This is a genomic window from Streptomyces djakartensis (genome assembly GCF_014651075.1).
In the GTDB taxonomy this organism is placed as follows: Bacteria; Actinomycetota; Actinomycetes; order Streptomycetales; family Streptomycetaceae; genus Streptomyces; species Streptomyces djakartensis.
The window spans coordinates 170,194-282,947 of sequence record NZ_BMWE01000001.1 but is presented as its reverse complement, the minus strand read 5'-3'; the positions used below and the strand labels follow the sequence as shown (position 1 = coordinate 282,947).

Annotated in this window: 101 protein-coding genes and 1 pseudogene (2 of these 102 only partly in view); 56 read left to right on the top strand and 46 right to left on the bottom strand. The window is 71.5% G+C overall.

Annotated features, from left to right (window positions below; all coding sequences use genetic code 11):
• The 3 genes from IE212_RS01295 to IE212_RS01285 all read left to right on the top strand — a co-directional run.
• On the top strand, positions 1-309 hold the end of the coding sequence (locus IE212_RS01295) for a thymidine phosphorylase (protein WP_190196148.1). It extends 969 nt beyond the left edge of the window; 309 of the gene's 1,278 nt are visible here — the last part of the coding sequence; the start codon falls outside the window, past its left edge; the stop codon is at positions 307-309.
• A 96-nt stretch (positions 310-405) separates the two neighbouring features.
• Positions 406-990: a Uma2 family endonuclease gene (locus IE212_RS01290; RefSeq protein ID WP_190195783.1), complete on the top strand. Its 585-nt coding sequence runs from the start codon at positions 406-408 to the stop codon at positions 988-990.
• A 26-nt stretch (positions 991-1,016) separates the two neighbouring features.
• Complete coding sequence (locus IE212_RS01285; protein WP_190195782.1) at positions 1,017-1,403, top strand: STAS domain-containing protein; 387 nt, start codon at positions 1,017-1,019, stop codon at positions 1,401-1,403.
• Here the strand turns inward: IE212_RS01285 and IE212_RS01280 are convergent.
• From IE212_RS01280 to IE212_RS01270, 3 genes are all read right to left on the bottom strand, one after another.
• Complete coding sequence (locus tag IE212_RS01280) at positions 1,287-2,306, bottom strand: sigma-70 family RNA polymerase sigma factor (protein WP_190195781.1); 1,020 nt, start codon at positions 2,304-2,306, stop codon at positions 1,287-1,289. The genes IE212_RS01285 and IE212_RS01280 overlap by 117 nt on opposite strands.
• Positions 2,307-2,425: 119 nt before the next feature.
• On the bottom strand, positions 2,426-3,562 hold the full coding sequence (gene dnaN / locus IE212_RS01275) for a DNA polymerase III subunit beta (RefSeq protein WP_190195780.1): 1,137 nt from the start codon (positions 3,560-3,562) through the stop codon (positions 2,426-2,428).
• Positions 3,563-3,661: 99 nt separating this feature from the next.
• The gene (locus tag IE212_RS01270; RefSeq protein ID WP_190195779.1) at positions 3,662-4,936 is read right to left on the bottom strand and encodes an MFS transporter; all 1,275 of its coding nucleotides are present in this window, start codon (positions 4,934-4,936) and stop codon (positions 3,662-3,664) included.
• Positions 4,937-4,999: 63 nt separating this feature from the next.
• Between IE212_RS01270 and IE212_RS01265 the strand changes: the two genes are divergently transcribed.
• Positions 5,000-5,953 (top strand): LysR family transcriptional regulator, encoded by a 954-nt coding sequence (locus IE212_RS01265; protein ID WP_190195778.1) that lies wholly within the window; start codon positions 5,000-5,002, stop codon positions 5,951-5,953.
• Positions 5,954-6,023: 70 nt separating this feature from the next.
• Here IE212_RS01265 and IE212_RS01260 read toward each other — a convergent pair whose 3' ends face one another.
• On the bottom strand, positions 6,024-6,782 hold the full coding sequence (locus IE212_RS01260) for an alpha/beta hydrolase (RefSeq protein WP_190195777.1): 759 nt from the start codon (positions 6,780-6,782) through the stop codon (positions 6,024-6,026).
• Between the two features lie 123 nt (positions 6,783-6,905).
• Here IE212_RS01260 and IE212_RS01255 point away from each other — a divergent pair, with 123 nt between their 5' ends.
• On the top strand, positions 6,906-8,063 hold the full coding sequence (locus tag IE212_RS01255; protein ID WP_190195776.1) for an adenosine deaminase: 1,158 nt from the start codon (positions 6,906-6,908) through the stop codon (positions 8,061-8,063).
• Between the two features lie 142 nt (positions 8,064-8,205).
• On the top strand, positions 8,206-8,508 hold the full coding sequence (locus IE212_RS01250; protein WP_190195775.1) for an ATP-binding protein: 303 nt from the start codon (positions 8,206-8,208) through the stop codon (positions 8,506-8,508).
• A 79-nt stretch (positions 8,509-8,587) separates the two neighbouring features.
• On the opposite strand, the gene IE212_RS01245 is transcribed toward IE212_RS01250, so the two are convergent.
• The 8 genes from IE212_RS01245 to IE212_RS01210 all read right to left on the bottom strand — a co-directional run bounded on the left by IE212_RS01245 (position 8,588) and on the right by IE212_RS01210 (position 20,499).
• Positions 8,588-8,800, bottom strand: coding sequence for a PspC domain-containing protein (locus IE212_RS01245; RefSeq protein WP_190195774.1), 213 nt, complete (start codon positions 8,798-8,800; stop codon positions 8,588-8,590).
• A 63-nt stretch (positions 8,801-8,863) separates the two neighbouring features.
• Positions 8,864-9,448 carry a VanZ family protein gene (locus tag IE212_RS01240; protein ID WP_190195773.1) on the bottom strand — a complete coding sequence of 195 codons (585 nt, stop codon included), beginning with the start codon at positions 9,446-9,448 and terminating at the stop codon, positions 8,864-8,866.
• Between the two features lie 103 nt (positions 9,449-9,551).
• Positions 9,552-10,214 (bottom strand): hypothetical protein, encoded by a 663-nt coding sequence (locus tag IE212_RS01235; RefSeq protein ID WP_229863975.1) that lies wholly within the window; start codon positions 10,212-10,214, stop codon positions 9,552-9,554.
• On the bottom strand, positions 10,214-11,812 hold the full coding sequence (locus IE212_RS01230; protein WP_373301330.1) for an ATP-binding protein: 1,599 nt from the start codon (positions 11,810-11,812) through the stop codon (positions 10,214-10,216). Before IE212_RS01230 ends, IE212_RS01235 begins: the two co-directional genes overlap by 1 nt.
• Before the next feature lie 2 nt (positions 11,813-11,814).
• Entirely contained in the window at positions 11,815-12,492 is a 678-nt protein-coding gene (afsQ1, locus tag IE212_RS01225) for a two-component system response regulator AfsQ1 (protein WP_190195771.1), read from the bottom strand.
• Positions 12,493-12,579: 87 nt separating this feature from the next.
• The gene (locus tag IE212_RS01220; protein WP_190195770.1) at positions 12,580-13,509 is read right to left on the bottom strand and encodes a CHAT domain-containing protein; all 930 of its coding nucleotides are present in this window, start codon (positions 13,507-13,509) and stop codon (positions 12,580-12,582) included.
• A 34-nt stretch (positions 13,510-13,543) separates the two neighbouring features.
• Positions 13,544-19,015 (bottom strand): tetratricopeptide repeat protein, encoded by a 5,472-nt coding sequence (locus IE212_RS35375; RefSeq protein WP_190195769.1) that lies wholly within the window; start codon positions 19,013-19,015, stop codon positions 13,544-13,546.
• Positions 19,012-20,499: an esterase/lipase family protein gene (locus IE212_RS01210; RefSeq protein ID WP_190195768.1), complete on the bottom strand. Its 1,488-nt coding sequence runs from the start codon at positions 20,497-20,499 to the stop codon at positions 19,012-19,014. Before IE212_RS01210 ends, IE212_RS35375 begins: the two co-directional genes overlap by 4 nt.
• A 302-nt stretch (positions 20,500-20,801) precedes the next feature.
• On the opposite strand from IE212_RS01210, the gene IE212_RS01205 reads away from it, so the two are divergent.
• Positions 20,802-21,593, top strand: coding sequence for a SigE family RNA polymerase sigma factor (locus IE212_RS01205; RefSeq protein ID WP_190195767.1), 792 nt, complete (start codon positions 20,802-20,804; stop codon positions 21,591-21,593).
• Between the two features lie 213 nt (positions 21,594-21,806).
• Here the strand turns inward: IE212_RS01205 and IE212_RS01200 are convergent, their stop codons facing one another.
• Positions 21,807-22,511 carry a uridine kinase family protein gene (locus IE212_RS01200; RefSeq protein WP_373301307.1) on the bottom strand — a complete coding sequence of 235 codons (705 nt, stop codon included), beginning with the start codon at positions 22,509-22,511 and terminating at the stop codon, positions 21,807-21,809.
• A 56-nt stretch (positions 22,512-22,567) separates the two neighbouring features.
• Between IE212_RS01200 and IE212_RS01195 the strand changes: the two genes are divergently transcribed.
• A complete protein-coding gene (locus IE212_RS01195; protein ID WP_190195765.1) occupies positions 22,568-22,906 on the top strand; it encodes a hypothetical protein in 339 nt (112 codons plus the stop codon).
• A gap of 95 nt (positions 22,907-23,001) precedes the next feature.
• Here IE212_RS01195 and IE212_RS01190 read toward each other — a convergent pair whose 3' ends face one another.
• The 3 genes from IE212_RS01190 to deoC are packed head-to-tail and all read right to left on the bottom strand — an operon-like array spanning position 23,002 to position 26,283.
• Positions 23,002-23,886 carry an aldehyde dehydrogenase family protein gene (locus IE212_RS01190; RefSeq protein WP_190195764.1) on the bottom strand — a complete coding sequence of 295 codons (885 nt, stop codon included), beginning with the start codon at positions 23,884-23,886 and terminating at the stop codon, positions 23,002-23,004.
• Positions 23,879-25,315 carry an aldehyde dehydrogenase family protein gene (locus IE212_RS01185; RefSeq protein WP_190195763.1) on the bottom strand — a complete coding sequence of 479 codons (1,437 nt, stop codon included), beginning with the start codon at positions 25,313-25,315 and terminating at the stop codon, positions 23,879-23,881. Before IE212_RS01185 ends, IE212_RS01190 begins: the two co-directional genes overlap by 8 nt.
• 5 nt (positions 25,316-25,320) lie before the next feature.
• On the bottom strand, positions 25,321-26,283 hold the full coding sequence (deoC, locus tag IE212_RS01180; RefSeq protein ID WP_190195762.1) for a deoxyribose-phosphate aldolase: 963 nt from the start codon (positions 26,281-26,283) through the stop codon (positions 25,321-25,323).
• Positions 26,284-26,383: 100 nt separating this feature from the next.
• Here deoC and IE212_RS01175 point away from each other — a divergent pair, with 100 nt between their 5' ends.
• Positions 26,384-27,091, top strand: a complete 708-nt coding sequence (locus IE212_RS01175) for a PH domain-containing protein (RefSeq protein WP_190195761.1) — start codon at positions 26,384-26,386, stop codon at positions 27,089-27,091.
• 102 nt (positions 27,092-27,193) lie between these two features.
• On the opposite strand, the gene IE212_RS01170 is transcribed toward IE212_RS01175, so the two are convergent.
• The 3 genes from IE212_RS01170 to IE212_RS01160 all read right to left on the bottom strand — a co-directional run bounded on the left by IE212_RS01170 (position 27,194) and on the right by IE212_RS01160 (position 30,747).
• A complete protein-coding gene (locus tag IE212_RS01170) occupies positions 27,194-28,825 on the bottom strand; it encodes a phospho-sugar mutase (RefSeq protein ID WP_190195760.1) in 1,632 nt (543 codons plus the stop codon).
• Positions 28,826-29,380: 555 nt separating this feature from the next.
• Complete coding sequence (locus IE212_RS01165) at positions 29,381-30,205, bottom strand: purine-nucleoside phosphorylase (protein WP_190195759.1); 825 nt, start codon at positions 30,203-30,205, stop codon at positions 29,381-29,383.
• 104 nt (positions 30,206-30,309) lie between these two features.
• Positions 30,310-30,747, bottom strand: a complete 438-nt coding sequence (locus tag IE212_RS01160) for a gamma-glutamylcyclotransferase family protein (protein WP_190195758.1) — start codon at positions 30,745-30,747, stop codon at positions 30,310-30,312.
• A 97-nt stretch (positions 30,748-30,844) separates the two neighbouring features.
• Between IE212_RS01160 and IE212_RS01155 the strand changes: the two genes are divergently transcribed.
• Positions 30,845-32,293 carry an NAD(P)H-quinone dehydrogenase gene (locus tag IE212_RS01155; RefSeq protein WP_190195757.1) on the top strand — a complete coding sequence of 483 codons (1,449 nt, stop codon included), beginning with the start codon at positions 30,845-30,847 and terminating at the stop codon, positions 32,291-32,293.
• Between the two features lie 165 nt (positions 32,294-32,458).
• Positions 32,459-33,439 carry a DeoR/GlpR family DNA-binding transcription regulator gene (locus IE212_RS01150; RefSeq protein ID WP_190195756.1) on the top strand — a complete coding sequence of 327 codons (981 nt, stop codon included), beginning with the start codon at positions 32,459-32,461 and terminating at the stop codon, positions 33,437-33,439.
• 584 nt (positions 33,440-34,023) lie between these two features.
• Here the strand turns inward: IE212_RS01150 and IE212_RS01145 are convergent.
• The gene (locus IE212_RS01145; protein WP_190195755.1) at positions 34,024-35,796 is read right to left on the bottom strand and encodes an acetyl/propionyl/methylcrotonyl-CoA carboxylase subunit alpha; all 1,773 of its coding nucleotides are present in this window, start codon (positions 35,794-35,796) and stop codon (positions 34,024-34,026) included.
• A 337-nt stretch (positions 35,797-36,133) separates the two neighbouring features.
• Between IE212_RS01145 and IE212_RS01140 the strand changes: the two genes are divergently transcribed.
• Positions 36,134-36,610, top strand: coding sequence for a hypothetical protein (locus tag IE212_RS01140; RefSeq protein ID WP_190195754.1), 477 nt, complete (start codon positions 36,134-36,136; stop codon positions 36,608-36,610).
• Here the strand turns inward: IE212_RS01140 and IE212_RS01135 are convergent.
• The 4 genes from IE212_RS01135 to IE212_RS01125 all read right to left on the bottom strand — a co-directional run bounded on the left by IE212_RS01135 (position 36,579) and on the right by IE212_RS01125 (position 39,277).
• Complete coding sequence (locus tag IE212_RS01135; RefSeq protein ID WP_190195753.1) at positions 36,579-37,199, bottom strand: Maf family protein; 621 nt, start codon at positions 37,197-37,199, stop codon at positions 36,579-36,581. The two genes, IE212_RS01140 and IE212_RS01135, sit on opposite strands and share 32 nt — an antisense overlap.
• 18 nt (positions 37,200-37,217) lie before the next feature.
• Positions 37,218-37,346 carry a morphogenic membrane protein MmpB gene (gene mmpB / locus IE212_RS35370; protein WP_268250537.1) on the bottom strand — a complete coding sequence of 43 codons (129 nt, stop codon included), beginning with the start codon at positions 37,344-37,346 and terminating at the stop codon, positions 37,218-37,220.
• Between the two features lie 101 nt (positions 37,347-37,447).
• Positions 37,448-37,657, bottom strand: coding sequence for an acyl-CoA carboxylase epsilon subunit (locus IE212_RS01130; protein ID WP_190195752.1), 210 nt, complete (start codon positions 37,655-37,657; stop codon positions 37,448-37,450).
• Between the two features lie 15 nt (positions 37,658-37,672).
• Positions 37,673-39,277, bottom strand: a complete 1,605-nt coding sequence (locus IE212_RS01125) for an acyl-CoA carboxylase subunit beta (protein ID WP_190195751.1) — start codon at positions 39,275-39,277, stop codon at positions 37,673-37,675.
• A 209-nt stretch (positions 39,278-39,486) separates the two neighbouring features.
• Between IE212_RS01125 and IE212_RS01120 the strand changes: the two genes are divergently transcribed.
• Both IE212_RS01120 and IE212_RS01115 read left to right on the top strand, forming a co-directional pair.
• Entirely contained in the window at positions 39,487-40,380 is an 894-nt protein-coding gene (locus tag IE212_RS01120; RefSeq protein ID WP_190195750.1) for a biotin--[acetyl-CoA-carboxylase] ligase, read from the top strand.
• A 319-nt stretch (positions 40,381-40,699) separates the two neighbouring features.
• Positions 40,700-41,806 carry an adenylate/guanylate cyclase domain-containing protein gene (locus tag IE212_RS01115; protein WP_190195749.1) on the top strand — a complete coding sequence of 369 codons (1,107 nt, stop codon included), beginning with the start codon at positions 40,700-40,702 and terminating at the stop codon, positions 41,804-41,806.
• Positions 41,807-41,825: 19 nt separating this feature from the next.
• On the opposite strand, the gene IE212_RS01110 is transcribed toward IE212_RS01115, so the two are convergent.
• Positions 41,826-42,452 (bottom strand): hypothetical protein, encoded by a 627-nt coding sequence (locus tag IE212_RS01110; protein ID WP_190195748.1) that lies wholly within the window; start codon positions 42,450-42,452, stop codon positions 41,826-41,828.
• A gap of 215 nt (positions 42,453-42,667) precedes the next feature.
• On the opposite strand from IE212_RS01110, the gene IE212_RS01105 reads away from it, so the two are divergent.
• From IE212_RS01105 to hutH, 3 genes are all read left to right on the top strand, one after another.
• On the top strand, positions 42,668-43,468 hold the full coding sequence (locus IE212_RS01105) for an enoyl-CoA hydratase/isomerase family protein (protein WP_190195747.1): 801 nt from the start codon (positions 42,668-42,670) through the stop codon (positions 43,466-43,468).
• 296 nt (positions 43,469-43,764) lie between these two features.
• Complete coding sequence (locus tag IE212_RS01100; RefSeq protein WP_190195746.1) at positions 43,765-44,916, top strand: GGDEF domain-containing protein; 1,152 nt, start codon at positions 43,765-43,767, stop codon at positions 44,914-44,916.
• Positions 44,917-45,010: 94 nt separating this feature from the next.
• Complete coding sequence (gene hutH, locus IE212_RS01095) at positions 45,011-46,549, top strand: histidine ammonia-lyase (RefSeq protein ID WP_190196146.1); 1,539 nt, start codon at positions 45,011-45,013, stop codon at positions 46,547-46,549.
• 64 nt (positions 46,550-46,613) lie between these two features.
• Here the strand turns inward: hutH and IE212_RS01090 are convergent, their stop codons facing one another.
• On the bottom strand, positions 46,614-46,928 hold the full coding sequence (locus IE212_RS01090; protein ID WP_190195745.1) for a hypothetical protein: 315 nt from the start codon (positions 46,926-46,928) through the stop codon (positions 46,614-46,616).
• A gap of 147 nt (positions 46,929-47,075) precedes the next feature.
• Between IE212_RS01090 and IE212_RS01085 the strand changes: the two genes are divergently transcribed.
• From IE212_RS01085 to IE212_RS01075, 3 genes are all read left to right on the top strand, one after another.
• Positions 47,076-47,417, top strand: a complete 342-nt coding sequence (locus tag IE212_RS01085) for a hypothetical protein (RefSeq protein WP_229863972.1) — start codon at positions 47,076-47,078, stop codon at positions 47,415-47,417.
• Between the two features lie 266 nt (positions 47,418-47,683).
• Positions 47,684-48,928, top strand: a complete 1,245-nt coding sequence (locus tag IE212_RS01080; RefSeq protein ID WP_190195743.1) for a L,D-transpeptidase — start codon at positions 47,684-47,686, stop codon at positions 48,926-48,928.
• 312 nt (positions 48,929-49,240) lie between these two features.
• Positions 49,241-52,555, top strand: coding sequence for a S8 family peptidase (locus IE212_RS01075; protein ID WP_190196145.1), 3,315 nt, complete (start codon positions 49,241-49,243; stop codon positions 52,553-52,555).
• Between the two features lie 69 nt (positions 52,556-52,624).
• Here IE212_RS01075 and IE212_RS01070 read toward each other — a convergent pair whose 3' ends face one another.
• Positions 52,625-53,533, bottom strand: coding sequence for a helix-turn-helix domain-containing protein (locus IE212_RS01070; protein WP_190195742.1), 909 nt, complete (start codon positions 53,531-53,533; stop codon positions 52,625-52,627).
• Between the two features lie 177 nt (positions 53,534-53,710).
• On the opposite strand from IE212_RS01070, the gene IE212_RS01065 reads away from it, so the two are divergent.
• Positions 53,711-54,751, top strand: coding sequence for an NAD(P)-dependent alcohol dehydrogenase (locus tag IE212_RS01065; RefSeq protein ID WP_190195741.1), 1,041 nt, complete (start codon positions 53,711-53,713; stop codon positions 54,749-54,751).
• 88 nt (positions 54,752-54,839) lie between these two features.
• Positions 54,840-55,223: a VOC family protein gene (locus IE212_RS01060; RefSeq protein WP_190195740.1), complete on the top strand. Its 384-nt coding sequence runs from the start codon at positions 54,840-54,842 to the stop codon at positions 55,221-55,223.
• 25 nt (positions 55,224-55,248) lie between these two features.
• Here the strand turns inward: IE212_RS01060 and IE212_RS01055 are convergent, their stop codons facing one another.
• Together IE212_RS01055 and IE212_RS01050 are read right to left on the bottom strand one after the other, a co-directional pair.
• Positions 55,249-55,950 carry a DUF4389 domain-containing protein gene (locus tag IE212_RS01055; protein ID WP_190195739.1) on the bottom strand — a complete coding sequence of 234 codons (702 nt, stop codon included), beginning with the start codon at positions 55,948-55,950 and terminating at the stop codon, positions 55,249-55,251.
• Positions 55,951-56,047: 97 nt separating this feature from the next.
• Positions 56,048-57,154 (bottom strand): AI-2E family transporter, encoded by a 1,107-nt coding sequence (locus IE212_RS01050; protein ID WP_373301306.1) that lies wholly within the window; start codon positions 57,152-57,154, stop codon positions 56,048-56,050.
• 112 nt (positions 57,155-57,266) lie between these two features.
• Between IE212_RS01050 and msrA (IE212_RS01045) the strand changes: the two genes are divergently transcribed.
• Positions 57,267-57,779, top strand: coding sequence for a peptide-methionine (S)-S-oxide reductase MsrA (gene msrA / locus IE212_RS01045; RefSeq protein WP_190195737.1), 513 nt, complete (start codon positions 57,267-57,269; stop codon positions 57,777-57,779).
• Between the two features lie 17 nt (positions 57,780-57,796).
• Here the strand turns inward: msrA (IE212_RS01045) and IE212_RS01040 are convergent, their stop codons facing one another.
• The 3 genes and pseudogenes from IE212_RS01040 to IE212_RS01030 form a co-directional block, all read right to left on the bottom strand.
• Positions 57,797-59,074, bottom strand: a complete 1,278-nt coding sequence (locus IE212_RS01040; RefSeq protein ID WP_190195736.1) for an ATP-binding protein — start codon at positions 59,072-59,074, stop codon at positions 57,797-57,799.
• Positions 59,075-59,492: 418 nt separating this feature from the next.
• Positions 59,493-60,158 (bottom strand): annotated as a pseudogene (msrA, locus tag IE212_RS01035) (peptide-methionine (S)-S-oxide reductase MsrA); the annotation flags it as partial.
• Between the two features lie 192 nt (positions 60,159-60,350).
• Entirely contained in the window at positions 60,351-61,469 is a 1,119-nt protein-coding gene (locus IE212_RS01030) for a hypothetical protein (protein WP_190195735.1), read from the bottom strand.
• 144 nt (positions 61,470-61,613) lie between these two features.
• On the opposite strand from IE212_RS01030, the gene IE212_RS01025 reads away from it, so the two are divergent.
• Entirely contained in the window at positions 61,614-62,768 is a 1,155-nt protein-coding gene (locus tag IE212_RS01025; RefSeq protein ID WP_190195734.1) for a cystathionine gamma-synthase, read from the top strand.
• Positions 62,769-62,789: 21 nt separating this feature from the next.
• On the opposite strand, the gene IE212_RS01020 is transcribed toward IE212_RS01025, so the two are convergent.
• From IE212_RS01020 to IE212_RS01010, 3 genes are all read right to left on the bottom strand, one after another.
• A complete protein-coding gene (locus IE212_RS01020; RefSeq protein WP_190195733.1) occupies positions 62,790-63,038 on the bottom strand; it encodes a hypothetical protein in 249 nt (82 codons plus the stop codon).
• A gap of 214 nt (positions 63,039-63,252) precedes the next feature.
• Positions 63,253-63,756, bottom strand: a complete 504-nt coding sequence (locus IE212_RS01015) for a sigma factor-like helix-turn-helix DNA-binding protein (protein WP_190195732.1) — start codon at positions 63,754-63,756, stop codon at positions 63,253-63,255.
• A gap of 208 nt (positions 63,757-63,964) precedes the next feature.
• Positions 63,965-64,456 (bottom strand): MarR family winged helix-turn-helix transcriptional regulator, encoded by a 492-nt coding sequence (locus IE212_RS01010; protein ID WP_190196144.1) that lies wholly within the window; start codon positions 64,454-64,456, stop codon positions 63,965-63,967.
• Positions 64,457-64,620: 164 nt separating this feature from the next.
• Between IE212_RS01010 and ilvA the strand changes: the two genes are divergently transcribed.
• The 3 genes from ilvA (at position 64,621) to IE212_RS00995 (ending at position 67,830) form a co-directional block, all read left to right on the top strand.
• Positions 64,621-65,850 carry a threonine ammonia-lyase gene (gene ilvA, locus IE212_RS01005; protein WP_190195731.1) on the top strand — a complete coding sequence of 410 codons (1,230 nt, stop codon included), beginning with the start codon at positions 64,621-64,623 and terminating at the stop codon, positions 65,848-65,850.
• 148 nt (positions 65,851-65,998) lie between these two features.
• Positions 65,999-66,976 carry an ATP-binding cassette domain-containing protein gene (locus IE212_RS01000; protein WP_190195730.1) on the top strand — a complete coding sequence of 326 codons (978 nt, stop codon included), beginning with the start codon at positions 65,999-66,001 and terminating at the stop codon, positions 66,974-66,976.
• Positions 66,973-67,830 (top strand): ABC transporter permease, encoded by an 858-nt coding sequence (locus IE212_RS00995; RefSeq protein WP_190195729.1) that lies wholly within the window; start codon positions 66,973-66,975, stop codon positions 67,828-67,830. Before IE212_RS01000 ends, IE212_RS00995 begins: the two co-directional genes overlap by 4 nt.
• 55 nt (positions 67,831-67,885) lie before the next feature.
• Here IE212_RS00995 and greA read toward each other — a convergent pair whose 3' ends face one another.
• Together greA and IE212_RS00985 are read right to left on the bottom strand one after the other, a co-directional pair.
• On the bottom strand, positions 67,886-68,383 hold the full coding sequence (gene greA / locus IE212_RS00990; RefSeq protein ID WP_190195728.1) for a transcription elongation factor GreA: 498 nt from the start codon (positions 68,381-68,383) through the stop codon (positions 67,886-67,888).
• Positions 68,384-68,558: 175 nt separating this feature from the next.
• Positions 68,559-68,957, bottom strand: coding sequence for a DUF4307 domain-containing protein (locus IE212_RS00985; protein ID WP_190195727.1), 399 nt, complete (start codon positions 68,955-68,957; stop codon positions 68,559-68,561).
• A 147-nt stretch (positions 68,958-69,104) separates the two neighbouring features.
• On the opposite strand from IE212_RS00985, the gene mca reads away from it, so the two are divergent.
• Together mca and IE212_RS00975 are read left to right on the top strand one after the other, a co-directional pair.
• Positions 69,105-69,986 carry a mycothiol conjugate amidase Mca gene (mca, locus tag IE212_RS00980; protein WP_190195726.1) on the top strand — a complete coding sequence of 294 codons (882 nt, stop codon included), beginning with the start codon at positions 69,105-69,107 and terminating at the stop codon, positions 69,984-69,986.
• Entirely contained in the window at positions 69,979-70,284 is a 306-nt protein-coding gene (locus IE212_RS00975; protein WP_190195725.1) for a hypothetical protein, read from the top strand. Before mca ends, IE212_RS00975 begins: the two co-directional genes overlap by 8 nt.
• A 105-nt stretch (positions 70,285-70,389) precedes the next feature.
• Here IE212_RS00975 and IE212_RS00970 read toward each other — a convergent pair whose 3' ends face one another.
• Complete coding sequence (locus tag IE212_RS00970) at positions 70,390-73,587, bottom strand: tetratricopeptide repeat protein (protein ID WP_190195724.1); 3,198 nt, start codon at positions 73,585-73,587, stop codon at positions 70,390-70,392.
• A gap of 225 nt (positions 73,588-73,812) precedes the next feature.
• On the opposite strand from IE212_RS00970, the gene IE212_RS00965 reads away from it, so the two are divergent.
• Positions 73,813-75,846 (top strand): thioredoxin domain-containing protein, encoded by a 2,034-nt coding sequence (locus tag IE212_RS00965; protein ID WP_190195723.1) that lies wholly within the window; start codon positions 73,813-73,815, stop codon positions 75,844-75,846.
• A gap of 123 nt (positions 75,847-75,969) precedes the next feature.
• Here IE212_RS00965 and IE212_RS00960 read toward each other — a convergent pair whose 3' ends face one another.
• The 3 genes from IE212_RS00960 to trhA all read right to left on the bottom strand — a co-directional run bounded on the left by IE212_RS00960 (position 75,970) and on the right by trhA (position 78,291).
• The gene (locus tag IE212_RS00960) at positions 75,970-76,701 is read right to left on the bottom strand and encodes a Mut7-C RNAse domain-containing protein (RefSeq protein WP_190195722.1); all 732 of its coding nucleotides are present in this window, start codon (positions 76,699-76,701) and stop codon (positions 75,970-75,972) included.
• 69 nt (positions 76,702-76,770) lie between these two features.
• Positions 76,771-77,406: a TetR/AcrR family transcriptional regulator gene (locus IE212_RS00955; RefSeq protein WP_190195721.1), complete on the bottom strand. Its 636-nt coding sequence runs from the start codon at positions 77,404-77,406 to the stop codon at positions 76,771-76,773.
• 171 nt (positions 77,407-77,577) lie between these two features.
• A complete protein-coding gene (trhA, locus tag IE212_RS00950) occupies positions 77,578-78,291 on the bottom strand; it encodes a PAQR family membrane homeostasis protein TrhA (RefSeq protein ID WP_190195720.1) in 714 nt (237 codons plus the stop codon).
• Positions 78,292-78,620: 329 nt separating this feature from the next.
• Here trhA and IE212_RS00945 point away from each other — a divergent pair, with 329 nt between their 5' ends.
• Positions 78,621-80,450, top strand: coding sequence for a phosphoenolpyruvate carboxykinase (GTP) (locus tag IE212_RS00945; RefSeq protein WP_190195719.1), 1,830 nt, complete (start codon positions 78,621-78,623; stop codon positions 80,448-80,450).
• A gap of 583 nt (positions 80,451-81,033) precedes the next feature.
• On the opposite strand, the gene IE212_RS00940 is transcribed toward IE212_RS00945, so the two are convergent.
• Together IE212_RS00940 and IE212_RS00935 are read right to left on the bottom strand one after the other, a co-directional pair.
• Entirely contained in the window at positions 81,034-81,450 is a 417-nt protein-coding gene (locus IE212_RS00940; protein WP_190195718.1) for an SCO4983 family protein, read from the bottom strand.
• A 122-nt stretch (positions 81,451-81,572) separates the two neighbouring features.
• On the bottom strand, positions 81,573-82,784 hold the full coding sequence (locus tag IE212_RS00935) for a pyridoxal phosphate-dependent aminotransferase (protein ID WP_190195717.1): 1,212 nt from the start codon (positions 82,782-82,784) through the stop codon (positions 81,573-81,575).
• A 126-nt stretch (positions 82,785-82,910) separates the two neighbouring features.
• Here IE212_RS00935 and IE212_RS00930 point away from each other — a divergent pair, with 126 nt between their 5' ends.
• The 3 genes from IE212_RS00930 (at position 82,911) to IE212_RS00920 (ending at position 86,519) form a co-directional block, all read left to right on the top strand.
• Positions 82,911-83,630, top strand: a complete 720-nt coding sequence (locus IE212_RS00930) for a hypothetical protein (protein ID WP_190195716.1) — start codon at positions 82,911-82,913, stop codon at positions 83,628-83,630.
• A 36-nt stretch (positions 83,631-83,666) separates the two neighbouring features.
• Positions 83,667-85,427, top strand: a complete 1,761-nt coding sequence (locus tag IE212_RS00925; RefSeq protein ID WP_190195715.1) for a P-loop NTPase fold protein — start codon at positions 83,667-83,669, stop codon at positions 85,425-85,427.
• 165 nt (positions 85,428-85,592) lie between these two features.
• The gene (locus tag IE212_RS00920) at positions 85,593-86,519 is read left to right on the top strand and encodes a S1 family peptidase (RefSeq protein ID WP_190195714.1); all 927 of its coding nucleotides are present in this window, start codon (positions 85,593-85,595) and stop codon (positions 86,517-86,519) included.
• A 22-nt stretch (positions 86,520-86,541) separates the two neighbouring features.
• Here IE212_RS00920 and IE212_RS00915 read toward each other — a convergent pair whose 3' ends face one another.
• Together IE212_RS00915 and IE212_RS00910 are read right to left on the bottom strand one after the other, a co-directional pair.
• Positions 86,542-88,155 (bottom strand): N-acyl-D-amino-acid deacylase family protein, encoded by a 1,614-nt coding sequence (locus IE212_RS00915; RefSeq protein ID WP_190195713.1) that lies wholly within the window; start codon positions 88,153-88,155, stop codon positions 86,542-86,544.
• Between the two features lie 11 nt (positions 88,156-88,166).
• The gene (locus IE212_RS00910) at positions 88,167-89,444 is read right to left on the bottom strand and encodes an amino acid deaminase (protein WP_190195712.1); all 1,278 of its coding nucleotides are present in this window, start codon (positions 89,442-89,444) and stop codon (positions 88,167-88,169) included.
• A gap of 134 nt (positions 89,445-89,578) precedes the next feature.
• Between IE212_RS00910 and IE212_RS00905 the strand changes: the two genes are divergently transcribed.
• The 5 genes from IE212_RS00905 (at position 89,579) to IE212_RS00885 (ending at position 94,032) form a co-directional block, all read left to right on the top strand.
• On the top strand, positions 89,579-90,649 hold the full coding sequence (locus tag IE212_RS00905; protein WP_190195711.1) for a sugar kinase: 1,071 nt from the start codon (positions 89,579-89,581) through the stop codon (positions 90,647-90,649).
• Positions 90,646-91,407, top strand: coding sequence for an IclR family transcriptional regulator (locus IE212_RS00900; RefSeq protein WP_190195710.1), 762 nt, complete (start codon positions 90,646-90,648; stop codon positions 91,405-91,407). The genes IE212_RS00905 and IE212_RS00900 overlap by 4 nt, the downstream gene beginning before the upstream one ends.
• The gene (locus tag IE212_RS00895; protein ID WP_190195709.1) at positions 91,404-91,814 is read left to right on the top strand and encodes a RidA family protein; all 411 of its coding nucleotides are present in this window, start codon (positions 91,404-91,406) and stop codon (positions 91,812-91,814) included. Before IE212_RS00900 ends, IE212_RS00895 begins: the two co-directional genes overlap by 4 nt.
• A 105-nt stretch (positions 91,815-91,919) precedes the next feature.
• Positions 91,920-93,398, top strand: coding sequence for a GntP family permease (locus IE212_RS00890; RefSeq protein WP_190195708.1), 1,479 nt, complete (start codon positions 91,920-91,922; stop codon positions 93,396-93,398).
• Between the two features lie 121 nt (positions 93,399-93,519).
• Positions 93,520-94,032, top strand: coding sequence for a hypothetical protein (locus tag IE212_RS00885; protein WP_190195707.1), 513 nt, complete (start codon positions 93,520-93,522; stop codon positions 94,030-94,032).
• Here the strand turns inward: IE212_RS00885 and IE212_RS00880 are convergent.
• Complete coding sequence (locus IE212_RS00880; protein WP_190195706.1) at positions 94,029-95,375, bottom strand: M14 family metallopeptidase; 1,347 nt, start codon at positions 95,373-95,375, stop codon at positions 94,029-94,031. The two genes, IE212_RS00885 and IE212_RS00880, sit on opposite strands and share 4 nt — an antisense overlap.
• Positions 95,376-95,645: 270 nt before the next feature.
• Between IE212_RS00880 and IE212_RS00870 the strand changes: the two genes are divergently transcribed.
• The 17 genes from IE212_RS00870 to IE212_RS00790 all read left to right on the top strand — a co-directional run.
• On the top strand, positions 95,646-98,651 hold the full coding sequence (locus IE212_RS00870) for a LuxR C-terminal-related transcriptional regulator (RefSeq protein ID WP_229863968.1): 3,006 nt from the start codon (positions 95,646-95,648) through the stop codon (positions 98,649-98,651).
• Positions 98,652-98,702: 51 nt separating this feature from the next.
• A complete protein-coding gene (locus IE212_RS00865) occupies positions 98,703-99,623 on the top strand; it encodes an anti-sigma factor RsbA family regulatory protein (RefSeq protein WP_190195705.1) in 921 nt (306 codons plus the stop codon).
• 107 nt (positions 99,624-99,730) lie between these two features.
• On the top strand, positions 99,731-100,213 hold the full coding sequence (locus IE212_RS00860) for an ATP-binding protein (RefSeq protein ID WP_229863966.1): 483 nt from the start codon (positions 99,731-99,733) through the stop codon (positions 100,211-100,213).
• Positions 100,214-100,270: 57 nt separating this feature from the next.
• A complete protein-coding gene (locus IE212_RS00855; protein ID WP_190195704.1) occupies positions 100,271-101,587 on the top strand; it encodes an Nramp family divalent metal transporter in 1,317 nt (438 codons plus the stop codon).
• 105 nt (positions 101,588-101,692) lie between these two features.
• Complete coding sequence (locus tag IE212_RS00850; protein ID WP_190195703.1) at positions 101,693-102,106, top strand: hypothetical protein; 414 nt, start codon at positions 101,693-101,695, stop codon at positions 102,104-102,106.
• A 115-nt stretch (positions 102,107-102,221) separates the two neighbouring features.
• On the top strand, positions 102,222-102,845 hold the full coding sequence (locus IE212_RS00845; protein ID WP_190195702.1) for a histidine phosphatase family protein: 624 nt from the start codon (positions 102,222-102,224) through the stop codon (positions 102,843-102,845).
• Positions 102,846-103,201: 356 nt separating this feature from the next.
• A complete protein-coding gene (locus IE212_RS00840; RefSeq protein WP_190196141.1) occupies positions 103,202-104,035 on the top strand; it encodes a hypothetical protein in 834 nt (277 codons plus the stop codon).
• Positions 104,036-104,105: 70 nt separating this feature from the next.
• Entirely contained in the window at positions 104,106-104,813 is a 708-nt protein-coding gene (gene cpaB, locus IE212_RS00835; RefSeq protein ID WP_190195701.1) for a Flp pilus assembly protein CpaB, read from the top strand.
• Between the two features lie 9 nt (positions 104,814-104,822).
• Positions 104,823-106,079, top strand: a complete 1,257-nt coding sequence (locus IE212_RS00830; RefSeq protein ID WP_190195700.1) for a CpaE/TadZ family protein — start codon at positions 104,823-104,825, stop codon at positions 106,077-106,079.
• Positions 106,076-106,474 (top strand): pilus assembly protein, encoded by a 399-nt coding sequence (locus IE212_RS00825; protein WP_190195699.1) that lies wholly within the window; start codon positions 106,076-106,078, stop codon positions 106,472-106,474. Before IE212_RS00830 ends, IE212_RS00825 begins: the two co-directional genes overlap by 4 nt.
• Position 106,475: 1 nt before the next feature.
• On the top strand, positions 106,476-106,835 hold the full coding sequence (locus tag IE212_RS00820; RefSeq protein WP_190195698.1) for a TadE family protein: 360 nt from the start codon (positions 106,476-106,478) through the stop codon (positions 106,833-106,835).
• A 15-nt stretch (positions 106,836-106,850) separates the two neighbouring features.
• A complete protein-coding gene (locus IE212_RS00815; RefSeq protein WP_190195697.1) occupies positions 106,851-108,188 on the top strand; it encodes a TadA family conjugal transfer-associated ATPase in 1,338 nt (445 codons plus the stop codon).
• A gap of 9 nt (positions 108,189-108,197) precedes the next feature.
• On the top strand, positions 108,198-109,142 hold the full coding sequence (locus IE212_RS00810) for a type II secretion system F family protein (RefSeq protein ID WP_190195696.1): 945 nt from the start codon (positions 108,198-108,200) through the stop codon (positions 109,140-109,142).
• Positions 109,143-109,158: 16 nt separating this feature from the next.
• A complete protein-coding gene (locus tag IE212_RS00805) occupies positions 109,159-110,046 on the top strand; it encodes a DUF5936 domain-containing protein (protein WP_190195695.1) in 888 nt (295 codons plus the stop codon).
• Positions 110,047-110,063: 17 nt separating this feature from the next.
• The gene (locus tag IE212_RS00800) at positions 110,064-111,578 is read left to right on the top strand and encodes a sensor histidine kinase (protein ID WP_229863964.1); all 1,515 of its coding nucleotides are present in this window, start codon (positions 110,064-110,066) and stop codon (positions 111,576-111,578) included.
• Between the two features lie 20 nt (positions 111,579-111,598).
• A complete protein-coding gene (locus IE212_RS00795; RefSeq protein WP_190195694.1) occupies positions 111,599-112,492 on the top strand; it encodes a response regulator transcription factor in 894 nt (297 codons plus the stop codon).
• Positions 112,493-112,640: 148 nt separating this feature from the next.
• Positions 112,641-112,754 carry the 5' portion of a hypothetical protein gene (locus IE212_RS00790; protein WP_190195693.1) on the top strand. The gene runs 120 nt beyond the window's last position, so only the first 114 of its 234 coding nucleotides appear in the window; the start codon lies at positions 112,641-112,643; its stop codon lies beyond the right edge, outside the window.

The following is a 112,754-nucleotide window of genomic DNA, read 5'->3' as shown; positions in this document are numbered from 1 at the left end:
CAGCACGTGATCAAGGCCCCGGCCACGGGCGTCCTCACCCGCCTCGACGCCTACGGCATCGGCGTCGCCGCCTGGCGCCTGGGCGCGGGCCGTGCCCGCAAGGAGGACCCGGTCCAGGCGGGCGCGGGCGTGGAGCTGCACGCCAAGCCGGGCGACACGGTGCGGGAGGGCGAGCCCCTGCTGACCCTGCACACGGACACGCCGGAGCGCTTCGAGTACGCGCTCCAGTCGGTCGAGGGCTCCTACGACATCGCGGCGCCGGGGACGGACTTCACGGCCTCGCCGGTGGTACTGGAACGTATCGCCTGACCAGGCGGTTTCTCATTCGGGTGAACGGGATCGGTGGACCCCTGCCGGTCCCGTTCGGCATGCTGGGATCGGTGACGCACCGATTGGAGAACCGCCATGAGCGCACTCACCGTGAGCCAGGATCCCGAGCAGAGCTGGGACGACCTCGTCCGGTTCTGGGAGGAGATGGATTGGCCCGAGGGCAGCAAGGTGGAGATCATCGAGGGGATCATCACCGTGTCACCTGCTCCCGCGTATCGCCACAATGTGATCGCGGCCCGCATCCAGCGTCGCCTCTACTCCGTCATCCCCGAGGACTGGGAAATCTTCCAGACACTGGCGATCGCCGTGCCGTCACGTCTCGGCATGCTCATCCCGGATCTCGTGGTGGCCCCCGTAAGGGAGGACGCTGACACGGACACCCACATCCCGGCCGCCCTCGCCGAACTCGTCGTCGAGGTCACGTCAAAGTCCAACGCTCGCCAGGACCGCGTCAGCAAGCCCGCTGCCTACGCCACCGCCGGTATCCCGCTCTACCTCCTCGTCGACCGCTGGGCCGCCGACGGCCCCACCGTGACGCTCTACGGCGAGCCCAAGGGTGATGTCTACCGCCCCCTGGCCACCGCCGAGTTCGGCGAGGCGATCAAGCTGCCCGCGCCCTTTGACCTTGTCATCGACACCAGCGAGTTCCCGGAGAGCTGAGGGAGTCGGCACGACGGCCCGTCGCGATGAGTTGCAGCCCTCCGCCGGGTCTACAGATCGTGGACGCCATGACACCGCCCGTGCTCGTACTGCCCGGCCCCGTCACCCGGGACGAGGTGAACGGGCTGAGCGACGACGTGCGAGCACTGCTGAGAGGCGCCCGCGCCAGGGTCGTGGTGTGCGATGTCGGGGGCCTGGGGCCGCCGGGGCTTGCCGCCGTCGATCTGCTCGCGCGGCTTCAGCTGGCCGCCCGCCGGGCGGGGGGCCGGATACGGCTGCGTGACCCCGACCCGGCTCTACGCGCCCTCCTCGACCTGGTCGGTCTCCGCCTCGAGGTGGAGGGGCAGGCCGAAGAGCGGGAACCAGCGCTTGGTGTCGAGGAAGCAGTGGAACCCGGTGATCCGGCCGTCTGAGATCTCCAGCACCTGGACCGCCCACGGCGTGAAACCGCCGCCGCCCTCCGGGTCGGGCTTGTACTGGGCGAAGCCGGGCAGGCCGTTGACCTGGACGGGGACGAGCCGGGAGCCCGCGCAGGGCGCGCCGAGCGTGGTCATGAACCCGGTGATGTCCCGTACCCCGGTCAGCCACAGGTCGAACGGCGGCATCGTCATGACCGCGTCCTCGTGCAGCAGGGCCGTCAGCGCCGTCATGTCGTAGCCCTCGAAGGCCGCCACATAGCGGTCCAGCAGCTTTTGCTGGTCCTCGTCCAGCGGGTCGGAGACGGCCGCGTCGGCGCCCGGCTCCTGCCGCTCGGCCAGGGTGGCGCGGGCCCGCTGGAGGGCGCTGTTGACCGACGCCACCGAGGTGTCCAGCAACTCGGCGACCTCGCCGGCCTTCCAGGCCAGCACCTCACGCAGGATCAGCACGGCCCGCTGCTTGGCCGGCAGCCGCTGCAGCGCCGCCATGAAGGCGAGCCGCACGGACTCCTTGGCGACGGCCGCCTCCGCCGGGTCGTCGGTCGTGGGCAGCACACGGCCGTCCGGCATGGGCTCCAGCCAGGTGTTGTCCGGCCGGGGGGTAAGGGCCGCCTGGGCGAGCGGGGTGGACTCGGTCAGGTCCATGGGCCGGGCACGCTTGTTGCCCGCGGTCAGCATGTCCAGACACACGTTGGTCGCGATGCGGTAGAGCCAGGAGCGGAGGCTGGAGCGGCCCTCGAACTTGTCGTAGCTGCGCCAGGCCCGGATCATCGTGTCCTGCACCGCGTCCTCGGCCTCGAAGGAGGAGCCGAGCATCCGGTAGCAGTACCCCGTCAGCTCGGTGCGGTGTGCCTCCAGTCTGGTGTCGAGGTCCGTCGGTGCCGCCGTGCCGTTCGTCATCGTCCACCCACCCCTGTGGAATCCCTGTCACGCGCCGTCGCGCCCAGCACTTCGGAAGCTACCGCAGAGCACTGACAACGGCCCCTCGAGCGCAGAAGGCGCAGGCCGAGGCAGTCGGCTCAGACCAGTTGCTTCACCGACATCAGCAGATGCCGGTGCTCGCCGGCCGCCCCGTCCCCGGCGCCGCCGGGCACCGCGTGCAGCAGCGCCCGCTGCCCCGCCCCGAGCAGCTCCAGTCGTACGCGCGGGCTGTCGAAGGAGGCCAGCGCGTCCAGGAGGTAGGCCGGATTGAACGCCACCGGCACCTCATCGGCGCCGGTCAGCGTGGCCGGGAGCCGCTGGGCCGCCACGTCGTCCCCGTAGCCGGCGCGCAGCCGCACGGACCCGTCGGCCGAGAAGTCCAGCCGCACCGGACTGTTCGCCTCCGCCACCACCGCGACCCGCCGGACCGCCTCCGCGAGCTCTTCGCACTCCACCTCGGCGACCGCGGCGCCGGCCATGTCGAACAGCGACTTGTACGTGGGCAACCGCCCGTCCAGAAGCCGCAGCGCGGCCCGGGTCCGCCCGCCCTCGAGCCCGATCAGCCCGCTCCCGGCGGGGTCCCAGCCGATTCGCACGTCCTCGCGGCGCCCCAGCGACCGCGTGAGATCCAGTAGCCGCCGCGCGGGCAGCAGCGCCTCCACGACGTCCTCGCAGGCCGCCGCCTCCGGTTTCCACCCCAGCCGCCGCACGGCATACCGGTAGCGGTCCGAGGCGGCCAGGGTCATGTCCCCGCCGTCCAGCCGCAGCTGGACGCCCGTCAGCAGCGGCAGCGTGTCGTCACGGCCGGCCGCGACCGCGACCTGCGCGACGGCCGTCGCGAACGCGTCGGCGCCCACCGTGCCGTACGGCGGGGGCGGCGCCGGCAGGGCCGGGTACTCGGCGAGCGGCAGCGTCGACAACCCGAACCGCGTACCGTCGGCCTCCACGGTGAACCGCGACGCCTCCAGCGCACAGTGCAGTGGCCCGTCCGGCAGCACCCGGCAGACATCCTGCAGCCGCCGCCCCAGGACGAGCACCCGCCCGGGCGCCGTGACCTCGGCGTCGGCCTCCACCCGGACGGACGCCTCGAAGTCGAACCCCGTCACGGCCAGCCGCCCCGCGTCGGCCTCCAGCAGCAGCCCCCCAAGCACCGGCACCGGTGTCCGCGCCGGAAGGGCCCGTACGGCCCGCCCCACGGCCTCGGCGAGCGCCGTCCGGTCGATGCGGAACTCCATGAAAAATCCCCCTGCCAGGTCCGGTGGTCAGCAGAGGCGGACGTTATCCGCGCCCACTGACAACCGGCCCCGATCAGGGGGAACAGCCCAGAGTCCGGCTCAGGCGGCCGTGGCCAGCCGCCGCTGCAGCCGTGCCGCCCGCGTCCCGAAGACCGTGATCGCGACGACGCCCAGCACCGCCAGCAGGCCGACCCCGACCGTCCCGGCCCAGCCGCCCGTGTGGAAGGCGATCGCGCCGACCGTGCTGCCCGCGCTGGAGCCGATGTAGTAGGCGGACTGGTACAGGGCCGAGGCCTGGGCGCGGCCCCTGGTGGCCGTCTTGCTGACCGCCGAGGAGGCGACCGCATGGCCCGCGAAGAAGCCCCCGGTGATGAGGACCAGGCCCAGCAGGACCAGCGGGAGCGAACCGGCGAGCGACAGCAGCAGGCCCGCCGCCGTCGTACCGCCCGCCGCGTACAGCGCGCCCCGGCGGCCCAGCCGGCCCACCAGGCGGCCGGCCGTCGACGCCGACACCGTGCCGACGAGGTACACCAGGAAGACCGAGCCGATGATGCCCTGGGGCAGTGAGAACGGAGCCTCGGTCAGGCGGTAGCCGATGACCGTGTACACGCCGCCGAAGACCGTCATGAACAGCGCGCCGATCGCGTACAGCCGGCACAGCAGCGGGTTCGACAGGTGGTCACGGACCGTGCGGGCCAGGACGCGCGGACGCAGCGAGCCGGTCCGGAAGTTCCTGGGCGCGGGAAGCAGCACCCGGAAGGCCACCGCGCAGGCCACGGCGATCGCGCCGATCACACCGACGGCGACCCGCCAGCCCCACTCCTGCGCGACCCAGCCGGTGATCACCCGGCCGCTCATCCCGCCGACGCTGTTGCCCGCCACGAACAGCCCGATCGCGGTGACCAGGGCCTTGGGGGTGACCTCCTCGGCGAGGTACGCCGTCGCCGACGCCGGCAGCCCGGCCAGCGCCGCGCCCTGCAGCGCCCGCAGCGCCACCAGGACGCCCAGCGACGGGGCGAAGGGCACCAGCAGTCCGATCGTCACCGCCACGGCCAGCGAGGCCGTCATGACCGTACGCCGCCCGAAGCGCTCCGACAGGGCGCTCATCGGCAGTACGAACAGCGCCAGCCCGCCCGTCGCGGCGGCCACGGTCCAGCTCGCGTCGCTCGCCGCGACCCCGAACTCGCCGGAGATCAGCGGGAGCAGCGCCTGTGTGGAGTACAGCAGTGCGAAGGTCGCGACACCCGCGAGGAACAGGGCGAGGCTCATCCGGCGGTAACCGGGCCCGCCCGGGGACATGCGCGAGTCGGGAGCGGCAGGGACAGAGGCATCGGCGCCCACGGTGGTGGACGCCCCGGTACTGGCGGGAGACATGCCTCGAAATTACGTACGCCCCTGCTGATCCGTCCAATGCATGGAACCGCCATAATCGTTCCCATGGTGCATCAACACAGTTCAGCGGCTCGGCTGTCACCATCCAGTGACACAGAAGACATGGTGATGTTGCTGGCGCCACGCCTTGCGTACTTCGCCGGCGTGGCCCGCACCGAGCACGTCACCCGCGCCGCCCAGGAGATGAACGTCCCCCAGTCGACCCTGTCCCGGTCCATGGCCCGCCTGGAGCAGGACCTGGGCGTGGACCTCTTCGCCCGCCGCGGCCGCACCGTCTCCCTCACCCCGGCCGGCCGGACCTTCCTCACCTCCGTCGAACGCGCCCTGTCCGAGATCGAGCGCGCCGCCGACGAGGTGCGCGCCGACGCCGACCCCACCACCGGGAAGGTCGCCTTCGGCTTTCTGCACACCATGGGCGCGGAGACCGTACCCGGCCTTCTCCAGGCCTTCCGCGCCGACCACCCGCGCGTCCGCTTCAGCCTCGTCCAGAACTACGGCGAGGCCATGCTCGAGCGCCTTCGCGCCGGCGAGCTGGACCTGTGCCTGACGTCCCCCGTCCCCGACGCGCCCGACCTGGTGGCCCGCCGCCTGGACGAGCAGAAACTCCGCCTCGTCGTCCCCGCCGACCATCCCCTCGCCTCCCGCCGGCGCGTCCGCCTCGCCGAAGCGGCCGACGAAACCTTCGTCACCCTCGAACCCGGCTACGGCATGCGCCGCATCACCGACGACCTCTGCAAGGAGGCCGGTTTCAGGCCCCGCATCGCCTTCGAGGGCGAGGAGGCCGAAACGCTGAGGGGCCTGGTGGCGGCGGGTCTCGGCGTCGCCCTCCTGCCGCCGCCGGCCGTGCCCCGCCCAGGAGTGGTGGAACTGACGGTCACGGCCCCACGAGCCGTGCGGGAAATCGGCGTCGCCTGGCTGGAGGGCCACCCGGACACACCCCCGGTAGCGGCCTTCAAAAGGTTCCTGCTCTCAAGAAGAGGCAGCTTGCTCCCCACCTGAGGGGCGCGGGGAACTGCGCGATCAGCCACGAACGACCCGCACCCGCCAACCGGCAAGCACTCCCACGGCGCTACCGCCTCGAAGGCTTGAACCCCGCGGCCAACGGCATCCGCAACCCCAGCGGCGGCGGCGCGGCGAACGCGTCCCGCACCGGCCGGGAAACGGCCCTGCCGAACAGCGCGCCCATCACGAAATCCTCAGCCAGCGCCAGTACTTCGTCCCGGTACTGAGTCAGCCCGTGCCCGTCCGTGTGCACCTCGAACCGGCACACATCCCGGTTCGCCTTCTTCGCCCGGGCCGCCAGCCGGAACGACAACTCGGGGTCCGTCCGCCCGTCGTTCGTGCCGTGCACGATCAGCACCTGCCGCCCCACCAACTGCTTCACCGGTTCGGGTGGTGCCGCCGCGTCCTCCTCCGGCAGCCAAGGAGCCAGTGCCAGCACGGAGTTGACGGTCTCGTGGCCGCCCGCGCGCAACCCGGCGCGACCGCCCATGCCGACACCGGCGAGGCAGACCGGGACGTCGCCGTAGCGCCGTACGACCTCGTCGGCGGCCCACGCCGCGTCGCGCGCGAGGTTGGCCTCGCCGCCGTTCCAGCCGCGGCAGCGGTAGTGCACCACGTGTGTGACGAGGCCCTCGTCCCGGCCCGCGCGTGCCAGGCGGCGTCCCAGGGCCCGTACCGAGGCGGTCGCCAGCAGGGGGGACGGCCTGCGTCCGGAGACCTCGTCGCCACCGGGGAGCAGCAGCACCACGCCGCTCACCGCCGTCGGTTCCGGACCGAACGTCCTGCCCAGCCGGGCCCTGCCAACCGGCGTCGCTTGGTGTGCCATGGCAGAACAGTGTCAGAAGCGCGGGTGTACTCGACCCGTCCCCGTGGTCACCGTTGGGTATCGACGGAAACGCGAGGGGACCGAGGACGCGCCATCTACGCGCGTAGGCGTTAGAGTGCGGAAATGACGAGCCAGACCATTGTGAACACCCCGACAACGGACCAGATCCGCCGGGCGCCCAAGGTTCTGCTGCACGACCACCTCGACGGCGGACTGCGCCCCGCGACGATCGTCGACCTCGCCCGCGCGACCGGATACGGCCGGCTCCCCGAGACCGACCCCGAGAAGCTCGGCGTCTGGTTCCGGGAGGCCGCCGACTCCGGCTCCCTGGAACGGTACTTGGAGACCTTCTCGCACACCGTCGGCGTCATGCAGACCCGCGACGCCCTGGTGCGGGTCGCCGCCGAGTGCGCCGAGGACCTCGCCGAGGACGGTGTCGTCTACGCCGAGGTGCGCTACGCCCCCGAGCAGCACCTGGAGGGCGGCCTGAGCCTCGAAGAGGTCGTCGAGGCCGTCAACGAGGGCTTCCGGGAAGGGGAGCGGCGGGCGCGGGCGGGCGGTCACCGCATCCGCGTCGGTGCCCTGCTCACCGCCATGCGGCACGCCGCGCGCGCTCTGGAGATCGCCGAACTCGCCAACCGCCACCGGGACCTCGGAGTCGTCGGTTTCGACATCGCGGGCGCCGAGGCCGGCTACCCGCCCACCCGGCACCTGGACGCCTTCGAGTACCTCAAGCGCGAGAACAACCACTTCACCATCCACGCCGGCGAGGCCTTCGGACTGCCGTCCATCTGGCAGGCCCTGCAGTGGTGCGGCGCCGACCGGCTCGGGCACGGGGTGCGGATCATCGACGACATCCAGGTCCACGAGGACGGCCGGGTCGAACTCGGGCGGCTCGCCTCGTACGTCCGGGACAAGCGCATCCCGCTGGAGCTGTGCCCCAGTTCCAACCTCCAGACAGGCGCGGCGTCCTCGTACGCCGAGCACCCCATCGGGCTGCTGCGACGGCTGCACTTCCGCGCCACCGTCAACACGGACAACCGCCTCATGTCCCACACCAGCATGAGCCGGGAATTCGAGCACCTTGTCGAGGCATTCGGTTACACGCTCGACGACATGCAGTGGTTCTCTGTCAATGCGATGAAATCGGCATTCATTCCTTTCGATGAAAGGCTGGCCATGATCAATGACGTGATCAAGCCGGGATATGCCGAGCTGAAATCCGAATGGCTGTTCCGTCAAACCGCTCCCACCAGCGGTTCTCCGGCCTCGGAGGGGTGACCTCGACGCCGGGGGCACACAAGGAATGCGGGCGGTATTCACATGCCGTCCGCATTTCGATGTTTGCGGTGCGCGGCGCGCCGTGTCTACGGTCGCCGGACCGCTCACACACCCCGTCATTCCATTGCGAGGACGCGTTTTCATGAAGCAGTCTGCTGCCAAGTCCCTCGGTGTCGCCGCTCTCGGTGCCGCCTTCGCCGCCGCCGGCGCGGGCGTCGCCGACGCCGCCCCGGCCGTCCCGGACACCGCCCGGACGCTGGAGACCGTCACTCGGGCGCTCCCGGCGGAGCAGCTCCCCCGGACGCTGCCGGGCTCGGCTGGGACGCGTGGCCAGGACCCGGCCGGCCAGGCCACCAAGCTGCTCGGCGGCCTGCCGGCGAAGGGCCTGCCCACGCAGGGCCTGCCGGCGAAGGGGCTTCCCGCCAAGGGTCTTCCGGCCGTCTGACCGTCCCGGCCGGGCGGACACGCCGAGGGGGCGCACCCCTGGACACAGGGTGCGCCCCATCGGCGCTGCGTTCAGCCGGTCACCAGGCCGTCTGGGCCTTGCTCTGCACCTTGTCCTCCGAGGGCAGCAGGATCCACAGCGCGATGTACAGCAGGAACTGCGGCCCCGGCAGCAGGCACGAGACCAGGAAGATCACCCGCATCGTCGTCGCGGAGGTGCCGAAGCGCCGTGCCAGGGCGGCGCACACTCCGCCGATCATGCGGCCGTTGGTGGGGCGGGCGAGGCGGGACATGTGCGACTCCTTCGTGAGCGTCTGTTGAGGCCTCTGGTCCGAGTACCCCGTCTGCACTCCACGCTACGGAGACGAAGGGGGCAAAGCGTCGCTCCACGGGGCGATCCCGACCCTGGGAATCGTCGGGGTCCGACCCTGAGCCGGCTCCTCCGCCGTCAGGGGCGTCCGGGGCAGGCGCGCGAGGGTGCGGCGGCGCAGCCAGGAACGGCCGGCCGGGACGAGCGCGAGGTGCGCGAGGGCCACGCCCGCGGTGTTCAGGAACAGCGAGTCGATGTCGACGACCTGGCCGGGAACGCCGGTCTGGAGCAGCTCGATGCCCAGCGACAGCAGGGCGCCGGCGGTGACGGTGTTCAGCAGCGACGCCCACGGCGAGACGGTCAGTCTGCCGCTCGCCATGGGCAGCAGCACACCCAGCGGGGCGAGCAGCGCTAGCCCCTCGCCGATCCGGCGGGCCGCCTCGGGCCAGCCCATGGCGAGATCGGCCCGCAGGCCGTCGAACGGCCGCAGATTGGCGGGCATCACCCAGGGCACGTTCAGTGGCCGCAGCGTGAACCAGGCGACGAACACGAGGTGTGCGACGAGGAGGACACCTCCTGTCACACGGATGCGGAACGCGGCGCTGCCGCCGATGGAGCCTTGACGCTGCACGTCCCCCTAGACGCGGTCTCCGGCAGGATCGGTTCCGGGGCGCCCGCCGGCAGCCCTGTGAGGCATGCGCCACAGCCCGGTCCGCGTCACTCCCCGGGCCGTGTCACTCCCCGGCCGCGTCCCTGGACGGAAGCTCCTCGCTGCCCGGGCGGGCCCGTACCTCGTCGGTGCACTCGTAGCGCCGCGGCGCCTGAGCGCCGGGACCGCCGAGGACCACGGAACCGTCTCCTTCGGCGGCCGCCGAGTCGGAGAAGGTGCAGACGAGCTGGGCGAGGGCGTACGAGGTGAGACTGTCGGGGGCCGTGCTGAGCCGCAGCGTGTCCTCCGGGTCGCCGGCGCGGGGTCCGCGGACGGTGATGCCGCCGCGTACGTCCGTGCTGTAGCCGGCCTCCTTCTCCGTGGGCGACGGCGGTGCCGCGAGCTCGTCCAGCAGGCCCTGAGCCACCAGCACGCGCCGCTCGGAGTCGGCCGCGCCGGCCGGCACCCGCACGGCCCGGTCGACGGTCACCAGCGAGGACCCGCACAGCAGGAACACCTGCACCGGCACCCCCCGGGCTGCCTGCGCCGCCACGTCCGGCTCGGCGAGCGAACACCGCACCCGCGAGGGCGCGGGCCCGTAGTTCGTCGGCACCTCGGTGGCCCGTATCCCGCATCCGGCGAGCAGCACGGCGAGTGCCGACACGGCACCGACCCGGGCAGCGGCCACGAGACGCTGCCCCGTGACCCGCGCGGCCGCGGGCGCGGCCGGTGAGCGGCGTATGAGCATCAGGCGTCTCCCTTCGCGTCCTCGCCGCCCGTCGGGCCGGCGTCGTCCCCGGGCTGCCGCTCGCCCTCGGCGGGCCGCTCCGCCGACGCGACCGTGTCACGCGGGAGCCGCAGCGTGAACACGGCGCCGGAGTCCGGTGAGTTGGCCGCGGTGATCTCGCCGCCGTGGATGTGGGCGTTCTCCAGGGCGATGGACAGACCCAGGCCGCTGCCCTCGGAGCGCGGCCGGGAGGCGCTGGCCTTGTAGAAGCGGTCGAACACGTGCGGCAGGACGTCCTCGGGGATGCCGGGCCCGTGGTCCTGGACCTCGATGACGAGCGAGTCGTCCGTCTCGCGGACGGACACCCGCACCGGGGAGCCGCCGTGCTTGAGCGCGTTGCCGATGAGGTTGGCCAGGATGACGTCCAGCCGGCGCGGATCCAGGCGGGCGTGGATGCCGCGCTCGGCGTCCAGCTCGACCGCGTCCAGCCAGGCCCGGGCGTCGATGCACGCGGTGATCTGGTCGGCGATGTCGACGTCGTCCAGGACCAGCCGGGCGGTGCCCGCGTCGAAGCGGGTGACCTCCATCAGGTTCTCCACCAGGTCGTTCAGGCGCCGGGTCTCGCTGACCACCAGCCGCACGGCCGGCTCGATCATCGGGTCCATGCTCCCGGTCTCCGCCTCCAGCTCCTCCTCCAGCACCTCTGTCACGGCGGTGATCGCGGTGAGTGGTGTCCGCAGCTCATGGCTCATGTCCGCCACGAACCGACGGGACGCCTCGTCCCGCGCGGCCATCTCCGCGACCCGCTTCTCCAACGCCTCGGCCGCGTTGTTGAACGTCCGGGACAAATCGGCGAGTTCGTCGGTCCCGGACACCCGGAGCCGGGTGTCGAGCCTGCCCTCGCCGAGCCGCCGCGCGGCGGTCCCGAGCCGCTGCACCGGCTTCAGCACCGTGGTCGCCGCGGCCTGCGCGAGCAGCGCCGATCCGATCAGCGCGAGCCCCGTGGCGATCCCCAGCGACCAGGCGAGCGAGTTCAGGTCCTTGGCCTCCGGTTCCAGCGACTTCAGCATGTAACCGGTCGGACCGCCGCCGATCACCCGAGTCCCGGCCACGAGGTACGGGGTGTCGTGGTCGACGACCCGCTGCCAGTACAGGTGGTACGGATGCTCGTTGGCCCCGTCGGCCTTCTGCTTCTTGTTCACCGCCGTGCGCAGCGAGGCCGGAACGTCCCCAAGCGAGAAGCCGTTCAGCCCGCCGGAACCGCCGTAGACCGTCCGGCCCCCGGCGTCCGTGGCGACCAGCAGCACGCTGAAACGCTGGTCACTGCCCGCCATCTGGCCGGCGGTGTGCTGCAACTCGTCCTGCGTCGGATGCCCGGGGAGCGCGCCCGCCCGGTTCTGCATCTCCTGCTCGAAGTCGCGCAGCACCGCGTCCTGGGCACGCGTCAGCACGGCCTCACGGTTGAGCCAGTACGCGATGCCGGACGCGGACACGGCGGCCGTCAGCGCCACCAGCCCGAACACGACGACCAGCCGCAGTCGCAGGCTGGTGAAACGCAGCCGTGACCAGACTCCCTTGCGCGCCGCGGTCCAGCCGCGGGTCCCCCCTTGTCGCCGCATCGTCACTGAGGCGGATCCAGCCGGTAGCCGACACCACGCACGGTCCGGATCAGCGTCGGGGAGGACGGCACGTCCTCGACCTTGGCACGCAACCGCTGGACACAGGCGTCCACGAGCCGCGAGTCACCCAGGTAGTCGTGCTCCCACACCAGCCGCAGCAGCTGCTGCCGGGACAGCGCCTGACCCGGCCGCCGGCTCAGCTCCAGCAGCAGCCGCAGCTCGGTCGGTGTGAGCTGGAGGTCCTCGCCGTTCTTCGTCACGGTCATCGCCGAACGGTCGATGACGACGCTGCCGAACGTGGCCGCGTCGTTGGACTCCCGCTCACCGCGCCGCAGCACGGCCCGGATACGGGCGTCGAGCACCCTCCCCTGCACCGGTTTGACGACGTAGTCGTCGGCGCCGGACTCCAGCCCGACGACCACGTCGATGTCGTCGCTGCGCGCGGTCAGCAGAATGATCGGCAACTGGTCCGTGCGCCGGATGCGCCGGCACACCTCGAACCCGTCGATGCCGGGCAGCATCACGTCCAGCACGATCAGATCCGGCCGCTGCTCACGCAGCAGCTTCAGACCGTCCTCACCGCTGGCAGCGGTCGCCACGCGGTGTCCCTGGCGCGTCAGAGAGAGCTCCAGGGCCGTCCGGATGGCGTCGTCGTCCTCGATCAGCAACAGGGAAGGCACGGGCTCATTCTGGCCCATGGAGGGGGCGGGGATCGACCCGTACGGGTCGCGGACATCCGAGCGGGGTCCGTGGACGACTCCGCGTCCTCAGAAGAGGCGGGCGACCTCGTCGCCGTGGAGCTCCGGCGGCGCCGCGGGAGGACGACGGCCCATGGCCGCCTGGGCGTCCCGGCAGCTGGCCGCGACGGAGTCGCCGGAGGCCAGCGAGCGGTAGAGCTGCTGGGCGAACGGCAGGGCCTGGATGTCCTCGATGGCGCACGGCCAGCTGATCACGGACGCGATGGCGCCGCAGAGCTCCTCGCCCATCGCGTAGGAGTCGCAGAAGCTGAGGACGGCGAGGCGCGGCGGCGTGCGGGCCCGGGCGATCTGGTCGCAGAGCGCCTTGGGCGAGGTCGGAAGGTCGTGGCCGTCCTGGGTGAGGTGGACGTCGGTGAAGGAGCTGTGCGCGGCGAAGTGGACGACGGCCGGGTGATGCCGGTCCAGGATCCCGCGGATCTCGCCCAGCGCCACCGCCCCCTTCTCCACCAGGTCGATGTAGCTCCCGGCGAGGGCCTGCCGGATGTAGGCGGCCTCGGTCGTGAAGTCGTTGCGGCCGGGCTGGGCGTTGCCGGAGAGGAAGAGGACGCGGCGGGCGGATGTGGTGGCGGCGGATGACGAGGCGCTGTGTGACATGAGTGAGACGGGGCTGTTCTGCTCGCTCTGCTGGGTCAGGTTGACGGATTGGTTCTGGTCCTGATGCTGGGCGAGGAAGAGCCCTGAGGCCGGGACCGGCGCGCGCGGCGGCCCGGGAGTGACGTGCAGCTCCGGCGCCGGTGGACGGGGCTTGTGGGCGATCTCCCGCTGGCGGTGAACCAGCTCGCCCTCGTCGATCCCCAGGGCCTTGACGATGGCTGTCTGGGCGACGCCCGACTCACGCAGCCGCGCTGATGCTCTCAGGGCCAGGTCCAGGGCGTCCTGTGCGTCGCGGTACCCGGAGGCGTTGTCGTAGGCGTCACCGATGGCGCTGAGGTACGACATCTCCTTCAGCGTGAGTGGCCTCGGCGGCTCCCCGTCACTCGGCATCGGGGACGCTCTGGTCCGCGGGGGCGATCGAAGGCGCGGCCGCGAGGGTGTCGGCCAGCCCGACGAGCGCGGCTGCGTGTTCGGGCCTGCGACGCGCCAGCCGGCGCAGCCGGGCGACGCCGGCGCCGCGCTGCACTTCGGACCCCTGCGCTGCGGCTTCTCTCATCAGCTGGGCGGGGTCCGACGCCTCCGGGCCGGCGCCGGCCGGGCCGGGGAAGAGAGCCGAGCGGACAGCGAACAAGAACGGCGTGACGAAGGAGGTTCGCTGGATGCCCGGCATGGCGAGGAACAGAGGGCGCAGGGCCTCGACGTCACCCTGATCCAGCAGGTCCATCGCGGTGTCGACCGCGGCCGCCGGGTCCGTGATGGCGTCGTACACGTCATGCGGGGGGAGCCGGTCCGTGAGTTCCAGAATGCCGAGGTGTTGCAGAGACGCGTCGTCGTTCTCGTCGGAGCCGAGCAGCTCCCGCACCTCGGGATCGGAGCACAGGCGTTCCCTGTGCTCCATGAGGAACGCCAGGTCCTCGTTCCAGGTGGACGTGTTCAACCAGCGGCTCACGAGGTCATGCCGCTCCCGAGCTGTCCGGATGTCCCGCAGCACGTTGTCCAGACCGTGCTTCTGAGAGGCATCGAGAATGTTCATCAGCATTCTGCACTTGACGGACTCCGGATACAGCTCCTGAAGAGTGCGCAGACTCGCCTGCCCTTCGTCGCTTCGGAGGAGCTGGTTCGCCTCGTGGAGCAGGGTCTCCTGTTCGCTCCCGTCCTCTGAGGCCAGCCACTTGGCGAACCAGTCCTCGACCTCGGGCGACAGCGCCGCCGTGACCCAGGGCGGAAACTCCCCACGCTTGCCGTCCAGAGCGGGGCGTGCCGCGGAGTTGTCGGCCAGGAAGGAGAAGGAGACGCGCGTGGCACGTCGAGATCGTCCCGTCCACTCCGGGTCGTCTTCCTCCTCGGTTCGTAGGGCGGCGAGCAGCAGGTCGTCGACAGCGCCGTCGGCATCGTCTGCGAGGAGACGCCAAGCCGCACGGAACGCGAGCAGGCTCGCGTGTGGGCCTGGGGCCAGCCCCGCCAGCCAGTGGTCGGAGGCGCGGATGGCGGCCTTCATGCCCATGGCTTCCCGATGCCAGCCGGCGAGGTTGTTGAGGGCGCCTGCGAGGTTGGGGAGGTAGGCGGCGGGGTTGGCCCGGGTGAGGGTGCGGTAGTGGTCGACGGCTTCGCTGGCGGTGGTGAGGGCGGCCTGGCGGTCGCCGTTCTCGCTTTGCTCCTTGGCGAGGTTGTTGAGGGTGGTGGCGAGGTTGGGGAGGTAGGCGGCGGGGTTGGCCTGGGTGAGGGCGCGGTAGTGCTCGACGGCTTCGGTGGCGGTGGTGAGGGCGGCTTGGCGGTCGCCGTGGTCGCTTTGCTGGATGGCGAGGTTGTTGAGGGCGCCTGCGAGGTTGGGGAGGTAGGCGGCGGGGTTGGCCCGGGTGAGGGCGCGGTAGTGCTCGACGGCTTCGGTGGCGGTGGTGAGGGCGGCCTGGCGGTCGCCGGTCTCCCTGTGGCGAACGGTGAGGTTGTTGAGGGCGCCTGCGAGGTTGGGGAGGTAGGCGGCGGGGCTGGCCTGGGTGAGGGCGCGGTAGTGCTCGACGGCTTCGGTGGCGGTGGTGAGGGCGGCCTGGCGGTCGCCGCTAGCGCCTTGCTGGATAGCGAGGTTGTTGAGGGTGGTGGCGAGGTTGGGGAGGTAGGCGGCGGGGCTGGCCTGGGCGAGCGTGCGGTAGTGGTCGACGGCTTCGGTCGTCGTGGTGAGGGCGGCTTGGCGGTTCCCGTTCTCGCTTTGCTGGATGGCGAGGTTGTTGAGGGCGCCTGCGAGGTTGGGGAGGTAGGCGGCGGGGCTGGCTTGGGTGAGAGTGCGGTAGTGGTTGACGGCTTCCGTGGCGGTGGTGAGGGCGGCTTGGCGGTCTCCGTTCTCGTTTTGCTGGATGGCGAGGTTGTTGAGGGCCATGGCGAGGTCGGGGAGGTAGGCGGCGGGGCTGGCCTGGGTGAGAGTGCGGTAGTGGTTGACGGCTTCGGTGGCGGTGGTGAGGGCGGCTCGGCGGTCGCCGTTGTCGCTTTGGCGGTTGGCGAGGTTGTTGAGGGCGCCTGCGAGGTTGGGGAGGTAGGCGGCGGGGTTGGCCTGGGTGAGAGTGCGGTAGTGCTCGACGGCTTCGGTGGCGGTGGTGAGGGCGGCTTGGCGGTCGCCGTTGTCGCTTTGGCGGTTGGCGAGGTTGTTGAGGGCGCCTGCGAGGTGGGGGAGGTAGGCGGCGGGGTTGGCCTGGGTGAGAGTGCGGTAGTGGTTGACGGCTTCGGTGGTGGTGGTGAGGGCGGCTTGGCGGTCGCCGTTGTCGCTTTGGCGGTTGGCGAGGTTGTTGAGGGCGGCTGCGAGGTCGGGGAGGTGGGCGGCGGGATTGTCCTCGACCAGGGCTCTTCGGATGGTGACGGCTTCGGTGGCGGTGGCCAGGGCGGCTTGGCGGTCTCCGTTCTCGCCTTGCTGGATGGCGAGGTTGTTGAGGGCCATGGCGAGGTCGGGGAGGTAGGCGGCGGGGTTGTCCTCTACCAGGGCTCTTCGAATGGTGACGGCTTCGGTGGCGGTGGCCAGGGCGGCTTGGCGGTCTCCGTTCTCGCCCTGGCGGCCGGCCAGGTTGTTGAGGGCCATGGCGAGGTCGGGGAGGTAGGCGGCGGGGTTGTCCTCGACGAGGGCTCTTCGGATGGTGACGGCTTCGGTGGCGGTGGCCAGGGCGGCTTGGCGGTCTCCGTTCTGGCTCTGCTGGTTGGCGAGGTTGTTGAGGGCGCCCGCGAGGTTGGGGAGGTGGGCGGCGGGGTTGTGCTCGACCAGGGCTCTTCGGATGGTGACGGCTTCGGTGGCGGTGGCCAGGGCGGCTCGGCGGTCTCCGATCTCGCTCTGCTGGATGGCGAGGTTGCTGAGGGCGGCTGCGAGGTCGGGGAGATGGGCGGGGCGGTTGACCTCGGCCAGATCTCGGTAGTGGTCGACGGCTTCGGTGGCGGTGGCCAGGGCGGCTTGGCGGTCTCCGTTCTCGCCTTGCTGGATGGCGAGGTTGTTGAGGGCGGCTGCGAGGTTGGGGAGATGGGCGGGGCGGTTGACCTCGGCCAGATCTCGGTAGTGGTCGACGGCTTCGGTGGTGGTGGCCAGGGCGGCTTGGCGGTCGCCGTTGTCCCTCTGTTGAACGGCGAGGTTGTTGAGGGCCATGGCCAGGTCGGGCAGGTATGTATCGGCATCGGCCTCAGCCAGTCCCCGGTAGCAGCGAACTGCCTCGGTAGCCGACGCCAGAGCGGCTTCACGCTCACCACTTTCGTTCTGGCGCACGGCCAGATTGTTGAGCCACGAGGCCCGCGCCGCCGACTCCGGCTCCATACCGTCGCCGGGACCCTGCGGAGCCGACCGTTGCGTCGCGATCAGCGCCAGCCGGAGCAGATTCGTGTTGCCCATGGGAAGCGTGGCGGCCAGTTCGGCCAGCGGCAGCCAGTTCTCCTCCGACTCGGCGACCTGTTCCAGCGCCCGCACGAACGGCCCGCCCTGCGTGGCCGCCACCGCCAGCGCCGGCACCCACAGATCGTGGACATCGTTCAAGGCCGCGCCAACAAGGCCGGTCGCCACCTCCGCGCCGCTCGACGCACTCACCCGTGACAGCCCCACACACGCGTTCAGTAGTTCGTCCTCGTCCGCCTGCTTCAGGCACCGCCGCAACAGGGCCCGGTCGGAGCCGAACTCGGCGGCGGCCAGATGTGATCCCACGGGGTCCGGGCGAACCGCGAGCGATCCGTCCTCAGGCGTGACAGGCAGGAGCTCCACGAACAACTCGGCGACTTCCTGTCGCCACTTGGGATCCTTGGCCAAGCCCTCGACCGCCTCGAGCGCGTTGCTCAGCCGCTCCGCCCGGGGAGCGAGGAGGCTGATGCAGGCACCGACCGCCCGGAGCAGCCTCTCCGACGGTTTGCCGACCTGAGCCTTGTAGGACTTCTTCCAGTACTTCAGCTCGTGCCGGAGGATCTCCTCGTACAGGTCCTCCTCCGATTCCGGCAGGTCACCACCCTCCTGCCGGGCCGCCAGCCAGCCCAGCATGACCAGGTCCAGCGTGGTCCACCTGCCGGCGTACGGGTCCGGCGGCGGGGTGCCGGCCAGGGCGACACTCCGGGATCCGCCGAAGCTGTGCAGGGCGGCCCGGTACACGTCGTTCTGGCGTGGATGACGGGGCTTGAGCGGTCTGTTCTCCAGAACGTACGGGTGTGCTTCGTGCCGGAGGGAGTCGGCGATCTCCTCCCACCAGCCGCTCACCGTTCGCGCGGTGAGTATCAGGCACGTCGGCTCCGTGCGGCGCCGCACCGCCCGCAGCAGGTTGACGACGTCCGTCGACTTGGCGTCCTCCACGTAGTCCACGACCACCAGCAGGGGCGAGGCCACGTGCCCCAGCCAGCCCAGGTCGCGCGGGTCGGGCGACCGCACGAGGAACCCGGCGTACCAACCCTCCCGGGACAGCCTGCTCGCCAGCTCCGCCGCCAGGCGGGTCTTGCCCGCCCCTCCCGGGCCGTGCAGCAGGGCGATGCGGGTCCGCGGCCCTCCGTCCGGGTCCGGTGCCTGGAACCAGTCCTGCAGGAAATCGAGTTCGTCCCGGGGAAGGAAGCGGATGACGTCGTGCCGTGCCCAGAGTTGCTGAAGAGGGCCCGTCTCGCCGTCGATAGGGACGTACGGCGGTGTCAGCGGGTCCGTGCCCGGGCGGGACGGCAAGGGGTACGACTCGTTGACGCTGTGGCCGAGACCGACGTCGAGCGTGACGATCCAGCGGTCCTGGTCCGTGCCCCGAAGCAGCTCCGTGCCGTACGCGACGGCCTCCTCCCAGCTCAGCCGATGTCGGCGGCGCGCTTCGGCGGCATCGGCCCGCGACGAGACCCCGGTGATGTCGACGGCGAGGTAGGAGCCGGGGGAGTCCTGGTCGTCGGCGAGCTCGCGGAGGAAGTCCGCCGGAAGGGAGTCCCAGGCCGGCTCGGCCTCGTCACGCCGGTACTCCACGTCCGGCCGACCGGACCACCCGCCGTAGAGCCGCACGGCGACCACGGCGTGCGCGGGCGCGCCCGGCCGGACCGGCGGCAGCACGACGATCAGTGGGTGTAAGCCGGCGTACAAACAGGCGCCGGCGAACGTCACGGCCAGATCGAGACAAGTGCCGTGCCGCGGGCTCTCAAGCACCTCGTGCGGGGGCCGGATCGCCTGGAAGCCCGTCTCGCTGCTGCTGGGCTCGTCGACGTACTGGATGCCCCGGGCCGCGAACGCCTCGTAGAGGGCGCGCGCACGCACCGCGGGCGGACCACCGGACGGGCCCGGCATACGGGAGCCGAGGTAGTGTGCCGCCGCCTCGCGCTGGACGTACTGGATCAGTGACCCCGGCTGGTGCTCGGCCGACCAACGCGGCCAGGACGCGGCGGTGTTCAATTCCGTCCCTCCTCGGTCCCGGCCTCGGCGAGGGCGTCGACCACGCCCAGCTCGTCCGTCGCCCGCAGGCGTCCCACGCCCGGCACCCCGGTCGCCGTCACCTCCACCGTGTACAGCCCGGCATCGAGCGGTTCCGCGATCTCCGCCGCCCAGGTGCAGCCCCTGCCATCCTGCGAGACCCCTCGCACCCACGGTGTGATCCGCGGCGGTCTGCCCCGTGCGGCGACCGCCCGCACATGCACCCGGGTCTCCGCCTCGGCCTGCGCGCCGTGCAGTGCGACGCCCACCCGCACGGGTTCACCGGCGAGCACCGATTCGTCGAGATCCAGCCCCAGCCAGGGTCGCTCCGGCTCCTCGCCCCGGACCGACGACAAAGACGCGCCTGTGTACGCGGTCAGGACGTCGACCACCGCCGCACAGGAAGCCAGCGCCAGATGCCTCTCCGGCTGTCCCCGCCAGGTCCCGCGCCTCTCGTCCAGCTCCAGGGGGACAGCCGAGATCGCGGGCACGGAACCGTCGCCGTGCCACTGAGGGTTGGGCAGCCACAGCGGCGCGTCCTTCGTCACGGACAGCACCTGGCGCTCCTCGCGCAGCGACAGTACGGCCCGGGACGGGGTGGCATGCCCGCGCGCGTAGGCGGGGACGACCTCCGGGCGGACCTGTGGGGACAGGTCCTGCCAGGCCGTCTCGATGTCGAGGTGCCGCTGGTACGCGGCCTTGGCCTCCGCCACGGCCAGCAAAGCGCCGTCGAGTTCGTGCGGGTACAGCGTCGCTCCGTCACCGGCGCGCTGCACCGCCGGATAGCGGGGCAGCAGGTCGTACATGGACGGCCACCCGCGCAGCACCCGCGTCAGCCCGGCGAACCGCTTCCGGCTCACCCGCACCCCGTTGACCAGGTAGTCCAGGGCCTTCGGGGCGCCGCGGTGGGGAGTGCCGAGGGTGAGAAGCGCGGCGCAGTCCGGAGCGCCGCCGAGCGGTCCGAGCCAGTAGCGGGCCACCAGACCTCCCATGGAGTGCGCCACGACGATCACCCGGCGATGGCGCACCGCCGGACCCAGGCCGCGCAGCCGGGCGTCCATGTCCGCGGCCAGACGGTGCGCGGCCGGCGCGATGCCCTTCCGGAAGTCGTACGGGAAGAGCACCAGGTCGGCCCGCGGGTCGGGCCTGCGGTCCGGGCGGCTGACGTCGACCCGTACGCCGGCGAACGAACGGCGGACCTGGCGCACGAGACCGGCGTAGCCCGGAAGCACGAACGGGCCGAGCAGGCGGATGTCCGGCACCAGGCCCACCGGTGTGAGGTCCGGGCGGGCGTCCAGGGACAGCCGGTCGGGCCGGACCGCCGCGGCGATCAGGCGGCGTCGGTGCCCGTCCCAGTGAGCCGCTCCCGCGGGCGGCCGTAACACGCTGCCACCGATGCCCGGAATCACCACTACGACATGCTTCAGCCGCTCCACCGCGAGCCCCCGTTCCGCTTCGTCGCGCACCTTGGTGGCGCCGCCCCTGACCGTCTTCCCCGTGGGCGAGTTGGCTGGTGGCGAAGGAAGTCGAGGAGAAGAAGATAGCCCTGGGGGAGTCGTTCTGGGAGGGTTTCCGCACTTCTCGCCCAGCGTGGTACCGCCGGTCCCTGTGAACGGCCCCGGGCCATCCTGTGGCCGCCCCCTGTGACAGGTCTGTGACAGTCGACGGACACGGCGATGAAAGTGCCGAGGCAATCTTTTCGGCACAAGCAGGAAAGCCCGCCGGACCGGCGGGCCGCACACCGGAAGTCCACGACGGGGGGCGCGAGATGAGCACGCTGCACGGCACCACGACCAGCGCAGTGATCACGCGTCTGCACGACGTGAACGGGGGCCGGGGCGGAGAGAAGTCCGGTGCCGTGAGCGGGCGGGGGTGCGCTCGCGGCACCGGGCGTCAGCACACCGGGTTCATGACGGTGGTTGACGCTCGCACGGGGGACGGCAAGGGGCCCGCGGCGGCAGCCGCTGTGGGCACCGTCGGGGGAGCCGCGTACAGGGAGGCCTCGGGGGAGCGCCGCTCGCTGTCGCAGACCGCGGACGCCGAAGCGGCGTTCACGGCCTACGTCCAGGAGCGCCGTGCCTCCCTGTACGCCACCGCCTACCACCTCACCGGTGACCGCTTCGAGGCCGAGGACCTGCTGCAGAGCGCGCTGTTCTCGACCTACAAGGCGTGGGACCGGATCAGTGACAAGGCGGCGGTCGGCGGATACCTCCGCCGCACCATGACGAATCTGCACATCAGCGCCTGGCGGCGCCGCAAGCTCAACGAGTACCCGACCGAGGAACTGCCGGAGACGCCCGGCGACACGGACGCGATGCGCGGCACCGAGCTGCGCGCGGTCCTGTGGCAGGCGCTGGCCCGGCTGCCGGAACTCCAGCGCACCATGCTGGTCCTGCGCTACTACGAGGGCCGCACGGACCCGGAGATCGCGGAGATCCTCGACATCAGTGTCGGCACGGTGAAGTCCAGCATCTGGCGGTCGCTGCGCCGGCTGCGCGAGGACGAGGTCCTCAGCTTCGGCCGTGACGAGGAGGACGCCTTCGGCGAGCTCGTCGCCTGAAGGCCGGGGGAAGCACCACAAGGGCCCACGGGGGAACGCGGGCCGACGGGGGACCTGAGGAGACGCTGGGGGGCGTCCCCTTCAGGAAAGTTCAGGAAAGCGGGGGATCGGGGGAATCGGGGGAGGACAACGGGGGAGCACAGGAGCGGGACTGGAGGGCCGGGGGGTCCGTCCAGTCCCGCTTCCTTTTCGTCTCGTCCGCGCGCCGCTCGCTCAGGCCGCCGTACGCAGACCCGCGCACCTGCCCGCCGCTGCCGCCGCCAGCCGGCCCATCGCCTCGTCCCGGTCACAGGCGTACGCGCCGAGCGCGGTCTGCCGGGCGACGATCGAACGCTCCTCACGCATCAGGCGCCACCCGCGACGCAGCAGGAACGGCACCGACTTGCGGCCCTCCCTGAGGTCCCGCAGGAAGCGGCGGCGGAACGTCTTCACCGGGCCGCGGCTCAGGCACAGCGCGTCGGCGAGGACCCCGAGTTCCCGGCAGCGCGTGACGATCTCCGCGGCGAAGATGCCCTCCGCGATGAACAGCGGGGTCCGCCCGATGTCGACCGTCTCCTCGCCGGTCCGGGCGCTGAGCGCGATGTCGTAGACGGGGACGTCCGTACGGCCCGTGCGGCACAGCTGGACGATCGCGGCCACGGCGGTGTCCGCGTCCCACGAGCCGGGATGGTCCCAGTCGATGTCGGAACTCCCCGCCACCAGCGGCAGCGTCGGGTCGTCGCCCTCCTTGTAGAAGTCGTCGAGCCGCAGCACCGGGAGGCCGGAGCGGGCCGCGAGGAGGGACTTGCCGGAGCCGGAGGGGCCGCAGAGCAGCACGACTCGCGTCGGTATGGGGAGAGGGGAACTCACGGGACACCAGTGTGAGGCATCCACCGGGCACCGTACGACCCCGCGGGGTGCCTTTGATGCGCGCGTCACACCTCGACTACGCTTCGTGCCGATTCGACTACCCAGCGCGCCGGAAGGTGGCAGTGATGGCCCGACACGACTCCCCCAGGAAACCGGCCGCCCGGAGCGCCCTGGCCGTCCTCGCGATCGCGGGCGCGGCACTGGGAGCGGGCGCGGCGACGGCCGCGGCGGACGCCGCCCGGACCGCGACCGACACCCTGGGCCACGTCACCGGGCCGGCCGCGGACCTCAAGCCGAATGCCCTCGCGGGCACGGGGGTCGACCCGCTCGACAACGGAGTCGGTACGCAGGTCGCCGACTTCAAGCCGGTGGAGTCGCGGGCGGTGACGGGGCCGGTGGCTCAGGCGCCGTCGATCGGGAGCCTCCCCGTGGCACGGCAGGTCACCCAGCGGCCCTCGCGGTAGGTCACCACCCCCGGCGGGCCCGCCGCCGCGCCATGCGAGAGAGGTCCCGGCCCTCCTGGACGGAGGAGGTCCGGGACTTCCGTGTGGCGGCGGGGCTAGTACGAGGAACCCGACGCGCCCAGTGACCCCGTGGGGTGCCAGACCGTTTTCGTCTCCAGGAACGCCGTCATGCGGTCGATGCCGGGCGTCTCCGCGTAATCCACAGGCTGTGGACGGAGAACGCGCTTGAGGTTGTCGGCGGCCGCGATCTCCAGGTCCTTCGCCAGCTCCTCGTCGGCGCCCGCCAGGTCGATCGCGTTGACGTCCTGGTGGGACGCCAGCGGGGTCGCGATCTCCGCCGTACGGCCCGAGAGGACGTTGACCACACCGCCGGGGACGTCCGAGGTGGCCAGCACCTCCGCCAGGGACAGCGCGGGCAGCGGGGACTTCTCGCTCGCCACCACGACCGCCGTGTTGCCCGTGGCGATCACCGGGGCGAGCACCGACACCAGGCCCAGGAACGACGACTCCTGCGGGGCCAGCACCGCGACCACGCCGGTCGGCTCGGGGGAGGAGAGGTTGAAGAAGGGGCCCGCGACCGGGTTGCCGCCGCCGACCACCTGGGCGATCTTGTCGGTCCAGCCCGCGTACCAGACCCAGCGGTCGATCGTGGCGTCCACGACCGCCGCGGACCTGGACTTCGACAGCCCTTCGGCGTCGGCCACCTCGCGCACGAACTGGTCGCGGCGGCCCTCCAGCATCTCGGCGACCCGGTAGAGCACCTGGCCGCGGTTGTACGCCGTCGCGCCCGACCAGGCGCCGAACGCCTTGCGGGCCGCGACGACCGCGTCCCGGGCGTCCTTGCGGGAGGAGAGGGGGGCGTTGGCCAGCCACCTGCCCTTTGCGTCGGTCACCTCGTACACCCGGCCGCTCTCGGAACGCGGGAACTTGCCGCCCACGTACAGCTTGTAGGTCTTCAGGACGGTGAGCCGATCAGACATCGAGGTACGCCTCCAGGCCGTGGCGGCCGCCCTCGCGGCCGAAGCCCGACTCCTTGTAGCCGCCGAACGGCGACGTCGGGTCGAACTTGTTGAACGTGTTGGACCAGACGACGCCCGCGCGCAGCTTGTTCGCGACCGCCAGGATGCGGGAGCCCTTCTCCGTCCAGATACCGGCGGACAGGCCGTACTGCGTGTTGTTGGCCTTGGCGACCGCCTCGTCCGGGGTGCGGAAGGTCAGCACCGACAGCACCGGGCCGAAGATCTCGTCGCGGGCGATCCGGTGCGCCTGGGTGACGTTCGTGAACAGCGTCGGGGCGAACCAGTAGCCGCTCTCCGGCAGTTCGCACGCCGGTGACCAGCGCTCGGCGCCCTCCGCCTCGCCCTGCTCGACGAGGGAGGTGATACGCGTGAGCTGCTCCTCGGAGTTGATCGCGCCGATGTCCGTGTTCTTGTCCAACGGGTCGCCGAGACGCAGCGTGGACAGGCGGCGCTTCAGCGACTCCAGGAGCTCCTCCTGGATCGACTCCTGCACCAGCAGGCGGGAGCCCGCACAGCAGACCTGGCCCTGGTTGAAGAAGATGCCGTTGACGATGCCCTCGACGGCCTGGTCGACGGGGGCGTCGTCGAAGACGATGTTGGCGCCCTTGCCGCCCAGCTCCAGCGTGAGCTTCTTGCGGGTGCCGGCGACCGTGCGGGCGATCTCCTTGCCGACGGCCGTGGAGCCCGTGAAGGCGACCTTGTTCACGTCCGGGTGGGCGACCAGCGCCGCGCCCGTGTCGCCGTAGCCCGGCAGGATGTTGACGACGCCCTTGGGCAGGCCCGCCTGGCGGCAGATGTCCGCGAAGAACAGCGCCGAGAGCGGGGTGGTCTCGGCCGGCTTCAGGACGACCGTGTTGCCGGTGGCGAGGGCGGGGGCGATCTTCCACGCCAGCATGAGCAGGGGGAAGTTCCAGGGGATGACCTGGCCCGCCACGCCGAGCGGCTGCGGGTCCGCGCCGAAGCCCGCGTGGCCGAGCTTGTCGGCCCAGCCCGCGTAGTAGAAGAAGTGGGCGGCGACCAGGGGCAGGTCGGCGTCCCTCGTCTCCTTGATCGGCTTGCCGTTGTCGAGGGTTTCGAGGACGGCCAGCTCGCGGGAGCGCTCCTGGATGATCCGCGCGATACGGAACAGGTACTTGGCGCGCTCCGAGCCGGGCAGCGCCGACCACTTCCCGAAGGCCCCGCGCGCGGCCCTCACCGCACGGTCGACGTCCTCCGCACCGGCCTGGGCGATCTCGGAGAGGACCTCCTCGGTCGACGGGGAGACCGTCTTGAAGACCTTGCCGCCGGCGGCTTCGGTGAACTCCCCGTCGATGAACAGGCCGTACGAGGGCGCGATGTCGACGACCGAGCGGGACTCGGGGGCCGGGGCGTATTCGAATGCAGATGCCATGGTGATCAGTCCACCGTCACGTAGTCGGGGCCGGAGTAGCGGCCGGTGGCCAGCTTCTGGCGCTGCATCAGCAGGTCGTTCAGCAGCGAGGAGGCGCCGAAGCGGAACCAGTGGTTGTCCAGCCAGTCCTCGCCCGCCGTCTCGTTGACCAGGACGAGGAACTTGACGGCGTCCTTGGAGGTGCGGATGCCGCCGGCCGGCTTCACGCCGACCTGGATGCCGGTCTGAGCCCGGAAGTCCCGTACGGCTTCCAGCATCAGGAGGGTGTTGGCGGGGGTCGCGTTGACGGCGACCTTGCCGGTCGAGGTCTTGATGAAGTCCGCCCCCGCCAGCATGCCGAGCCAGCTCGCGCGGCGGATGTTGTCGTACGTCGACAACTCGCCCGTCTCGAAGATGACCTTCAGGCGGGCGGACGTCCCGCAGGCCTCCTTCACGGCGGTGATCTCGTCGTACACCTTCAGGTACCGGCCCGCGAGGAACGCCCCGCGGTCGATGACCATGTCGATCTCGTCGGCGCCCGCGGCGACGGCCTCACGGACGTCGGCCAGCTTGACGCCGATCGGGGCGCGGCCCGCCGGGAACGCCGTGGCGACGGAGGCGACCTTCACGCCGGAACCGGCCACGGCCTCCTTGGCCACGGGCACCATGTCGGGATAGACGCAGACCGCGGCCGTGCTGGGCGCCGTGCGGTCGGTGGGGTCGGGGTTGACCGCCTTCGCGCCGAGCGCCCGGACCTTGCCCGGGGTGTCCGCGCCTTCCAGCGTCGTCAGGTCGACCATCGAGATGGCGAGGTCGATGGCGTACGCCTTCGCGGTCGTCTTGATCGAACGGGTACCGAGGGAGGCCGCACGCCCCTCGAGTCCGACCGCGTCGACGCCGGGGAGCCCGTGGAGGAAGCGGCGCAGCGAGCTGTCGGACGCGGCGACGTCCTTGAGGGGGTGAGCTGCGGTGAGTGCAGTACTGGGCATGGTCACCAGACGAGCATATCTACGCGCGTAGCGGCTGTACAGCCCTCCGGTTGTCCCGGGGCGATGACCGGCGTACGAGCGGGTCCGGCAGAATCGAGACATGACGAGCCCCGAGTCCCAGTCACCAGCGCCGCAGCCCGAGTCCAAGGAGCGGGTGTACCGGTCGGCCCCGGCCATCGCCGGTGGTGTGCTGCTGCTCGCCGTCGTCGGGTGGATCGGGATCGACGCCGTGATCTCGGGGGAGGGACGCACGCCGTGGCTGGCACTCGCGCTGATGCTCCTCATCGTGCCGCTGGTCGTCGCCTTCACCCTGCGGCCGGCGGTGTACGTGGGCGACGACCGGCTGCGCATCCGCAACCCGTTCCGCGTCATCGCGCTGCCCTGGGGGCAGGTCGCCTCGCTGAAGTCCGCCTACTCGAACGAGGTCCTCACCGAGTCCGGCACCAAGTACCAGCTCTGGGCCGTGCCGGTCTCGCTGCGCGCCCGCAAGAGGGCCGCGCGGCGTGAGATGCGGGCGACGGCGCAGGCGCGGCGGGCCATGGGACGGGACGAGGGGCGTGGCGGTGCGCTCGGCATGGGTGCGGGGCCGGGCGCGGGGCCGGTGTTCGGCGCTGGTCCCGACCGCATGTCCGACGGGCCGGTGCGGGCGGAGACCGACCGGATCATGGATGAACTGCGCGGACTGCACGAGGCGCGGCACGGGGCGGAGACGGCGCAGGGCGAGGTGACCGTGCGGTGGGCCTACGAGGTGATGGGGCCGGCGGTTGCCGGGGCGCTGCTGGCGCTGATCTTGGTGCTGGTGGGATGAACCCGGGGGTGAGGCCTTGGGGGTGAGGCCCTGGGGCGTGAGGTCCTGAAGACCACGGGGTGCCCGAACAGGCACCCCGTGGTCTTCTGGTGCCGGCCGTGCTCAGATTCCGGCCGCCGCCGACAGGTCGCGCTTGAGTGACTCCAGCAGCGCCGTCGCCCGGGCGCGGGACGTGGGGAGGTCGGCGTGGGCCGGCACCGGGACGATCACCTCCAGGTAGCACTTCAGCTTCGGCTCGGTGCCGCTCGGGCGGACGATCACCCGTGCGCCGTCGAGGGTGTAGCGCAGGCCGTCGGTGGGCGGGAGGTTCTCCGTGCCCTGGGTCAGGTCCTCGGTGCGGGTGATCGGCAGGCCGGCGAGCTCCGTGGGGGGCTGTTCGCGCAGCCGGCGCATGGCGGCGGCGATGAGTGAGAGGTCCTCGACGCGAACCGAGAGCTGGTCCGTCGCGTGCAGGCCGTGTTCCACCGCCAGGTCGTCGAGGAGGTCGAGGAGCGTGCGGCCCTCCTCCTTGAGGACCGAGGCGAGTTCCGTGATCAGGAGCGCGGCCGTGATGCCGTCCTTGTCGCGTACGCCGTCGGGGTCGACGCAGTAGCCGAGGGCCTCCTCGTAGCCGTAGCGCAGCCCCTGCGCGCGGGCGATCCACTTGAAGCCGGTGAGGGTCTCGACGTGCGTCAGACCCGCCTTCTCGGCGATGCGGCCGAGGAGGGAGGAGGAGACGATCGACTCGGCGAAGGTACCGGTCGCTCCGCGGCGGACCAGGTGGGCGGCGAGGAGCGCGCCGACCTCGTCGCCGCGGAGCATGCGCCAGGCGTCGCCGTCCCGCACGGCGACGGCGCAGCGGTCCGCGTCCGGGTCGTTGGCGATGATCAGGTCCGGGGCGGTCTCGCGTGCGGTGGCGAAGGCCAGGTCCATCGCTCCGGGTTCCTCCGGGTTGGGGAACGCGACGGTCGGGAAGTCCGGGTCGGGGTCGGCCTGCTCGGTGACGAGCTCCGGCTCCGGGAAGCCGGCGCGGGCGAAGGCGGCGAGGAGGACGTCCTTGCCGACGCCGTGCATCGCCGTGTACACCGTGCGGGCGGTGCGGGGGGAGTCCTTGGCCAGGACCGCGTCCGTGCGGGCGAGGTAGGCGTCGAGGACGGTGTCGTCGAGGGTGTCCCAGCCTTCGGTGGGGCGGTGGACGGTGGTGAGGGAGGGGACCGCGGCGATCTCCGCGGCGATGTCGGCGTCGGCGGGCGGGACGATCTGGGAGCCGTCGCCGAGGTACACCTTGTAGCCGTTGTCGCGGGGCGGGTTGTGGCTGGCGGTGACCTCCACGCCGGCGACCGCGCCGAGGTGTCTGATGGCGAAGGCCAGCACGGGGGTGGGGAGGGGGCGGGGGAGGACGGCCGCGCGGAGGCCGGCGCCGGTCATGACGGCGGCGGTGTCCTGGGCGAAGTCGTGTGACTTGTGGCGGGCGTCGTAGCCGATGACGACGAGACCGTTCTCGTGGCCCTGCTTCTTGAGGTACGCGGCGAGGCCGGCGGCGGCGCGGATGACGACCGAGCGGTTCATGCGCATGGGGCCGGCGCCGAGTTCGCCGCGGAGGCCGGCGGTGCCGAACTGGAGGGTGCCGGCGAAGCGGGCGGCGAGTTCGGTGTGGTCCTGGGCGTCGATGAGGCGGGCGAGCTCGGTGCGGGTCTCCGGGTCGGGGTCCTCGGTGAGCCACGCCTGGGCCTGTGCGATGAGTTCGTCGTGCACGGTCTGGGTCAGCCTCTCCGTTGATGGGTGGGTGCGCCTGCGGCGGCCTGCTCGGGTGAGGGCGCTGTTGTGGCGCGTTGCGGTGGGTGGGGGGTCGGGGACGTGCCGGGGGGTGTCCGTCCTCGGAACGGCGCGATGGAGTCGGATACCGAGTGACTCCCCGTTGACGCGCCAACCGCTGCGGGCGGACACCCCCCGACACGTCCCCTTCCGTACGTACGCGGCTGCCGGCCGTCCCAGCTGCCGGCCGTCCTAGCTGCGGGCAGTCGTGCCGCTGGGGCGATGGGGGTCCCCCCTGCTCGAGCGAAGCCGAGAGCTTGGGGGAGGGTGGGCGCAGCGGCACCCCGCAACGCCGGGCCGCGCAACGCCCCGGCCCCCGCACCCACGCCGGGTACCTGGAACCGGGCGCCGACCGCCGCCGCTGCGGGCAGTCGTCCCGCTGGGGCGAGGGGCCCTGCTCGGGCGAAGCCGAGAGTTGGGGGGAGGGTGGGCGCAGCGGCACCCCGTGACGCAGGGCTGCGGACCCACCCGGCTCCCGCACCCATGCCGGGTTGCCTACAGGCGTTCCAGGACCTGGGCGAGCAGCGAGCCCATGCGCGTCGCGGAGTCGCGGCCGGCCTGGAGGACCTCCTCGTGATTCAGGGGCTCCCCGGTCATCCCCGCCGCCAGGTTGGTGACGAGAGAGATGCCGAGAACCTCCGCGCCCGCCTCCCGCGCGGCGATCGCCTCCAGGACCGTCGACATGCCCACCAGATCCGCACCGATGACCCGGGCCATACGGATCTCTGCCGGAGTCTCGTAGTGCGGGCCGGGGAACTGGGCGTAGACGCCCTCCTCCAGCGTGGGGTCGACCTCCTTGCACAGGGCGCGCAGGCGGGGGGAGTAGAGGTCGGTGAGATCGACGAAGTTCGCGCCGATGATGGGGGACGTGGCGGTGAGGTTGATGTGGTCGCTGATCAGGACCGGCTGGCCGGGGCGCATGCCTTCGCGCAGGCCGCCGCAGCCGTTGGTGAGGACGACCGTCTTGCAGCCGGCCGCCACCGCGGTGCGGACACCGTGGGCGACGGCGGCCACGCCGCGGCCCTCGTAGTAGTGGGTACGGCCGAGGAAGACCAGGGCGCGCTTGTCGCCGGTCCGGTAGGAGCGGATCTTGCCGCCGTGCCCTTCGACCGCCGGCGGCGGGAAACCGGGCAGCTCGGTGACCTGGAGCTCGGCCTCGGGAGCGCCGAGGGCGTCCACGGCCGGGGCCCAGCCGGAGCCCATCACCAGGGCGACGTCGTGGGTCTCGGCGCCTGTCAGTTCGCGCAGGCGGGCCGCGGCGGCGTCGGCGGCGGCGTGCGGGTCGCCCTGCAGGTCGTCCGGAAGAAGAGATGCGTTCACGCGGACGAGGGTAGCCGGTGATTGCCTACGCGCGTAGATGTTGGAGCCGACGGGGTGGGGATCGTTGTCTTGTCGTTTCCAACAGGAGGGGAGGGTTGTGACTGTCAGCAGGGGCGCTTGCGGAGCTCCATGACGTAGTCGTGAGGGGCGCCGGCCGATTCGGCGGCGTCGGCGATCTCGCCCAGGTGGCGGGCGGAGGGCAGGCCGCCCTCGTACGCGTTCAGGGCGAAGGCCCACGCAGGCTCCTCGCCGTCCAGGGTGTGCACCCGTACGCGTGTGCGGCGGTAGATGTCGAGGCCCACGCCTTCCCAGCGGTCGAGTGACTCCTCGTCCATGGGGGCGATGTCGTACAGCGCGACGAAGACCTGGGAGACGGGGTCCTCCACGATCGTCGGCAGGGCACCCTCCCAGCCCATGTGCTCACCGCCGAACGTCAGCCGCCACCCGTTCAGCCAGCCGGTGGCGCGCAGCGGCGAGTGCGGGGCGCGGCGGGACATCAGCCGCGCGTCGAGGTTGCCGGCGTACGCGGCGTAGAGCGACATGGGGAGAGGGTACGGCAGGTGGCCCGGCGTCACTCGCGTAACAGAGCCGCATCGGGGGCGGGCCCCGGGGCGGTGTCACGTTGATGGGTGCGGGACAATGGAGTACGTGACTCGGATCGTGATCATTGGTGGCGGACCCGGCGGATACGAAGCGGCGCTGGTTGCCGCTCAACTCGGCGCGGAGGTGACCGTCGTCGACAGCGACGGTCTGGGCGGGGCGTCGGTGCTCACCGACTGCGTACCGTCGAAGACCCTGATCGCCACGGCCGAGGTGATGACCACCTTCGACTCCTCGTACGAGGAGCTGGGGATCATCGTCGCCGACGACACCCCGCACGTGGAGCAGGCCGCCCGGGTGGTGGGCGTGGACCTGGGGAAGGTCAACCGGCGCGTGAAGCGCCTCGCGCTCGCCCAGTCGCACGACATCACCGCCTCCGTGACGCGTGCCGGGGCGCGGGTCATGCGCGGGCGCGGGCGCCTGGAGGGCATGCAGGCGCTCGACGGGTCGCGCAAGGTCGTAGTGCGTGCCGCCGACGGGAGCGAGGAGACCCTGACGGCGGACGCGGTGCTCATCGCCACCGGCGGGCACCCCCGTGAGCTGCCCGACGCCCTGCCCGACGGTGAGCGGATCCTGAACTGGACCCAGGTGTACGACCTCCACGAGCTCCCCGAGGAGCTGATCGTGGTCGGGTCGGGTGTGACGGGTGCCGAGTTCGCCGGGGCCTACCAGGCGCTGGGATCGAGGGTGACGCTCGTCTCGTCGCGGGACCGCGTGCTGCCCGGTGAGGACCCGGACGCGGCCGCCGTGCTGGAGGACGTCTTCCGGCGGCGCGGCATGAACGTCATGGGGCGTTCCCGGGCGCAGTCCGCCAAGCGGGTCGGGGACCGGGTCGAGGTGACCCTCGCCGACGGGCGGGTCATCACCGGCTCGCACTGCCTCATGGCCGTCGGTGCCGTACCGAACAGCGCCGGCATGGGGCTGGAGGAGGCCGGGGTCAGGCTGCGCGAGTCCGGCCACATCTGGACCGACCGGGTGTCGCGTACGACCGCTCCGGGCGTGTACGCGGCCGGTGATGTGACGGGCGTGTTCGCCCTCGCCTCCGTGGCCGCCATGCAGGGACGTATCGCCATGTACCACTTCCTCGGCGACGCCGTGGCCCCGCTGAACCTGAAGACCGTCTCGTCGAACGTCTTCACCGACCCGGAGATCGCCACCGTCGGTTACACCCAGGCCGACGTCGACGGCGGGAAGATCGACGCCCGGGTGGTGAAGCTGCCGCTGCTGCGCAACCCGCGGGCGAAGATGCAGGGCATCCGTGACGGCTTCGTCAAGATCTTCTGCCGGCCGGGGACCGGGATCGTGGTCGGTGGCGTGGTCGTGGCGCCGCGCGCCTCGGAACTGATCCACCCCATCTCGATCGCGGTCGACAACAACCTGACGGTCGAGCAGATCGCGAACGCCTTCACCGTCTACCCCTCGCTGTCGGGTTCGATCGCCGAGGTGGCGCGGCAGCTGCACACGCGCAAGGAGACCGGCGAGAGCTGAGGCCGAAACCGACTCCCCGCTGGTCACGGGGGGTGCGCGACCATGCGGACGGCATAGGCGGCGCGGCTGGGCTCTATATCACTTCACGCTGCTCGGTGCGAACATCTTCTGCTATTCAGCGCAAACTGCTGAAAGCAGACGGTCGCTGGCGTTACTGTCAGTTTCGTGTTCGCTGCAGAACGTCGCCAATTGATCCTCGAAATGGTGCGAGCGAACGGGGCCGTGTCGCTCCGTGAGCTCGCCCGCGTCGTCCAGACCTCCGAAGTGACCGTACGGCGGGACGTGCGCGCTCTGGAGGCAGAAGGACTCCTCGACCGCCGGCACGGCGGTGCGGTACTGCCGGGCGGTTTCACGCGAGAGTCCGGCTTTCCGCAGAAGTCTCATCTCGCGACCGCCGAGAAGACCGCTATCGCCGACCTCGCCGCGAATCTCGTGGAGGAGGGCGAGGCGATCGTGGTCGGGGCGGGTACGACGACCCAGGAGCTGGCCCGCCGGCTCGCCCGGGTGCCCGGGCTGACCGTCGTCACCAACTCACTGCTGGTGGCACAGGCCCTGGCCCACGCCAACCGGGTCGAGGTCGTGATGACCGGCGGGACACTCCGCGGTTCGAACTACGCCCTGGTCGGCAGCGGTGCCGAGCAGTCCCTGCACGGGCTGCGGGTGTCACGGGCCTTCCTGTCCGGGAGCGGTCTGACCGCGGAGCGCGGGCTGTCCACGTCCAACATGCTGTCGGCGTCCGTGGACCGGGCGCTGGTGCAGGCCGCGGCGGAGGTGGTCGTACTGGCCGACCACACGAAGCTCGGTACGGACACCATGTTCCAGACCGTGCCGACGGATCTCATCACCCGCCTCGTGACGGACGAGCCACCCGCGCATGACGACCGTGCGGCCACGGAGCTTCAGGCTTTGGCCGACCAGGGTGTGCAGATCGCCGTGGCCGGGGGGCAAGGGGGGTCGGCGGGGGCGGCGGGCCCTGGAGGGGATTCCGTCCCTGCGCGTCAGCAGCGGCGGGACGTGCCGTTGCCGGGGCCTCGGCGGCAGGTGCCGGGGGGTGGGGCCCAGGGGGGATTGAGGTCCGCCGCGATGTTGGGGGAGCAGGGGGGCGGGGCGGAGCGGGCGCGGGTGGCTGATCTGCGGAGGCGGTGACGGTGCCGGCGGTGGCATGAGCCGCTTTTCGGGTGCCCGGCGTGGGTGCGGGGGCGGGTCGTTGCGCGGCCTGGCGTTGCGGGGTGCCGCTGCGCCCACCCTCCCCCGAGCTCTCGGCTTCGCTCGAGCAGGGGGGACCCCCATCGCCCCAGCGGCACGACTACTGCCCGCAGCGGCGGCGGCCGGTTCCAGGTACCCGGCGGGGGTGCTGGGGGCGGGTGGGTGCGGAGCCCGGCGTTGCGAGGTGCTGGGCGTTGGTGCGGGGGGGCGTTGCGCAACCCGGCGTTGCGGGGTGCCGCTGCGCCCACCCGTGCCGCCCCAGCGGCACGACTGCCCGCAGCTAGGGCGGCCACGACTGCACGCAGCTAGGGCGGTCACGACTGCCCGCAGCTAAGACGGCGTGCAGCCGCGTATGGCGAGAAGGGGACGTGTCGGGGGGTGTCCGCCCGCAGCGGTTGGCGCGTCAACGGGGAGTCACTCGGTATCCGACTCCATCGCGCCGTTCCGAGGACGGACACCCCCCGGCGCGGCCCCGACCCACCCGAGTGGGTAGGCGCCCGCGCCGGGGGACAGGCGGCCTGGCCTCAGTCCTTGATCTCGCAGATCGCCCCGCCCGACGTGACCGACGCGCCGATCTCGGCCGACAGGCCCTTGATCGTGCCGGCCTTGTGGGCGTTGAGCGGCTGCTCCATCTTCATGGCCTCCAGGACGACGACCAGGTCGCCCTCCTTGACCTCCTGGCCCTCCTCGACGGCGACCTTGACGATCGTGCCCTGCATCGGGGAGGCGAGGGTGTCGCCGGAGGCCACCGGGCCCGACTTCTTCGCCGCGCGGCGCTTGGGCTTGGCCCCGGCCGCGAGGCCCGTGCGGGCCAGGGACATGCCCAGCGAGGACGGCAGGGAGACCTCCAGGCGCTTGCCGCCGACCTCGACGACGACCGTCTCGCGGCCCGGCTCCTCGTCCGTCTCCACGTCCGCGGGCGCCGCGAACGGCTTGATCTCGTTGACGAACTCGGTCTCGATCCAGCGGGTGTGGACCGTGAAGGGCGCGTCCGAACCCGTGCGCTCGGGGGCGAACGCCGGGTCCTTCACCACCGCGCGGTGGAACGGGATCGCGGTCGCCATGCCCTCGACCTGGAACTCCTCCAGCGCTCGCGAGGCCCGCTCCAGGGCCTCCTTGCGCGTGCGGCCGGTGACGATCAGCTTGGCCAGCAGCGAGTCCCACGCCGGGCCGATGACCGAGCCGGACTCGACACCCGCGTCCAGCCGGACACCCGGACCGGACGGCGGGTCGAACCTCGTGACCGTGCCCGGGGCGGGCAGGAAGTTGCGGCCCGGGTCCTCACCGTTGATGCGGAACTCGAACGAGTGTCCCCGCAGCACCGGGTCGTCGTAACCCAGCTCCTCGCCGTCGGCGATACGGAACATCTCCCGCACCAGGTCGATACCGGCGACCTCCTCGGTCACCGGGTGCTCCACCTGGAGGCGGGTGTTGACCTCCAGGAAGGAGATCGTGCCGTCGTTGCCGACCAGGAACTCCACCGTGCCGGCGCCGACGTAGCCGGCCTCCTTCAGGATCGCCTTCGAGGAGGAGTACAGCTCGGCGACCTGCTCGTCGGACAGGAACGGCGCGGGCGCCTCCTCGACCAGCTTCTGGTGCCGGCGCTGGAGCGAGCAGTCACGGGTGGAGACCACGACCACGTTGCCGTGCTTGTCGGCCAGGCACTGCGTCTCCACGTGCCGCGGCTTGTCGAGGTAGCGCTCCACGAAGCACTCACCCCGGCCGAACGCGGCGACCGCCTCACGGACGGCCGAGTCGTACAGCTCCGGCACCTCTTCCAGCGTCCGCGCCACCTTCAGGCCGCGGCCACCGCCACCGAAGGCCGCCTTGATCGCGATCGGCAGACCGTGCTGCTCGGCGAAGGCGACGACCTCCTCCGCACCGGAGACCGGGTCGGGCGTGCCGGCCACCAGCGGGGCACCCGCGCGCTGCGCGATGTGCCGGGCGGCGACCTTGTCACCCAGGTCACGGATCGCCTGCGGCGGCGGGCCGATCCAGATCAGACCCGCGTCCAGCACCGCCTGCGCGAAGTCCGCGTTCTCGGAGAGGAAGCCGTAGCCCGGGTGGATCGCGTCCGCCCCGGACTCACGGGCGGCGCCCAGCACCTTCTCGATGTCGAGGTAACTGGTGCCCGGCGTGTCACCGCCCAGGGCGAACGCCTCATCCGCGGCGCGGACATGCAGAGCGTCCCGGTCCGGGTCGGCGTAGACGGCAACGCTCGCGATCCCGGCGTCCCGGCAGGCCCGGGCCACGCGGACAGCGATTTCGCCACGGTTGGCGATGAGCACCTTGCGCACGATTGAGGCTCCCTCCTTGAAACAAGCCGAGTTTAGGGACTGCCGACACGGCACTTCGACCCGTCCCCAGTGGTGAGCTTGCCCACACGGAGCGTGATGCGAGGCTCGCTCGACCCGCAAAATCCCTTGTCGTACCGCAGTACGCAGCACTCTTCCGGGAAACCCTAGCCGTCCCCTGTGGCCAAGGTCTCTGTCATCACGTGCTGCGGGCCACTCGGTTTCTTTGTGGAGTCCCTACGAATGGCCCAATGATTCTTTGCCTGCTGCCTGGGCCTTGTCCCTCGGTTTACCGGTTAGTAGCGTTCCCCGGTGTCCTCGAAGGGAAGTGGGTGGCCCGGTGGTGCGCAGGCCGGTGGCGTGGATCGTGGCGGTGGTGCTCTTCGGCGAGGCGTTCGGCATCGCCGCGCTGAACTGGTTCCTCGGAGTCGTCGTCGACCGTCAGGACATGTCCCTGGCCGGACTCGACCCGCACATGATGTCCCTGTCGTCGAAGGTCGGCGGCATCGTCTTCGGTCTCTACTTCGCGCTGTGCGGCCTGGTCGCCTTGCTGGTGGCGCTGCGGAACCGGCCCCCGGCCGGCCTCGGGCGTGTGCTGCTGATCAGCGCGGCGGTCGTGCACGGGCTGCTGGGCGCGTTCACCTGGGGGCCGGTCGGCTGGCCGGCGTTCGTGTTCATGGTGCTGGTACTCGGCCTGATCGTGCTGCTGCTGATGACGTACGACAGTCCGGCCGAGCCCGCCGACGCCGTGCCCGAGGGCGGGACGGGCGGCGACGGGGGCCCGGTCACTTCTCCGCCGGCGCCCACAACTCCGTGATGCCGACGCCCAGGTCGGCGAGGAGCCGCCGGACGAGGGGCAGGCTGATGCCGATCACGTTGCCGTGGTCGCCGTCGATGCCGTCGATGAACGGCGCCGAGCGGCCGTCGAGCGTGAACGCCCCGGCGACGTAGAGGGGTTCGCCGGAGGCGACGTACGCGGCGATCTCCTCGTCGGTGGGGTCGCCGAAGTGGACGACCGTGGACGCGGTGGCGGAGGCGTACCGGCCGGTGGCCGTGTCATACACGCAGTGGCCGGTCTGGAGGGTCCCGGCCCGTTTGCGCATCGCCTTCCAGCGTGCGGTGGCCTCCTCGGCGTCCGCCGGCTTGCCGAGGGCCTGGCCGTCCAGATCGAGCACCGAGTCACAGCCGATCACGAGCGCGCCCTTGACCTCGGGACGGGCGGCCACGACGGAGGCCTTGGCCTCGGCGAGGGCGAGCGCCAGATCGGCGGGTGTGGGGGCGGTGACGGCGTCCTCGTCGACGCCGCTCACGATCACCTCGGGGGCGAGTCCGGCCTGGCGGAGCAGTCCCAGCCGGGCGGGGGACTGGGAGGCGAGGACGAGTCGGCGGCGCGGCTGATCTGTCATGCGTTCAGCGTATCGGCGTCACCTCACGCCGATCACCAGCATGGCCAGGAACATGGCCAGTGCCATGAGAACGCCCAGTCGCCGAAGCATGTCCTGCGTATCGCGCAGTTCTTTCGGCGGTTCGTTCTCGGGGTCGGACCACAGCATGCCACCAGCGTGCGGCGGTCCGGGCCCGAGCGCCTGAGTACGGGTACTCAAGTTGCGGGCCCGCGGCCGGGGTCGTGTTTCGGCTGCGGGCCGTGGGTCTGTCAGACCGGCCAGTAGGTGCGGCCCCACGACGCCGGCCCGGGCTGGGGCAGGCGGTGCGCCGCGATACGGGACGGGTCGGACCAGGAGTCGCGGGACGTCGGCGCGCCGGGCGGTGTTGCCGCTGCCGCCACGGCGCGGGCCCTGACCACCGCCAGGGCGGCGGCCAGCTCCTCCGGGGTCGGGTTGCCCCGTACGACCTTGATCGTCATGTGGGCTCCTGGTGGCTAGAGGGGGATGTTGCCGTGCTTCTTCGGAGGCAGGGATTCCCGCTTCGTCCGCAGTTGACGCAGGCCCCGTACCACGTGGCGACGGGTCTCGGACGGCATGATCACCGCGTCGACGTAGCCGCGCTCGGCCGCGACGTAGGGGTTGAGGAGCGCGTCCTCGTACTCCTGGATCAGCCGGGCCCGGACCGCCTCCAGGTCCTCGCCGCCCGCCTCCGCCTCGGCCAGGGTCCGGCGGTGCAGGATGTTGACCGCGCCCTGGGCGCCCATGACGGCGATCTGGGCGGTGGGCCAGGCGAGGTTGAGGTCGGCCCCCAGGTGCTTGGAGCCCATGACGTCGTACGCACCGCCGAACGCCTTGCGGGTGATGACGGTGATGAGCGGGACGGTCGCCTCGGCGTACGCGTAGATCAGCTTGGCGCCGCGCCGGATGATGCCGTCGTGCTCCTGGCCCACGCCGGGCAGGAAGCCGGGGACGTCGACGAAGGTGATGACCGGGACGTTGAAGGCGTCGCAGGTCCGCACGAAGCGGGCCGCCTTCTCGCTGGCCTTGATGTCCAGGCACCCGGCGAGCTGCGTCGGCTGGTTGGCGACGATGCCGACCGGGCGCCCCTCGACCCGGCCGAAGCCGGTGACGATGTTCGGCGCGAACAGCGGCTGCGTCTCGAAGAACTCGGCGTCGTCCAGGACGTGCTCGATCACCGCGTGCATGTCGTACGGCTGGTTCGCGCTGTCCGGGACGATCGCGTCCAGCTCGCGGTCCTCGTCGGTGAGCTCGAGGTCGGCCTCCTCGGGGAAGGCCGGCGGCTCGGAGAGGTTGTTGGACGGCAGGTACGACAGCAGCTGCTTGATGTACTCGATCGCGTCCTTCTCGTCCCCGGCCATGTGGTGGGCCACACCGGAGGTCGAGTTGTGCGTACGGGCGCCGCCCAGCTCCTCGAAGCCGACGTCCTCGCCGGTGACGGTCTTGATGACGTCGGGCCCGGTGATGAACATGTGCGAGGTCTGGTCGACCATGACCGTGAAGTCGGTGATGGCGGGGGAGTAGACGGCCCCGCCCGCACACGGGCCGACGACCAGGCTGATCTGGGGGATCACACCGGAGGCGTGCGTGTTGCGGCGGAAGATCTCGCCGTAGGCGCCCAGCGAGGCCACGCCCTCCTGGATACGGGCGCCGCCGGAGTCGTTGATGCCGATGACCGGGCAGCCGGTCTTCAGCGCGAAGTCCATGACCTTGACGATCTTCTGCCCGTAGACCTCGCCGAGGGCCCCGCCGAAGACGGTGAAGTCCTGGGAGAACACGGCGACGGGCCGGCCGTCGACGGTGCCGTACCCGGTGACGACCCCGTCCCCGTACGGCCGGTTGCTGTCGAGGCCGAAATTGGTGGAACGGTGCCGGGCGAACTCGTCGAGTTCGACGAAGGAGCCCTCGTCGAGCAGGAGCTCGATCCGTTCACGGGCCGTCAGCTTGCCCTTGGCGTGCTGCTTTTCGACGGCGCGTGCGGAGCCGGCGTGCGTCGCTTCCTCGATGCGGCGCTGCAGATCCGCGAGCTTGCCCGCGGTCGTGTGAATGTCAGGCTGCTGCTGCTCTTCCGGCTCGGACATCGGGATGCGGCTCCCTGCCTGCTCAAAAGGGGGGACGGTTACTCATTCGTAGAGTAGTGGGGTGCCTCCACATCGGCAGTGCGGCGTTTGCCACACCGTCCCCGTCTTCCCAGGAACGCCGATGAGACCTACGGGGCGGACCGGGACGGGACCCGGACGGGATCCACTCCCTCTGCGGGATGGGGGGTTTCAAACCTAGGGTGGCTTGCATGAAGACGCCACCAGGTGCAGATGGAAACCCGCCCGACGGACCCAGTGAGCCGAGGCCGAGCCGATGGTCCGACCTCGATCGCCCGCCCCTCAACGCCGCCGCCCTGCGCCGCGGCCTGGTGCATGAGGGAGCGTTGTGGTCGGAGGTGGACGTGGTGCAGCGCACCGGCTCCACCAACTCCGACCTGGTGGCCCGGGCCGGTGAGGGCAGGGCCGCGGAGGGCGCGGTGCTGGTCGCCGAGGAGCAGACCGCCGGGCGGGGGCGTCTGGACCGGCAGTGGTCGGCGCCGCCGCGCTCGGGCCTCTTCTTCTCCGTGCTCCTCACGCCCGGCGAGGTACCGGTCGCGCGGTGGGGGTGGCTGCCGCTGCTCACGGGGGTGGCGGTGGCGACGGGGCTGTCCCGGGCGGCGGGCGTGGACACGGCGCTGAAGTGGCCGAACGACCTGCTGGTCACGGTGGGCGGAGAGGAACGCAAGGCCGGGGGCATCCTGGCCGAGCGGGCCGGGGACGGCGGGGTCGTGATCGGGGTCGGCATCAACGTGTCGCTCAAGGCGGACGAGCTGCCGGTGCCGACGGCGGGGTCGCTGGGTCTGGCGGGGGCCGTCAGTACGGACCGGGATCCTTTGCTCCGGGGAGTGCTTCGTTCGCTCGAGGAGTGGTACGGGAAGTGGCGTGCGGCCGGGGGTGACGCGGGGGCGTGCGGGTTGCAGGAGGCGTATGTGGCCGGGTGCGCGACGCTCGGCAGGGAGGTGCGGGCGGAATTGCCGGGTGACCGTGCCGTTGTGGGGGAGGCGGTGGCCGTGGACGGGGACGGGCGGTTGGTGCTGGCCACGGGGGAGGGGGTGCAGGAGCCTGTCGGGGCCGGGGACATCGTGCATCTGAGGCCGGCGTGAGGGCGGAGGTAGGGGGTGGGTCCGCGGCCCGGCGGAACGGGGTGCCGCTGCGCCCCCCGTCGCTCTGCGGCACGGCTGCCCGCTGCTGGGTGCGCCGATCAGCATCACCCAGCCCGTCCGGTGATTGAGGACGAGGCCGTTCAGGCCGATCGGGGGTCCTGGGGGCGCAGCCCCTTGGGGATGGTGGGGAAATCGCCGAGCCCCCGGCAGCACCGGGCCCCCACCCATCGGCTGAACCTAACGGAGTGAGCTGGCGCACACTGCCGTAGAGTTGAGGCCGGTCGATACATGACCGTGACAGATCGGAAGGGCAACACGCGTGACCGTCGACGACTCGGGTTCCGGCACGGACGCGCAGGGCGCCGACTCCGGCGAGGATCCGCTCGCCCTGCGCCTGGAAGGGCTCATCCTGGGCGCCGAGCGCCGCTACACACCGTTTCAGGCGGCTCGCAGCGCCGGCGTCTCCATGGAGCTGGCCTCCCGCTTCTGGCGGGCGATGGGCTTCGCCGACATCGGGCAGGCCAAGGCTCTCACCGAGGCGGACGTCCTGGCCCTGCGGCGGCTCGCCGGTCTCGTCGAGGCGGGACTGCTGAGCGAGGCGATGGCAGTACAGGTGGCCCGGTCCACCGGGCAGACCACCGCGCGGCTCGCCGAGTGGCAGATCGACTCCTTTCTGGAGGGGCTGACGGAGCCGCCCGAGCCGGGCATGACGCGCACCGAGGTGACGTACCCGATCGTCGAGCTGCTCCTGCCCGAGCTTGAGGAGTTCCTGGTGTACGTCTGGCGTCGCCAGCTCGCCGCCTCGGCCGGGCGGGTCGTGCAGGCCGCGGACGACGAGGAGATGGTCGACCGGCGGCTCGCGGTCGGTTTCGCGGACCTGGTGGGGTTCACGCGGCTGACCCGCCGGATGGAGGAGGAGGAGCTCGGCGAGCTGGTCGAGGCGTTCGAGACCACGGCCGCCGACCTGGTCGCCGCCAACGGCGGCCGGCTGATCAAGACCCTCGGCGACGAGGTGCTGTACGCCGCCGACGACGCGGGCACGGCCGCCGAGATCGCCCTGCGCCTGATCGAGACCATGGCGCACGACGAGACGATGCCGGAGCTGCGCGTCGGTATGGCGTTCGGGACGGTCACCACCCGAATGGGCGATGTCTTCGGTACGACCGTGAATCTGGCCTCCCGGCTCACCTCGATAGCGCCCAAGGACGCCGTCCTGGTCGACACCGCCTTCGCCGAGGAGCTGATACGCACGCAGGATGCCCCGGCCTCCGAGGCGGAGGCGGCCGAAGAGGCCGCGACCGCGGAGAAGGAGGGCGAGGAGCCGCCGGTGTACCGGTTCGGGTTGCAGCCGATGTGGCAGCGGCCGGTCCGTGGGCTGGGCGTCGTGGAGCCGTGGCTGCTCACGCGGCGGGACAACGGCGGCTGACGGACGGCCGGCAGGGGCGTCAGCCGCGGCGCCACGGGCTCTCCACGCACAGACCGATGGCCGGGACGCACAGTCCGGGGTCGCGCGGCTTCTTCGGCTCGTCGGGCTCCTTCGGCGCCGGGGTGGGGGCCGTCCTGCTCGATGGCGGTGCCGAGGCCGGGGCCGGGCCCGGGGTTCTCGGCGCCGGGGCGTTCCTCATGTCATGGACGGGCGTGGTGCCGGCGGTGGTCGCGGTCGGGGGAGCCCCGGCCGTGCGGCGTGTCTCCCGGGCGCCGGTCGCCTGGGGCCGGGAGCGGGAGGCGGCGTCCGGACCGCGGGCGCCCGGCGAGGGGGTCAGGCCGCCCAGTGCGGTGGGTGAGGAGGGGCCCGCGTCGGGAGCGGCCGGGACGACCGTGGCGGCGGTGTCGGCGGCCTGGTCCGTGGCGGTGGTGGCCGCGTCCGGGCGGGGTCCGGCCTCGACGGTGCCGGCGCCGTCGGAGCCCGGGCCGTGGGCCAGGCGTACGAGGCTCAGGGCTCCCGCCGCCAGCGCGAGGCCGCCGGCGGCGAGCAGGGCCTTGCGGGGGCGGGGCTTGCGGTGCCGGCCCCGGGCGCGGGGGGCGACCCCGGTGTCCCGCTCCGGCCTCGTCGGCGTGTTCGTCGTCCTCACGGTCCCTCCCCGATGCGCATGCGCCCCCTGTGCGCCGTCGCGGATGCACGCTATGCGCTCCCATGGGCGATCGGGTCGGAGTTGAGCGGATGTCACTCGAACGGGTGGGCGGGTGCTGGTTGGGGGAAGCGGTCACGTCCGCTCTTTCGCCGGCGGGGTGCGGCTGCGATGATCGGAGCGGCGATGTAGTTAACCCGCGTTAACCGGAGGGTGTCATGAGTGAGGAACGGTTCGGGGAGTTCGTGCTGGTGCGGCGGCACGAGCGGGGGCACGTGGCGGAGCTCGTCCTCGACCGGCCGAAGGCCATGAACGCGGTGTCGACCGAGATGGCCCGGTCCCTCGCCGGGGCGTGTGCGGCGCTGGGGGAGGACCGGGACGTGCGGGTGGTCGTCCTGACCTCGTCGCATGAGCGGGCGTTCTGCGTCGGGGCCGACTTGAAGGAGCGGAACTCGTTCAGTGACGCGGATCTGGTGCGGCAGCGGCCGGTGACGCGGGGGGCGTACACAGGGGTGCTGGAGCTGCCGGTACCGACGGTGGCGGCGGTGCACGGGTTCGCGCTGGGGGGTGGGTTCGAACTGGCTCTGGCGTGTGACGTGATCGTGGCGGACCGTACGGCGGTGGTGGGGCTGCCGGAGGTGTCCGTGGGGGTGATCCCCGGAGGCGGGGGGACCCAGTTGCTGCCGCGCCGGGTGGGGGCGGCGCGGGCGGCGGAGCTGATCTTCTCGGCGCGGCGGGTGGAGGCCGTCGAGGCGGGGGAGTTGGGGCTGGTCGACCAGGTGGTGGAGGAGGGGCGGGACCGGGAGGCGGCGCTGGAGCTGGCGGCCCGTATCGCGGGGAACTCGCCGGTGGGGTTGCGGGCGGCGAAGCGGGCGTTGCGGCTTGGGCAGGGGCTGGACCTGCGGGCCGGGCTCGAGGTGGAGGACGCGGCTTGGCGGGCGGTGGCGTTTTCCGGGGACCGGGCAGAAGGGGTTGCGGCGTTCAACGAGAAGCGGAAGCCGGAGTGGCCGGGGGTCTGAGGGGCGGTGCTTGGTGCCCGGCGTTGGTGCGAGGGCCGGGGCGTTGCGCAGTCCGGCGTCGCGGGGGGCCGCTGCGCCCACCCTCCCCCAAGCTCTCGGCTTCGCTCGAGCAGGGGGGACCCCCATCGCCCCAGCGGCACGACTGCCCGCGGCTAAGCAGTCGGGGTGCCGCTGCGGTGGCGGAGTGCCGGTGCGCCCGCGCGTGCCGCCCTTGGCGGCGCGACCGCCCGCAGTTACGCGTCCCCGTTCGCGTCGTAAACAGGTCAGACTGGCTGGAAACTCCCTAGCCTGGAGTGATGGGTGAGGACAGACGGCTGGTGGCCGTCGTCGCGTTGGCTCAGGGGATGGCGGCCGCGCACGGGTCGCGTGAGGCGTGGCGTGCGGCGGCCGTCGGGGCCTGCCGGGCGCTGGGCGGGAGTTTCGCCGCGCTGTCGGTGTGGGAGCGGGAGCTCGGGCGGCTGAAGGTCCTCGTGAACGTGGGCGAGCTGGCCGAGGGGGAGGAGGAGTTTCCCGAGGACGAGGCCTACCCGGTGCACCAGTTCGTCGAGATCACCGAGTTCCTGCACGAGCAGTGGGCGGGCGGTGGGGAGCCCGGCGCGTGGGTGGAGACGGCCGAGGGACCGGCCGCGGGGCGTCGTCCCGGGTACTGCCACCAGCGCGTCGCCGCGCTGCGCCGCCGTCGCCGCGGCTGCTGCGTGGTCGCGCCCATCGTGCTGCACGGCCGGGCCTGGGGCGAGCTGTATGTGGCCCGGCCGGTCGGCGAGCCGGTCTTCGAGCGGGCCGACGCCGACTTCGCCACCGTCCTGGCGGCCGTGGTGGCCGCCGGCATCGCCCAGACCGAGCGGCTGGAGGAGGCCCGGCGGCTGGCGTACACGGACGCGCTGACGGGGCTCGCCAACCGGCGTGCCGTCGACGTACGCCTGGAGCGGGCGATCGAGCGGCACCGCCGGGACGGGGTCGTCGTCAGCCTCGTGGTGTGTGATCTGAACGGGCTCAAGCGGGTCAACGACACGCACGGGCACGCCGCCGGCGACCGGCTCCTGGAGCGCTTCGGTTCGGTCCTGTCGCTGTGCGGGGCCATGCTGCCCGGGGCCTTGGCGGCACGGCTGGGCGGGGACGAGTTCTGTCTGCTCGCGGTCGGGCCGAGCGCCGACCAGGTCGTGAAGGCGGCGGAGGAACTGTGCCGCCGGGCGGCGGAGTTGGAGCTCGGGGACGGCGTGGCGTGCGGCGTCGCGTCCACCGAGGACCCGATCGGGCCCGTGCGTTCCGCCCGCCGGTTGTTCCGGCTCGCCGACGCGGCGCAGTACCGGGCGAAAGCCGAGCGGGCCTCTCGGCCGGTCGTCGCCGGCCGGGCCGGGCCCGACGACCCGGTCGTGCGGCTCGCGGACGAGCCGTCCCGGGAGGCCGACGGCGAGCGCCGGCGGTTCCGCGGGCGGCACGCGCCCTGACACGGCCCGAGGGGTGTGACGTATCGGTAAGGGGTGCAGGCGGTCTCCAGTGGTGACATCGTCGAATTCACTGCGTACGCTCCTGAATATGGATATGCACACTGTGGTGGTGGGGACGTCCGGCGTGACCGCGTCCGACGTGCTCGCCGTGGCGCGCGGCGGCGCCCGCGTTCAGCTCTCCGGGGAGGCGGTGGCGGCCCTCGCCGCGGCCCGCGAGATCGTGGACGCGCTGGCGGCCAAGCCGGACCCCGTGTACGGCGTGAGCACCGGCTTCGGCGCCCTGGCGACCCGGCACATCAGCCCGGAACTGCGCGCACAGCTGCAGCGCAACATCGTCCGCTCGCACGCCGCCGGCATGGGGCCGCGGGTGGAGCGTGAGGTCGTCCGCTCCCTGATGTTCCTGCGGCTGAAGACCGTCTGCTCCGGCCACACCGGCGTACGGCCCGAGGTCGCGCAGGCCATGGCCGACCTCCTCAACGCCGGGATCACCCCGGTCGTGCACGAGTACGGCTCCCTCGGCTGCTCGGGCGACCTCGCGCCGCTGTCGCACTGCGCGCTCGCGCTCATGGGGGAGGGGGACGCCGAGGGCCCGGACGGCGCCGTACGCCCCGCCGCCGAACTGCTCGCCGCGCACGGCATCCAGCCGGTCGAACTGCGCGAGAAGGAGGGCCTGGCCCTGCTCAACGGCACCGACGGCATGCTCGGCATGCTGGTCATGGCCCTGGCCGACCTGGAGAGGCTCTACCGGTCCGCGGACGTCACGGCCGCCCTGTCCCTGGAGGCCCTGCTCGGCACCGACAAGGTCCTCGCCCCAGAACTGCACGCCATCCGGCCGCACCCGGGGCAGGCCGCCAGCGCCGCCAACATGACGGCCGTGCTGAAGGGTTCGGGTCTGACCGGGCATCACCAGGACGACGCGCCGCGCGTCCAGGACGCCTACTCGGTGCGCTGCGCCCCGCAGGTCGCCGGGGCCGGGCGCGACACCATGGCCCACGCCCGGCTGGTCGCCGACCGTGAGCTGGCCTCCGCGGTGGACAACCCCGTCGTGCTGCCCGACGGGCGTGTGGAGTCCAACGGCAACTTCCACGGGGCGCCGGTCGCCTACGTCCTGGACTTCCTCGCCATCGCCGCCGCCGACCTCGCTTCCATCGCGGAGCGCCGCACCGACCGGCTGCTCGACAAGAACCGCAGCCACGGCCTGCCGCCGTTCCTCGCCGACGACGCCGGTGTGGACTCGGGTCTGATGATCGCTCAGTACACGCAGGCCGCGCTGGTGAGCGAGCTGAAGCGGCTCGCGGTACCGGCGTCCGCCGACTCGATCCCGTCCTCCGCCATGCAGGAGGACCACGTCTCGATGGGCTGGTCGGCGGCGCGCAAGCTGCGCACGGCCGTCGACAACCTCACCCGCGTCCTCGCCGTCGAGCTGTACGCGGCCACGCGCGCGATCGAGCTGCGCGAGGTGCTGACGCCGGCGCCCGCGACGCGAGCGGTCATCGACGCCGTACGGGAGGCGGGAGTTCAGGGGCCCGGCCCGGACCGGTTCCTGGCACCCGACCTGGACGCCGCGGACGCGTTCGTACGCGACGGGCGGCTGCTCGCGGCCGTGGAGACGGTCACCGGGCCGCTCCGGTAGGACTCCCGTGGGGAGGGCGGCAGCCGGGGTTCCCGCCGGTCGGCGGGAACCCCGGACCGGGACGTCAGAGACCGAGTCGCTCCCGGCGGACCGAATACACGACGAAGCCCGCGCCCAGCGTGAGGCAGCACGTGCCGCCGATCACGTACGGCGTGCTGTCGAAGCTGCCCGTGTCGGCGAGACGGGTGCCGGTGACGGAGGCGTCCGCGGTCGTGGCCGCGATCCGCGCCTGCTCGGTGACCTGCGGAGACGGGTTCGTCGAGACCACGTCTCTGACCGGGGAGTCCGACGTCGCGTTGGCGGACGGGACGAACCACAGGGCGCCGAGCAGAGTCGCCGCGGCGGTGGCGGTCAGCAGCGGACGGCGAGCGGATGACACGGAATATCGATCCCCTTGTGGCGCTGGCGAATTGGCCGTGTGGGGCGATGTTAGTGAAAATCGCGGGTCACGGGAAAGTCACAGGAGGTTTTGCCTTACTCTCCCGGGATGAGCACTCCAGAGACATCACGGTTTGTACGGGTTCGGGTGGAGCTGGTACTCGAGGTGGAGGACGCGGACGCGGTCACCAAGTCCGCGCTGCGCCGGGCCTCCGGCGACGCGGAGATGCCGGCGGCGGAAAGGGCCCAGGTCGAGAGCGCTGTGGCGGAGGACGCCGCGGAGGCCCTCGCCTATCTTGTTGATCCGTTCGACCTGGTCGGCCAGGTACCGGGGGTGGAGCTCCAGCAGGCCTCCTGGAGCAGCGAGCGGGTCGACTACGACCCCGACTCGCCGGACTGGGACCTCGACGAGGATGATGTCGAGGACGAGGACGAGGACGAGGACGAGGACGAGGACGAGGACGAGGACGAGGGCGCCAACGGCGGCTGAGGCCGTCCGGGACGTCGAAGACCCCCGGCGGCAACCGTCGCCGGGGGTTTCGCGTCCCCCCTGGCAACACCGACCGCACAAGCACCCGGTGCACCACAGATCGCGGACGTGTTGATCCCCACACCTGCGCGACATGGGGAACCGGGCGAACCAGTCGTAGCGTTGAAGGTTCTCGACGGGGACTCACGGGTTCCGACGGGGGCACTTGGACTGTGACGGGGACACTCGGGGTCTTGGGGAAATCGGCGACGATGGAGAAGCGTGTGATGACGGTCAGTAAGCGGCGCAAGGGCCTGACGGTCGCGTCCGCACTGCTCGGCGGAGTTCTGGTGCTCTCGGCGTGTTCCGGCGGTGACGACAAGGCGTCCGGCGGCGGCGACAGCTCCCAGTCCAAGGTCGACGAGGCCGCGGCCGAGAAGACCTCCGAGGCCCAGATCAAGATCACGCCCGAGGACGGCTCGGACAACGCCTCCATCAACAATTCGGCCGCCGTCACCGTGAGCAAGGGAACGCTCACGAGCGTGAAGATGACCACGAGCGACGGCACCGAGGTCAGCGGCCAGATATCCGCCGACAAGAAGAGCTGGAAGCCCAGCGTGCAGCTGGAGCGGTCCACCACCTACAAGCTGGCGGCGGAGGCGAAGGACTCCGACGGCCGTGTCGCCCACGAGAACGCCTCGTTCTCCACGGTCTCCCCGGCCAACAGCTTCATCGGCAACTTCACTCCCGACGACGGCAGCACCGTGGGCGTCGGCATGCCGGTCTCGATCAACTTCGACAAGGCGATCACCAACAAGGCCGCCGTCCAGAAGGGCGTCACGGTCAGCACGACCAGCGGCCAGGAGGTCGCCTGCCACTGGTTCAACGCCAACCGCATGGACTGCCGCCCGGAGGAGTACTGGAAGGAAGGCTCCACCGTCACGCTGAAGCTCGCGCTCGACGGTGTCGAGGGCGCGAAGGGCGTCTACGGCGTCCAGCAGAAGACGGTCACCTTCAAGATCGGCCGCAACCAGGTCTCGTACGTCGACGCGAAGACCAAGCAGATGAAGATCACGCAGGACGGCAAGGTCGTCCGGACGATCCCGATCTCCGCCGGCGCGCCCGAGAACAAGACGTACGAGGGCCAGATGGTGATCTCCGAGAAGTTCAAGGAGACCCGGATGAACGGCGCCACGGTCGGCTTCACCGACGACGACGGCAAGGGCGAGTACGACATCAAGGACGTGCCGCACGCCATGCGCCTGTCCACCTCCGGCACCTTCATCCACGGCAACTACTGGGGCGCGAAGTCCATCTTCGGCAGCGTGAACACGAGCCACGGCTGCGTCGGCCTCCAGGACGCGAAGGGCGCCGACGACCCGAACACGCCGGGCGCGTGGTTCTTCAACAACTCGATGATCGGTGACGTGGTGGTCGTCCAGAACACCGGAGACAAGACCGTCGCACCGGACAACGGACTCAATGGCTGGAACATGGACTGGGCCCAGTGGAAGGCCGGTTCGGCCGCCTGACGGTTCGGCAGCAGCACGCGGCAAGCCGCCGCCCGCCCCGCGAAAAGGGCCGGGCGGCGGTTTTCTGTTTCGCGGAGCGAAGTCAAGGCGAACGCGGACGCGCAACGGCCCGATCCTGTAACGGAGTTCCGGCAGCCGTGTAACAGTCGGCCGACGGATTTCCCACCTTCTCTCCGTCTATTGAGCACCTGATCACCTCTCGGCATACTGCGTCTTCCGGGGGGCGTACGGTCACGCGTACGAAACCACCCCCGGCCGGGTGAACGGGGAATTCGCCCGGTTCTTCTGCAAGGGGGAAACTTGCGCAGACAAGTGAAAAGGGCGTGCGCGGCCACGGTCGCCACAGCGGCAGCCGTAGCCCTGGCGGCGGGTATGACCAGCCCGGCGTCGGCGAACGGCGAACAGCCGGCCGCCACCGCCAGGCAGGCGTCCGTCACCGCCAAGCACCGCATCACGCTGATCACCGGCGACCGGGTCGTGCTGGACGCCAAGGGCCGGGTCGTCGGCCTGGAGCGGGCCAAGGGCCGTGAGGACATACCCGTCCAGGTCCGCAAGGCCGACGGCCATACCCTCGTGATCCCGGCCGACGCGGCCCGCCTGGTCGCCACCGGCAAGCTCGACCAGCGGCTCTTCGACGTCACCGAGCTCAACAAGTCAGCGACCCGCAAGGCCCAGAGGAAGGGCCTGAAGGTCATCGTCGGGTACCAGGGCGCCGCCTCGGCCGCCAAGGCCGACGTCCGGGACGCCGGCACCCTCAAGCACACTCTGAAGTCCCTCAACGCGGACGCGGTGCAGACGCCGCGGGAGGACGCGCCCGAACTGTGGGACGCGGTCACCGACGGCGACCGGACGGCCTCCGGCATCGCGCGCGTCTGGCTGGACGGCGTCCGCAAGGCCAGCCTCGACAAGTCCGTCCCGCAGATCGGCGTCCCCAAGGCGTGGTCGGCCGGTTACGACGGCAAGGGCGTCAAGATCGCCGTTCTGGACACCGGTGTCGACGCCACCCACCCGGACCTCAAGGGCCAGGTGATCGACGCCAAGAACTTCACGACCTCGCCCGACACCTCCGACAAGGTCGGACACGGCACGCACGTCGCCTCCATCGCGGCCGGCACCGGCGCGAAGTCCGGCGGCAAGTACAAGGGTGTCGCGCCCGGCGCGAAGATCCTCAACGGCAAGGTGCTCGACGACGGCGGCTTCGGCAGTGACTCCGAGGTGCTCGCCGGCATCGAGTGGGCCGCCGCGCAGGGCGCCGACGTCGTCAACATGAGCCTGGGCGGCGGCGACACGCCCGCGATCGACCCGCTGGAAGCGGCGGTGAACAAGCTCTCCGAGGAGAAGGGCGTCCTGTTCGCCATCGCGGCCGGCAACGAGGGCGACTTCGGCGAGCAGACCATCGGCTCCCCGGGCAGCGCCGCCGCGGCCCTGACCGTCGGCGCGGTCGACGACAAGGACAGGCTCGCCGACTTCTCCAGCCGCGGCCCCGGCCTGGACGGTGCCCTCAAGCCGGACGTGACCGCGCCCGGCGTGAACATCACCGCGGCCTCCGCCCCGGGCAACCAGATCGCCTCCGAGGTCGGCGAGAAGCCGGCCGGCTACATGACGATCTCCGGTACGTCGATGGCGACCCCGCACGTGGCGGGCGCGGCGGCGATCCTCAAGCAGCAGCACCCTCAGTGGAAGTACGCCGAACTGAAGGGCGCCCTCACCGGCTCCACCAAGGGCGGCGACTACACGCCGTTCGAGCAGGGTTCGGGCCGCATCCAGGTCGACAAGGCCATCAAGCAGTCCGTGATCGCCGAACCGGTCTCGGTGAGCTTCGGCGTGCAGCAGTGGCCGCACACCGACGACAAGCCGGTCAGCAAGCAGCTGACGTACCGCAACCTCGGTACGAAGGACGTCACGCTGAAGCTGACGTCGACCGCCACCAACCCGAAGGGCCAGGCCGCCCCGGCCGGCTTCTTCAAGCTCGGCGCCACCTCGGTGACGGTCCCGGCGGGCGGCAAGGCCTCCGTCCCCTTCACCGTCAACACCAGGCTGGGCGGCACGCTCGATGGCGCGTACTCCTCGTACGTGACGGCGACGGGCGGCGGCCAGACCGTCCGCACGGCCGCCGCGGTGCAGCGCGAGGTCGAGTCCTACGACGTCACGCTGAAGTTCCTCGGCCGTGACGGCAAGCCGGCGAAGAACTACAGCGCCGACCTGAACGGCATCGCGGGCCTGGGCAAGGGCAAGGGACTCATGCCGTACGACGAGGACGGCACCGCCACCGTCCGGGCCCCCAAGGGCACGTACATCCTCAACACGAACATCTACGCCGGCGACGACCCGGAGAAGTTCGAGGGCGCGGACTGGCTCGCGCAGCCCAAGCTGAACGTCACCAGGAACACGACGGTCACGCTGGACGCCCGCAAGGCCAAGCCGGTGGACATCACCGTCCCCGCCGCGGGCGCCAAGCCGGAGTTCGCCTCGGCCGACTACACGGTGACGGCCGGTGACTACAGCTGGGGCTACGGCTGGTTGCTGAACTCCTACGAGAACTTCCGCACCGCCCACGTCGGCCCGCAGATCACCGACGGCTCGGTGACCCAGCAGTGGGACAGCCACTGGAGCAAGGGCGCCGACGAGGAGTACAACACCGTCGCCGGTGGCCCGGTCAAGCAGCTCGCCACCGGCTTCACCAAGCACTACAAGGCGAGTGAACTGGCCACGGTGAAGGCCGGTCTCGGTGCCGCGGCGAGCGGCAAGAAGGGTTCGATCGAGGCGATCGGCTGGATGCCGTGGAGCACCAGCGCCTCCTCGATGGGCATCCAGCAGACGCTGCCCGGCACCCGGACCCTGCACCTGTCCGCCCAGGGCGGCGTCAAGTGGCAGCTCGAGTTCGCCCAGTACGGCGGCGTCGACGCCGACGGCTTCCCGATAGACGAGGCCGCCTACTCGCTGGGCGAGCAGAAGTACACGGCCGGCAAGAGCTACTCCAAGACCGTCAACACGGCTGTCTTCGGACCGCGGCTCGACGCCGACTTCGGCATCTTCCGTGAGGGCAACGAGATCAGCGGTTCCCTGCCGCTGTTCGCCGACGGCAAGGGCAACGTGGGCTACTCGCAGTTCACCTCCGCCGGCACGACGCTGTACCGCAACGGCACCAAGATCGGCAGCAACGACGACCCGCTGTTCGGCGAGGAGCCGTTCAAGGTCCCGGCCGGTGACGCCGAGTACAAGCTGACGACGTCGGTCAAGCGCAGCGTCAAGGTCGCGGCGGCCTCCACCCGCATCGACGCCAGCTGGACGTTCCGCTCGAAGAAGACCACCGGCTTCAAGCAGCTGCCCGCCTCCACGGCCCGCTTCAACGCGGCCACGGGTCTGGACAGCAAGGTCCCGGCCGGCCGGACGGCCACCGTCCCGGTCACCGTCGAGGGCGCGGCCAAGGGCAGCAACCTGAAGTCGCTTTCGGTGTACGTGTCGTACGACTACGGCAAGACCTGGAAGAAGCTGACGGTCAGCAACGGCAAGGTCACCGTCAAGAACCCGGAGAAGGGGAAGGCCATCTCCTTCCACGCCAAGATCGCCGACAAGCAGGGCAACAAGTCGACGATCTCGATCTACAACGCGTACTACGGCAAGTGACAAGCAAGCCGTAGGACCCGTTGCCGAGGTGCCCGCCGGAAGCCGTGCTTTCCGGCGGGCACTGCGTGTTCACCGCGTCGGACTCTGCGCTCCCGCCCGGGTCGCGTCCGCACCCCAGCTCGCCAGCAGCCGCAGCGCCTCCGCCGACGGGGTGCCCGGTTCCGCGTGGTACGTGATCAGGGACTGCTCGGCGTCGTCGACGAGGCGGAACGTCTCGAAGGACAGGGTCAGGTCGCCGACCAGCGGGTGCCGCATGCGCTTGACGCCATAGCTCTTCTCCTTGACGTCGTGGGCGGCCCAGAGGCGGCGGAACTCCTCGCTCTTCACCGACAGTTCGCCGACCAGGGCCGACAGCCCCGGGTCGTCCGGGTGGCAGCCCGCGTCCATGCGCAGATAGCCGACCATGTCCTTGGCCTTCTGGTCCCACTCGACGAACAGGTCGCGGTACTCGGGCCGCAGGAACACCAGCCGCGCCCAGTTGCGCTCCGCCGGCGGCAGTTCCGCCCAGTCGCCGAAGAGGGCGGCGGCCATCCGGTTCCAGGCCAGGACGTCCGAGCGACGGCCCACGATGTACGCCGGGACGCTGTCGATCGAGTCCAGCAGGTGCCTGAGCGCCGGCCGCACCTGCTGGCCGCGCGCCGGCGGTTTCTTCTTGTGCTGCTTCGGCTTCGCCAGATGCGTCAGGTGCGCGTGCTCGGCGTCGCTCAGCCGCAGGGCGCGCGCGATCGCGTCCAGCACCTCCGCCGAGACGTTGCGGCCGTTGCCCTGCTCCAGGCGGGTGTAGTACGCCACGGACACCCCGGCCAGCTGGGCCAGCTCCTCGCGGCGCAGCCCCGGCACCCGCCGCCGCCCGAAGTCGGGCAGCCCCACGTCCTGCGGCTTCAGCCGGGCACGCCGGGTGCGCAGGAACTCGCTGAGCTCGGCACGCCGGTCCAGGCCGCCACCGGCCGTCCGCGCGGATTCGGGGTGTTCGTCCATGCCTTCAGTATTCACGGTCGTACGCACCCGAGCCTGACCCCGCCAGTGGTACGCACGCTGTGCGTACGCAAAACCGTGGTCTGGGTAACCGCTCGCAGCCCGGGCACGCTGGTGATCGTGCCCGGCCAGATACATCCCGAAGGCAACCGGGCACGGAACCTGCAAGGAGACACCGGCATGACCACTGTCGCCGCGTACGCCGCACCCGCACCGAAGGCTCCGCTGGAGCGCACCACCATCGAGCGCCGCGAGGTCGGCGAGTTCGATGTCCTGATCGACATCAAGTTCGCCGGTATCTGCCACTCCGACATCCACCAGGTCCAGGAGGGCTGGGGCGAGGGAATCTTCCCGATGGTCCCCGGCCACGAGATCGCCGGCGTCGTCTCGGAGGTCGGTCCGGGCGTCACCAGGTTCGCCGTCGGTGACACCGTGGGCGTCGGCTGCATGGTCGACTCCTGCCGCGAGTGCGAGAACTGCAAGGCCGGACGTGAGCAGTACTGCGTCAAGGGCAACGTCCCCACGTACAACGGCATAGGCAAGGACGGCGAGCCCACCTACGGCGGCTACTCGCAGAAGGTCGTCGTCGACGAGAACTTCGTCGTCCGCATCCCCGAGGGCCTCTCCCTCGACGTCGCCGCCCCGCTGCTGTGCGCCGGCATCACCCTCTACTCCCCGCTCAAGCGCTTCGGGGCCGGTCCCGGGAAGAAGGTCGCCATCGTCGGCCTGGGCGGCCTGGGCCACATGGGCGTCAAGATCGCGCACGCCCTCGGCGCGGAGGTGACCGTGCTGTCGCAGTCCCTGCGCAAGCAGGAGGACGGCCTGCGGCTGGGTGCCGACCACTACTACGCCACCAGCGACCCGAAGACCTTCGAGGAGCTCGCGGGCACCTTCGACCTGATCGTGTCCACGGTGTCGGCCCCGCTGGACTTCAACGCCTACCTGTCGCTGCTGAAGACCGAGGGCACGCTGGCGAACGTCGGCGCCCCCGAGGAGCCGGTCTCCCTCAACCTGTTCTCGGTGATCGCCGGGGGCAAGACGCTCGCCGGTTCCATGATCGGAGGCATCGCTCAGACCCAGGAGATGCTGGACTTCTGCGCCGAGCACGGCATCGGTTCCGAGATCGAGCTGATCCGCAGTGACCAGATCAACGAGGCGTACGACCGCGTGGTCGCCAGCGACGTGCGCTACCGCTTCGTGATCGACACGGCGACGATCTGACGTTCCACTCCGATTGCTCCGGCATGGATTCAGGGCAGGCTTGCCCTGGTTCGTGCCGGAGTATCGTGGTTTCGGAGGGGAGGCCGTCATGACCGTGCAGCTGAACCACACCATCGTCGTGGCGCACGACAAGCGCGCCTCGGCCCGGTTCCTCGCCGACATCCTGGGACTCGAGGTGAGCCCGCCCTACGGTCCGTTCCTCCCGGTCGAGATCCCCAACGGCGTGACGCTCGACTACATGGACAGCCCCGGCGCCATCACACCGCAGCACTACGCCTTCCTCGTCTCGGAGGACGAGTTCGACCAGATCTTCGCCCGGATCCAGCAGGCCGGACTGACGTACTGGGCGGACCCGTTCCACAGCCGGCCCGGCGAGATCAACCACCACGACGGCGGCCGCGGCACGTACTTCGACGACCCCGACGGCCACCGCCTGGAGATCATCACACGACCGTACGGCAGCGGTGGCTGATCTTCGCCCGCCCGGTTGAAGGGCCTTATGGGGCCCCTCGGCCGGGTTCCTTGGTCCAGGGGGCTTGGCCCTGAGGCTCCCGCCCGCCCAGGTCGAGCCGGAAAGGCGGGTACTGGTCGGTCATCAGGGCGGCGTAGGCGACCACCCGCGCGCACCAGCGGACGAGGCCGAGCAGGAAGTCGAACAGGTGCCGCGGGTAGCGGGCCGTGAACAGCAGCACGACCACCGCGACCAGGGACAGGAACGAGATCAGCCCACCGCCCCACCCGCCGCCCTCGTCGTCGCTGCCCCAGCCCCAGCCGCCGCTCACGAAGAACCCGACGACGATGTACTGGGGGATCGCCAGCAGCCACCACTTCACCAGCACCAGCCCGCGCGACAGCCGCTCGGGGTACGCGACGTCGAAGCGCGCCGGATAGTCGGGCACGTCGGCGAGGGTGAACGGCGGATACCGGTCGGTGCCGAGCGCGGTGTGGGCGTAGTAGCCGACCCTCCAGTTCCACCGCAGCACGCCGACGCCGAAGTCGAACAGGGGCCGGGGGTACCGGGCGGTGAACAGGATGGCGAAGAACGCGACGACGGTCACGACGCAGAACGCGATCCACAGGAAGAACAGCACGATGTAGTGCGGGATGGCGAGCAGCCACTTCACCAGCCACATCCATCGGGACAGCCGGGCGTCGACGGACGCCTCGAGACGCACGGGCGACGCGGTGACAGGAATCATGGGGCGGCACTCCTTCCGCATGCAGACTCGCAAGCGTGGAGGGGCCCCGCGACCCGGGCGCGGCCGTTCGCGCGCCCTGCGGCGTGCGGGACGCCCCCTAGGAGGCTTCGGGCGCGGCCGCCTCGGACGGCTCGTTCCCCGGCCCTGCGGCCGGATCGTCGCCGAGCTGCTCCCGGATGTAGTTCCAGACCACGGCGATCAGCGCGGCGACGGGGACGGCGAGCAGACTGCCGACGATGCCGGCCAGACTGCCGCCCAACGTCACCGCCAGCAGCACCACGGCCGCGTGCAGGCCGAGCCCGCGGCTCTGGATCATGGGCTGGAAGACGTTCCCCTCGAGCTGTTGCACCACCACGATGATGGCCAGCACGAGCAGCGCGTCCGTCAGGCCGTTGGAGACGAGGGCGATGAGGACCGCCACGAACCCGGCGAACAGGGCGCCGATGATCGGCACGAACGCGGAGACGAAGGTCAGCACCGCCAGCGGCAGCACCAGGGGCACACCGAGGATCCACAGGCCCAGCCCGATCAGGACGGCGTCGATCAGCCCGACGGCCGCCTGGGAACGCACGAACGCGCCCAGGGTGGTCCACCCGCGCTCGAACACCGTGGGCACGTCGGTGGCCAGCCGGCCGGGCAGCTGGCGGGACAGCCACGGCAGGAACCTCGGTCCGTCCTTGAGGAAGAAGAACATCAGGAACAGCGCCAGAACGGCGGTGACCACGCCGTTCACCACGGTGCTCACCCCCGTGACGACCGCGCCGACCATGCTGCCGAGACCCTCCTGCGCACGGGCGACCGCGGAGTCGAAGGCCTTGTTGATCTGCGCGTCCCCGATGTTCAACGGCGGCCCCGCGGCCCACTCGCGCAGTCTCTGGATCCCCTCGACGACCCCGTCGGTCAGCTCACCGGACTGCGACGCCACGGGCACGGCGATCAACGCCACGACCCCTACGGCCACCAGCAGGAACAGCACGGTCACGACCGAGGCCGCGACAGCCGGCGGCCACCCCCGCCGGCGCAGGAACCGTGCCACGGGCCAGGTCAGCGTGGTCAACAGCAGCCCGACCACGAGCGGCCACACGATCGACCACATTCGCCCCAGCAGCCACAGAGCCACCGCGAGCATCACCAACACCAGCAACAACTCCGCCGAGACGCGGGCCGATATCCGGAGCGCGTCGCGGGCTTTCGTGGAACTCAAGGGGGCAGTCACGGGAAGCACCCTATTGCCAAGGTGAGGAATCGCCCGGGGCCCCCGTGCGTTGAGGAGGGTGGACACCAGTGAGCCGGCTGACGGATATGGAGGGCCGCACATGGCTGAGCAGACGCAGAGGGCCGTACTGGCGGGCGGATGCTTCTGGGGCATGGAGGAACTGATCCGCCGGCTGCCGGGCGTGACGGCGACCCGGGTGGGATACACCGGGGGCGACGTGCCGAACGCGACGTACCGCAACCACGGCACGCACGCGGAAGCCATCGAGGTCCTCTTCGACCCGGCGAAGACCGACTTCCGCGCGATCCTGGAGTTCTTCTTCCAGATCCACGACCCGACCACGAAGAACCGCCAGGGCAACGACATCGGCCTCAGCTACCGCTCGGCGATCTACTACGTGGACGACGAGCAGAAGCGGATCGCCGAGGACACGATCGCGGATGTGGACGCCTCCGGTCTGTGGCCGGGCAAGGTCGTCACCGAGGTGGAACCGGTCGGCCCCTTCTGGGAGGCCGAGCCCGAGCATCAGGATTACCTGCAGCGCTACCCGGACGGCTACACCTGCCACTTCCCGCGCCCGGGCTGGCGGCTGCCCGCCCGCACCGAGGGCTGACCGCGGGCACGGGCACCTCAGAGCCGGCTGTAGGTGTCGATGTCCTCCCCGAACTCCTCGATGGCCTGTGCGGTGAGTGTCGGCCGGGTGTCGGCGATGGCGGTCATGTAGTCCTCGGTCGTCGCCGGTTGCCCCCGGCGGAGCGTGACTTCGCGCTCGAACGCCGCCTGCGCCCCCTTGCGGGCCGCGAAAGCGATGTCGGCCGGTGTGAACAGGTCGCTGGCCCGGGCGAGCCGGTCGACGTCCACCGACTCGGCGGAGGCCGTGAGGTAGCGGGCCCAGATCGCCGCGCGCGCGGAGGCGTCCGGAGGGCCGATGGGGATGACGTGGTCGAAGCGGCCCGGCCGCAGGAACGCCGCGTCGAGCGAGCGTATCGAGTTGGTGGCACAGGCCAGCAGGCGCGCGTCGTGCTCGCGGAACACGGGGATGAGCTTGAGCAGCTCGTTGGTCACTCCGTGCCCGGGATCGACGGCCTTCCCGGAGCGCGCGCCGGCGATCTCCTCGACCTCGTCGATGAAGAGCAGCACCGAGTCCAGTTCGGCCAGGTCCGCGAAGGTCTCCCGCAGGGCCACGGCCAGCCCCTCGCTCGTGTCGGCGGCGAGCCGGGACGGGAAGAGCTCCACGAAAGGCCAGCCGAGCCGCGAGGCGACCGCCTTGGCGAAACTGGTCTTCCCGGTACCCGGCGGGCCGAACAGGATGATCGCCTTGGGCGGGGCGACACCGTAGTGGTCCGCCAGCGCCGGCTCGGTCAACGGGAGCACGACACGGCGCTCGACGACCTGTTTCTCCCCCTCCATGCCCGCCATGGCGTCCCACAGACCGTCGGGAAGCATGCGGCCGCCCAGGGCCGTGAGCACCTCCGTGCTGGCGGCTCCTGGGGGTTCGGCCTTCTCGTAGTAGGTGAGATCGTCGCGGAACCGGTAGCCGGAGTTCTCCAGGGCCTTCGTCCCCGCGGCACCGGCGGGCAGCAGCGCACTGATGTGACTCACGCCGATGGCCCGCAGCCGCCGTTCCAGATCGGCGAGGAGAGCACTCCCGATCCCTCGTTCGCGCCAGCGTGAGGCGAGCGCCACCAGGAGGATCCACGCCCGCTTGCCCTGTGCCTGAGCGACAGCCACACCGACCAGTTCCTCGCCGACCACCGCGACGACCGCCGTCTGTCCGGCCTTGGCCGCCGCCATGACCTCGGAGATCGCGAACACCCGGTTCTCGTCGGCCCGGCGGTTCTGGTCCCAGATCTCGATGGCCTGGTCGAGATCGTCCTCGTGATAGTCACGCAGGTGCCAAGCGGGCATCGCCACCACCTCACACGGCGCGGGAGTCCCATTGTTCCGCCACCGGAGCCCCGTGACGAACGGGGCGGGACCGCATACCCGCCCGTCACATGGCGCGGTACATGCTGAAGATGTGCCACGCCGCTTCCATCCGCGCTCTCGTGTCGTCGTCGCACTCCCCGGTGAGCCCGACGAAGACGACCGAGGACCCGGGGTCGTCCGCGACCAGCAGCGTCAGCGGCACTCGGCCCGACAGCGGGTAGTCGTACCAGCCGCCAGGCCTTTCCACGTCCGTGCGCGGGAGGGCGTTCTCGATGGCCAGCCAGTCGGAGTCGTCGAAGCGGTAGCCCGAGAACTCCGCGACCGACTCGCAGAAGGGCCGCAGATTCTCCTCGAAGATCCAGCCCGTGCCGAGGACCGGGTCGGGGGCCGGGTGCTCACCATCGGCCGTGGCCACGCCGATCGGGCAGGAGACGCCCGTCCCGCCGATGCCGCAGTAGCCGGCCGGGTTCTTGTCCAGGTATTGCTGGTGGTGGCCCTCCGCCGGGTAGAAGGGGCGGCCTTCCGCCGGGACGATCTCCGTGGATATCCGGCCGTGGCCGGAGGACGTGAGGACCCTCTGGTAGGCCTCGCGGGAGGCCTTGGCCGTGGCTGCCTGCTCCGGCGTGTGGGTGTAGATCGCCGAGCGGTACTGCGTGCCCACGTCGTTGCCCTGGCGGAAGCCCTGTGTGGGGTCGTGGGACTCCCAGAACGTGTTCAGCAGGCGCTCGTACGAGATCAGCTTCGGGTCGAAGACCACGCGGACGACCTCGGTGTGGCCGGTCAGGCCCGAGCAGACCTCCTCGTACGTGGGGTTCTCCGTGTAGCCGCCCTGGTAGCCGGCCAGAGTGGTCCACACGCCCGCCGGGAGCTGCCAGAACCTGCGCTCGGCGCCCCAGAAACAGCCCAGGCCGAAATCGGCGATCTCCAGGCCCCCGGGGTAGGGGCCGAGCAGCGGGTTGCCGAGGACGGTGTGCCGGTCGGGGACGGTGAACGCCGGCTCCCGGCGGCCTCGCAGCGCCTGCTCGGGGCTCGGCAGCTGGGGCGTACGGCTGTGCGGGAACATGCGGTCTCCAGCGGTGTGCAGAGGTGTCCAGTGGCGGTCAGCGGCTAAGCGGCTCGGCTCAGCGGCTCAGCGGTCTTCGTTCGGGGCCGTGGGCGCGCGGGGCGACGCCCCCCCCCCGCGACGGGTGGCGACCGGTGGGGACGCCGACCGGGGCCGCGTCTCGCCGCAGGCCTCAGGCCCGGGGCCCGTGCCTCAGTGGGGCAGGCTCGCGGGGCTGCCGCCGTTCGCCTCGTAGCCCGCCACCGCCAGCGCCCGGTACACCGCGAACTCCCCCGCCGGGTCGGCCGACAGCGTCCACGGCAGGGCACCGACGTGCCCGTCTATGTGCACCAGCTGGTTCATGGCCTCCGACCAGCGCTCGCCGCGGACCAGGAAGAAGACCAGCATGTGCCGCACGTGCGCCAGCATCGGGTCGTCCGGGCGGGCCGAGTGCACCGCGTGCAGCGCGCCGTGCACCGCCTTCGTGACGACCTCCGTCTGCCAGAAGCTGCTGACCAGGGTCACCTCGGGCAGGTGCTCGAACACCGCGAAGAGCGGCATCGCCGCCAGCAGGGAGCCCTTGGGGGCCCGGGCCGCCGCGGCCTCCGCGAACGAGTACGCCAGCTCGCGCGAGCCGTGCCACTTCTCGCACCAGTAGTGCAGGGCGGCCAGATGCGCCCCCATGTGGGCGGGAGCACGGTCCAGGATCTTCAGCCACAGCTGCTCGAAGTCCTTCTGCGAGTAGCCCAGCCCGCGGGCCACGGACAGTTCGACGATGTACGGGATCGGGTCGCCGGGGGCCAGCAGCGCCGCGTCGCCGCACGCCGCCTTCGCCTCCTCCATGATGATCCGGAACTCATCCGTGCCGGGCGACGCCGTCCGCCACGCCTGCTGCACCAGGAACTCGGCGTGCACCGCCGCGCCGCCCGCGTCCTTCGGCGCCTCGGCCCGCCACACCCGCAGCCACTGCCCGCCGGGCGACTCGCCCAACCCGCCGGGCCGCTGCTGCAGCTCCAGTGAGGCCGCGCCCGCGAAGGCCTGGACGCGCTGCCAGCGCTGCTCGCCCTCGGTCTCGGTGCCCGCGAGGAGCTGCTGGGCGGCGCGGTAGTCCTGCGTGCGCTGCACCACGTCCAGGACGTCCAGCAGGTCCTGGTCGGGCCCGGGCATGCGGATGTCGAGCTGCTCCTCGCGGACGAAGCCGTAGTTCGCCGGGTCCGCGGCGTCCGGGTGGTCGGGCGAGACCAGGCCGACCGCACCGCGACGGCGCCGCAGGAAGGGAAGCAGCACGAAGCCCAGCATGACCAGTGCCATCAGGACCCAGAGAATCTCCATGCGACAAGCGAACCAGACCGCGCCGACAATTGGCCAACGTGGTCCCGAAGCTGTGGAAAACCCGCCGCACTCCGCAGCTACGGACCGGGCCCGCATCGCCGCTTGCCCGGCACTCGCCGCGTCGGCGCATTACCCTCGGTGCCCATGAGCGACAGGCACATCAGTCAGCACTTCGAGACGCTCGCGATCCACGCGGGCAACACCGCCGACCCCCTGACGGGCGCGGTCGTCCCGCCGATCTACCAGGTCTCCACCTACAAGCAGGACGGCGTCGGCGGCCTGCGCGGCGGCTACGAGTACAGCCGCAGCGCCAACCCGACCAGGACCGCGCTGGAGGAGAACCTCGCCGCCCTGGAGGGCGGCCGCCGCGGTCTCGCGTTCGCGTCCGGACTGGCGGCCGAGGACTGCCTGCTGCGTACGCTGCTCAGCCCCGGCGACCACGTGGTCATCCCCAACGACGCCTACGGCGGCACGTTCCGCCTCTTCGCCAAGGTCGTCGCCCGCTGGGGCGTGGAGTGGTCGGTCGCCGACACCGGCGACCCGGCCGCCGTACGGGCCGCCATCACCCCGAAGACCAAGGCCGTGTGGGTGGAGACCCCCTCCAACCCGCTCCTCGGCATCACCGACATCGCCGCCGTCGCCCAGGTCGCCCGGGACGCCGGCGCCCGCCTCGTCGTCGACAACACCTTCGCGACGCCCTACCTCCAGCAGCCGCTCTCGCTCGGCGCGGACGTCGTCGTGCACTCGCTGACGAAGTACATGGGCGGCCACTCCGACGTCGTCGGCGGCGCGCTGATCACCGCCGACGCCGACCTGGGCGAGGAACTGGCCTTCCACCAGAACGCGATGGGCGCCGTCGCCGGGCCCTTCGACTCCTGGCTGGTGCTGCGCGGCACCAAGACCCTCTCCGTGCGGATGGACCGGCACAGCGAGAACGCGGCCAGGGTCGCCGACATGCTCACCCGGCACGCGCGCGTGACCAGCGTGCTGTACCCGGGTCTGCCCGAGCACCCCGGCCACGAGGTCGCCGCCAAGCAGATGAAGGCGTTCGGCGGCATGGTCTCGTTCCGTGTCCAGGGCGGCGAGGAGGCGGCCGTCGAGGTCTGCAACCGCGCCAAGGTGTTCACGCTGGGCGAGTCACTGGGCGGCGTCGAGTCGCTGATCGAGCACCCGGGCCGCATGACGCACGCGTCCGCGGCCGGCTCGGCCCTCGAGGTCCCCGCCGACCTGGTGCGGCTGTCCGTCGGCATCGAGAACGCCGACGACCTGCTGGAGGACCTGCAGCAGGCGCTCGGCTAGGCACCGGAGCGTCGCGCGGGGTCACCAGCCGGTGAGGGGTGGGGTCGTGTCCGAGGGCGGCTCCACCCACGGGCGGGCCGTCAGCGCCCACACCGTGAACGCCACGACCGCCGCGAAGGCCAGCAGCCACAGCACGCGGCGGGCGAGCGCCCTGCGCCGCAGCATGCGTTCGCCCCGGCGCACGGCCTCCGAGTGGATCTCGGGCGGCACGGGCGGCGGCGCCTGCTCCATGAGCCGCCGCACGGCGGCCTCACGATCGTTCCCCCTCATGTCCGCCTCCCGCCGGTGGGGTTCTCTCCGCTGGAGGGGCTCGCTTCGCCGGCCGGGCGGCCGGCGAAGCCGCTCCGGGGTGGGGAGCCCCGTGCGGCGGGGCGTACGTCGGCGGGGCTTTCGCCGGTGACGCGCCTCGCTTCGCTGTCCGGGCGGTTGGTGTCTCCGCCTCCGGGGGGAGCGGCCCGGGCGGCGGGGCGTGCGCCGGTGGCGCTCATGATGGCGTCGCCTTCGTGGCCGACACGGCCGTTGCCGGGTTCCGGGAGCGGTGCAGCAGGGTCGTCGCCGCCCGGTGGCAGATGGCCCGGACCCGTTCCGCCGACAGGCCGAGCAGGGCCGCCGTCTGCTCCTCGCCGACGCCTTCGCAGAGCCTGAGCACCAGGATCAGCCGCTCCTGCGGGGTGAGCGGAGCCAGAGGGCTCCCCGGGTGCGGGCGGGCGCGGCCGAGACCGCCGTGCTGGTGCCACGCGCCGCGGGCGAAGCGGGTCGCCAGGTGCTGGCGGGCCCGGTCGTAGGGATCCTCACCGCGCAGCCGGTCCCAGGACGCGTACGTATGGGCCAGCGCCAGGGTCAGCAGGCGCCGGGCGCGCGGATTGTCGTCCGGGGACTCGGCGGTGAGCAGCGTGGCGGCGTGCAGCAGCCGCCCGGCCGCGCCCGCGACGAACGCCTCGAACTCGCGGGCTCGCCGGGTTGCCCGGGACGCGTGCCGCTCTCGCACCGCACCTCCACCCGCCCGCCGTCGACCCTGTGGACGCGGGCCCGGCCGGGCACGGACGCGACGCCGCGTACGACAGGACCCGGTCTCATATCAGGCCAGGGGCGGCCACGCGGTCAAGAGCCGCGCACCGGCTCGGCGCAGAGGACGACACGGCCCCGGGGCCACCTCGCGGCCGGAGCCGCGCTCAGACGTCCGTGTCGTACCGCGCTCAGGAGCCGGAGTGCGTCTCCGGTACCGCCATCCGGGCGGAGAGCGCACTGTTGAAGCGCGTGAGGAGCGAGCAGAACGCCTCGCGCTCCTCCGGGTCCCAGTCGTGGGTGAGTTCCGCCATCAACTGCCGCCGGGACGAACGCACTTCCTCCAGCCGTGCCTGCCCGCGCGGGGACAGCTGGAGTACCACGGCCCGCCCGTCCTCCGGGTGCGAGGTGCGCTTGACCAGGCCGGTGTCGACGAGCGGGGCCACCTGCCGGGTGACCGTCGACGAGTCGATGCCCATGCTCGCGGCGAGCGCCTTGACGCCCATCGGGCCTTCCTTGTGCAGCCGGTTGAGCAGCAGATACGCGGCGCGGTCCATGGAGTTGCGCACCTGCCCGACCCCGCCGAGCCGGGTCTGTTCGGCACGGCGGGCGAACAACGCCACCTCGTGCTGCAGCGTGTCGAGAAGACCGGTGTCACCGACGGGCGACATGTCCATCGACATTTCAGGTGTTGTGGGCATGGCCGGGGGCTCACTTCGTGAAGGGCTGGCTGATTGGGGGACAGGGTACGCGGCCGGGGGGCGAGCCGTACCGGCGCTGCGCAAAGCGGGTCTCGGAGGTTGGTCACAACGGTCGCTCCGGTCCGTGAACTGCGATGCTGGTGAACATGAGCTACAGCACGGCTGACTCCTTGCGCCCCGTCACCCTCGACGACGTGCGCGGAGCGCAGAAGATGCTCTCGGGTGTGGCGCGCGTGACCGCGATGGAGGGCAGCAGGCACCTGTCCCAGATGGTCGGTGCGCCGGTGCACCTCAAGTGCGAGAACCTCCAGCGGACCGGTTCGTTCAAGCTGCGCGGCGCGTATGTGCGGATCGCCGGTCTGCTGCCGGAGGAGCGTGCCGCCGGTGTCGTCGCCGCGAGCGCCGGCAACCACGCGCAGGGCGTCGCCCTGGCGTCCACGCTGCTCGGCGTGCGCTCCACGGTGTTCATGCCGAAGGGCGCCCCGCTGCCCAAGGTCAGCGCCACCCGGGACTACGGGGCCGAGGTGCGGCTGCACGGCCAGGTGGTCGACGAGACACTGGCCGCGGCGCAGGAGTACGCCGCCGAGACGGGTGCGGTGTTCATCCACCCCTTCGACCACCCCGACATCATCGCGGGCCAGGGAACGGTGGGCCTGGAGATCCTTGAGCAGTGCCCCGAGGCGAGCACGGTCGTCGTCGGCATCGGCGGGGGCGGGCTGGCCGCCGGGATAGCGGTGGCGGTGAAGGCGCTGCGGCCGGATCTGCGGATCGTGGGCGTCCAGGCGGAGGGCGCGGCGGCCTATCCGCCCTCGCTGGCGGCGGGCCGGCCGGTGGCGGTCGAGAACCCGGCGACGATGGCCGACGGCATCAAGGTGGGCCGGCCCGGCGACGTGCCGTTCGGGATCGTCGGCGAGCTGGTCGACGAGGTGCGCACGGTCAGCGAGGACGAGCTGTCCGCCGCGCTGCTGCTGTGCCTGGAGCGGGCCAAGCTGGTCGTGGAACCGGCCGGGGCGAGCCCGGTCGCGGCCCTGCTGAGCGAGCCCGGCTCCTTCGAGGGCCCGGTCGTGGCCGTGCTGTCCGGCGGCAACGTCGACCCGGTGCTGATGCAGCGGGTGCTGCGGCACGGTATGACGGCACAGGGCCGCTACCTGGCCGTCCGGCTGCGGCTGACGGACCGTCCGGGCGCTCTCGCCACACTTCTGGGCGTGTTGTCAGTGGTCGACGCTAACGTCCTCGATGTGAGCCATGTACGGACCGATCCACGGCTCGGGCTCACGGAGGCGGAGGTGGAGCTGCACCTGGAGACGAAGGGTCCGGCGCACTGCGCCGAAGTGGGTCAGGCGCTGCGCGAGGCGGGCTACACGGTCATGGGCTGAGCCGGCGCGCCGGCCGGTCAAGATCCCTTTCTCTCCCCGGAACGAGACGCGGGAAAACCGATTGAGAGACGCGATACATCGCGTTATGGTGTGTCGGTGCGGCACCTCACACCTGTCCGGAGCGATCCCCGAAGACGTGGAGACTCATATGCCAGGCGCCATCTATGCCGAAGGTCTGGTCAAGACCTTCGGTGACGTAAGAGCCTTGGACGGCGTCGACCTCGACGTGCCCGAAGGCACGGTCCTCGGCCTGCTGGGGCCGAACGGCGCGGGCAAGACGACCACCGTCCGCTGCCTGACCACCCTGCTGCGGCCCGACAGCGGACGGGCCGTCGTCGCGGGCATCGACGTGCTGAAGCAGCCCGACGCCGTCCGCCGCTCCATCGGCCTGTCCGGCCAGTTCGCGGCCGTCGACGAGTATCTGACCGGCCGCGAGAACCTCCAGATGGTCGGCCAGCTCTACCAGATGAGGGCGAAGGCGGCGAAGGAGCGTGCGGCCGAGCTGCTGGAGCAGTTCCACCTCGCGGACGCCGCCGACCGCCCCACCAAGACCTACTCCGGAGGCATGCGCCGCCGGCTCGACCTCGCGGCGGCCCTCGTCGTCTCCCCGCCCGTGATGTTCATGGACGAGCCGACGACCGGCCTCGACCCCCGTAACCGCCAGCAGCTGTGGGAGGTCATCAAGCAGTTGGTCTCCGGCGGTACGACACTGCTGCTGACCACCCAGTACCTGGAAGAGGCCGACCACCTCGCGCACGACATCGCGGTGGTCGACCAGGGCCGGGTCATCGCCAAGGGCACCTCCGACCAGCTCAAGGCCCGCACCGGTGGCGAGCGCGTCGAGGTCGTGGTGCACGAGCGCGAGCACATGCGGGCCGCCGCCGAGGTCCTCACCGGGTTCGGCAAGGGCGACACCACGGTCGAGGAGCACATGCGCAAGCTCACCGTGCCCGTGACCGGCGGCGCCAAGCTCCTCGCCGAGATCATCCGGGAACTGGACACGCGGGGCATCGAGATCGACGACATCGGCCTGCGCAGGCCGACCCTCGACGACGTCTTCCTGTCCCTGACGGGACACGTGGCCGAGGCGAAGGACGAGGACAGTGCCAAGGAGGCCGTGAAGTGAGCGCCGTCACCGACACCGTGCGGGTCGCGCCGGCCGCGAACCCGGTCAGCCAGTCGATCCGGGACTCGATGGTCGTAGCGAAACGCAACCTGATCCGCATGTCCCGGATCCCGGAGATGATCATCTACGGACTGATCCAGCCGATCATGTTCGTGGTGCTGTTCACCTACGTCTTCGGCGGTTCCATGCAGATCGGCAGCAGCACGAGCGCCGCCGACTACAAGAACTTCCTGATGGCCGGCATCTTCGCGCAGACCGTCACGTTCGCCACCGCGAGCTCAGGCGCCGGCATCGCCGACGACATGCACAAGGGCCTCATCGACCGCTTCCGCTCCCTGCCCATGGCACGCGGCGCGGTGCTCACCGGCCGCACCCTCGCCGACTCCGTGCAGACGGCCCTCACCCTGGTCGTCCTCGCGGTGGTCGCCCTCCTGGTCGGCTGGCGCGTCGGGTCGGACGGCGACACCAACGCCGCCAGGGTCCTCGCGGCCTTCGGCCTGCTGCTCCTGCTCGGCTACGCGTTCACCTGGATCGGCGCCCTGATCGGCATGTCCGTCCGGACGCCGGAGGCGGCCACGTCCAGCGGGCTGATCTGGCTCTTCCCGGTCACGTTCATCTCGAACGCGTTCGTGGACACCAGCCACATGACCCCGTGGCTGCGCCACATCGCCGAGTGGAACCCCTTCAGCGCCACGGTCCAGGCCTGCCGCGTGCTGTTCGCCAACCCGGGCCAGTCGCCGTCCGACGCCTGGCCCATGCAGCACCCCGTGTGGGCCTCGCTGATCTACTCGGTGCTGATCCTGGTCGTCTTCCGCACGCTGGCGGTGCGCAAGTACCGGTCCGCGACGGCATGAGCAAACCCCCGGCGTCCCTGGACGCCGGGGGCACGTCAACGCTTCCTGTGGCCGGTCAGCCCTCGTACGGCTCGGCTTTGAGAATCTTCACCGAGGCCTTCTTGCCGTTCGGCAGCTCGTACTCCGCGTCCTCGCCGACCTTGTGGCCCATCACGCCGGTACCCAGCGGCGACTGCGGCGAGTACGTCTCGATGTCCGCGCTCGCGTACTCACGGGAAGCGAGCAGGAACGTCAGCGTGTCGTCCTCGTCGCCGTCGAACGCGATGGTGACGACCATGCCGGGCGCCACCGCACCGTCCGCCGCGGGCGCCTCCCCGACCTTGGCGCTCTCGAGGAGCTGGGTGAGCTGGCGCACACGGAGTTCCTGCTTGCCCTGCTCCTCCTTGGCCGCGTGGTACCCGCCGTTCTCACGCAGGTCGCCCTCCTCGCGCGCCGCGGCGATCTTCGCGGAGATCTCCGCCCGCGCGGGACCAGTAAGGTACTCAAGCTCAGCCTTGAGCTTGTTGTACGCCTCCTGGGTCAGCCAGGTGACGTTCTCGCTGGTCTGGGTCACAGGTGCTCCTCGTAGGTACTGGGAATACAAAGCATCGCCCTACCCAGAAGCATGTTCCTCCACGGATGGGCGAAACCACGAGCCTAACAATTCAGGGGCCCGAGGGGGAGGACATAAGCGACCAGATTCACATCAACGCAGGTCAGGCCCTAGCTATTCCAGGGGGCCATTGTCGTCAACCGGCGTGGCAGCCCAGCAGTTCGGCCGTCGTACCCGGAGAGGTCGTACGCAGTGTGACGACCTTGTCGATGCGGGTGGCGCCGCCGGCGAAACGGAAGTCGGCACGGCCCACCTCGGCGCCGTCCTCGGCCTGGGAGCGCACGGTGCAGTAGCCGTCGGTGCCGGCGTCCTTGCGGACCTCCAGGTGCACCCGCACGGCCTCCTTGCCGGGCTCGAAGCTGATCACCTCGGCGCTGATCTCGTTCTTGGCGACGTAGTGGTAGCCGAACCAGCCCACGAGTCCCAGCAGCGCCACGGCGAGGACGGCGCCGACGACCTTGAGCGTGCGGTCGGCGCGCTCGTCCGAGGTACGGCCGTACCGGCCCTCGGGCGGTCTCGTGCTCGCCGTCGTCATGATCGTCCTCCAGACAGGCCCGGGACGAGTGACCCGAAAAGGGCCCAGGGACCCGGTCCCGGAATTATTCGCCCCCCGGTTCGGTCACTATAGAAGCCGCTGATTGCGCCGACGCACACCGGGCGCCGACTTACTGAGGATTGAGTCTTGACTGACCAGTTGCGACTGATGGCCGTTCACGCCCACCCCGACGACGAGTCGAGCAAGGGCGCGGCGACCATGGCGAAGTACGTGTCCGAGGGGGTGGACGTGCTGGTCGTGACCTGCACGGGCGGGGAACGCGGCTCCATCCTCAATCCGAAGCTGCAGGGCGACAAGTACATCGAGGAGCACATCCACGAGGTACGCAAGAAGGAGATGGACGAGGCCCGGGAAATCCTCGGCGTCAAGCAGGAGTGGCTCGGCTTCGTCGACTCGGGTCTGCCCGAGGGCGACCCGCTGCCGCCGCTGCCGGAGGGCTGCTTCGCCCTCGAGGACGTCGACCACGCGGCCGGCGAGCTGGTGCGGAAGATCCGGTCCTTCCGCCCCCAGGTGATCACCACCTACGACGAGAACGGCGGCTACCCGCACCCCGACCACATCATGACCCACAAGATCTCGATGGTGGCGTTCGAGGGCGCGGCGGACACCGAGAAGTACCCGGAGGCGGAGTACGGCCCCGCCTACCAGCCGCAGAAGCTGTACTACAACCAGGGCTTCAACTGGCCGCGCACCGAGGCGCTGCACCAGGCGCTGCTCGACCGGGGCCTGGAGTCGCCGTACGGGGAGTGGCTCAAGCGCTGGGACGAGTTCGGCCGCAAGGAGCGCACGCTGACCACGCACGTCCCCTGCGCCGACTTCTTCGAGATCCGCGACAAGGCGCTGATCGCGCACGCCACGCAGATCGACCCGGACGGGGGCTGGTTCCGGGTGCCGATGGAGATCCAGAAGGAGGTCTGGCCGACGGAGGAGTACGAGCTGGCGAAGTCCCTCGTCGATACCTCCCTCCCCGAGGACGACCTCTTCGCGGGCGTCCGCGACAATGCCTGACATGAGCGCAAGCGCAAGCCTGGCAATGACGCACCTCGTCTCCCTCGCCAAGGAGGTCGACGAGGACAAGGTCACCCCCGGCGTTCTCGGCTTCATCGTCTTCGCGGTGATGGCCCTGGCGGTGTGGGGCCTGATGAAGTCCATGAACCGGCACATGAACAGGGTCGACTTCACCCAGGTCCCGGACCCGAAGGCCGAGCAGGCGGAGTCCGGGCCCGCGGGGTCCGAGTCCGCGGCCTCCCCGTCCGCCGGGCCCGCGGACGCCGAGGCCTCCGGCCAGGGCAAGAAGCAAGGCTGACGCCCCGCACCGGGGCGGTACCCGTCGGAGGCCGTCCGCCGCCGACGGGTACCGCGTGCCCAAAGGGCCGGCTCAAGCCCTGCGCCGTGATCCGGACGACAGGCCCTACTCCTCCGGCCGCACCGGCACGCCCATCACCTCCCGCGCATGTCGGCCGGGTGTCATCCCGAGCCCCCAGGCCTGCCACCCGGCCTCCAGGCTCACTCCCCGCTCCAGCAGCAGCGCCCAGGCGTCGATGTACTCGTCGAGCTTGTCGTCGCGCAGCGGATGGGCCGCCCGGGCCAGCTCGGCCAGCTCCTGCTGGGCCACGGCCGTGCCGACCTCGAGGCCGCCGGGGGCCGCGTAGGGGAGGAGGGTGCAGCGCAGGAAGCGCGCCCAGTCCTCACCCCGGCGGTCGCCGTACGACGTGAAGAGCCCGGCCGCCTCGTCGCACAGGGCGAGCGCCTGCTGGGTGCGGGCGTTGCCGGCGTCCACGACCGCCAGTTCCAGGCAGGTCCAGGCCTCGCCGTGGGCCACGCCGATGCGCCGGAAGTCGGCGCGGGCGTCGACCAGGAGCTGGCGGGCGAAGCCCGAGTTGCGCAGGGAGCCCGTCTGCGCCGCGCGCTGGTCGCGGGTGACACGGGCCGAGTGGTGGCGGGCGCAGGCCAGGCCGTAGACGTCCCGCATCCGGGAGAACATCGTGCGGGAGCGTTCCAGCTCGCGGACCGCCTGGTCGAGGCTGCCCGTCTCCTCCAGCGCCTGGCCCAGGTAGTAGAGGGTCCAGGCCTCGCCACGCGCGTCCTCGTTGTCCCGGTGCCGGGCGGCCGCCGAGCGCAGTTCCTCCACGGCCGGGGACGCGTCCCCGTCGACCAGCCGGGCCCGGGCCAGCTGGGTCAGGGCCCAGGCCTCGCCACGGGCGTCCCGCGTCCGGCCGTACAGGTCGAGCGCCGCGCGCAGCTCCGACTCGGCGCGCGGGACGTCACCCATGCGCAGGCCCAGCTGGCCGAGCTGGAAGTGGGCCCAGGCCTGCCCGTGCACGGACTCGCCCCGGCGGTGCAGGACCAAGGACTCGGTCAGCAGTTCCAGGGCCTCAGCCAACCGGGCACGGTCCCGCTCGACGGCCGCCAGGGCGTGCATCGTCCAGGCGCGGTCGGCGGACAGCTCGGGTGAGGCCTGCAGCGCCAGGGCCTCGCGGAGCTTCGCCGAAGCCTCCGTCAGACTGCCCTGGTGGTGCAGGGTGATGCCGAGGGAGCACAGGGCCCGGGCGGCTCCCGCGTCATGGTGGGCCTCCCGGTACAGGTCGACGACCGAGGCGAGGGTCGTACGCGCCTTGTCCAGCTCGCCGAGCTGCCGCGCCGCGATGCCGGTGCGCCACTGCACCGAGCGGACCAGCAGGCCCTCGTCCACCGCCTGCGCCAGTTCGCTGATCTCGCCCAGGCGGTACAGGTCGCCGCGCAGCAGGCAGTAGTCGCACAGGGCGCCCAGAAGGTTGAGGACCGCCGCCTGGTTCACGCCCTCGGCGTGCCGCAGCGCCGCCGTGATGAAGCTCGACTCGTCGTCCAGCCAGCGCAGCGCCTCGTCGAGGGAGGTGAAGCCGTACGGGCTGAATCGGTTGGTGCGGGTCGACATGTTGCCGTCGACCATCCGCAGCACCGAGTCGGCCAGCTCGGCGTAGTTCACGATCAGCCGTTCCTGCGCCGCCGTGCGCTCGTCCGGGTCCTCCTCGTCCAGGAGCCGGGCCTGGGCGAAGGCGCGGACCAGGTCGTGCAGCCGGTAGCGGTCACCCCGCACGTGGTCGATCAGACCCGCGCGGGTCAGGGCCCGCAGATGGCGCTTGGCCTCCGCCTCGTCGGTGCCCAGCAGCGCGGCGGCCGCCGCCGCGCCGAGCGAGGCCCGGCCGGCCAGGGCGAGGCGGCGCAGCAGCCGCCGTACGGTCTCCGGCTGGTCGGTGTAGCGCAGCCACAGGGCGCGCTCGACCGGCTCGACCGGCCCGTACGCGGCGAGGTCCGTGGCCAGCGCGCGCGGGGAGCGGGGGCCGAGGCACGACCCCACGACGCGCAGCGCCAGCGGCAGTCCGCCGCACAGCTCCCGCACCCGGTCGGCGGACTCGGCGTCGTACGGTCCCGAACGGTCCTGCGCCGCCGCGCCCAGCAGCTCCTCCGCACCCGCCGCGTCCAGCGGCTCCACCGCCAGCTGGTGCACCCGCGCGGGCAGGTCTCCCAGCTCCAGCGTTCCCCGCGCGGTCACCAGCACCAGGCTGTCGGACCGCTCCGGGACCAGGGCGCGGACCTGCTCGGCGTCCGAGGCGTCGTCGAGGACGATCGTGACGGGCAGGCCCGTCAGATGCTGGTGGTACAGCTCGCTGAGCCGTTTGACCTGCTGGTCGGGGGAGGAACGTTCGCGGAACAGCAGTTGCTCACGGGGCGCGCCGAGCCGGTTGAGCAGGTGCAGCAGGGCGTTGCGGGTGGAGAGCGGCGGCCCGCCCGGCCCCTCGGCACGCAGGTCGACGACGCAGGCGCCGCGGAAGTAGTCCTTCAGATCGTGGGTGGCGTGCACCGCGAGGGCGGTCCGGCCGCTGCCGGGTGTGCCGTGCAGGACGACCACGACCGGCTGGGTCTGCGTGCTCGCCCGGGCCGCCTGCACCCACTGCCGGATCCGCGCCAGCTCCTGCCGGCGCCCCGCGAACGGCTGAGCCGGGCCGGGAAGCTGCCCGAAGGACTGCTCCAGCACGTTGCGCCCGCGCGCCGCCGCACTCTTGTCGGCGCCCCGCAGCCGGGGGCCCGTCTGCTTCGGCCCGGTGGACGCGGCGAGCATTCGCTGCTGGTCAAGGAACGGCCGGATGCCCCGCACCTCGAGCGCCGTCAGCCACTGCAGCCGCAGCTGCTGCGGGCCGCCCGGCTGGCTCGCGGCCCCGGCGCGGCGGTGCGCGGCCGGCAGATGCGAGCCGACCACCTTCACGACCGTCGCCGCGGCGCCGACGACGCCGACGGTCACGCCCGCGCCGACCGCCGTCCCGGCGCCCGTGCCAAGGGCCAGGTCGGCCACGACGGCCGCGAGCGCCGCGACCCCCGCCACCAGCAGCGGCGTGCCGGCACCCTCCCGGGCGTAGCGCTGCCCGAAGGTCAGCTGTCCGGCCGTCGCCTCGTCCAGGGCCCGCGTGTAGGCCGCGTACTCCTCGGCCGCGCTCTGCGCCATCGCGTCGAGCGCCCCGCGGGCCCGCGCGAGCAGCACCTGCCCGTCGGTGCGCCCGCCCGTCCGGCGCACCTCTTCCTCCACGGCCCGCGCCAACAGCCGCTCGGCCTCCGCCCGATGACCGTCCCGCATGTCACGTCCCCCTCCGGCGAAACACCGCTCCTGGTCGTTCCCTCGGTCGTTTCCGTGGTCAAGTGTGCTGTGGACGGCGCACCGGGGCGAGGGGGCGTGCCCGGCCCGATTATGTGAAGAGACGGGGGCGTTGAGGTGCGGCGCGGGCGTCGTCCGGGCGTCGGGAACGGCGCCCGCGCACCGCCTGACGCGTGCCGGGCGGGGTACTGCGGCAGGATGGACACCATGCCGAACCGACTGGCGCACGAGACGTCCCCCTACCTCCTGCAGCACGCCGACAACCCCGTCGACTGGTGGCCCTGGTCGGCGGAGGCCTTCGAGGAGGCCCGCGAGCGGAACGTGCCCGTGCTGCTCAGCATCGGTTACAGCAGCTGTCACTGGTGCCACGTGATGGCTCACGAGTCCTTCGAGGACCAGCAGACCGCCGAGTACCTCAACGCGCACTACGTGAGCGTGAAGGTCGACCGCGAGGAACGCCCCGACGTCGACGCCGTCTACATGGAGGCCGTGCAGGCCGCGACCGGGCACGGCGGCTGGCCCATGACCGTGTTCCTCACCCCGCAGGCCGAGCCGTTCTACTTCGGCACGTACTTCCCGCCCGCCCCGCGCCAGGGCATGCCCTCCTTCCGGCAGGTGCTCCAGGGCGTGCACCAGGCGTGGGAGGAGCGGCGGGACGAGGTCACCGAGGTCGCCGGGAAGATCGTCCGGGACCTGGCCGGCCGGGAGATCTCCTACGGTGACGACCGGATGCCCGGCGAGCAGGAGCTCGCTCAGGCGCTGCTCGCGCTCACCCGCGAGTACGACCCGCAGCGCGGCGGCTTCGGCGGGGCGCCGAAGTTCCCCCCGTCGATGGTGCTGGAGTTCCTGCTGCGCCACCACGCCCGTACCGGCGCCGAGGGCGCTCTGCAGATGGCGCGGGACACCTGCGAGCGCATGGCCCGCGGCGGCATCTACGACCAGCTCGGCGGCGGCTTCGCCCGCTACTCCGTCGACCGCGACTGGATCGTGCCGCACTTCGAGAAGATGCTCTACGACAACGCCCTGCTGTGCCGGGTCTACGCCCACCTCTGGCGCGCCACCGGCAGTGAGCTCGCTCGCCGCGTGGCCTTGGAGACCGCCGACTTCATGGTGCGCGAACTGCGTACCGACGAGGGCGGCTTCGCCTCCGCGCTGGACGCCGACAGCGACGACGGCACCGGCAGGCACGTCGAGGGCGCGTACTACGTGTGGACGCCGCAGCAGCTGCGCGAGGTGCTCGGCGAGCAGGACGCCGAGCTCGCCGCGCAGTACTTCGGCGTGACCGAGGAGGGCACCTTCGAGCACGGGCAGTCCGTTCTCCAGCTGCCTCAGCAGGACGGCCTCTTCGACGCCGGGAGGATCCGCTCGATCCGGGAGCGCCTGCTGGCGAAGAGGTCCGAGCGGCCCGCGCCCGGCCGGGACGACAAGGTCGTCGCCGCCTGGAACGGCCTCGCGATCGCCGCGCTCGCCGAGACCGGCGCCTACTTCGACCGGCCCGACCTCGTCGAGGCCGCCGTGGCCGCCGCCGACCTCCTCGTCCGGCTGCACCTGGACGAGCAGGCCCGCCTCACCCGCACCAGCAAGGACGGGCACGCGGGCGCCAACGCCGGTGTCCTGGAGGACTACGCCGACGTCGCGGAGGGCTTCCTCGCGCTCGCGTCCGTCACCGGGGAGGGGGTGTGGCTGGAGTTCGCCGGTTTCCTGCTCGACCACGTCCTGGTCCGCTTCACCGACCCGGAGTCGGGTGCCCTGTTCGACACCGCCGCCGACGCCGAGCGGCTGATCCGCCGCCCGCAGGACCCGACCGACAACGCCGCCCCGTCCGGCTGGACCGCGGCGGCGGGTGCCCTGCTGAGCTATGCCGCGCACACCGGGTCCGGACCTCACCGCACGGCCGCCGAAAGGGCGTTGGGTGTCGTGAAGGCGCTCGGACCGCGCGTGCCCCGCTTCATCGGCTGGGGGCTCGCCACCGCCGAGGCGGCGCTGGACGGGCCGCGGGAGGTCGCCGTGGTGGGACCGGCCCTCGAGCACGAGGGGACGAGGGCTCTGCACCGCACGGCCCTTCTGGGCACCGCGCCCGGTGCCGTGGTCGCCGTCGGCGCACCCGGGGACGACGAGTTCCCGCTGCTCGGCGACCGTCCACTGGTCGATGGCGAACCGGCCGCGTACGTCTGCCGTCACTTCACGTGTGACGCGCCGACGACGGACGTCGAACGGCTGCGTGCGGTGCTGAGCGGCTGAAGGGCACGCCCGAAGGGGCCCGGGGAACTGCGCGCCCGGCCGCGACGGTCCCGCGGTTCCCCGCGGCGCTCAAGAGCGACGGCGCTCAAGAGGACGGCGCTCAAGAGCCACGGCGCTCAAAAATCAACCGCGCTCCGCACGGAGCGCGAGCGCCCGTTCCACGATCGCCTCCAGCTGCTCGTGGTGCGCACCCTTCCAATACGCCCGGCCGCAGGCGCCGCACTGCGCGAACACGTCGTACGTGCGGTGCGTGCCCTGTTCGAGCTGCTCCGCGACATCTTCCTTGGAGGCCTCGCGGAGCACGCCGTTGCAGGCCGTGCACCGCGTCCAGGGGAACAACTCGGGATCGAACCGCTCCAGGACGTCCCGCAGCTGCTCCTCGGGCCGGGTGCTGTACACGAACGCCCCCGCCCACAGCTCACGCCTGCGCAGCAGCCCCCGGTCCCGGCTCAGCATGACCCGCCGCTCCGCCGCCGAACGAGCGGCCAGCGCCGGGTCGCCGATGTCGGTCGACTCGTAGGCCGTGTCCACGCCGAGGAGGCGCAGGCGGCGGGCCAGCGTGCCGAGGTGCACGTCCAGGAGGAAGCGCAGGGGCGCGCCCGGCACCCGCTGGGGCCGGGCGACCGTCCGCACGGTCACCGACTCGCCGGCTGACGGGACGTGCGCGAAGGGCACCTCACGGCCGTCCACGACCAGTGCGCCCACCTCGGTCAGCGGCACCCCCAGCGACTCGACGACATGGCCGAGGGTGGAGACACCGTCGGTGGCGGTCCGCACGGTGTCGGTCCGCCTGGCCCGCGGGATGAAGACGTGCAGCTCGGGCGCGAACTCAAGGTGGATCTCGGGACCGTTCACCCGGTCAGGATGCCACGGCGGCGGACTGCCGGGCCGGTGAGTTTCCCCCGCCCCGGCCCCGTACCGGCCTCACCGCCGGGGCAGGTCCTTGAAGGTGGCGAGGGTGCGGTCGAGCAGCTCCGGCAGGTCCTGGCGGAAGTCCCCCTCGGCCCAGTACAGCGTGGCCTCGAGCAGGGCGCCCATGAGCCCCATGGCGTAGACCCGGACCTCCAGGTCGTTCTCGTCCCGGCCGGTGCGCTCGGCCAGGGCCCGGCGCAGCAGGCGGCCGGTGACGGACATGCTCTCCAGCAGCCGGGAGCGCACCGCGGGCACGTCGGCCATGAGCCGGACCCGCAGCATCATCTCGTCCGGCCCGAAGTCCGGGTCGCCCGCCAGGGCCTGGGCCGTCGCCTTGCTGATCGCCCACCGAAGCGACTCCAGCACCGGCTCGCCGGCCGGGCGCACGCGCAGCAGGTCCTCCACCACGGGGTCGTACTCGTCGGTGAGGACGATGTCCTCCTTGGTGGGGAAGTACCGGAAGACGGTGCTCGGCGAGACCTCGGCGCGCTCGGCGATCTGCTCGACGGTGGTGGCGTCGTACCCCTGCTCCCGGACCAGGGCGTAGGTGGCCCGCCTGATCGCGTGCCGGGTCTTGATCTTCTTTCGCTCCCGCAGGCCCAGGGGGCGGGCGGCCTCGGGAACAGGGGAGGTTCGCGCCGTGCTCATGCTGCTCATTGTCGGCCATCGGGCCTTTCGCGGACCACGCCCGGGGCCCCGGGGCCGGGCGCCGGCCGGGCAGCGGCAGCGTCGTCAGGGGCCGCGGTGAGGATTGCCGGACGGCGCGAAAAAGGGCCACGGCGTGCCGGCCGTGGCCCGGTGTGCTGCCCTGGGGAGGCGTCAGGCGTGCTGGTACGCCACCAGTGAGATCCCCACGTAGTGCGCGATGAAGGCCGCCAGGGTGAAGGAGTGGAACACCTCGTGGAAGCCGAACCAGCGCGGTGACGGGTTGGGCCGCTTGATCCCGTAGACCACGCCGCCCGCGCTGTAGAGCACACCGCCGATGATGATCAGTACCAGGACGGCTATGCCGCCGGTCCGCATGAAGTCCGGCAGGTAGAAGACGGCCGCCCAGCCCATGGCGATGTAGCACGGCGTGTACAGCCAGCGCGGGGCGCCGACCCAGAAGACGCGGAAGAGGATGCCGGCCGCCGCGGCGGCCCAGATGCCCCACAGCAGCCACTGACCCTTGGCGCCCGGCAGGAGCAGCATGGTCAGTGGTGTGTACGTGCCGGCGATGATCAGGAAGATGTTCGCGTGGTCCAGCCGGCGCAGGACGCCGTCCATGCGCGGGCTCCAGTCGCCCCGGTGGTACAGCGCGCTCACACCGAACAGCAGGCAGGCGGTCAGCGCGTAGATTCCGCAGGCGATGCGTCCTCTGGTCGAGTCGGCGAGGGCGGTCAGCACCAGGCCCGCGACGAGAGCGGCCGGGAACATGCCGAGGTGCAGCCAGCCGCGGAGCTTGGGCTTCACGGGGTGTGGCAGGGAGAGCGCCTGCGGACCGCTACCTTCGGCCGGCGTGTCCGTGGGCGCGTCGGGGACGAACGCAGTCATGGCCGAATGGTAGCTACGGAACCGTAAGTGACGTATCAGTCGCGCTGATTGACCGACGAAGAGTGGCCATCCTCTCACCGTGACCGGCCGGTGGTCACGCAAACGGATGGTCAGGTGAACCCAACGTGCACGCAAAGAGGGCGCGAGAAACCGTGGCGATCCTCACGTCGCTCACTTGTGCGCTCCTCTGGACAGATGGGCGCGAGCATCGGATGATCAAATGAGTGCGGTCGGCACCGGATGAGCGCCCGAGCTCCACGGTGAAGCATCCGGGTCGCAGCCCCCACGGGGCCTCCAAAGTCAAAAAAAACCCTCATTTAGGAGCAATCGTGGCGCGCGACATCGCGGCTCCCACCGTCCCCACCACTCATCAGGGGCTGATCTCGTGGGTGAACGAGATCGCCGAGCTGACCCAGCCGGACAACGTGGTCTGGTGTGACGGATCCGAGGCCGAGTACGAGCGGCTGTGCGAGGAGCTCGTCCAGAAGGGCACCTTCCGGAAACTCGACCCGATCAAGCGCCCCCACTCCTACTACGCGGCTTCCGACCCCACCGACGTCGCGCGAGTGGAGGACCGGACGTTCATCTGCTCCGAGAAGGAGGAGGACGCCGGCCCCACCAACCACTGGAAGGCCCCCGCCGAGATGCGGGAGATCTTCCAGGGCTCCGGGGGAGAGGGCGGTCTGTTCCGCGGCTCGATGCGGGGCCGGACCATGTACGTCGTGCCCTTCTGCATGGGCCCGCTCGGTTCTCCGCTGTCCGCGCTCGGCGTGGAGATCACCGACTCCGCGTACGTCGCCGTCTCGATGCGCACCATGACCCGCATGGGTCAGGCCGTCCTCGACGAGCTCGGCGACGAGGGCTTCTTCGTCAAGGCCGTGCACACCCTGGGCGCCCCGCTGGAGCCCGGCCAGGAGGACGTCCCCTGGCCCTGCAACCGGACCAAGTACATCTCGCACTTCCCCGAGGACCGCGAGATCTGGTCCTACGGCTCCGGCTACGGCGGCAACGCGCTGCTCGGCAAGAAGTGCTACGCCCTGCGCATCGCGTCCGTCATGGCGCGTGACGAGGGCTGGCTGGCCGAGCACATGCTGGTCCTCAAGCTGACCCCGCCGCGCGGCGAGGCCAAGTACGTGGCCGCGGCCTTCCCGAGCGCCTGCGGCAAGACCAACCTCGCCATGCTGGAGCCGACCATCCCCGGCTGGACGGTCGAGACCATCGGCGACGACATCGCCTGGATGCGCTTCGGCGAGGACGGCCGGCTGTACGCCATCAACCCCGAGGCCGGCTTCTTCGGTGTCGCGCCCGGCACCGGTGAGCACACCAACGCCAACGCGATGAAGACGCTGTGGGGCAACTCCGTCTTCACGAACGTCGCCCTCACCGACGACAACGACGTGTGGTGGGAGGGCATGACGGAGGAGGCCCCGGCGCACCTCACCGACTGGAAGGGCAACGACTGGACCCCGGAGTCGGAGACCCCGGCGGCCCACCCCAACGCCCGCTTCACCGTCCCGGCCTCGCAGTGCCCGATCATCGCGCCGGAGTGGGAGGACCCCAAGGGCGTGCCGATCTCGGCGATCCTCTTCGGCGGCCGCCGCGCCACGGCCGTGCCGCTGGTGACGGAGTCCTTCGACTGGAACCACGGCGTGTTCCTCGGCGCCAACGTGGCCTCCGAGAAGACCGCCGCCGCCGAGGGCAAGGTCGGCGAGCTGCGCCGCGACCCCTTCGCGATGCTGCCGTTCTGCGGCTACAACATGGGCGACTACATGGCCCACTGGATCGACGTGGCCAAGGACAAGGACCAGTCCAAGCTGCCGAAGATCTACTACGTCAACTGGTTCCGCAAGAACGACGAGGGCAAGTTCGTCTGGCCCGGCTTCGGCGAGAACTCCCGCGTCCTGAAGTGGATCGTGGGCCGCCTGGACGGCACGGCCGAGGGCGTCGAGACGCCGATCGGCATCCTGCCGACCAAGGCCGCCCTCGACACGGACGGCCTGAAGCTGGCCGACTCCGACCTGGAGTTCCTGCTCACGGTCGACAAGGAGGTCTGGCGCGAGGAGGCCGCCCTGGTCCCCGACCACCTCAACACCTTCGGTGACCACACCCCGAAGGAGCTGTGGGACGAGTACCGCGCCCTGGTGCGGCGCCTGGGCTGACACGGCCCTCCACCGACGCCGCGGCCGGCTCCGATCGTGCCCTGACCAGCAACATCGTCACGGCCGGCCGCGGTGCCAGCACCACCCTCGAAGGGCCCGCACAACGCCGTGCGGGCCCTTCCTGACTCCCCAAAGGGGCGCGGGGAACTGCGCGCCCAGCCACACCCCACCCGCACGGACCCACGGCCCGTGATCCCCACTGTGACGCCCTGGCGGGAGGCCCTGAAGGGGCGCGGGGAACTGCGCGCCCAGCCACACCCCACCCGCACGGACCCACGGCTCGCGGATCCCCACTGTGACGCCCTGGCGGGAACGCCCCAAAGGGGCGCGGGGAACTGCGCGCCCAGCCACACCCCGCCCGCACGGACCCACGGCTCGCGGATCCCCACTGTGACGCCCTGGCGGGGACGCCCTGAAGGGGCGCGGGGAACTGCGCGCCCAGCTACACCCAACCCGCGCTCACCACCGGGCGTGAAGCCCCACGGCCCCCCACGGCCCAAGCCAACGCAGTGCTGTGGCACCCGGCCCGCGCGTCGCTGCGGGTGCGCGCGGGCCGGGGCCGTCGAAGGGAGCCCGAACGGGCTCAGTGCGACGCGAGTTCGCGCGCCTCCAGAGCCGCCGCGTGCGCGTCCATCCGCTCGGCGGCCAGGATCGCGGCCGCCGTGTCGGCACGGGAGGCGGCGACCACCAGCGCGCGCCCCGCCAGGGCGTGCGCCCGCCGGTGCAGTGCCGCCGCGCCGCCCTCGCGCCGGGCGCCGGGCAGACGGGCCGGCGCCCGTCCGTCCCTCAGCCGGGCCACCTGCTCCGCGAGCCGCTCCGCCGCGACGTCCAGGTCGGCCGACGGTGCCGCCGCGCGCAGCTCGTCCGTGACGGCGAGCAGGGCGGCGAGATGCCCCGCGAGCTGGATGTCCAGCTCCTCCTCACGAGAACGGTGGGGAAAGTCGGGGTTGGGGCCGTCCACCGTGCTGTGGACCGACTTGGCGCGGATCGGTTCGTACATGGGAGGGCCTCCTGAGTCCTTACAGGAAGCCATCCTAGCTTAGATTTCGTCTAAAGTTGAGTTGTTCACAATATCGGACCGCCTGCGCACATAGTGTGAGCGGGCGGGTGGGTCCGACGGGTTCAGGTCTGGCTGTAGCCGTCCAGGAAGTGCCCGATCCGGCCCACCGCGTCGCGCAGGTCGCCGACCGTCGGCAGTGTCACGACCCGGAAGTGGTCCGGCTCGGGCCAGTTGAAGCCGGTGCCCTGAACGACCATGATCTTTTCGCTTCGGAGCAGGTCCAGGACCATCCGCCGGTCGTCCTTGATCTTGAACACCTTCGGGTCGAGGCGCGGGAACAGATACAGCGCCCCCTTCGGCTTCACGCAGGTCACGCCCGGGATCTGGGTCAGCAGCTCGTAGGCGACGTCCCGCTGCTCGCGGAGCCGGCCGCCCGGCAGGACCAGGTCGTTGATCGTCTGGCGTCCGCTCAGCGCGGCCACGACGCCGTGCTGCCCCGGCATGTTGGCGCACAGCCGCATGTTCGCCAGGATCGTCAGACCCTCGATGTAGGAGTCGGCGTGCGCGCGCGGCCCGGAGATCGACATCCAGCCCACCCGGTAACCGGCGACCCGGTACGCCTTCGACATGCCGTTGAAGGTGAGGGTCAGCAGGTCGGGGGCGACGGCGGCGGTCGGGGTGTGCACGGCCTCGTCGTAGAGGATCTTGTCGTAGATCTCGTCCGAGCAGACGAGCAGGTTGTGGCGGCGGGCGATGTCGGTGAGCCCCTTCAGCATCGCCTCGTCGTAGACCGCCCCGGTCGGGTTGTTCGGGTTGATGATCACGATCGCCTTGGTGCGGTCGGTGACCTTGCGCTCGACGTCGGCGAGGTCCGGCATCCAGTCGGACTGCTCGTCACAGCGGTAGTGCACGGCGGTACCGCCGGACAGGGACACGGCGGCGGTCCACAGCGGATAGTCCGGGGCGGGTACGAGGACCTCGTCCCCGTCGTCCAGCAGGCCCTGCATCGCCATCACGATCAGCTCGGAGACGCCGTTGCCGATGAAGACGTGCTCGACGTCCGTCTCGATGCCGAGGGTCTGGTTGTGCATGACCACGGCGCGGCGCGCGGCCAGCAGTCCCTTCGCGTCCCCGTAGCCATGGGCCGAGGACACGTTCCGGAGGACGTCCTCCAGGATCTCGGGCGGACACTCGAAGCCGAACGCGGCCGGGTTGCCGGTGTTCAGCTTGAGGATCCGATGCCCGGCCGCCTCCAGCCGCATCGCCTCCTCGAGCACCGGCCCCCGGATCTCGTAACAGACGTTGGCGAGCTTGGTCGACTGGATCACCTGCATATACGGGAGCTTACGGCCCGGTAACGCCTAACGGGCCGTGTTTTCCGCCACGTGAGACGCGTCGGTTTGGGCGGATATCGCCGCGCGCTGTTCTACCAGCGCCATTGGTGCCTACAATTCGCCGCCATGTCCAGGCCATCCGAATACGCCGACGGAGCGACGAGCGGCGAGTCCCATGCGACGCCGAACGTGTACCTGCCGCAGGCCGCACCGCCCCCGGCCTACGACGCGTACGCCGATCCGGCCGCGGCGCACGGATGGGAGGTCCACTACGACGGCACACAAACCGCGGACGGCATGGGCGACACACGTGAGCTGCCGCCGGTGCCGGCGCGTGGCAGGGCCGGCGGGGGCGGCCACCGCTCCCGGCGCAGGCCGAGCCCGTGGCGGACCCGCCGGGTGGCGATCGCCGCCGGAGCCGTGGGCGCCGCGGCGGCGGCCGCCCTGATCGCCGGGTTCTCCTCCTCGGACGCGCCCTCCGGTGGGACGCCGAGTGGCGAGGGCGGCCGGACGGGTACGACGGCAGGTGATCCCGCGAGCCCCACATTCACGCCCGGTACGCCCTCCCGCGCGCCGGCCACCGGGGTGCCCGCCGCCGGCCGGCCGTCCGCCTCGGATGACCCGTCGTCCGGGACGGCGTCGGCCGGCCCGGACGACGGGGCGAGCCGCCCGCCTTCCGAAGGCGGGGCGAACACGGGGGAGCCCTCGGCCGGGGGCCCGACCTCCGCCACCACGGCCCCGGCGCCCACCGACCCCGCCACCACGTCCGCGCCGGGCAACTCCGGACGCAAGCCCGGACACGGCCCGGGCGGCACCAAGGACACAAGTGGCGGGCGGACTGGGTAGGTTGGGCCTGTCTACCGCACGGGGGAGGGACAGGACATGGACTTCGCGCTGCTCAACGACGAGCCGGTCACGGCCGTGGAGGCCGACCTGCTGGGCGCCGCTCGGGCAGCGCGTGAGCTGGCGGGACTGCTGCACACCTCGCGGACGGCCACGCCGTTCACCCTCGCGGTGGACGCGGGCTGGGGCATGGGCAAGAGCAGTCTGATGCGGCTGGTCGAGGCGGAGCTGCGGCAGTACAGGGACGTGGCGACCGTCTGGTACAACGCCTGGACCTCCACGGGGTCCGACGCGCTGGAAGGGCTCATCAAGTCGGTCCTGGCGAGCTTCGACCGGCGGCTGCTGCGGCGGGCGCTGCACCACGCCTCCGAGCGGGGCACGCTGCTGCGGGCGCTGCGGGCGACGCTGACGGTGGCCGCGGCGCCGTTCGGGGCGGCCGGGGTGGTCGACCAGTTCTGGCGCGACCTGTCCGTCGACGCCAAGGCGCGCAACGATCTGCGGGAGGCGCTGCGCGACCTCGCCACCGAGTGGGCCGAGTCCGCCGCGTACGAGCCGCGGCGGCTGCTGGTCGTCTTCATCGACGATCTGGACCGCTGCTCGGAGGAGACGGTGCTCGCGGTCTGCGAGGCGGTGAAGGTCTATCTCGACGTGCCGGGGCTCGCCTTCGTGATCGGCTGCGACCGGTCGGCCCTCGGGCCGCAGGGGCTGCTGCGGGATCTGGGGCCGGCCGGGTCGGCGTTCATGGAGAAGATCTTCCAGACGAGTTACCGGCTGCCGGTTCCGGGCCGTGATGAGGCCGAGGGCTACGTCCGGCACTGGGCCGATCGCTCCGGTCTGCGGGAACTGCTGGACGACGACCTGGTCAGGCTGATCGCCGACCGCTCCGCCCGCAACCCGCGCCGGATCAAGCGGCTGATGAACGGCTTCGGCCTGGAGTGCTCGCTCAACCCCGTGTGGGCGCGCTTCAGCGCTGAGGCGGTAGTCAGGACGCTTTTGCTGCAGCACCTGTACGCGGAGTTCTACCGGCTCCTCGTGACCGGCGACGGCACCTACGCGCACGCGGCCCGTGAGTTCCTCGAGTACCGGGTGGCCCGGAGGGTGCTGAGCCAGACGGCCCCCGCGGACGGGGAGTCGTGGCGGATCACGGTGGACTCGGTGACCGGGCACGGGCTGGCGGCACCGGAGCCGGAGGACGTCGACAGCCGGGCGACGGCCCTGGCCCGGCTGGAGGAGGAACTTCCCACCGCGTTCCCCGCCCTGGCACGCGACCAGGGTTTCGTCCACCTCGTCGAGGAGTGGATGCGGCTCCCGCAGGTGGACGAGCTGGTGAGGCAGCTTCAGGAGGGCGGCGTGACCCCGGTGGCCCCGGTGCCCGACGACGAGGAGCGCGGGCGCGGGGAGCCGGGCACTCGGGGCGAGTACGGGGGCATCCGGATCCTATGGGTCGATGACCATCCACAGAACAACGCGACCTACGCCCGCGCTCTGGAGGAGCGCGGCGCCGACGTGCTGCTGGCCGTGGACGGGCGGGAGGCCGAGCATCTCCTGCGCACCGTCCCCGTCGACCTGCTGATCTCCGATGTCGCGCGCGGCACCGACCGGGACGCCGGGTTCAGCGACCTCCAGGGCTGGCGGGAGCGCGGACTCTTCGACGGCCCGGCCGTGTTCTTCGCCGGCCGGGTCACTCCGGCCCGTCAGCAGCGGTGCCGCGAGCTGGGCGCGCGGATCACGGTCGGTGGCGCGACGCTCATGACGTACATCGACGCGGCGGTCGCGGACGTCCGCCAACAGCGGGCCTGATAGAACTACTTGGGCCGGGCGTGCCGCCCCGAGGGCAGGAGCGCCGCCGTCCGTGCCGGATGCCAATCCTTGTGCCCCGGCGTCCCACCCCCTCACAATGCACATGACAACACTGCGGGCGGCCGGAGGTTTTCCGGCCGCCTCCGTCGCAAGAGGGGACCCCCCATGAGAAAACCTCTCGCCGCCGCGTTCTTCGCCCTGGCGATAGCCGGGGCCGGCGCGGCTCCCGCGACCGCTGCCGAGGCCGCCCCCACGGGCGTCGGCAAGGCCGCGGACGCGGGCCAGGTCACGTCCGCCGTCACGGACGTGGTCTCGTCCGCAACGGACACCCTGTCCGGGATCACCAACCCGACGGCCAAGGGCGTCAACTTCGCCGGCACCGTCGCGCTCAGCAACTGCTCCGGCTCTGTCGTCCGCATGCCGGACTCCGAGGAGAACGACCCGGCGCTGGTGATGACCAACGGCCACTGCCTGGACGGCGGCTTCCCCGCCCCCGGCGAGGTCCGCGTCGACCAGGCCTCAAGCCGCACCTTCGGCCTGCTGAACGCCTCCGGCACGCGCGTGGCGACCCTGCGCGCCGCCAAGCTCGCGTACGGCACGATGACCGACACGGACGTCGCGTTCTACCAGCTCACCACCACGTACGGGCAGATCAAGAGCTCGTACGGCATCAACGCGCTGACCCTGAACGACAGCCACCCGGTCGCCGGCACCGCCATCAGCATCCCCTCCGGCTACTGGAAGCGGATCTACAGCTGCGACATCGACGGGTTCGTGCCCACCCTGAAGGAGGGCGGCTGGACCTGGAAGGACTCCGTCCGTTACACCTCCGCCTGCAACACCATCGGCGGCACGTCGGGCTCGCCCGTCGTCGACCAGGCCACCGGCAAGGTCGTCGCCATCAACAACACCGGCAACGAGGACGGCGAGCGCTGCACGGTGAACAACCCCTGTGAGGTCGACGCGAACGGCGACGTGACCGTCCGCAAGGGCATCAACTACGCCCAGCAGACCTACCAGATCCCGTCCTGCTTCGGCATCGACAACAAGCTCGACCTGAGCGCGAGCGGCTGCACCCTGCCCAAGCCGTAGGGAAGAGCCCCGGGGCGGGCGGTCACGCGGGAGGGATCCCGCGGACCGCCCGGCCCGCCAGGGCGTCCGTGCGCCGGCCGTCCTCGATCACGAACCGCCCGTCGACCAGCACGTACGGGATGCCCGTGGGGAGCACCCGGGGCTCCGCGAAACTCGACCCGGCCGCCACCGTCGCCGGATCGAAGAGCACCAGGTCGGCGACGTGTCCCTCACGCACCAGCCCCCGGTTAGGCAGCCGGAGCCGGGCCGCCGGTCGCGAGGTGAGGTGCGCGACGCACTCCTCGAGCGACAGCACTCCCAACTCCCGCACGTAGTGCCCGAGATAGTGCGGGAACGTGCCGTACGCGCGCGGGTGCGGCTTGGCGCCCTGGAGGATGCCGTCCGAGCCGCCGGTGTGCACCCGGTGGCGCATGATCGCCAGGACGTTCTCCTCGTGCCCGACGTGCTGGAGGATCGTCGGGGCCAGCCGGTCGGCCAGCAGCAGCCCACGCGCCGTCACCCAGGGGGCCTCGCGCCGGATGTCCGCCGACTCCTGGACCGTCCGGCCGACGAACTCCGCCAGTGCCGGGTCGCCCACGCCCGAGATCTCGATCGTGTCCCAGTCGACGGGCACGCCGTGGCAGCCGTCCGAGCCGGTGACCTCCAGGTCGTGCCGGATGCGCGCCGCCGTCTCCTCGTCCGACAGCCGCTCGAGGGTCCGCTCCGGGCCGCCCTCGCTCGCCCAGCTCGGCAGGATCGCCGCGAGGGTCGTGCAGCCAGGTGTGTAGGGGTAGGTGTCCAGGGTGATGTCGGCCCCGGCCGCCAGCGCCGCGTCCAGCAGGGCCAGCAGCTCGGGCGCCCGGCCCCTGTTCACGCCGAAGTTCATGGTGGCGTGGGCGAGATGGAGGGAGCAGCCCGCCTCCCGGGCCAGGGCGACCATCTCCTCGTACGCCTCCAGGGCGCCCGCGCCGTAGGAGCGGTGGTGCGGGCAGTAGTAGCCGCCGTACGACGCCACCACCCGGCACAGCTCGGTCAGTTCGGCGTCCTTCGCGTACATGCCGGGCGTGTACGTCAGCCCGGACGACATGCCGACCGCGCCCTGCTCCATGCCCTCGGCGACCAACCGCCGCATCCGGTCCAGCTCTTGCGGGGTGGCCTCCCGGTCCTCCCAGCCGACGACGAGCGCACGGACCGTGCCCTGGGGGATGAGGTAGGCCGCGTTGACGGCGATCCCGCGGTCCAGCCGGTCCAGGTACTCGCCCACCGTCCGCCAGTCGAAGTCGATGTCGTCCCCCGGGCCGTTCCACCCGGCGATCGCGCGGCGCACCTCGTCGAGCGTGCGGTCGTCGACGGGCGCGTACGACAGCCCGTCCTGGCCGATGACCTCCAGCGTGACGCCCTGCGCGGCCTTGGCGCTGTGGTCGGGGTCGCGCAGCAGGGCCAGGTCGCTGTGGGCGTGCATGTCGATGAAGCCGGGGGAGAGGACGAGCCCGTCCGCGTCCAGCTCCCGGCGCGCCTTCGGACGCTGGCAGCCGGCCATGGCCGCCTCCTTGACGATTCCCACGATCCGGCCGCCGTCGACCACCACATCGGCCCGGTAGGAGTCCCCGCCGGAACCGTCCACGACGTCCGCGTCCCGGATGACGAGCTCTTCCATGCGGCGTCCTCCTAGAAGTAGGTACGGACGTAGTCGACGACCGCGCCGTCCGCCTCCGCGACCGGGATCAGCGGCCACTTGTCGAACGAGGTGCACGGGTGGGACAGGCCCAGGCCGACCCAGTCACCGACCTCCAGGTCCGCCTCCGGCGTGGTGCGCAGCCAGGCGTGCTGGTCGGACAGCGCCGTCACCGACACGCCGTCGGCCGGGCGCTCGGCACCGTCCCGGCGGACCACCTGGGCGAACGGCAGGTCGAGGTCGTAGGCCGCGTCCCGCTTGCCCGCGTTGACGAAGGCCTGCCCGGCCGTCGGCCGGGACACCACCTGCGTCCACAGGCGGAACGCCGGCTCCAGAGCGCCCTCCTCGGGCACCCGGTTGAACGGGGTCAGCTTGCGGTAGTGGCCGTCGTCGTGCGAGACGTACGCCCCGGAGCGCAGCAACCTCAGCACCGGAAGGGAGAGTTCCGGGATGTCCGCGAAGACGTCCGCGACCGCGTCGAACCAGGCGCTGCCTCCGGCGCTGACGACGATCTCGTCCAGGCCGTCGAAGCGCCCCGCCTTGTCGAAGTCGACGGCGAGCGCGACCAGCCGCCGCAGCCACGCGGCCACCCGCTCCGGGTCGGCCCGCGGCACCTCGCCCTCGTAGCCCGCCACGCCGGCCAGCCGCAGCGTCCGGGTGCCCGCCACCGCGTCCGCCACCGCCGCGCACTCCGCCTCCGTACGGACACCCGTACGGGCACCCTCACCGGCGGCGAGTTCGACGACGACGTCCACGGGGCGCGAGGTGCCGCGCAGCGCCGCGTCCATCAGCTCCACCCCGCGCACGGAGTCGACGTAGCAGACGAAGCGGAACTCCGGGTCGGAGTCGAGCTCGGCGGCCACCCAGCGCAGGGCCGCCGGGTCGACCAGCTCGTTCGCGAGGAACACCCGCCGGATCCCGAACGCCCGCGCCACCCGCACCTGGTGCGGCACCGCCAGGGTGATGCCCCACGCCCCGTGCTCGATCTGCCGGTGGAACAGCTGCGGGGCCATGGAGGTCTTGCCGTGCGGAGCGAAGGCCAGGCCGTGCCGGTCCGCGTAGACCTCCATGAGCTTCAGGTTGTGCTCCAGGCGCTCGGCGGACAGCGCGAGCACGGGCGTGGTGAAGCCGCCGGTGAAGAGGTTCCGGCGCTGGGCGGCCAGCTCGCCGACCGTCAGTCCGTCGGCGTCCGGCGGGAGGCCCTTGAAGCGGTGGTCGACGCGCTCGGCGGCGAGCCGGGCGAGGGGCTCGGCGGCGGAGTCAGCTGTCATGGAACCTCCCTGATCAGCGGCGTTGCACTTACTGCAACATCCATTGCGTATATCGCTCAACGCTGTCTAACATCTCGGCCACCCCCGGTCAATGAAACCGCCACCGGCCGGCCCGACGAGGAGCTGAGAGCATCGTGACCCCCACCGGACCCGGCGACGCCACCGACGTCGTGGATGTCGTCGCGCTCGGCGAGTCCATGGTCACGTTCCTGCCCTCCAGGCCGGGCCGGCTCGCCGACGTTCCCGACTTCCACCGGGGGATCGGCGGCGCGGAGTCCAACGTGGCGTGCGGGCTGGCCGCCGCCGGACATTCCGCGCGGTGGGTCAGCGCCGTGGGCTCCGACGGCTTCGGTGACCATCTCCTCCAGGAGATCGGCGCGTACGGCGTCGACGTCACGTCCGTGCGGCGTGATCCGGCGCGTCCGACCGGCATCTACTTCCGCACCGCGGGGGACCGGGCCGACCAGGCCCACGAGGTGGCGTACTACCGGGCCGGCTCGGCCGCCTCGGCGATGTCCGTCCGCACGGTCGACCTCGCGGCGGTACGTGCCGGGCGCGTCCTGCACCTGTCGGGGATCACGGCGGCGCTGTCCGGCGACTGCCTCGACCTGCTGTGGGAACTGACCGAGCCGGGCCCCGAGAGGCCGCTCGTCTCCTTCGACGTCAACCACCGGCCCGGTCTGTGGCCCGACGCGGACGGGCCGCGGGTCCTGCTCGACCTCGCCCGCCGCGCGGACATCGTCTTCGTGGGGGCCGACGAGGCCCTCGACGCATGGGGACTGCACGGCGCGTCCGCCATCCGGGAGGCGCTGCCCGAACCCGGCCTCGTCGTCGTCAAGCTGGGCCCGGGCGGCGCCGTCGCCTTCGACCGGGACACCGCCGGCGCTCAGGACGCGGACGGCACCGCCACACTGGTCCGCGCCCCGCGCGTCGACGTCGTCGCGGCCGTCGGCGCCGGCGACGCCTTCGCCGCCGGGTTCCTCTCCGCCACCCTGCGCGGACTGCCCGTACGGGACCGGCTGCGGCACGGGCACCTGATGGCCGCCGCCGCCCTCACCGTCCCCGGCGACCTCGCCGCACCGCCCGCGCGCCAGCACGCCGACCGGCTCGTCGCCCTGGACGACACCGCATGGGGGAGACTGCGACTCGGCCCGGGCTGGACCGAGGACACCCAGCGGGCCGACGAGGAGGTACGTACGCCATGAGCCAGACCGTCGACCGCGCGCTCAGCATCCTTCCGCTGCTCGCCGAGGGTCCCGCCGACCTGGGGCAGGTCGCCGACCGCCTCGGCGTGCACAAGTCAACGGCGCTGCGCCTGCTGCGCACCCTGCACGAGCACGGCCTGGTCTACCGCCAGTCCGACCAGCGCTACCGCCTCGGCGCCCGGCTCTTCGCGCTCGCCCAGGAGGCGATGGAGAACCTCGACGTCCGCGAGATCGCCCACCCTCACCTGGTCCGCCTGAACGAGAGCTGCGGCCACACCGTGCACCTCGCCGTGTACGAGGAGAACGAGGTCCTCTACATCGACAAGGTCGACAGCCGCTACCCCGTGCGGATGTACTCCCGCATCGGCAAGCCCGTCGCCATCACCGTCGCCGCCGTCGCCAAGCTGCTCCTCGCCGACCTGCCCGAGCACGAACGGCGGGCGGTCGCGGAGAAGCTCGACTACCCCGCCTACACGGCCCGTTCGACACCCGACGCCACCGCGTTCCTGCGCGAGCTGGAGAAGGTGCGCCAACAGGGCTGGGCCACCGACCTCGGCGGCCACGAGGAGTCCATCAACTGCGTCGCCGCACCCATCCGCGGCGCCGACGGCCGGGTCGTCGCCGCGATGTCGGTCTCCGCGCCGAACGTCGTCGTCACCGCCGACGAACTCCTCACCCTCCTGCCGCTGGTGCGCCGCACGGCGGACGCCATCAGCGGGGAGTACTCCGGCAGAACACCATCGAAGGGCACCGTATGACGGACAAGACCGCACTCACCCCCAGGACCCACACCACCCCGCCGGCGAGGTTCTCGCACGGTGTGAAGAAGGGCAACATCCTCCAGGTCGCCGGCCAGGTCGGCTTCCTGCCCGCCGAGGAGGGCAAGCCGCCCACGCCCGCCGGGCCGGGCCTGCGCGAGCAGACCCTCCAGACCCTGGCCAACGTCAAGGCCATCCTCGAGGAGGGCGGCGCCGGCTGGGACGACGTGATGATGATCCGCGTCTATCTGACGGACGTGGCCCACTTCGCCGAGTTCAACGGGATCTACGACGCGTACTTCGGGGAGCAGGACCTGACCCAGCCGCCCGCCGCGCGCACCACGGTCTACGTCGGCCTTCCCGCGGGTCTCCTCATCGAGATCGACGCGCTCGCCGTCCTCGGCTGACACCCCCTCAACCCCCGCACGTCCGTGAGGTGCGGCGCCCTCGATGCGCCGCGCCGCGCTCCCCCCTACCCAGAAGCTGTATGCATTTACGTAGAGGACCCCCGAATGTCCCATTCGCTCGCCGTGTCCGCCCCCGCCGAGACCCCACCCCACACGGGAGGCCTGCTCCTCCTCGTGGACGGCACGGCCGGACTCCTGCTCACCGCAGCGCTCGGTATCGCGCTCCTGCTCTTCCTCATCATCAGGGTGAGACTGCAGCCGTTCGTCGCGCTGCTCGCGGTCTCCATAGCCGTCGGCCTCGCGGCCGGCCTGTCGGTCACCGAACTCTTCGGCACGGTCCAGAAGTCGGACGCCGTCTCCACCATCGAGTCCGGCATGGGCGGCATCCTCGGCCATGTCGCCATCATCATCGGCCTGGGCACCATGCTCGGCGCGATCCTCGAAGTCAGCGGCGGCGCCGAGGTGCTGGCCCGCCGCCTGCTCGGCATGTTCGGCGAGCGGCGCGCCCCGCTCGCCATGGGCCTGACCGGCCTGATCTTCGGTATCCCGGTCTTCTTCGACGTCGGCATCTTCGTCCTGGCCCCGATCGTCTACGCCGCCGCCAAGCGCTCCGGCAAGTCGATCCTGCTCTACTGCCTGCCCCTGCTGGCCGGTCTGTCCGTCACGCACGCCTTCCTGCCGCCGCACCCCGGCCCGGTCGCCGCCGCCGGTCTCCTCCACGTGGACCTCGGCTGGGTCATCCTCATGGGCGTCGTCTGCGGTCTGCCGGCCGTGGTGGCGGCGTGGGCGTACTCGGCGTGGATCGGCCGCCGCATCTTCGTCGCCGTGCCGCAGGACATGGTCGAGGCGGCGGAGGAGGCCAAGCAGGCCGTCGTCGACGAGCAGCGGGCCGCCGGGGTGGCGCCGAGCGAGCACCCGCTGCCCCTCGGCACGGTCCTCGGCATCATCGGCACACCGCTGGTCCTCATCCTCGCCGCGACCTTCTCCTCGATCGCCCTCGCCCCGTCCACCCTCCGCTCGGTGGTCGAGTTCTTCGGCAACCCCTTCGTGGCCCTCACCATCGCGCTGTTCTGCGCGTACTACCTGCTCGGCATCCGGCGCGGCTGGTCCCGCAAGTCCCTGGAGACGGTGTCGACGGCGTCCCTGAAGCCGGTCGGCAACATCCTGCTGGTGGTCGGCGCGGGCGGTGTCTTCGGGGCGGTCCTCAAGGGCAGCGGCGTCGCCCAGGCCCTCTCGGACACGTTCAACGGCGTGGGCCTCCCGGTGATCGTCCTCGCCTACCTGATCTCCGTGGTCCTGCGGGTCGCCCAGGGCTCGGCGACGGTGGCGATCGTGACGACGGCCGGCATCGTGGCGCCGTTGCTGTCGGAGGGCGACCACTCACAGGCGTTCGTCGCGCTGGTCATCATGGCCATCTCGGCGGGCTCCATATTCGCCTCACACGTCAACGACGGCGGCTTCTGGATGGTCGCCAAGTACTTCGGCATCAGCGAGCGGGACACGCTCAAGACCTGGACGGTGCTGGAGAGTGTGCTGTTGGTGGCGGGGTTCGCGGTGGCGGCTGTGCTCAGTCTGTTCGTGTAGGCGCCGTTGTGCGGGCGCCGTTGTGCAGGCGTCGTCGTACGGGCGTCATCGTGTAGGCGTCAGGTAACGATGCAGGGGCTGGCTGTGTACGGCACAGGTTCGTCGACCATACTGCTGGGCTGTGGAGCAGCGCATAGGTTCGAGCAGCCAGCCCCTGGAGGGCGCCGGATTCGACCCGGCCTTCATCCCCGGGCTCACGTCACCCGCGTCCGGACGGGCGCAGGACGAGGGGCCGGAGGAGGAGCCTGAGGTCACCGAGGCCGAGGAAGCCGCCCCCGAGCCGCAGGAGACGGCGCAGGAGACGGCGGAGGCGTCCTCCTCCGGGCCGGAGGAGGACACCCCGGTGGACGGCCCCGTCTTCGAGGCGTCCGACCGCCGCGCGAGGATGGTCGCCGACCACAGGGGCGTACGACTGTCCCTGGACGACCAGGAGTGCGAGTTCCGCTGGGACGAGATCGGGGCGGTCGAGACCGAGACCGCCCGCTTCGGCAAGCGCTACACCGTCACCGTCCACACTCCTGACCGGCGCTGGTACCCGATCGAGATCGAGGCACCGGCCAGAAGTCACTTCGCGCGGTGGGACAGCGAGTTGGACGCGGTACTGGACGCCTACTTCGAGGAAGACGCCGACTAGCCGCAGTACTGGCTCTCCTTCCCGATCGACCGGTACATACAGTCCGCGTTCTCCAGCAACTGCAGCACCGCGTCCCGGTTACGGGAGGTCTCCCGCTCGATCACCTCGTCGGGCGGGTAGAACCCGCCACCGCCGGAACTCGGGTACATCTCGAAGGTGTACCCGAAGATCTTGTGCGCGCCCCAGAGGTAGTCGTCGATCGACCCGTCCGTGATGTACAGGTCGCTGGACTGCTCGGCGGTGTAGCCGTTGCTCGCGGCCATCTTCTGCCCGACCGCCTTGAACGCCGCGTGGTCGTCCGCGGTCATCCCGGTCGTCGTGTCGGAGTACGTGTAGCCGAACGGCCACAGCACCAGCTCGCTGTACGTGTGGAAGTCGATGGCCGCCCTGATCTGCTGCTTGCCGCCGACGACCCGGCTGCGCACGAAGTCGGCGACGACCTTCACCTCGGGCGCGGACTCCGCCGCACTGCCGCGGTAGGTGTCGGAGGACGCCGAGCCCGAGGAACCGCCGCAGCAGCCCCAGCGATAGTTCCAGTTGCGGTTCAGGTCCGTACCGACGTAGGAGGAGCCGGAGTTGGGCTGCCGGTTCTTGCGCCATGACCGGTACGACCCGGTGGCGATGTCGTACTCGCCGCCGTCCGGGTTGATGTCCGGCACGATCCAGATCTCACGGTTGTTCACCATGCCGGTGACGCGCGAGTCGGAGCCGTAGCCGGAGGTCAGCTCGCGCATCAGGTAGAGCGCCATCTCGACGGTCAGGTGCTCACGGGCGTGCTGGTGGTGCGTGAACAGCACCTCCGGCTCGGACTCGTCGCTGCCCACGTTGTCGCTGATCTTGACCGCGACGATGTCCCGGCCCTGGTACGACTTGCCGATCACGCGCCGGCTCGCGATCGACGGATTCGCCGAGACGATCGCGTTGATCTCGGCTGTCATCTCCGCGTAGTTGTGGTAGCGCGAGTCGGCGGACGGGAAGTCGAAGAGCCGGACGTCGCCCTCGCCGGCGGAGCGGTCGGGCACGGAGCCGAGCGGGGTGACCTCGTAGCCCAGCGCGCGCAGCTTCCTGATCTGGTCCGCGCGGCCGGAGACGACGACCCCGTGGCCGTGCACCTCGTCGACGGTCACACCCGTGCGCTGCAGTGCCGTGCGGTCCTTGGCCGTCGAGTGCAGGTGGATCTCGTACTGCCGGATGTCGTCGGCCGTCGGGGCCGCCTTGGGGGCGCTGTCGGCGGTGGCGTCCGGCGTCGTCGCGGACAGGGGAGCCGCGAGGGCGAGTGCGAGGAGGGCGGCGAGAGCCGCGGTGCGTCTGCCGGCACCGGGGCCTCTTGAGCGAAGTCGCATGAAATCTCCTTGTGGGAGGTGGGGTTGTTCCGTGCGACGTGCGTGTGCGGGTGGCGCATATCGTTCTGCTTATGGCATGAGCAGGTCAAGGCTGAAAGTGGCCGTGCAGTGTACGCATGCGGCGCTGTGGCCGACGTGTCCTCGGCGAAGTACACCCGCGGGTGTGACGCGCGCGTGCATATGTGTACGCACAGGGACAGAGTGGGAGCCCGCACAAAGGGAGCCGGGTATCCGGCTCCTTGGACCACACCCCCAGAGGACTGGCTGATCATGGGCGGATCAGCGCCACGACGGGACAACCAGCTGCCGGTCGAGACGACCAGCTTCGTCGACCGGCGTGGCGAACTGACCGAGGGCCGCGAACTGCTGGCCCGGGCACGGCTGGTGACACTGACCGGGCCGGGCGGCGTCGGCAAGACCCGGCTCGCCGCGCGCATCGCGGCCCGTGTGCAGCGGGCGTTCCCGGACGGCGTGCGCTTCGTGCATCTCTCCGGGCTGTACGACCCGGCGCTCGTCCCCCTCGCCGCCGCCGACGCGCTGGGACTTCACGACCACTCCGCCCAGCCGCCGCTGGACGCCCTCGTCGAGCAGGTACGGGAGCGGCGGCTGCTGCTGGTCGTCGACAACTGCGAGCACCTGGCGGGTGCCTGCGCGCGGCTGGCCGCGGCACTGCTGCACGGCACCGAGGGGGTCCGTGTCCTCGCCACCAGCCGGCACCGGCTCGGCCTCACGGAGGAGCACCTGCTGGAGGTACGGCCGCTGCCGGTGCCCGACCCGGACGACGACCCGTCCGCCGCCGAGGGCTATCCGGCCCTGACGCTCTTCGCCGACCGGGCCGCCGCGGTCGTCCCCGGCTTCCGTCTCACGCCCGGCAACCTCGCGTCCGTGGCCCGCCTGTGCCGCCGCCTGGACGGTCTGCCCCTCGCCATCGAACTCGCCGCGGTCCGCATGCGCGTGCTCGACGTGGACCAGCTGCTGGACCGCCTCGACGACCGTTACCGCTTCCTCACCACCGGCAGCCCCGCGGCCCAGCCCCGCCACCAGACCCTGCGGGGGGCCGTCGCCTGGAGCCACGACCTGTGCACCGGGCCCGAGCGGCTGGTGTGGGCCCGGCTGTCGGTCCTGGCCGGCGGCTTCGACCTGGAGACGGCGGAGGCGGTGTGCGCGGACGACCACGGGACGGCGGGCGCCGGGCGGGAATCCGGCCCGGCGCGGGCGGAGAGCCTCCTGCCGGAGCCCGCCGCCGGGTCCGCCGACGGGACCGTGCGGACGGTGGCGCCCGGCCGACGCACCCGGGCCGCGCAGGCACTCGCGGGAACCGTGACGCTGCCGGCGCCCGACGGCGGCACGGGGGAAGCACGGCCGGACGACGTCCTCGCCGCCCTGCCCTCGCCTCGCCCCGAGCCCACGCACATCCCCCTCGAAGGCATCCCCGCCATCGCGCCGCCACCGCCCTCACCCAATCCCGGCCCCGGTACCCCGGCCTCGCGCCCGCCGGGGCCCGGTGAGGGCGGCGTGGCGGGGTCTTCGGCGGTGTCCGGTCCGGGCGTTCCCGCTCCGCATCTGCCGGTAGCCGGTTCGGGTGCCCTGGTCTCGCCCTTGCCGGTGCCGGGCCCCGGTGCCCTGCCCTCCGGCCTGCCGGGATCCGGTGCCGGGGGCGTGGTGGGGTCCTCGGCGGCGCCCGGCCCCGGTGCCCTGGCCTCGTGTCTGCCGGGGCCCGGTGAGGGCGGCGTGGCGGGGCCTTCGGCGGTGTCCGGTCCGGGTGTTCCGGTCCCGCCCGTGCCCGCCCCGGGCGTTCCGGACCGGTCCCCGGCCTTCGTCGCCGGAGGCGCCCCGTGTGCCCGGCCCGTTCCGGGCCTTCGTGCCGACGACGTTCTCGACGCCGTCTCCGGGCTGGTGGACAAGTCCGTGCTGTGCCGGGAGCCGGGCCCCGGCGGCGTCCGGTACCGGCTGCTCGACACGCTGCGGGAGTACGGACTCGAGCAGTTACGGCGGACCGCGGGGGAGGAGGACGCCGCCCGGCGGCGGCAGCGGGACTGGATGCTGCGGCGCGTGCAGGAGTGTGAGCGCGGCTGGTTCGGGCCAGGGCAGCCGGAGACCGTGGCACGGCTGCGCGCCGACCGCGACAACCTGCGCGCCGCCCTGGACTTCAGCCTCTCCACCCCCGGAGAGGAACTCACCGGACTGCGGATCGCCGGCACGCTCTGGTTCTACTGGCACGCCTGCGGCGCACCGCGCGAGGGACTGTACTGGCTCGACCGGGCCCTGGCCGCCGCGCCCGAGCCGACCCGGGAACGCGCCCGCGCACTGTGGGCCGCCGGGCTGCTGGCCGCCGTCACCCAGGACCTCCCCCGCGGCTCCCGCGACGCCGGGGCCGCCCTCGCCCTCGCCCGGGCACTGGGCGACGCCGCCGAGGCCGCCCACGCCGAGCACGTCCTCGGCCTCCTGAAGCTGTTCGGCGACGACCTGCCGGGCGCGCTGAAACACTTCGAGACCACCGTCGCCCGCGGCCCCGTGCCCGGCCAGCACCTGAGTCTCTTGGGCTTCGACCAGGTTCAACTCGCCTGCGCGCTGGGCTTCCTGGGCGAGGCCGACCGTGCCGTCGCGGTGTGCGAGAGAGCGCTGCGGCTGTGCGAGCGGCACGAGGAGCAGTGGGTACGGTCCTATGTGCTGCACATGCTCGCCCTCGCGCACACCGTGCGCGGCGACCTGCCCCGGTCCGAGCGGCACGCCCGGCAGGCCCTGCGCCTGATGCTCGCCGTCCACGACGTCATCGGCATCGCCCTCACCCTCGACCTGCTCGCGGCCGTCGCCACCGCCCGCGGCGCCCACCGGGACGCGGCCGTGCTGCTCGGCGGCGCCGACCGCGTCTGGGCCGACATCGACGCCGCCCGCTGGGGCGCCCGCACCCTGAACTCCGTACGCCGGGACAGCGAGGAGCGGGCCACCCGGGCCCTGGGGCAGGACGAGTTCGAACGGGCCCACCGGCGAGGCGGCGCCCTCGGCTTCGCCGACCTCGTCGGCCACGCCCTGCAGGAACCGGCCCGTCCGCACCCCGGAGAGTCCCCGACCGCGTACGACGACACCACGGTCCGCCTCACCCCCCGCGAGACCGAGGTCGCCCGGCTCGTCGCCGAAGGGCTCGCCAACCAGCAGATCGCCGACCGGCTGGTGATCGCCCGCCGCACCGCCGAAGGCCACGTGGAGCGCATCCTCGGCAAGCTCGGCTTCAGCAACCGCAGCCAGATCGCCGCCTGGGTGACAGCACAGCGCTGACCGCCCCCCACGCGGACCCTGGCGAACCCGCCCACATCCCGGAGGGACCACATGAAGATCCGACAACCCGCCGAGCCCGCCGAGCCCGCCGCGTTCGACCACCGCATGACCGTCTTCGACTCCGACGACGACTTCGTGGCCGCCGCCCTGCCCTTCCTCGGCGAAGGCCTCACCGCCGCCGGCGAACCACCGCCCGTCGCCATCTGCGACCCCCGCAACCTGGACCTCCTGCGGGACGCCCTCGGCCGTGACGCGAAGGACGTCGTCTGCGTCCCGCACACCGACTGGTACACCGGCTCCGCCGCCAACGCTATCGCCCGGGCCGCCGCCCACGTCACCGGCCACGCGGGCCCCGGCGGCCGGATCCACTTCCTCATGGAGCCCGTCTGGAGCGGGCGCGCCGGCCGCTCCGCACGCGAGACCACCGAGTGGATCCGCTACGAGGCCCTCGCCAACCTCCTCTTCGCCCCCCTGGCCACGACCGTCCTGTGCGCGTACGACACCCGCACCGCGGGGCCCGCCGTCGTCGCCACGGCCCGCCGCGCCCACCCCGGCACGGACGTCTACGAGGAGCCCACGCGGCTCACCGCGGAACTCGACGCCGTGCCCCTGCCGCTGCCCCCGGCAGACGCGCAGCCCCTGGCCGAGCCGCACTCCACCGCCGTGCGGGCCTGGGCGGAAGCCCGGGGACTTCCCGCCGCCGACGCCGAGTTGTTCGCCACGGCCGTCACCGAGACAGCGGCGGCCCTGGCACCGCTGGACGGCACCGCCCTGCTGTGGGGGGAGGCGCCCGCCTGCGTGTGCGAACTGCGCTCGGCCCGCCCGGTCGGCGACCCCCTCGCCGGTTTCGTCCCGCCGCCGGCCACCGGCCAGGAGCCCGGGCCCGGCCTGTGGTACGCCCGCCAGGTCTGCGCGTACGTCGACATCCGCGACGACGCCGAGGGCGCCACGGTCCGCCTCCAGTACGCCTAGGGTCCTTCTGATGCCCGCCCTGCGCGCGGCCCCCACCTGCACGAGCGGGTAGGGGATCAGGTAGTCCTCCCCCTGCGCCGGACCACCCCCCGGGTCACCCTGGACGCATGCTGCGACTCTCCGGGCGACGCCTCCCGGACCCCGACGCCGACTCCGGACCGTTCCCGCAACCACCCCTGGGAGCGGGCCACCTGAGTGTCGAGTACGCCCCCAACGCCTTAGCCGTGCGGGAGGCACGTGCGGACGTGCGCAGGCAGTTGGAGGACTGGGGGCTCGCCGAGCGCGGTGACGTGGCGGACGTGGCCGAACTGCTCGTCGGCGAACTGGCCGCCAACGCGACGGTGCACGCCAGAAGCCGCTTCCGCCTCACCCTCTTCGCCGCACACGGCGTACTGCGCTGCGAGGTCTCCGACACCGAGCCCCGGGTGCCGCGGGTACTGGACGCGGGCACCGCGGAGAACGGCCGTGGCATGTTCCTGGTGGACGCGCTCGCCCAGCGCTGGGGCTGCCACCGGGAAGGGCCGGGCAAGACGGTGTGGTTCGAACTCGGCACCTGTGGGTCGGACGGCTGCGGCGGACGACAGCCCTAGGGTGATTCCCGCCGCGCCCTCTTGTCGGCTCGGGCCCCTTGCGGTTTCTTGATCTGCATGGCGGACACCACGGGAAACACCACGGACCACGACGCGCCCGGACAGGTACAGCCCCGTAAGGCGAGCTGGAAGTACATCGGGCCCGGCATCGTCGTCGCAGCGACCGGCGTCGGCGCCGGAGACCTGGTCGCCACCCTCATCGCCGGCAGCAACTTCGGATACACCCTCCTGTGGGCGGCGGTCGTCGGCTGCCTGGTGAAGATCTCGCTCGCCGAGGCGGCGGGCCGCTGGCACCTGTCCACGGGCCGCACCCTGTTCGACGGCTGGGCGAGCCTCGGCCGCTGGACCACATGGTTCTTCGCCGTGTACGTCGTGGTCTGGGGCTTCGTCTACGGCGCGGCGGCGATGTCGTCCAGCGCGCTGCCGCTGCAGGCGCTGTTCCCGGACGTGATGGACCTGAAGTGGTGGGGCATCGCCTGCGGCCTGGTCGGTTTGGTCTTCGTCTGGTTCAACAAGTACTCGGTGTTCGAGAAGGTCATGACGGTCCTGGTGGGCGTCATGTTCGTGGTGACGGTGTACCTGGCGATCCGGGTCACCCCGAACCTGCCCGACGCCTTCGCCGGCCTCCTGCCGGTGCTGCCCGACGAGAAGGACTCCATCCTCAACACGCTGGGCCTGATCGGCGGCGTGGGCGGCACCATCACGCTCGCCGCGTACGGCTACTGGGTCAACGCCAAGGGCTGGACCGACACCGGCTGGATGAAGGTCATGCGCCTCGACAACCGCGTCGCCTACGCCACCACGGGCATCTTCGTGATCGCCATGCTCTTCGTCGGCGCGGAGCTCCTGCACTCGGCGAACATCGCGATCGCGAGCGGCGACAAGGGCCTGGTCCAGCTGGCCGACATCCTGGAGGCGGAGTACGGCGCGGCCACGGCGAAGTTCTTCCTGATCGGCTTCTTCGCCACGTCCTTCACCTCGCTGATCGGCGTCTGGCACGGCGTGAGCCTGATGTTCGCCGACTTCGTGGCCCGGCTGTCCGGCAAGGGGCAGGCCAAGGGCGAGGCCGTCGCCTCGGGGACCCGCGAACGCTCCTGGCCCTTCCGCGCCTACCTGCTCTGGCTGACCTTCCCGCCCATGGTCCTGCTCTTCCAGGGCCAGCCCTTCCGCCTGGTCATCATCTACGGCGTCCTGGGCGCGGCCTTCATGCCGTTCCTCGCCGGCACCCTGATCTGGCTCCTGAACTCCTCCCGTACACCACGGGAGTGGCGCAACGGCCTGGTGAGCAACGCGATGCTCGCCGTGGCGGGGCTGCTGTTCCTGGTCCTGTGCGTGAAGCAGATCTGGGACCAGCCGTGGGGGGAGTTCTTCTAGTGCCTGCCGCGGCACCAGGGACCGGGCGCGCGGGGAGAATGTCACAGCACCAGCCGCTCACGGCGATCACGCTCCCGGCGACCACGAGGACTGAGGACCCGACGGATGACCCAGCAGCACCCGGCACCCGGCCCCGGTTTCGGCCCGCCCCCGCCGCAGTACGCGCCCGCGCCGCCTCCGTACGCGCCGATGCAGCAGCCGTACGCCCAGGTCCCCGCCGCGCCCCCACCGGGGCCCGCCGGCCCTGACTTCCTGGCCGTCGACAAACGCAACGCGGTCGTCGTCGACGCATCCGGCGTCGCCTTCGAGGTGTCCGGCCGGCCCATCGAGTTCCGCTGGCCGGAGATCCGCAGCGTCCACTACCAGGCGAGCCCGGACGGCAAGGCGCTGATGGTCGCCGTGATCCACCTGGACGGCCGGTTCTTCGAGTGCGTGGTGGCGGCCAAGCCCAGGTCACGGCTCCAGGAGTGGTTCCCGCAGCTGGCCTGGGTGCTCGGCCACTACCGTCCGGCGGGGTGAGAGCGAGCCGCGGTGCGTGCCCCTGGCCAGGCCGCACTCCGGCTTCCTGGAACCGGTCCGCGTGGGTCGGCGTCCTTCCAGAAATCCGCAAGATCGACTTCTGAAGGACGCATCCATGACCGGTACCGCCGCCCGCTACCTGTATCTCGCCCGTCACGGCGAGGCATCGCCGGACGAGAGCGAGTTGACGGATACGGGCCGTCGTCAGGCCGCCCTGCTGGGGCAGCGGCTCCGCGGGGTTCCGCTGGCGGCGATCCACCACGGCCCGCTCGCCCGCGCCGAACAGACCGCACGGCTCGTCGGTGAGCAGCTCGACGGAGTTCCCTGCCGTCGCTCCGAAGCTGCCGGCGACTACCTTCCCTACCTGCCGGCACGCGAGGAACTGCCGCATGAGGCGGCCGACGCCTGGATGGAGTTCCTGCATCGGTTCACCGCCGAGGAACGCGAGCAGGGCCCCCGGCTCGCGGCGGCGGCACTCGCAGAGTTCACCGGGACCGTCGTCGGAGACGAACCGCGGCACGAGCTGGTCGTCACCCACAACTTCCTCGCCGGCTGGCTCATCCGAGCCGCCCTCGACGCACCGAAGTGGCGATGGCTGGGCATCAACCACGCCAACGCGGCCCTGACCGTCATCCGCTACACACCCGACCGTCCCCCGGCGGTCCTCCTCTTCAACGACACCGGCCACCTCCCCGCCGAACTCCGCTGGACCGGCTTCCCGCCGGAGCTCCACGTCTGAGGCCGGTCGACGAGATCGATGTCGATCCATCAGAGGAAGTCGCCTCCCCCCTTTCCAGCGTCCTGAGGTTCCGCCAACTGCTCACCCACACGCGTCCGGGCGGCACCGCGCACATCCCGACAGGTTTCGCGGCTGCGGCGAGATGCTCGGGCTGCCCCGGTTTGGCGCATCTTGTGCGACGGCAGTTCCTCACGAGCTACACAAACGCTGTTCTCCGCTCACAGGGCCGTGGATACAGTGCTGAGGTAGTCACGCAGTGAAGTCGCGAAGGAGTGCCGGAGCAACCCGGCGCGCCGACGGCAAGGGGAATCGGGGAGCTGCGCGTGCCAACTGCCATTGCCGTGACCAGTGCCGACATGGCGCTGCCGCCACAGGACGAACGCACCCTGCCCGCCGTCGTACTGCGGGACGTCGACCAGCGCCCCCTGGAGCACGCGCTCGCCGAGATGCAGACCCTGGTCGAGCACCACGGGCACATCATCGTGGTCTGCTCCTCGGCCGCCCCCACCGCCGTGCGGCGACGGCTCCACACCCTGCGCTCCCTCCTGGAGAGCGACCGCATCGCCCTCTTCCGGCCCGACCTGCCTCCCCTCGCGACCGCGGTCCTGGCACGCCAGTTGAGACAGCTCGCGTCCTGCGACATCAGCCCGGGCGTACTCGCCTCGGCCGGCCGGCTGCTCGTCCACTACATCCACGCCGGTGCGCTCCTCAACTCCGTCGCCCGGCTCGACCGCGTCCCCGTCGGCCTGACCTCGCACGCCAAGTCCTGGCTCCCCGGCAGTCAGTTCGGCGTCCTCGCCCACCCCGAGCCGCGACTCGTCAGGATCACCCCCGAAGCGGCCCTGCCCGGACCCGAGTTCGCCACCCGGATGCTGGTCGCCAGGGGGCAGCTCCAGTCCGACTGGGTCACCGGCACCCTCGCCCCGTCCTGGAAGGCGCAGGGACTGCGCGAGGTCCCGCTGCCCGCGGAGTCGCCCGGCTGGTGGGGCACCGGCAAACTGATCGAGTTCTGCAGCTACCTGCCCGACCTCCCGGTCCTCTACCAACTGGTCGCCTCCGTGCGGCGCGGCAACTGCCACTGGTGCGGCATCGACGTCATCGGCGACCGCTGCGTCTTCTGCTCGGCCGGGCCACCCGACCCCGCCGGTCCGCCCCGCGCACAGCTAGAGAGCCGAACGGCCGTCGGGTGAGCCCTGGCACCGCTCGTCAGCACTGCTCCGATCCCGCTCGACCGATACCCCCAACGAGGTTGCACGGTTCATGAACTCCCGTCAGCGCCGCGGCGTGATTCTCCTGCTCCTGTCGGTCCTCTGCGCCCTCGGCGCCTTCGCCGGCGTGCTCTCCGTCATCAGCGACGTCGAGTCCAAGGTCGGCCCCGAGGTCACCGCCTACCGGCTGAAGTCCGAGGTCCCGCCCTACACCACCCTCACCACGGGCCAGTTCGAGAAGATCAAGATGCCCGAACGGTGGCTGTCGGAGAACGCGGTCACCGACCTGCGGGACATCCAGGGCAAGATCGCCGTCACCACTCTGCGGGCGGGCTCCCTGCTCCAGTCCGACATGATCGTGCGCCGGCCGGCCCTGAGGCCGGGCCAGCAGGAGGTCGCCATCATGATCGACGCGGCCACCGGTGTGGCCGGCAAGATCACGCCCGGCTCCTCGGTCAACGTCTACGCCACCTTCGAGGGCAGGCGCGAGGGGGACCCCGATCAGTCGAAGATCATCGTGACCAACGCCAAGGTCCTCGACGTCGGCGAACTGACCGCGCTGAAGCCCGACGAGAGCAACCGCGACCGGCAGCCCACCGACGCCGTCCCCATCACCTTCGCGCTGTCCGCCCTCGACGCCCAGCGCCTCACCTACGCCGAGTCGTTCGCCGAGCGCGTCCGCCTCGCCCTCGTCGCGCCCGGCGGCGACACATCCGTCCCGGAGCAGGACCGGACGTACGAACTCGCGAAGGACAAGTGAGAGGCTCGCATGCCCACGAGGATCCTCCCGGCAGTCGGTGACGCCGACGCGGCCCGGTCCGTCACGACCCTCCTCAGCCAGCTCCCGGACGCCGAGCCGGTCGCCCCGGTGGCCGACTCCACCCAGCTCGTCGACACCCTCGCGCGCCTCGCCGCCGAGTCGGTCGACGAACTGCCCGAGGTCGTGGTGGTGCACGAGCGCATCGGCCCCGTGCCCGCCCTGGAACTGATCCGCGAAGTCGCCCTGCGCTTCCCGGCCGTCGGCGTCGTCCTCGTCACCTCCGACGCGAGCCCCGGCCTCTTCCAGGCCGCCATGGACTACGGCGCCCGCGGCGTGGTCGCCCTGCCCCTCAGCTACGAGGAACTCGCCAGCCGCGTGCAGGCCGTCGCCCAGTGGTCCGTCGGCGTACGCAGGCATCTCGGCGCCGGCGGCGACGTCTTCACCGGCGTCGGCGGCACCGTCGTCACGGTCAGCGGCGCGAAGGGCGGTGTCGGAGTCACCCTCACCGCGATCCAGCTGGCCCTGGCCGCCCAGGCCTCGGGCCGCAGCACGGCCCTGGTCGACCTGGACCTGCAGACCGGCGACATCGCCTCCTACCTGGACGTCCAGTTCCGCCGCTCCGTCGTCGACCTGGCCGCCATCACCGACATCTCCCCGCGCGTCCTGGCCGACGCGGTCTTCCGCCACGACACCGGACTCGCCCTGCTCCTCGCACCCGCCGAAGGGGAACGCGGCGAGGACGTCACCGACCGCGCCGCCCGGCAGATCGTCAGCGCCCTGCGGTCCCGCTACGAGGTCGTCGTCATCGACTGCGGCGCCCAGATCGGCGGCGCGGGAGCGGCGGCCGTGGAGATGGCGGACCGGGCCCTGCTGGTCACCACCCCGGACGTGGTCGCCGTACGCGGCGCCAAACGGGCGGTGCGGATGTGGGACCGGCTGCAGATCCGCAAGGCCGAGGAGACCACCGTCGTCGTCAACCGGCACACCCGCGCCACGGAGATCCAGCCGCCCCTGATCCAGAAGATCACCGGCACCGCGGTCGCGGCCACCGCGATCCCCGCCCACTTCAAGGAACTCCAGAGCGTCGTGGACGCGGGCCGCGTCCACGAACTGGAGAACAAGAGCTCGGTGAAGCAGGCCCTGTGGGGCCTGGCGGGCGAACTGGGGCTGGTCAAGGTGCCGGAGGGCGCCGCCCAGAAGGCGGGCGGCAGGTTCCGGGGCGGCGACCGGGGATCGGTGAGCTTCCGGCGGCGGAGGGAGGGATGAGCGTGCCCTCAGGAGAGCGGGAGGGGGAGCGGGACCGGGGGCAGGTCACCATCGAGTTCCTCGGCATGACACCGACGATCATCGTGACGCTGGTGGTGCTGTGGCAGGTCGTGCTGGTGGGCTACACCTTCACGCTCGCTGGGAATGCCGCCGACGAGGCGGTACGGGCGGGTACGGCAGCGGAACGGGGGGCGCGGCAGGCCGCGTGCGAGCAGGCGGGCAAGGACAAGCTGTCGGACGCGTGGATGAGCGGCGCCACGGTCGACTGCCCTCCGGCCCCCGGCTATGTGACGGCTGACGTCCGGCTCAAGGTTCCCGTCCTCTTCCCAGGCACGATCGACTTCCCGTTCGAGGTGAAGGGCCACGCCGGCGCGGTCGAGGAAGAGAAGGACTGATATGAGGTACGACCACCAGCGCCGTGATCGCGGCCAAGTAGCCCTCGAGTACCTCGGTTTCCTCCCGATCCTGCTCCTCGTCGCCATGGGGGCCGTCCAATTGGGCCTGATCTCGTACACGGCGCAGCAGGCGGGGACCGCGGCCCGGGCCGGGGCGCGCAGTGCCTCGCTTCAGGGGCCGCACGAGCGGGACTGCAAAGCCGCCGTGAGCGACTGGCTGGCCGGGAAGACCACATGCGCGCAAGCAGGCGGCGGAGAAGAGGTCACCGTCACGGCGGAGATCACCATCCCCTCGATCTTCCCGGGCAAGGACGACTTCGGCACGGCCCGCAAAACCGCGACGATGCCGCTCGACCACTGATCGGAGCACGGACCCATGAGCCTGCGAGCACGCATCAACACCCCCGAGGAGAACGGCAACCGGGGCGAGGACGGCCACCTGGTGGTCTCCTACCGTGCCAAGCTCCTGGAGGAGATCGACCTCGCGGAGATGAGTTCGCTGGCCGCCGCCGAGCGCAGAGCACGGCTGGAGCGGGTGCTCGGGCACATCATCAGCCGCGAGGGCCCGGTCCTGTCCACGGTGGAGCGCTCCCAGCTGATCCGCCGGGTGGTCGACGAGGCGCTGGGCCTCGGCATCCTGGAACCCCTGCTGGAGGACGCCTCCATCACGGAGATCATGGTGAACGGCCCCGACGCGATCTTCGTCGAACGCGGCGGCCGGGTCGAACAACTACCGCTGCGCTTCGCCTCGAACGACCAGCTCATGCAGACCATCGAGCGGATCGTCTCCACGGTCAACCGGCGGGTCGACGAATCGAACCCGATGGTCGACGCCCGACTCCCCTCCGGCGAGCGCGTCAACGTCATCATCCCGCCGCTGTCCCTGACGGGCGCCACCCTCACGATCCGCCGCTTCCCCCGCTCCTTCACGCTCCACGAGCTGATCGGCCTCGGCTCTCTCGACGAGCCCATGGTGTACCTGCTGGCGGGCCTGGTGCAGGCGAAGTTCAACGTCATCGTCTCAGGAGCGACCGGCACCGGAAAGACGACGCTGCTCAACGCGCTCTCCGGGCTCATCCCCGAGAGCGAACGCATCATCACCATCGAGGACTCCGCCGAACTCCAGCTCCAGCAGGCCCACGTGATCCGCCTGGAGGCGCGTCCGCCCAACGTCGAGGGCAAGGGCCAGGTCACGATCCGCGACCTCGTCCGCAACTCGCTGCGCATGCGCCCCGACCGGATCGTCGTCGGTGAGGTCCGCGGCGGCGAGTCCCTCGACATGCTCCAGGCGATGTCCACGGGCCACGACGGCTCCCTGGCCACCGTCCACGCCAACAGCGCCGAGGACGCGCTGATGCGGCTGCAGACCCTGGCATCCATGTCGGACGTGGAGATCCCCTTCGTCGCCCTGCACGACCAGATCAACAGCGCGGTCGACGTCATCGTGCAGCTGACCCGGTTCGCGGACGGCGCCCGCCGCATCACCGAGATCGCGCTGATGGACAGCCACGGCAGCGACCCGTACCGCCTGGTCACGGTCGCCCGCTTCCACGCACAGCCGATGACACCCGACGGCCGTATCCACGGCGCCTTCGAGTACTTCCCCCTCCCGCGCCGCACCGCCGACCGCCTCTACATGGCGAACCAGCCCATCCCTCAGGCCTTCGGCATCGCCCGCTCCGCGGACCAGCTCGCCACCCGAGAAGCCAGGTAGGACCGACCGATGGAACTGCACCAACTCATCACGCTCACCACCGGCGTCACCCTGCTCACCTGCGTCCTCGCCGTGGCCGGGCTGCACTCCTACGCCACCGGAAAGGCACAGCGGCAGGCCCTCGTCGACCGGCTGTCCGCCACCGGGCAGGTCCCGGCCGACGGCCGCCCCCGTCACTTCCGGGGCATCGACCGCCGCCTGCGGCGCACCAAGCTCGGCAGGAAGCTGGAACTCCGCCTGGCCGCCACCGGCCTGGACGTCACGCCGGGTGAGTTCTTCGTCTACATGCTCGCCACGGTCGCCGGCCTGTGGCTGATCGGCCAGGCCGCGCTGGCCCCCTTCTTCGGTCCGCTCGCGGGCCTGCTCGGCATCGGAGTCGCCGTCCAGTTCCTCAACTGGCAACGCCAGAAACGCATCGAGAAGTTCATCAACCAGCTCCCCGAGATGGCCCGCATCCTCGCCAACGCAACCCAGGCGGGCCTCGCCCTGCGCACCGCTATCGGCATGGCGGCGGAGGAGATGGAGGCCCCGGCGGGCGAGGAACTCGGCAAGGTCTCCGCACAGCTGGCCGTGGGCGGGTCGATGGACGAGGCACTGAGCGAACTGGCCGACCGTCTCCCCTCCCGTGAGCTGGTCGTCCTCGTCACCACCCTGGTGCTGTCGAACCGGGCGGGCGGGCAGGTGGTGAGCGCGTTGCGGAACCTCACGGAGACGCTGGAGGAGCGGAAGGAGACGCGGCGGGAGGTGCGGACGCAGCTGTCACAGGTGAACATGACCTCGTACGCCGTACCGGTCCTGGGCGTCGGCTCGCTCTTCCTGATGAACGGCGTGAAGGACGGCGCCCTGGACCGCATGACCGGCTCCCCCTTCGGCCAGGCGGCGGTCATCATCGCCTTCGCCCTCTACGCCGTCGGCTTCGTCCTCATCCGCCGCCTGTCCCGCATCGACGTCTGAGAGCCCGGAGGCAACCATGGGACTGCTTCTCGCCCTGCTGATGGGCCTCGGCGTATGGGGCGCCTTCGCCGGCATCCGTATGTACCGGGCCGAGGCGAAACTCCCCGGCGACCTCGCCTTGGCCCTGGAGGTCGGCTCCACCCGCACCGGAGCGGTCGACTCCCTCGTCGACCGCATGGGCATGCGGTACGCCCCCACCGTGCTGCGCCTGATGGGCCCCAAGCAGGTGGCCAAGTACCGCCGCAAGATCGACCTGGCGGGCAACCCCGGCGGCCTGACCATCGACCGCTACGCGGCGCGGCGAGCCGTCTACGGCGCTCTGGGAGGCATCGGCTTCCTGGTCTTCCTGATGCGGGGCCAGCTGCTGTTCGCCCTCCTCCTGCTGGCCTTCGGCGCGTTCTGGACCGAGGTCGGCATCTGGTCGGCGATCCGCATCCGCAAGGACGTGATCGAACGGACCCTGCCCGACTTCCTGGACGTCCTCGCGGTCGTGGTGAGCGCCGGCCTCGGCTTCCGGCAGGCCCTGGACCGGGTCGCGTCCAAGTACGAAGGCCCGTGGGCCGACGAACTGCGCATCACCCTGCGCCAGATGGACCTCGGCATGAGCCGCCGCGAGGCCTTCGCGGAACTGCGGCGCCGGAACGACTCCGAGCAGGTCGCCATGTTCGTCACGGCCCTGCAGCAGGGCGAGGAACTGGGCGCGCCGATCGTCGACACGCTGGTGTCCCTCGCCAAGGACATGCGGCGCACGGACGCCCAGAACGCCCGCCGCAAGGCCGCCCGGGCCGTCCCCAAGGCCACGATGATGATCACGACCTTCATGGTCCCGGCCACCATGATCCTCCTGGGCGCGGGCCTGATCCTCGGCTCGGGCACTGACTTCGGCGCGGTCACGGGCGAGTAGGGAGGGGCGGCGACGGCATGGCGATGACAGGGGAACGGAACGGGCTGCGCCGGTTACGCGGGCGCGGTCGTGCCGCCGCGCAGCGGCCGGAACTCACGACGCCGCCGACGGGGCCGGTGCCGGTGCCGGTGCCGCCTGTTCATACTCCGACGGTGGCACACGACGTGAACGGCCGGTCGCCCGCCGACGGCGCAACCGCCCCACAAGGGCCACCCGCACCCGGCGACGGCCGCACGGGTGATGCGGGCGGAAGCCCCAACCCGGCCGACGGCCGGGGCACACCACCCACGACCCCCGCGATCGACATCCAGGTCAACGCCCTGCAGGCCATGTGCCGCCAGGTCTTCGGCTTCCGCCTGGCCATGATCGCCCTGGCCACCCCCATCGCCCTCCTCAACGCAGGCGACGGCCTCCCCACCCGCCTCGTGGGCGCAGCCGTGGTCGTCACCTTCATGACCTCCTACGTCCTCTTCAGAGACTGGGAGCGCTTCGGCCCCCTCCTCCTGCGCCACCCCACCCTCCTGGCCGCCGACACCCTCTTCGGCGCCCTCCTCCTCATCTCCGCGGGCCCCGACAGCACCCTCGCCTACGTCAGCGTCTGCACCCCCCTCCTCGCCGGCCTCGTCTACAGCTGGCGAGGAGCCGCGGTCTTCGCCAGCCTCGAGGCCCTGCTCCTCCTCCTCGTCCACGCCGCCCAGAAGCACCCGCCCCCCGGCATCGCCGAGGCGACCCTTCTGCCCGGCCTCTGCGTCATCGCGGGAGCCGTCGGCTCCAGCCTCCGCAACCTCATGCTCCGCTTCGGCGCGGCGACCCAGGCGTTGACGACCGTCCAGGCCCGCCTCGCCGTCACCGAGGCGGTGGAGGCCGAGCGGTCCCGACTCGCCCGCGAGATGCACGACTCGGTTGCCAAGACACTGCACGGCGTGGCCCTGGCCGCCGACGGCCTGGAAGCCTCGGCCAACGCCGACCGCTTGGACCCGGACCTGGTCGGCCGACAAGCCGCCCTGGTCGCCCGATCGGCCCGCCGAGCGGCCGCCGAATCCCGCGAACTACTGGCCGACCTGCGCCGCGAATCGGACCCTGCCCAGGCCACGGACGTCCTGGCCGAGCTGGCGTCCCGCACGCGCGACTTCAGCACCCGCACCGGTCTCCCCACGGTCTACCACCCCACCGGCACTGCCTTGGCACCCCTCGTCCCACCCGCGGTGGCCCGCCAGCTCCTCACCATCACCTCGGAAGCCATGGAGAACGCCCACCGCCACGCCCGCCCCACCCGCGTGGACGTCCGCGCGGGCGTCCACGGCGACCTGCTGCGCATCAGCGTCCACGACGACGGCAGCGGCCTCCCCCCGTCCACCACCCTGGAACAGCTCCGCAGGGCGGGCCACTTCGGCCTGGTCGGCATGGTCGAACGCGCCGCTTCGGTCGGCGCCCGTATCCACATCGGCCGCGGCGACCACCCCAAGGGCACGGAGGTCCGCCTGGAACTCCCGCTGGCGGCCCTGACCGACGAAGGAACACCACCCTGTTGACCCCCGAAGGGAGGCACCCCATGCCGGACCACACCCGCCCGCCCGGCCTCCGTGTGGTCGTCGCGGACGACAACCCGGTCGTCCGGGCCGGCCTCACCGCGCTGCTCTCCGGCCGCGCGGACATCACGGTCGTAGCGGAGGCGGCGGACGGCCGCGAGGCCTGCGAGGCCACGGACCGCCATGGCCCGGACGTCGTCCTGCTGGACGTCCGCATGCCCGGAGTGGACGGAATCTCGGCACTTCCGTACCTGGTACGGGTCGCCCCGGTCATGATGCTGACGTACAGCAGGGAGTCGGAGATCGTCGAGGAGGCCCTCCGCCGAGGAGCCGGCGGCTACCTGGTCCACGGCGAGTTCACCGCCGACCAACTGGTCGACGCCGTCCGGGGCATCCGGGACGGCAGGGCCCACTTCACCCCCACGGCGGCGGGCGCCCTCCTGGCCCAACTCCGCAGGACCGAGAGTCCAGAAGCACCTCTCCCCGAGAGACTGGGGCAGCCGTCGAGTGCGACTGCATACGGAATAACCACCTCCGCCCAACCGTATACCCAGCACCAAGTACCGGTACGAGCAGCGGATTTGGATCTCCCGCCTGCTCCGCGCTCATCAGTTTCTCCGGAAGTCCTTTCGCAGATGCAACCAACTGTGGGACAGTCTTCGTCAGGGTGGGTGAGTGGCCGTCCCGCCACTCCCGACAGGTCGCAGTTCCAGCTCAGTACGAGGGAGGCGGAGATCATGGACCTCATCGCGTCCGGCATGACCAACCAGCAGATCGCCGCCATGTGCTTCATCAGCGAGAAGACCGTCAAGAACCACATCAACCGCATCTTCGCCAAGCTCCACAGCACCCGCCGCTCCGAGGCGGCCGCGAAGTGGATCGGCACGGCGCCGGACTCTCAGCGGGGAGTGGGGTGACCTTCGGTGTCGCGATGGGGGGACAGCAGCCGGTTGGAACCGAGCGCGTGGGCCCGGATTTGGGCCCACGGGCCCTCTGGCGGAGAGCCGCTTCCGCCGTATGTTCCTCGTGTCGAAAGCGGCACAGCCGAAACCGGAGGGGAACACCATGAGCGACCTGATGCTGAAGACGGCCGTCGCGACCAAGGTCCGCGTGAACGGCTGGAAGAACACCACGGTCGAGGCGATGCAGCGCCGCGCCGGGGACAAGGGGCAGACGGCG

What these genes read in the sequence shown, in the direction of transcription:
- IE212_RS01135 (WP_190195753.1), bottom strand. Translation starts at nt 37,199, where the DNA reads ATGACAGATCAGCCGCGCCGCCGACTCGTCCTCGCCTCCCAGTCCCCC.
- IE212_RS00890 (WP_190195708.1), top strand. Translation starts at nt 91,920, where the DNA reads ATGTCCCATTCGCTCGCCGTGTCCGCCCCCGCCGAGACCCCACCCCAC.
- IE212_RS01060 (WP_190195740.1), top strand. Translation starts at nt 54,840, where the DNA reads ATGACCGTGCAGCTGAACCACACCATCGTCGTGGCGCACGACAAGCGC.
- IE212_RS01125 (WP_190195751.1), bottom strand. Translation starts at nt 39,277, where the DNA reads ATGTCCGAGCCGGAAGAGCAGCAGCAGCCTGACATTCACACGACCGCG.
- mmpB (WP_268250537.1), bottom strand. Translation starts at nt 37,346, where the DNA reads ATGCTGTGGTCCGACCCCGAGAACGAACCGCCGAAAGAACTGCGCGAT.
- IE212_RS00970 (WP_190195724.1), bottom strand. Translation starts at nt 73,587, where the DNA reads ATGCGGGACGGTCATCGGGCGGAGGCCGAGCGGCTGTTGGCGCGGGCC.
- IE212_RS00915 (WP_190195713.1), bottom strand. Translation starts at nt 88,155, where the DNA reads ATGGAAGAGCTCGTCATCCGGGACGCGGACGTCGTGGACGGTTCCGGC.
- deoC (WP_190195762.1), bottom strand. Translation starts at nt 26,283, where the DNA reads ATGCCCAGTACTGCACTCACCGCAGCTCACCCCCTCAAGGACGTCGCC.
- IE212_RS00880 (WP_190195706.1), bottom strand. Translation starts at nt 95,375, where the DNA reads ATGCGACTTCGCTCAAGAGGCCCCGGTGCCGGCAGACGCACCGCGGCT.
- dnaN (WP_190195780.1), bottom strand. Translation starts at nt 3,562, where the DNA reads ATGGAGTTCCGCATCGACCGGACGGCGCTCGCCGAGGCCGTGGGGCGG.
- IE212_RS00825 (WP_190195699.1), top strand. Translation starts at nt 106,076, where the DNA reads ATGAGCGTGCCCTCAGGAGAGCGGGAGGGGGAGCGGGACCGGGGGCAG.
- IE212_RS01270 (WP_190195779.1), bottom strand. Translation starts at nt 4,936, where the DNA reads ATGTCTCCCGCCAGTACCGGGGCGTCCACCACCGTGGGCGCCGATGCC.
- IE212_RS00845 (WP_190195702.1), top strand. Translation starts at nt 102,222, where the DNA reads ATGACCGGTACCGCCGCCCGCTACCTGTATCTCGCCCGTCACGGCGAG.
- IE212_RS01160 (WP_190195758.1), bottom strand. Translation starts at nt 30,747, where the DNA reads ATGTCGCTCTACGCCGCGTACGCCGGCAACCTCGACGCGCGGCTGATG.
- IE212_RS01100 (WP_190195746.1), top strand. Translation starts at nt 43,765, where the DNA reads ATGGGTGAGGACAGACGGCTGGTGGCCGTCGTCGCGTTGGCTCAGGGG.
- IE212_RS00965 (WP_190195723.1), top strand. Translation starts at nt 73,813, where the DNA reads ATGCCGAACCGACTGGCGCACGAGACGTCCCCCTACCTCCTGCAGCAC.
- IE212_RS01220 (WP_190195770.1), bottom strand. Translation starts at nt 13,509, where the DNA reads ATGTCGTACCTCAGCGCCATCGGTGACGCCTACGACAACGCCTCCGGG.
- IE212_RS01290 (WP_190195783.1), top strand. Translation starts at nt 406, where the DNA reads ATGAGCGCACTCACCGTGAGCCAGGATCCCGAGCAGAGCTGGGACGAC.
- IE212_RS00830 (WP_190195700.1), top strand. Translation starts at nt 104,823, where the DNA reads ATGCCCACGAGGATCCTCCCGGCAGTCGGTGACGCCGACGCGGCCCGG.
- IE212_RS00935 (WP_190195717.1), bottom strand. Translation starts at nt 82,784, where the DNA reads ATGCAGGTGATCCAGTCGACCAAGCTCGCCAACGTCTGTTACGAGATC.
- IE212_RS00925 (WP_190195715.1), top strand. Translation starts at nt 83,667, where the DNA reads ATGGACTTCGCGCTGCTCAACGACGAGCCGGTCACGGCCGTGGAGGCC.
- IE212_RS00820 (WP_190195698.1), top strand. Translation starts at nt 106,476, where the DNA reads ATGAGGTACGACCACCAGCGCCGTGATCGCGGCCAAGTAGCCCTCGAG.
- IE212_RS01205 (WP_190195767.1), top strand. Translation starts at nt 20,802, where the DNA reads ATGAGCACGCTGCACGGCACCACGACCAGCGCAGTGATCACGCGTCTG.
- IE212_RS01010 (WP_190196144.1), bottom strand. Translation starts at nt 64,456, where the DNA reads ATGTCGATGGACATGTCGCCCGTCGGTGACACCGGTCTTCTCGACACG.
- IE212_RS01265 (WP_190195778.1), top strand. Translation starts at nt 5,000, where the DNA reads ATGGTGCATCAACACAGTTCAGCGGCTCGGCTGTCACCATCCAGTGAC.
- IE212_RS00810 (WP_190195696.1), top strand. Translation starts at nt 108,198, where the DNA reads ATGGAACTGCACCAACTCATCACGCTCACCACCGGCGTCACCCTGCTC.
- IE212_RS00955 (WP_190195721.1), bottom strand. Translation starts at nt 77,406, where the DNA reads ATGAGCACGGCGCGAACCTCCCCTGTTCCCGAGGCCGCCCGCCCCCTG.
- ilvA (WP_190195731.1), top strand. Translation starts at nt 64,621, where the DNA reads ATGAGCTACAGCACGGCTGACTCCTTGCGCCCCGTCACCCTCGACGAC.
- IE212_RS00895 (WP_190195709.1), top strand. Translation starts at nt 91,404, where the DNA reads ATGACGGACAAGACCGCACTCACCCCCAGGACCCACACCACCCCGCCG.
- IE212_RS00870 (WP_229863968.1), top strand. Translation starts at nt 95,646, where the DNA reads ATGGGCGGATCAGCGCCACGACGGGACAACCAGCTGCCGGTCGAGACG.
- IE212_RS00800 (WP_229863964.1), top strand. Translation starts at nt 110,064, where the DNA reads ATGGCGATGACAGGGGAACGGAACGGGCTGCGCCGGTTACGCGGGCGC.
- IE212_RS00855 (WP_190195704.1), top strand. Translation starts at nt 100,271, where the DNA reads ATGGCGGACACCACGGGAAACACCACGGACCACGACGCGCCCGGACAG.
- IE212_RS01025 (WP_190195734.1), top strand. Translation starts at nt 61,614, where the DNA reads ATGAGCGACAGGCACATCAGTCAGCACTTCGAGACGCTCGCGATCCAC.
- IE212_RS01260 (WP_190195777.1), bottom strand. Translation starts at nt 6,782, where the DNA reads ATGGCACACCAAGCGACGCCGGTTGGCAGGGCCCGGCTGGGCAGGACG.
- IE212_RS00900 (WP_190195710.1), top strand. Translation starts at nt 90,646, where the DNA reads ATGAGCCAGACCGTCGACCGCGCGCTCAGCATCCTTCCGCTGCTCGCC.
- IE212_RS00795 (WP_190195694.1), top strand. Translation starts at nt 111,599, where the DNA reads ATGCCGGACCACACCCGCCCGCCCGGCCTCCGTGTGGTCGTCGCGGAC.
- IE212_RS00805 (WP_190195695.1), top strand. Translation starts at nt 109,159, where the DNA reads ATGGGACTGCTTCTCGCCCTGCTGATGGGCCTCGGCGTATGGGGCGCC.
- IE212_RS00930 (WP_190195716.1), top strand. Translation starts at nt 82,911, where the DNA reads ATGTCCAGGCCATCCGAATACGCCGACGGAGCGACGAGCGGCGAGTCC.
- IE212_RS01040 (WP_190195736.1), bottom strand. Translation starts at nt 59,074, where the DNA reads ATGCCCGCTTGGCACCTGCGTGACTATCACGAGGACGATCTCGACCAG.
- IE212_RS01020 (WP_190195733.1), bottom strand. Translation starts at nt 63,038, where the DNA reads ATGAGGGGGAACGATCGTGAGGCCGCCGTGCGGCGGCTCATGGAGCAG.
- IE212_RS00860 (WP_229863966.1), top strand. Translation starts at nt 99,731, where the DNA reads ATGCTGCGACTCTCCGGGCGACGCCTCCCGGACCCCGACGCCGACTCC.
- IE212_RS01285 (WP_190195782.1), top strand. Translation starts at nt 1,017, where the DNA reads ATGAGTTGCAGCCCTCCGCCGGGTCTACAGATCGTGGACGCCATGACA.
- IE212_RS01185 (WP_190195763.1), bottom strand. Translation starts at nt 25,315, where the DNA reads ATGGCATCTGCATTCGAATACGCCCCGGCCCCCGAGTCCCGCTCGGTC.
- IE212_RS01055 (WP_190195739.1), bottom strand. Translation starts at nt 55,950, where the DNA reads ATGATTCCTGTCACCGCGTCGCCCGTGCGTCTCGAGGCGTCCGTCGAC.
- IE212_RS01080 (WP_190195743.1), top strand. Translation starts at nt 47,684, where the DNA reads ATGACGGTCAGTAAGCGGCGCAAGGGCCTGACGGTCGCGTCCGCACTG.
- msrA (WP_190195737.1), top strand. Translation starts at nt 57,267, where the DNA reads ATGGCTGAGCAGACGCAGAGGGCCGTACTGGCGGGCGGATGCTTCTGG.
- IE212_RS01255 (WP_190195776.1), top strand. Translation starts at nt 6,906, where the DNA reads ATGACGAGCCAGACCATTGTGAACACCCCGACAACGGACCAGATCCGC.
- IE212_RS01245 (WP_190195774.1), bottom strand. Translation starts at nt 8,800, where the DNA reads ATGTCCCGCCTCGCCCGCCCCACCAACGGCCGCATGATCGGCGGAGTG.
- IE212_RS01070 (WP_190195742.1), bottom strand. Translation starts at nt 53,533, where the DNA reads ATGGACGAACACCCCGAATCCGCGCGGACGGCCGGTGGCGGCCTGGAC.
- IE212_RS01230 (WP_373301330.1), bottom strand. Translation starts at nt 11,812, where the DNA reads ATGCGGCGACAAGGGGGGACCCGCGGCTGGACCGCGGCGCGCAAGGGA.
- IE212_RS01195 (WP_190195765.1), top strand. Translation starts at nt 22,568, where the DNA reads ATGGCCCGACACGACTCCCCCAGGAAACCGGCCGCCCGGAGCGCCCTG.
- IE212_RS01000 (WP_190195730.1), top strand. Translation starts at nt 65,999, where the DNA reads ATGCCAGGCGCCATCTATGCCGAAGGTCTGGTCAAGACCTTCGGTGAC.
- IE212_RS00940 (WP_190195718.1), bottom strand. Translation starts at nt 81,450, where the DNA reads ATGTACGAACCGATCCGCGCCAAGTCGGTCCACAGCACGGTGGACGGC.
- IE212_RS00815 (WP_190195697.1), top strand. Translation starts at nt 106,851, where the DNA reads ATGAGCCTGCGAGCACGCATCAACACCCCCGAGGAGAACGGCAACCGG.
- IE212_RS01190 (WP_190195764.1), bottom strand. Translation starts at nt 23,886, where the DNA reads ATGTCTGATCGGCTCACCGTCCTGAAGACCTACAAGCTGTACGTGGGC.
- IE212_RS00920 (WP_190195714.1), top strand. Translation starts at nt 85,593, where the DNA reads ATGAGAAAACCTCTCGCCGCCGCGTTCTTCGCCCTGGCGATAGCCGGG.
- IE212_RS01130 (WP_190195752.1), bottom strand. Translation starts at nt 37,657, where the DNA reads ATGACGATCAAGGTCGTACGGGGCAACCCGACCCCGGAGGAGCTGGCC.
- IE212_RS01250 (WP_190195775.1), top strand. Translation starts at nt 8,206, where the DNA reads ATGAAGCAGTCTGCTGCCAAGTCCCTCGGTGTCGCCGCTCTCGGTGCC.
- IE212_RS00850 (WP_190195703.1), top strand. Translation starts at nt 101,693, where the DNA reads ATGACCCAGCAGCACCCGGCACCCGGCCCCGGTTTCGGCCCGCCCCCG.
- IE212_RS01030 (WP_190195735.1), bottom strand. Translation starts at nt 61,469, where the DNA reads ATGGAGATTCTCTGGGTCCTGATGGCACTGGTCATGCTGGGCTTCGTG.
- trhA (WP_190195720.1), bottom strand. Translation starts at nt 78,291, where the DNA reads ATGACTGCGTTCGTCCCCGACGCGCCCACGGACACGCCGGCCGAAGGT.
- IE212_RS00975 (WP_190195725.1), top strand. Translation starts at nt 69,979, where the DNA reads ATGCCTGACATGAGCGCAAGCGCAAGCCTGGCAATGACGCACCTCGTC.
- hutH (WP_190196146.1), top strand. Translation starts at nt 45,011, where the DNA reads ATGCACACTGTGGTGGTGGGGACGTCCGGCGTGACCGCGTCCGACGTG.
- IE212_RS01155 (WP_190195757.1), top strand. Translation starts at nt 30,845, where the DNA reads ATGGAGTACGTGACTCGGATCGTGATCATTGGTGGCGGACCCGGCGGA.
- IE212_RS01235 (WP_229863975.1), bottom strand. Translation starts at nt 10,214, where the DNA reads ATGCTCATACGCCGCTCACCGGCCGCGCCCGCGGCCGCGCGGGTCACG.
- IE212_RS00865 (WP_190195705.1), top strand. Translation starts at nt 98,703, where the DNA reads ATGAAGATCCGACAACCCGCCGAGCCCGCCGAGCCCGCCGCGTTCGAC.
- cpaB (WP_190195701.1), top strand. Translation starts at nt 104,106, where the DNA reads ATGAACTCCCGTCAGCGCCGCGGCGTGATTCTCCTGCTCCTGTCGGTC.
- IE212_RS00910 (WP_190195712.1), bottom strand. Translation starts at nt 89,444, where the DNA reads ATGACAGCTGACTCCGCCGCCGAGCCCCTCGCCCGGCTCGCCGCCGAG.
- IE212_RS00985 (WP_190195727.1), bottom strand. Translation starts at nt 68,957, where the DNA reads ATGACGACGGCGAGCACGAGACCGCCCGAGGGCCGGTACGGCCGTACC.
- IE212_RS01065 (WP_190195741.1), top strand. Translation starts at nt 53,711, where the DNA reads ATGACCACTGTCGCCGCGTACGCCGCACCCGCACCGAAGGCTCCGCTG.
- IE212_RS00840 (WP_190196141.1), top strand. Translation starts at nt 103,202, where the DNA reads ATGGCGCTGCCGCCACAGGACGAACGCACCCTGCCCGCCGTCGTACTG.
- IE212_RS01280 (WP_190195781.1), bottom strand. Translation starts at nt 2,306, where the DNA reads ATGACGAACGGCACGGCGGCACCGACGGACCTCGACACCAGACTGGAG.
- IE212_RS01175 (WP_190195761.1), top strand. Translation starts at nt 26,384, where the DNA reads ATGACGAGCCCCGAGTCCCAGTCACCAGCGCCGCAGCCCGAGTCCAAG.
- IE212_RS01120 (WP_190195750.1), top strand. Translation starts at nt 39,487, where the DNA reads ATGAAGACGCCACCAGGTGCAGATGGAAACCCGCCCGACGGACCCAGT.
- IE212_RS01105 (WP_190195747.1), top strand. Translation starts at nt 42,668, where the DNA reads ATGAGTGAGGAACGGTTCGGGGAGTTCGTGCTGGTGCGGCGGCACGAG.